Below are 109,522 nucleotides of genomic sequence, written 5' to 3'. Positions count from 1 at the left end.
ACGCTCGCTTCGGCCGGTGCGGTCGAAACGCGCTTACCATCACGGTAGCGCTCGGCATAGTTGACCACCGATCTCTTGTTTCGTCGTATGTAGACTTGCAGCGGGTCTTGTCAGAAGAACTTGGGTTGAGCGGGGCAGGGCCGTTGCGTAGCATTTAGGAATGACCAAACCTTCCTCCTTCAAGTACTTCAAAACCAGTCCGGAGATTATCCGCCTTGCAGTGATGCTGTATATCCGCTTCCCGCTTTCGCTTCGAAATGTCGAAGATCTGCTGCATGAGCGAGGCATCGACGTAAGCCACGAAACCGTCCGATATTGGTGGAACAGGTTTGGTCCAATGTTTGCAGCTGAGATCCGAAGAAAGCGTGTTCAGCAACTCCGAGCCTTTTCAAAATCGAAATGGCACGTTGACGAGGTTTTCGTAAAGGTGAATGGCAAGCGGTATTATCTTTGGCGGGCCGTTGATCATGAAGGCGAGGTGCTGGAAGCCATTGTCACTAAGCGCCGAAATAGGCAGGCTGCACTGAAATTCCTCAGGAAATTGATGAAGCGACACGGTAAAGCTGGAGTAGTAGTCACCGATCGCTTCGCGTCGTATCAGGCCGCTCTCAGAGAGCTGGGCGCGCTCGAAAAACAACTGACGGGTAGGTGGCTCAACAACCGCGTCGAGAATTCGCACCTGCCATTCCGACGACGAGAACGCGCAATGCAGCGTTTCAGGCGTATGCGAAGTTTGCAGAAATTCGCCTCCGTCCACTCCTCCGTCTACAACCACTTCAACCAGGAAAGATCGCTCGTCAGCCGATACATCTTCAAGCTGACCCGCACCGCCGCGCTTGCCGAGTGGCGTGAACTTGGCGCGGCATAAAGGACAGTCTCACTGGCCTAGCTGAGACTGGTTCGAATTCGTCTGACAGCACCAGGTCGAGCTTACCCAAGCCGGGGAACTGATGATCGGATATGCGAGGAAAATACTCTCGCTTGCGGATGAGGCGGCGACGTCGCTAAGCGCGCCGGATGCGGCTTTGCCGCTGCGCATCGGTTTTGCTGAATATTTGGCCCCGGATCATCTGCATGAGTTGCTAAGCAGGTTCAAAAGATCGCATCCGAAACTTCAGATCGAGTTGAAACTGGGAACCGGGTTTGACTTGCGGGATGAACTGGATCAGGGGAATCTGGACGTCATCATCACCGGGCATGACGGCGGCAGTACCAAAACCCCGGACAGCATCGTTTTGCGTGAAGAGCCCATGGTTTGGATCACCAGTGACTATTTCGACCCTGACGAGGCGGATAGTGTTCCACTTGTCGTGATGCATTCGCGGTGCAGTTATCGGAAAATGGCCACCGAGACGCTGGATCGGTCAAGAAAACAATAGCGGATCGTCACGGAAGCCAACTCGATCCAAGGTGTTCAGGCCGCGGTCAAGGCAGGGCTTGGCGTCTCGGTTGTCGCTCAATCCGCAGTTGGAAATTTGACTGTTGTTAAGGAAGGTTTTCCGCAACTTCCCAATACCGCGATGGTCGCATATCTTCCCAAATCAAAACACGCCTTGGCCGAGCGGTTTGTTTCATTTGTCGCGGGCGGGCTTTGATTTCCCACAAGAAAAGAGCGGATCACCCGCTGAACTGTCACGTTGTTCCCGACTGCGCTGACTGTCACAGCCGGGATCAACTTTGTGTTCCTGCCGCTATTCCTGTGACCTAAGAGACGTCCACACCCCCGTTTTTTTGGCACCCGACCCGGCCGCTAAAACACGGCCGGGCTACATCGTAAACCCAGCTAATTGCTATGCTTGAGGAGGAGGCGTGCCTTCACAGTTGGAGACAACGGCGTCAATTTGCACCAATGCGCCCATGGGAATATCAGAAACAACAATAATTGTTCTGGCAGGCAGGTCCCCGGTGAAAAAGGTAGGATAAACACTGTTCACCGCCTCAATATCCGCGCTGTTTTTAAGCTGGATATTGAGTTTGACTGTATCGTCCATGACATGTTCGACGCTTTCGACAATTGCCTTGATATTCTTCAGGCATTGTTCGGTTTGTTCTGCGACACCACCATTGACGATTTCTCCGGTCACCGGGTTCAGCGGAAGTTGACCGGAAATATGATTATAGTGCGAGAACGCGACCGTGTGTGAGTATGGGGCTTGAGGTGCGTTATCCGTATTGCTTGCTTCTTTGATAATGAAACGGCTGTCTTCGGCAAGTTGCGGCGGAGTACCGTCACCATGCGAAACAACGGTATCGATTTGCACCTTGGCACCCTTTGGCAACGCAGACGCGATCACCACAGTTCGTGCAGGAACATAGTCTGGGAAAAATTCCTCGAATGCTTCGTCAACGACATCTGCGTCTGAGATATTTGTTAGGTAAACTGTTGTTTTTACAACGTCCTCCATGACGTGGTCGATGCTTTCCAGAATTGCCTCAATATTGAGTAAGCACTGTATTACCTGTTCTTTCGCATGCTCTGACACGATTTCCCCGGTTCTCGGGTGTACGGGAAGTTGGGCCGTCAGGTTGTTATAATGGGAAAACGCGACAGAATGCGAACTCAGGTCCTTAGGGGCATTGTCTGTGTTTCGTGAAACTTTGATCAGGTCCACCGGGTCTTGCGGGGTTGTGCCCTCGCCGTTTGATATAAGGGCATCGATTTGCAGCAACGCACCGTCCAAAGGCAGGTCCGCAACTTCGACCGTAACCCGTGTCGGAAGATCATGTTGGAAGAAGGTTGTATATACTTCGTCGACAGCGCTCAGATCTGATATATCCCTGAGAAAAATGTTGAGTTTCACAACGTCATCCATGACGTGGCCGATGCTTTCAACAATTGCTTTGATGTTGTTAAGACATTGTTTGGTTTGCTCTTTTATGCCACCGGATACGATTGTTCCGGATTTTGGGTCAAGCGGAAGCTGGGCCGTCAAGTTGTTGTAGTGAGAGAAAGCAACCGTTTGTGAACTCAGGTCTTTCGGTGCGTTGTCCGTATTTCGTGAGTTCTTTTTGATATCTTCGGTCATCTTGTTGTTCCTCCATTTATGGCCGCGCTGGCAGATTACCTGGTGATGGACAACTCAAACCTTGGCGAAGTCATCTGCTTTGCCGTGTTTGCACTGCCACCTACCCCGGTCGCCATCAGGCAAGGGGGGTGTAAGGTATTGCTGCGAATATTTCGTATCATTAATTTATTTAACTATAGGAAGCTATCTTGATGCTTGCAATCCCATATCTAAGGCTCTGCCCCGGATGCGCGAAACAGGACAGCTACAGATCTGAAATCAATTCGATTGTCCAAACGGTCATGCCGCAAAGTGCTGGAGCGATGAGAGGCGGAAAGGTCTTGGGTGAGTATTCTGTGCGATCTCGGCGGATGCGCAAGACGCCGAGTTTGTTGCATAGGGGTTCTACTGCCTCTGAACCAGATAATCGGGTTTAAGGCCAATTCGATACAGGCCTTGCCTAAGCCGAGTGCGACACAGGGCGGTATCAGCGAAGTGTGATCGGGAAACCCAATAGATAGAGACGAGTTTGAAAAGACAAGCCAAGCAGCCAAGGCCGTCGGCTTGTCTCGGGTCAATTGATCAGGAGGCGGCCTTGATCTGTTCGACAGCCTCTTGGGTGGTCCAGACTGCGTTGGCCATATAGCGGAAGTTGGTCAGAGCCGCGAGGTATCCGTCACCCTCGGGCAGCATGGCCGCAGCAGTGGCATCTTTGACAACAGCAACCTCAAACCCGTCCTCCAGAAGCTCTCGGAGGTGGCTTTCTGTGCAGAGGTTTGCCGACATTCCGGCCAGGATGACCTGATCGACACCGGCTTTGCGCAGCTGCAACGACAGGTCGTTCGTGTCGTTGCCATAGACCTTGTGCGGCGATGTCACGATGGTCTTGCCGTCTTCAATATATTGCTTGTATTGCGGCATCCAGTCCGCGCCCGAGTTTTCAAACCCGTCAATCACAAGCGGCCCTTTGCGGTCGAACATGCCGATCTTGTGCATCAGCTTTTCCAGAGCACCTTCGAATTTCCAACCGTGATCGGTGGGGTAGTAGTAATGCGGCGAGACCGCGACAGTGATCTCGGCATCCTTGGCGTTTTTGAACAGGGTTTCGATGTTCTCGACAGTGTTGTGTTCTTCCACACTTGCGCCGATGACACCCCAGGTCACGCCTTCAGGGTGCAAAAAGTCGATCTGCGGATCGGTCACAACCAAGGCGGCGCGGCTCAGGTCCAGTTTCATATCTGATGGTGGCAGTGCGGGTTCGGCCGGGTCAGCATACGGATTGGCGTTTTGTGCCTGAGCAGAACCGGCGGTGACAGCTGCTGCTGCAGTGGCTGCTGTTGCGGCCAGTCCACCTCTCAGGGCAGCCCGGCGCGAGATGTGATTTTTCTTGGGATCATGATCGTTGCAATCACACATTGTATGTCTCCTTTATCGCGTTTCAGTGGTTTCAACTTAGGAAGACGAATGTATCATTGCGTCCTGTTTTGGGGCGTTTGTTATGCAAAGCGTATCATTGCGTCCGAAATTCGGGTAGATTGACAATATGAAATATGAACATGTTTTCGATAAGCTGGATATCTCGGCCGATCCATTTGCGGTGTGCGAAATCAAGGGTAATTGTGAAGTCTCGCTTGCGCAGGATGTAAGCGCGACACTGCACTACATTCTCAGCGGTGAAGGGACAGTGTCGTTTCGGTCCGGGCCGCAGGTTCCGATTGCTGCGGGGACGTTGATATTGGTGCCTGCGTTGCAAAGCCACACCTTGCGCAGCTCTGCTATACCCGATGCGCCGCTGCCGCAATGCAACCCGACCGAATTGAAGTTGCGGCATATCCTTGCGGTCTCGGACAATTCGGCTTTGGATGGGCAGGTGACCGCCATCTGCGCGCGGGTCAAAGTCGGTTTACGTGGGGCGATCGATGTGATTGATCTGATCCGATCGCCGATTGTAGAACAGATTGGTCAGGATGGGGCATTGCGCTCGGCCATTGATGTTCTGCTGGGCGAACTCAGCCATCCGGGAATGGGCAGCAAGGCAATGATCCGGGCGGTTCTGATCCAATGCATGATCGAAATGTTGCGCAGACGGTTGAAATCCGAAGAGGGTGATCTGCGCTGGATGGCGGCGCTACGCGACCCAGCGGTTTGGGAAGCGCTGCGCGTCATGCTCGATTCCCCCGGTGATCCGCACACCGTTGAAACCCTGGCCGAGCGTGTGGGTATGAGCCGATCCGCTTTTGCCCAGCGGTTCACTACCGCTTATGGAAGCGGGCCGATCGAGTTGTTACGGGACCTGAGGTTGCGGCACGCAGCGAATTTGCTGACATCGACCGATATGCCTGTCAAGCGGATCGCGCATCAGGTGGGGTTCGGCAGCCGAACGGCCTTTAGCCGGGTATTTGAACAACGTACTGGCGAAAGCCCGAACCAGTTCCGCAAAACCCATAGTATGGATTAGGTAAGTTAGGTCTGCGCAGTATGCGACCTGTCGAGGGCAGCTCGGAGGTCTTCGATCAAATCGTCAGCGTGTTCCAATCCGACGTGCAGCCTGACTTGCGGGTGGTCTCGGCTGGACAGGCCGCTTTTGGGCTGAAGGGCCAGCGCAAGGCTTTCGAACCCACCCCACGATGCGCCAACAGCGAAGAGTTTCAGGCTGTCGACAAATCCCTCGGGGTGTAATCCGTCTGCAAGGCTCAGGCTCAGCAATCCGTTCACGCCGCTTGCATCACGCGTCCAAATGTCGTGGCCGGGATGGTCGGCAAGGTCGGGGTGCCAAACGCGTTGCACCTCGGGACGTTCGGCCAGCCAAGCTGCGATCTTGCGACTGGTCTCAGCGTGGCGGTCCAGCCGCAGGGAAAGTGTCCGCAGACCTCGCAGGCACGCATAGGCGTCATCAGGCGCAAGCAACTGTCCTGTTCGAAGCGTATGTGCCCGCAAGGGCGCGCTGGCTTCCCCTTTTGAAACTGCTGCTCCCATCATCGTGTCTGCGTGACCGCTCAGGTATTTGGTGCCCGAAATAATAGACACATCGCAGCCGAGACACAGGGGCTGGTACAACCATCCAGATCCATACGTGTTATCCGCCACGACCGTCAAGTTCAGGCCTTTAGCGCTGTCGCAAAGCGCGCGAAGGTTCATTACCTTGAATGTCAATGACGTCGGGGACTCAACCAACACAAGCTTTGTATTGGGTTTGATAAAGGGCGACAAATCAGTCGTGTCCCAAGGGATTGAAGAAAAGCCGACATCCATCTGTGACAGGTATTCGTGGCAGAAACTCTGACTGGCGTGGAAAACCTCGTCAACCATGATCATGTGATCCCCGGGACGCAGGAAAGCCGCCAGGGTTGTGGTGATCGCCGCAACGCCGGACGGGTACAGAAAACACGCGTCCCCCTGTTCCAGATCACAAAGAGCTGCAGACAACGCGTGTGCCGTCGACGTCCCGCGTCGCCCATATGAAACAATGTGGTCGTCCGTTTTCCGACGCTCCTTGGCCTCGCGGAACGTGGACATCGTATCGTGCAAAATGGTCGAGGCGCGTTCTACCGGCGGATTTGCCGGGCCGGGCAGGGAGCAGCGACCGTAGTGGATCAGCTTGGTGTCACGGCGCATTGTCTGATCCTGACGCATCTTCGCAATTGGCGGGTTTCCAATGTGAGCGTGCCGCAAGGCAGAGGCCGGTCAGCAGGGCAAAGCCCGAGGAATGTCCGATCCGGCCCAGAGCATCGACTGCTTGCGTCAGCTCAGACCTGAGGCGTTGGCTAGGTGAGGGGCGGATTTCAAGCGCAAGTTTGAAAGCGAGATGGATGAGATTGTGAACGGGTTGGATGCATTGGCCTCGCGCCGCCCATTTGAGGAAGGCGCGGCTCAGGTCATTTGTCTGGGCGTTCAATGCAATCAAAAGCAGATCCTTGACTGGCTTGCCGCTCCAGGCGTGATACAAGAGCAGGCCCGCCAGAATATCATCGCCACTGGGGGTCAAGCCATCACCACGACCTTGCAGAACAAGCCGCGCGGCATTTAGATCATCGGCGTTAAGTGCAGATGGTAACGTGGCAAGCGCGGGCCGAATGTCTTGGGGAATGTAGCGAGACTCGAATAACCCAGCGAGCACTGGGGTTGCCAGAACCAAGTCGCACGGCTGCGGGCTGAATGGTCGAAAGCGCGTTGCGGATTTTAGAGAAACTGAGACTGGACCGATAGTCACAGTGTTTGGTCGGATCCAGACCGTTGTTCCGAGACTGGGCTTTGGCGGAGTATGCCTCAAAACTAAGTGCAGAGGACCCGCAGAGATTTGAGGGCCACCAATGGCAAAAATCCGGTCTTTTTCATCTCTGATATAGAGCCCGGATGAGAATGTTGCGATTACCTGTGCATTGATCGCACCACCGGCCGGGGCGACGGGAATACCGTCGCCCACAGTGTTCGCCAGGTAGATTGGTGAAACGTCAGGATATGCGGCTGTCAAGGTCAAGCAGGGCATCCACAAAACATTTCACCGGCGCCCACGCGACACCTGCACCGACCTGCCCGGTGCCGTCCGAGATGTGAATAATTCCGGTGTTGACAGCCGGGGTAATTGACAACTCGGCGACTTTGCGCACGTCTACGCCAACCGGTGTGCCCACATTGTCCAGAATTGGCAGTCTGAACCGGGTGCTTTCGCCGGAACAGATACGTTGCATACTTTGCGTAGCCGCAATCGCATCTGACATGCGGCCGCCCAGGAACCCGGCGACCGCAGGTGAATTCGCAGCTGCTGGACCACCAAGCCCAATCAACTCCAAAACGGCGCTGTCGCCGATATCGGGTGCGCTGGTCTCGGGCCCTTGGCCGGGGTAGTAAAGCGCGTCCTGAATCGGGGGTGAATCTGTAATGAACCAGTTTCCTTCTTTGCCCGGGAGGCGAACACCGTAGGTCGCACCATTGCGGCTCATAGTGGTGACGATACTTGAGTTTTCGACATCCGACGCGGAATCGACGAGTGACTTGGCTGCCGCCATGGCCACGTTGAGGAACATCAGGTGATTGCCGCTGAGAAAAGTGGCCACTTCGGCAGCGCGATCGTGATCGCTGGCGACAAGGTGCGGCAGCAGATCGCGTAGGAACAGGTTCGTGGTTGCCTGAACCCTCATATGGACATCGTCCCCCATCGGAACGCCCTGTGCGGCCAGAGACAATACATCTATCGGGCCTTTGGCATGAAGCGCTTTGGCTAGCACGGGTCCAACCGCATCACGCAGGAACCTTAGCCGTTCGATAGCGTTGTCGTTGTCAACACCAAACCAAGCCACTTCACCGGACCCTTGGTTGACGCTCGAGTAGGCGGTAGTGCCGCCAAACTCGTTTTCCATAACGTAGACCGGGGCAGATGGGCCAATCGACGTGGCCATCGGCACTACGGTCGCGCTTTCATTTGCTGGTTTCAATTCGACTTCGTTTGATTGCACCAGTTTTTCAGCTGCTTCGACGTCATTCGCCCAGCCCTCTGCGACTATGGCGGCCTTGATCGATCGTTGTAGCGGGTTGGGCATATCGCTCCAGGCAATTGAGGGCCCACAGTGAAGGATTGTGCGCTCGCCCATATTGGGAATAACAGCCCCGGCGCGATCAATACCCTTGAGCATCGGAACACCTTCATTGATGCGGTGGATCACTTCCGCATTCGCTTTGTTCACGATTTCGGCCTTGGGGCCGAGCAGGCGACCTAACGCGGCAACCACGTCAGCATCACCTCCACCTGGAATACGCCAGTCTACGCCGACTACTGAAGCTCCTTGATCGCGGGCCGAGGTTTCAAACAGAGGCAAGCCAATATTCACGATATTGACGCTTTCGGGCAATTTCACGATTGGCGCGGCAGTCATGAAGGGTATTCCTTTCGATGAGGGTCGTAACTTATAGGAAATAGTAAATTACCTATAGTGATTGTGTCAAACTATATTCGTCAACGTCTGACTCTGATGGACGCTGCGGTCGTACCAGAGCTTCGGGCCCGAGCGGGTGGATTGCCCGGACCCAAAGCGGATGCCATGTTCAGTCCTGCGGGATCTGGCGGGTATGAACAGACATCATCCGGCAAGCCCTTACGCTTCGTTGGTCATAGCCGATCCCCATGTCCCTGAAATCATGCCGCAAATTGCCCCGGCGATGATCGACAGCGGCATCAGGATGATCTGGTTTTCCAGACTGGCCGAGGTCAGCACTGCGGTGCTCATGACATCGGGTGTCTGCAGCAGGTAAGCGTAGGAGCTGGCGATCCCGAACACGGTGCAGGGAATGGCCGAAAACAGGTCGGTCTTAGCGGCCAGCACAGCAACAGCGACCCCCAGATTGACCACAATAGCGGCCCAAAGCGGTAATCCAAGCGCGTCTGCAAGCGGAACATTCAATATGATCAGTGTCGACACCCATGCGATGGCGCAACCGAAAATACCGCAGACAACGATGTTCTTGAAGGCAGCCCCATCCGCGCCGAACGCGAAGAAGCCTCCCCAAACGGCAAACGCGGCCCAGATCAGGAAAAACCCGCTGAGCGGACCCAGCGCGAGATAGGTTGCTACGGCCCCGGTAACAGGGATGCTAATGGCTAGCGCATTCAAACTTTTCACAATCAGTCTCCTATACTGTTGGTACAGTGGCATCAGGCCACTGAATGGCGTGCAGATTGGTTCTGCTTTTTGTGATTGTTTGCAGGCCCGCCCATACGAGGGCGGATCATGGCGCTGACTGTGGCCGGATCACGCTGCGCCAGGCGCGATGGGTGTTGACTTGATGTGAATGTCCGGGGCGGATTTGAGCGTATTGGTAACATAGCAAACCCGCTCGGCAGCCCGGATGATGCCGTCGATTTGCGATGGATCACAGCCCAGTTGGCTGGATATTGTGATGGATGCGTATTTGGGTCCGTCGTAGACACCTGTGACCGAAACCCTGAGTTCTGTCAGTTCGACAGATCGTTTGCGGGCACAAAAGGCGATTGCGACTGTGAAACAGGACGCCACAGAAGCAAGCAAAACCGATGTCGGCTCGGGGCCAAGGTCTGTGCCGCCAACCGAGGCTGGTTCATCGACCGTAACCGAGAACCCACCCATATCAACGTCACAGCAAAGGCCCGCGCGCCATATGCTTTCAACTGTTTTCTGGCCGCTCAATGCGTATGCTCATGATCATGGTCATGACCATGTGGACGTTTGCAGAAATCTTCGGTCAAAGCGTCGATATCCTGTTTCGACAACAAACCGTTATTGACGACCAGAGATTCCAGTGCCGCGAACCAACGTTCATAGTAGCGATACGGTGTTTCGATGCTGTCGCGGTCCTTTTCGTATTCTGCAATTGCTGCGATCAGCCCGTGCTGAAAATCGGTCCAGTTGAAAACACCCTGATCAGCCAATGCCGCAGCCATGCCAAAGGCGCGGCTTTCCCAGGGTTCTTCAAAGACCAATTCGCCGTTCGAACGGGGCAGGGGCGTTTGGGAATCGGGGCCCAGATTATCTATCATGCTCATGGCTTAGCCCGCCCCAACCTGTGCTACACCCACCATGGCATCACGTGAAACCAGCTTGGCCAGTTCATCCTCGGACAGGTCTTCGGTTCCTTCCGGGCGCATGGGCAGAATGAAATAGCGGTTCTCGGCACTTGAATCCCAGACCGTGATGTCTACGCTTTCTGGTAGGTCCAGCCCCATCTCTTTGAGCAACTTGCGCGGTTCACGGACCGAGCGTGAACGATAAGCTGGATCCTTGTACCAGTTCGGGGGCAACCCAAGCAGCGGCCACGGATAGCAAGAGCACAAAGTGCAAACGACCATGTTGTGCATTTGGGGGGTATTCTCAACCACGACGATATGTTCACCTTGTGGCCCGCCAAAGCCAAGTTCCTTGCAGGCTTCGGTGCCGTCGGCCAGCAAACGTTTCCTATAGTCATCGTCGACCCAGGCTTTTGCCACCACTTTGGCGCCGTTCATCGGGCCGACATCGTTGACGTAGCGGTTGATGAATCCGTCCAATACGTTTGGATCAACAAGGCCCCGTTCAACGAGCAAAGCCTCGAGTGCTTCGACGCGGATTTGTGGCGACGGGTAGTCTTCGGAATGAGGGAGCTCGGTCATGCGGCCTCCATGTAGCTTTCAAACAGGTCAATGCGGATTTTGGACTTTTCGGCGTCTTCGCCCCAGAGTTCGGCGGAGTCGAATTCGACCGTATAGACATGTTGCGGGTCTTCGCCGGTGAAATGCGCAGTGCTGTCCGGCAACACCGCGGCAGGGCGGCGCGCAATCACGGTGCCAGTGCGGCCTCGGATATAGGCCGGCAGCCGGGTATGGCCCGATTTGCGCTGTGATGAGGCGCGAATCGTCTGTCCAGCCTCGAATTTCGGGGCATCTTCAATTTGGCGCAAAGATCCCGCACCACCCCTTTCATATTGGGGTTTTCTTGTTTCGACATCTGCGGGCTCGTCAATTTTTTCGCCTTGCATGACCCGAGCCCGTGCGGCAACCGCTCCTGGTGCAAGAATGCCACTATCGACGCACAGCAACTCGGCTGTGCTGATCCAGCGACCATAGTATCCTTCGGACAGGTAATCGACAGGATGCAGACGTTCCAGCCCATGACGAAACGCGTCAAGATTGGTTCCCGACACGCCCATCGAGGCCAGGCTCAAGGCAAATGCGCGCGCTTCCCAGTCTTCTTCGAACACCGGTTCATCTGGGTCGATTTCGACACTTCCCCAGCCCTGGGTTCCCCCCATGTCATGTATTCCATCCATGAATCGTCTCCCTTGTTTGTCCGAAACGGTACGGGAAGTAGGTGTAATGTGTCAACTATACGATATGCTCATTACTTTCGAGAAATATTTGAAATACCTATCGGCCCAGATAGGCTGCTAACAAAAAGATTGACCAAATTAATTATAAGAAATAATATAACTCGTATCCGTAACGCCAACACCGTATGGTAAATTCAGCATAGTAAATGAGGATTTCAGGCATGCTTGCAGACCCCAGCCCGCGTTTTCTCGATGTGGCGCCCCGCAGCCCCAAGCCGAGATTGGCTGGTCTGACGCATGTTCTGGACAAAGGTTGCACGGTCTCACACACGCGGGATGTCATTCAGCAGTCGGCGGGATTGATTGATATCTGGAAGTTTGGCTGGGGTATCTCGTATATTGATCCGAATGTGCGCACCAAGGTGGCAGAGCTGCGTGAAGCGGGGATCAAAACCTGTACGGGTGGTACACTGATGGAGATCTCGCGCCTTCAAGATCAGGTTGGCCCGATGCTGAGATTTGCGGCGGAGGTTGGGTTTGATTGCGTCGAAATCTCGGATGGTGCGTCTGAAATACCTGCGGACGAAAAACAGGCGTTGATAGGCCGTGCTCGTGACACTGGTTTTGAGGTCTTGGCCGAAGTTGGCAGTAAAGACCCGAGCAAAACTGCCAAAGCCGAAGATTGGATTTCTGAAATCGAGGGTGATCTGGCCGCAGGTGCCACTTGGATCGTTGCCGAAGGCCGTGAGAGTGGTACGGTGGGTCTTTATCAATCTGACGGCAGCGCCCGCTGCACCCTGATCGAAGCTCTGATGCGCAGTGAATATGCTGAGAAGATGATCTTTGAGGCTCCGCGCAGGGATCAGCAAGTGTTGTTGATCAAGCATTTTGGCTCCGAGGTGAACCTTGGCAATATTCAACTGGATGAAGTCCTTGGGCTAGAGACGCTGCGATTGGGTCTGCGCGCGGACACCATGCGGACTCAGGAGGCTAAAAAGGCTGACGCGGATGTTCGACTTTGATGCTTCGGCCCGCAATATTGTTCCGAACCGCTATAGGCAGGTTGCGCTTTCGACGGATTTGAACAGTCTTGATCCGGACTGGCTGATCACCCATTTTACAGGTCGTGAAGCCTATATGCGCACACGTTTCATCGTTGCCAGAAAGGGGCAAAAGACCACTTTGCTCGAGGTGGATCGTGAGAATGACACAGATTTGTTCTCCCCAATCACTGCCGTACGTGTGTTGGCTGCACCCCAAGACTGTTTGTATGTCCTCGATGAGTGGGCAGATGCGGGCATTCCGTCTCACCTGGCCACTGTAGCTGACCGGCACCCTGAACATAAATGTGTCGTGATCGAGGGTCGCTATTCTCATGTTAGTTTCATCCTGAATCCCGACCCGATCCGGTTGCATGTTCTGGATATCGTGCCGCCATTTCCATCCAAACTTGTGGACCAGGTGACGCGGGTGCTGGACGGGGCTGAGACGTTGCCTCCGATCGTAGTGGTTCCGGTTCTGACCGACAGCCGGGACGTTCTGTCCGATGAAAGAAGCCCAGTACCGCAGGAGCTTCTTGTGCCGTGCCGGGGATCAGGTGTCGACGTGGCCAATGCGTCCGTATCCTACTTGGATGAACGTCCCGACGAGAAGGATTGGGTGTTGTTGGGGTGTGAGAGATCAGATCAGATACACAATTGGTTTTATCACAAACCGCCTGATCTGGTGGATACCTGCCCAAGAAAGTTCCTGCCGCAATTGTCGCATGCTGGGGGACCAGTTCTGACGCGATGCTGCTTGTTGCAGGAAGGGATCGAGGATCGTTCGGACGCCGTATTTGTGCCTTGGGGTGCATCGCTGGATGAAGTCCGTGACGCGATTGAATTGATCATTGAACAGACGGGGGTAGTATGGTCGCACATATGATTGATTCCGAAATTTTCGGACACCAGTGGGCAACGGCTGAGGGGCGGGAAATTTTTAACGAACCAGCCCGTGTTCGTCGATGGGTGCGGGTAATTATTGCATTGGCGCGCGCGCAAGCCGAATGCGGAATTATCCCCTCCCAAACTTTGCCGGCGATCGAGAGTCTGGCCCAGACCGACTTGCCAATTTCCGATATCGCTCAACAGACACGGGCAACCTCGCATTCAACATTGGGAATGATCCACGTCCTACGCGATCATTTGCCCGAGGATGTGCGTGAATACGTGTACTTTGGCACCACGGTTCAGGACATAACCGATACCTCGCAGGTTCTTGAGATGCAGGCTGTTGCTCGCTTGATTTGGCGCGATTTGTGGATCACCGAAGGTCTCTTGTTAACGCTTGCCGAACTGCATCGCGCGACACCAATGGTTGGACGTACACATGGGCAACCCGGATCTCCTATATCCTTCGGGTTGAAGGCGGCTGTCTGGGCGGATGAAGTCGGTCGCCACTTGCAGCGGTTGCAGCAAGCCGGTAGCCGTCTGTTCGTCGGCCAGCTGGGTGGTGCAGTCGGTTCACTGGGGTTCTTCCGGGACAGGGCGATGCCGTTGAGGGCGCAATTTTGCGATGAACTGAATCTCGGCGAGCCGGATATCAGCTGGATAAACGCCCGGGACCGATTTTGCGAGTTTGCGCAGCTTCTGGCCATGATAACGGCGACTTTGGCGAGAATTGCTAATGAAGCATTCACTCTGCAGCGCAAAGAAATCGGTGAGCTGGCCGAAAGAACTAACCCGAATACAGTTGGCAGTATTACGATGCCGCACAAGCGCAACCCGGAATCCAGCGAACAGATCGTGGCGCTGTCAAAACTCGTGCGAGCTAATGTTGGTATAATGACAGAAACCATGCTGCAGGAAAACGAGCGCGATGCCCGTTCTTGGAAAGTTGAGTGGGCAGTTTTCCCCGAACTCTGTCACTACAGCCTTGCAGCAGCGGCGATGGCGCGGGATTTGGTTGAAGGACTGGAAGTGAACGTCGACGCGATGCGCCGCAATTTGCCGGTCGAATCCGCTTCGGAAGGTGTTTTGACATCCCTGTCTGAAAAGCTGGGTAAACACAATGCGCAGGCCGTGCTGCAAAACGCCTATCGCAAGGTGCGCGAAGAGGGTGTGACCATACCCGAAGCGCTGTCTGAACTGGTTGAAGGATTTGAGCCTGATACCGGCTCGCAGGTAGATATCGGAGCTTCGGCCCAGATGGTGGACCGCGTTATTGCGCGGGCGAACAGTCGACGGAAGACCGAGAGCGAAGTCGCGTTCTGACAAGGGTACGACGCATATCAAAAAAATATAGGAGCCCCTATGACCATCGCAGATGTAAGATCGGGATCGCAACGTCTGGCGGGCCCGTCCGCCTCCGGCCCGGCACAAGAGTTGATCGACGCAGGGTTTGCATGGGAAATCGCTGATGCTCCCATTTTGCACCACGGGCTGAATATTGCGGATCTGGGGCATGTGATGGATCTGATGCATCGTCAGATTATTCCGGACGATGCTGCCCGGAAACTTCTACGGGTCTTGCTTGAGGCGCACGAAACCCCCGTCGAAGATTTCCCTTACAACGCTGCTTACGGGGAACCGTATAACTCGCGCGAGCGGCATTTTGTATCAAGGATTGGCGATGCTGCGGGCTGGCTTCATGCAGGCCGCCCCAGACGCGAGGCCGCACGTGTTGCTCTGCGGGTCGAGATGCGGCGCCTGACCGCGGAACTGATCCGCGCGGTCAGTTCATTTGCCGAAACAACAGCCAGTTTTGCGCGGGATCACCGCGATGTTCTGATGGCGGATCAAACTTATCTGCAGCAAGCGCAACCTTCGACCTTTGGTCACTATTTGCTGGCCTTCGTCCCTCCGGCATTGCGGGATGCTGAGCGGATGCTGACCTGCCTGTTTCAGATCAACCAAAGCCCTGGCGGCGCGGGTTGTGTGAACGGCACGCAACTGCTGGATGATCGAACCTATATTGCAGATCTGATGGGCTTTGATGGGGTGATCGATCACACGCGGGATGCCATGTGGCAGACGGATACGTTTATTGATGTCCTGTCTTCAGCCGTTAGTGCCCTGTCCAACCAATCCAAGCTGGCTGAAGATCTCGAGATTTGGTCCAGTCAGGAATTCGACTATGTGGATCTGGCGGGGCCCTACACCCGATCTTCAGTTCTGATGCCGCAAAAGCGTAACCCCTATTCTCTTTCCATCGTACGGGGTGGAGGAGGCGTTCTAATTGGGCGTCTCAGCGGGTTTCTTGCGGTCGTAAAAAGCCCTTCGGCACGCAGCGACAACTTGATATTTGCCTATGGCGAAGTGCCTCGTGCGCTAGACTTCTCGGCCCGGATCAGTGAACTGATGACGGGCGTTGTCGGGACCTTGACCGTCAACAAGGATCGCATGTGGGCGTTGCTTGAGAACAGTTTCTGTCAGGCGACGGATCTGGCGGAGCACATCATGCTGACGCATAAACTGGATTATAGAATGGCCTATAATATTGTTGGTGAAGCCGTTCGAACGGCTAGTCGAGCCGGGCTACGAGGTGTGGATGTCACGCCCGAAATCATAGAGGATGCCGCGCAGAAGGTTGCTGGGATTTCGTTAAAACCTGATGCCGACACGCTGAAACAGGCATTAGATCCGCGCAATATTGTCGCCACGCGAACGGCTCCGGGCGGTGCCGCGCCCGAGGTTGTCCTGCAGATGGCAGAAGAAAACCGGGACGCGGCGAAAAAGCTGAACCGTAGCGCAGAGGAAGCGTTGAAACGATTCTCGGATGCAGAAGAGGCACTGTTGAAGAAGGCAATTGAGATTGTTAACGATGGTAAATAATATACCTGTTCGAAAGTCATGATCGAAACGTGATAATGATGGCGAAACAAGGTTGCCTCGCACGTCCTCAGTGCTGGGCTCCCACTTGGATTTATGATGTCTTTCGGAGCCAAATCAATCTAAGAATTTGTTTTTAAATATAAAATACTGCACTTTTTTCGATGCAATCTCCCACATGATCACTTTTTTAACCCTACTAGGCCGGTAGCGTTGGAGTGGCGCGTTGCGAAGTTCGCCTCAGCCTTGCCAGAAAGGAAAGTAAACAGAAAGCTTGACGGATAGTTTATGCATTTCTACGATACGAAATATAAATGCCTGATGGTAAATCGTTCGATGAGGGAGATGTCCGTGAAAATTGTGATGATCGGAGGAGGGCCGGGTGGCCTAGGTGCAGCCGGAGCAGCGATGGGCACAGACCCGAAGGCAGAAATCACCGTCTACACCCAGTTCGAGGATGTGGCCTATAGCCCTTGTGGAATTCCGTTCGTTCACGGCAAAGAAATCGACTCATTTGATCGCCTGTTTCTGGCAACCAAGGAACAGTACAAAGAGCAGGGGATAGACGTTCACTACGAGACTACGGTGAATTCTATTGACCGAGTCAACAAGCGCATCAACGTGGCTGGCGAAGGCGATATCCGATATGACAAGCTGGTTCTATGTTCGGGCTGGCGGTATAAAGAGCTAGATATTCCAGGACAGGATCTGGATGGGATTTACCGCGTCAAGAATATCCGCAGCGCGATGAACTGGGACAAGTTCCTAGATAATGTAAAAACCGCAGTGGTTGTGGAATGCGGCGCCATCGCGGTTGAAATGGTCTCGGCCATGGTGCATCGGGGCATCAAGACAACGCTGGTGGACCCAAGCCCCTGGCCCATGGCTGACGTGGTGGACCCCGATATCATCGAACCGGTTCGCAAGGATTGGGAAGAGGCTGGCGTCGATATGCGCTGGGGTGAACGTGTCACTGCAATCCGGGGCGACAAAACCGTATCTCACGTCGAAACGACTTTTGGAGATGTGCAGGCAGATATCGTTATTCTCGGAACGCCGAAGATCCCGAACAACGATCTGGCTACTGCGGCGGGCCTACAGATCGGTAGCACGGGAGGGATAGTTATCGATTCAAGGGGTCAGACCTCGGATCCCAATATCTATGCCGCCGGTGACTGCGCCGAGATTGTTCATGGTGTCACCAACCTGCCGCTGCAGGGCCTGACCGGCAGCCATGCCTATGCGCAAGGCAAAGTCGCTGGTGTGAATGCCGCAGGAGGCGAACGGATTTATCAACCGGTGCATGTTCCTTGGGGCATGTTGGCCGGTGAATGGATGATTGGCGGGTTTTCATTTGGCGAAACCACGGCCACTGCGGTTGGTATGGAGTATGTCTGCGGCAAAACCACCGGCATCACCCGTGCGCGATACTATCCCGGAGTGCGCCCGATCACTGTAAAGCTCTTGGTTGATCCAAAGACGCGCGGCCTTCTGGGGGCGCAAATGGTTGGTGGTGAAGGGGTCAAGGAACGCGCGGATTTCCTCGGGGTGGCGTCTCGAGCCGGTCTGACGATCGATGCGCTTGCTACTATGGAGAATGTCTATTCTCCGGCTATTGGGGCGCTGAACGAACCAATCCAGATGGCCGCTGCAGATGCAGTTATGAAGCTTGATGGGAAGGTCTGAAGCGATGACGTTTTCTCAATGGCTCAGAGAGAACTCTGAACATTATCTCCTGCGTGAAGCGCAGGACAAAATGGCCCACCGTACAGGAACAAATCCGCCCAACAAGCCGCGCGGGATGAAAGACAGGTTCTGGCGGCAGCTAGTCATACCGATCTATCACGCAATGCCATGGGGCATGAAAAAATGGTTCATGGACGTGATCCCCGGTAGCCACAAAAAGCATTGGCCGCGCAAAAATTTTCGATCCAGACAATAGGGTCCATCAGGTTCGACAGGGGGTACAGCCTCTTGGAACACTCAAAGTAAACACTACTGCAACAAGGGAGTTGAAATGCCTCAAACTGTTAAAATCGACCCGCCCAAGGAAGGTGATATTCTTTTCGATGTCGAGGAAAAGATTTTTCCTGACCACAAAGCCAACGAGGGCGACAAAGCCTATGTATTCATGCACACCGTCCCGTTTGAAGGATCGGTCGGTCTGGTGAATATGTTGACGGCCACACGGCTGCAGCGTAAGGGATTTGACCTGACTTTCATCCTGTATGGGCCTGGGGTTCTGATGGCATCTGCCGCGCGGGGTTATCCCGCTGTCGGTAACGAAGGTTTCCCCGGCAACCTGGGTTATAATCGCCAGCTCAAGACCCTGATCGACGAAGGGGCTACAGTTTATGCCTGCCGTTTTGCGATGGGCGCGCTTTATGGGATGCGCGAAGATGATCTGATCCCCGGCGTCAAGGCGTTCAACCCGCTGGACGTTCTGGATGCCAACATCCAGGCCTACCGCGAGCGCGCGCTTGTGTTCTCGACCTGGACACTTTGATCCTGGTCGAACTTGTTTAACAGTTGAGGCAACGGCTATGGCCGGGTGCCTCAACCTTGCCGACCCGTATGGTTTGTCGGCCAATTATCAAACATCGGAGGTTTGACTATGCACATTGAACCCGGAGTCGTGGTTGGTGCGAAACTGGCGCTTTCATATGCGACAGCTGCCGGTGCGGCGGTTTATTCGTTGAAGCTTTGCGCAGATGCCATGCGCGATACAGGTGTGATCAGTCTTGTTACACGATCGGCGCTAGCCGTAGTGGCTGTCTTTGTTTTCTTTGAAGTATTTCCAAAATATCCTGTCGGCGTATCCGAAGTGCATTTCATTCTGGGATCAACCTTGTTCCTAATTCTTGGTCCGGGGCCAGCTGCGGTTGGGCTGGCGTTGGGATTACTGGTTCAAGGTATGATGTTCGCGCCGGCCGATTTGCCGCAGTACTTCGTGAATGTCACAAGTCTGCTTGTGCCGTTATTCGCTGTATCCGCCCTGGCCAAACGTATCATTGCACCTGACACGGCCTATGTCGATCTGACTTATAAGCAGGCGCTTGCGCTGTCGACGGCTTATCAGGGAGGTGTCGTAACCTGGGTCGCTTTTTGGGCTTTGTTCGGGCAGGGCTTTGGGACTGCTAACCTTGCTGCCGTTGGCGCATTTGGAGCCAGCTATTTGCTTGTTATTCTGATTGAGCCGCTAATCGACCTTGCGGTCTTGGGTGCCGCCAAAGCGATGCGGGGCCTAGAAGGCTCGGGGCTAGTGGCGGAACGGCTGTATCAAAAGTCAATCTGACGTTCTTTTCTCTTCCGACCTGTATCAGAACGTTAGAAGGCCTGCCGAGTGATCGGCAGGCCTCTTTCTATGTATGGGGGCATGCTACTCAGTTGGTATAGACTGAGATATGCTGACGGGCAGTATTCGACCAGCTATAGCGCGCGGCAAGTTCAGGGCCATTGGTTGTCAGACGATTCACAGTGTCAGGCTCATCCAGCAAACGGGCCATACCCGACGCCAGTGAGACGGCGTCCTCGGCCCGTGTCAGAATAGCGTTCTGATCATGGTCGAGAAACTCGTGGAAAACGTCAATGTCAGAGGCAACAACTGGTAACGAGGCGCTGGCGGCTTCGAGGATGACCAGGCCCCAGCCTTCGTTCACTGACGGAAATACAAACCCGTCTGCGGCTGAAAACCATTGAGGGAATTCTTCGTCATCAATCGTACCAAGCAAAACAACGTCTTTTCCAAGCTCGAGGCCCAGATCGGGCAGTGAACCCAGAACATCTTCGCGGTACTCGCGATAATCCTGAAAGGAATGCCCGCCGATCACGGCCAATGCTGGCGCGTCGTCGCGTTCCGATTTCAATTTGGCTAGAGCATCAATCAGATGACGGCTTCCTTTGCGTGGTTCGATCCCACCGACCGTCAGATACATAAACCGATCAGATGAGCCATTGACCAGCCCGGCCCGGGATCTCAGATCCGAGCGGCGATCGGCAGTGATTTGCTGTGCAAATCGCTCGGCACGGACGCCGTTGGTCACGATTTTGGCGTCGACACTGTAGTCTTTGCGCAGAATATCCTGCCAGAGCCTACTGACCACAAGAACCTCATCCGGTTCCAGGATAGCTTGTTTTTGACAGTTGATTAGTGCTTCTGTTGTGAAGTCGTCAACGTGATGTACGGTACGGATCAGTTTGAATGCCGCTCCTGCATCACGCACCCGAGCCGCCGCGCGCGCCGAGATACAATCCTGACTATGGACGATATCAAAGCGATCACCCATTGCTTTAAGGCCGGCTTCCATAGCGTCGATCCAACTGAATACCCTATCTTCAAGCGAGTCGCGCCAGTCAGGTGTCGGTACGATCTCGTAGGGAACGGCTAGATCGCGAAAGAACCCCGCGTCGGGTTCTCCCATTGCGATGACTGTAACGTTTACCCCCGCGTCTTGAAGAGCTTCTGCTAGCTCCAAAGTATGAACGACGCCGCCGCGGGGCTTGATCGAATAGGTCGTAAGAGCGACGCGAGGAAGGATCTCAGTCATATTTCACCGTATATGTTCAGATTACCCCGAGGCACCCAGGTTGGCAAAGGCCGGGTGATCGGTTTTGGTGGTTTGAAGAGGGGTGGCCAAGTCTTCTGAAACGATGGACGAATCTCGTTTTACTAAAGCACAGGCCGCCAGCGCCGCTCGGGCAGCAGTTTCAGTGACAATACAACCCGCTTTCTCGAAGGTTTCCCGCTGTCGGTCAAATTGTTGCGGATCGCTGTCGGTTCCCAGCACATAAACGACCACCGGAACGCCAGAGGCGACGATTTCGCCGGCAACAGGAGCCAGAACACTGGCGGGATCTTCATGCGCCCCGTCACCGATAACAACATCCAGTAGAACTGCTGCCAAAGTTGGATCGCCGATCTGTTTGCGCATGAATTCGATCCGGGCTTCGGTGTCGATCATGGGGTGTGGTCGGCCATCTGTGTATTCTTCTTCACCGAGGTCAAGAAAGACATGTGCATCAGGTCCGGCGGCGTCGAGTGTCCAGCTTTTGTCCAACGGGATGTTGGAATGGATCGGACCAATTCGCTGAGTTGCGATTGTCATCGCCTCGTAACACAGTGTTCCACCGCTATAGAGACCAGAAAGCCGGGTGCGCTCTGCATCCATATCGTCGATGACTTTGTCCAGACGTGCGGGCAGATCGCCCACGATGTCGGGGGGCGTCAGGCCATGGAAGGGCAGAGTGTCGCGCACACTTTGTTCCAACGTGTTGCAGACCTTGATATGGAACGCTGCTGGGATTTTTTCCTGCAAGCCAATATAGGCAGCGACCATAGGTTTTTTTGGCAGGTTCACCAGCATCTCGGCCACATCTTTTGAGGGCGGTTTAGAGACCAACAATATGGTTTTTGTGTCAGGATCAGCATCCAGTGCCTTAATGGCCGATTGGGCCATCAGCCCTCCGACTTCGGGCGACAAATCTCGACCGCCAAGGCCAATCACGTGAGACACACCAATGCCCCAGCGATCCAGCAGGCTCATGACTTCCTGTGCGCCAGTGCCCGCTGCGGACAAGACACCTACAGACCCTTTGTTGACCCGGTTAGCAAAGGCCAGACCGGTGCCGCCAAGCATTGCGGTTCCAGCGCCGGGCCCCATGACCAGCAAGCCAAGCTCTTGCGCGCGGGTTTTTAGTGCAATCTCGTCTTCCAAAGGGACATTGTCGCTGAACAATAGAACATTCAAACCAGCACTCAGCGCCTTGTGTGCCTCAAGCGTAGCAAAGGCGCCGGGCACTGAGACGATAGCCAGATTGGAATCGGCCTGCTCTTTCACGGCCGACGCCAGATCCGGTGCAATCTTTTCTTCATCTCCATCGGACGCGGTGGCGGCTTCGAACAGGATAGCCGAAGCTATTTCGAGTGCAGCCTTGGCTGCGTCATCATCATCGGCCCTTGCGGCGAGAACCAAATCATTGGCTCCGGCGCTTTCCAGGCCGTCGACGACACCTTCCTGCGCAGCCGTTTCGACATTTGCCGGGGTTGCCATAAAGGCCCAACCCCACTGCACCCCTTCGGCGCCTAACAACGCTCGAGTTGCTTCAAGAAGCTTTACGCTGTCTTTGTACGAGTTTTGATGAACAGATGCGAGACTGGGCATTAAGCAACTTCCTTGTTCGAGCGATCAGTAGTGATTGCATCCGCCGTGATACAGGTTCCGACCCCACCTTCGACCACACCGCCTGATGTCTCAGCCAGCGTACCGTAGACAAGTTCCGGCGTTGTAATAGCGGCCAGACGATTTGGGTTCGAACCGTCGCCATTTACAAACTTCATTGCCGCTTCCATTTTGGGACCCATGCTTCCGGGAGGGAACTGACCGTCTTCCAGATGCTGTTGCGCCTCGGAAACAGTCATGTTTTCTACAGCCCGCTGGGTGGGTTTTCCAAAATCCAGCATGACCGTGGGCACGCCTGTCACCATAACCAGGGCATCTGCGTTTGCGGCATCAGCAATTCGCTCCGCGGCGAAATCCTTATCGACTACCGCATCGACACCCTTGTAGACGCCGCCATCCTGCATGACGGGAATGCCGCCGCCACCTGCGGCAACAACGATATTCCCCGCCTCGGTCAGTTGCGCGATTGCACTTGCTTCCAACGTCGCCTTGGGTTCCGGTGAAGGAACAACCCGTCTGTAGCCGCGCCCGGAGTCCTGAACCATTGACCATCCACGGGAGGCCGAAAATTCTTTTGATTCTGCTTCAGTAAAGAAGGGACCGATAGGCTTGGTTGGATTTTCAAAAGCGGGGTCTTCGGGGTCCACGACCACATGCGTCACTACCGACACGATGCCCGAGCATTCTCCGCCGCAGATTTCATGCATGGCCAGAGAGATGAGGCTGCCCAACGCGCCCTGAGTCATCGCGCCAAGGGCAAATAGCGGTTGCGCCGGAACAAGTTTGGCCCCTTCTTCATGCTGAATTGCCAGATTGCCAACCTGGGGACCATTCCCGTGCACGATGATGATTTTCCAGCCCTGCCGTAGCAGTGAGCGCACGGATTTGGCCATTGCTATTGCGTTGGCATATTGCTCTTCCTGGGTTCCGTCCTGACCTTCCTGGGTCAGGGCGTTGCCCCCCAGCGCTACGACCGCTGTTTTATTCACGACGTCCTCCCACGTTTCGTTCATTCGAAAACTCTCTGGGGTGCGTGCAGAAAGCTGGCGCTCACCTCCGGAGTGTATTAAAGTGAATTAGACTGTCGGATAATTAACATCATATCGTATCCGATACAAGGCAAATGTGATTTGACCGAGTTCACACTGGTGTTCTTCTGGTCATCGTTAGAAGGAAAATACGATGCAAGTTCTCGGCACAAACCATCCCCGTCAATTCTGGGCGGAATGCGAAAGTCAGTTGTTTTCTATCTCGGCCATGGATCCCGAGCAGTACAAGAAAATCGTCACTGCCATTCGCGCAATGTCGGATATTCTGGCTGAGCTCGATACGCCCGAAGCTTTGGTCGACGCCTGGCCTGAGGCTCAATCGCTATATGTACGCGCGACGCAAGCATCCGGGATTGCTGCGGATTCATTGCCTCATAGCAAGATTTCCGGCGCAGCGTTTGCCATGCGGGAAAGACGTATTTCCGAGGAAAAACAAGCCTCTAAGTTCTCGTCTGCGATATCACAGGCGCGAGAAGCCGCAGAAGAATGGGTAATCCTGAACGAAACCGGGGATTTGGCGCATGGCCTTCTTGACCCATATGGATGCACTGACATGCATCTGGCTTCGGGTCTTGCCGTCGTTACGATTACACAACCCGAACCTTCCGGTGCCGGCATCTTGTTTTCGTTGTCGGTCATTCGTTTGGATGCGAAGACAGGCCAGTTGATTGATGCCGAACCAGGTTTTGCGGATTGGGAAGAATACACGACCGCGCCCGAGTTGATGGTCGCGCGTGATGCTTTGCGCCACAGGATCAGTACAGAATGGGCCTAGGTGTCGATACCCGCCAGTCACCTGTGGAATGTTAACTATTGTAGACGGAACTTGGCAATCGTGGTATGATTCACACGCGGCTCAGTGTGGTTTTGCTGTTGTCATCGCCGGACCACTACGCGTGATCAGATGGGAGTGACCGCGATGAAAACAAAACGTATTCCGGTCTGGGCGGCCGAACGCGGCGATGATCTGGCTGCGCACTATGCGATCCGACATCGTGTTTTTGTTCTCGAGCAAGGCGTCCTGACCCTTACGGATGTGGACGAGCATGATTGCAATCCCAACGTGGTTCACGCGCTAGCCGCCAGAAAAGGAGAATGTGCTGGCGCAGTGCGTCTTTACCCTGTGGATTCATCAGGTCGATGGAAGGGGGATCGCTTGGCAGTTTTGCAGCGGCATCGCACGATCGTCGGTGCGCATCTTGTCCGATTCGCCACTGCAACGGCCGCCGCATGTGGTGGGTCCGAGATGGAAGCCAACGTTCAGCTTGCCAACGTGAATTTCTTTCAACGGTTGGGCTGGGTCTGCGACGGCGACCAAACCATCTCATTCGGTATTCCACATCAGCCGATGCTGTTTGACTTGACGGAGGCTCCGCCGCTGGAGTGGCCTGGTCGGCCGGACGGACTGTCGGTTGAATGGTTGGCGCGCCATCAGCAGACCCCTCTTTGTTCAGCGGCTGCCCCCTAATCCCATAATCCAGTAATACTTTCACAGCTGAGATCCATCAAAGTCCGGCTTTTGTGCGAATGATTCAGGATAATTTCGGGGCTGGCTGTCGTGTCGCCGACATGGGCGCAGGCCAAATCGTGCGCTTCGAACAACGCGATACATTCGTCAATGTGATCATGTTCGGTCGCCAGCCAGAATGCGTATGTGGGGAAAGAAATCAACCAGCGAGCAGGATCAACGCCTTCCGGCATCGGATGTTTGGTCATATCCAGTTGCGCTCCGCAGCGCGAATATTCCAGCAACATCGCCAACGATCCCAGTGACCCGGCCATTGAAACATCCTTGGCCGCCAGTGCTGCTCCTGACGCAGCAACCTTGGCAAGCAACCTGACATCGCGCGCTAACGTCGGGCCTTGCGTGTCCAGCGAGGTAAAAAACGGAAAATCTTCTCTCATCTCTCCGTTCAAACAGCCAACGAAAAGTAAGGCCATCCCAGGCTGAACATGCGCCATGGACAGGATCTTTTCCGCATGACCAAGAGCAAAGGCGGACAATGCATATGTGTCCGCGTTTTGGGTCAGATGTCCCCCGATAATAGGTACGTCATACATTTTTGCTGCATCCTGAAGCCCTTTCAAGGCGATATCCGTTGTTTCTTTTGGGCCAACGACTGTATTGACGATCCCTTTTGGAACACCTCCCATAGCCGCCACATCATTCACATTCGCCAAGACTGCAGCGATACCGGCCCCATAGGGATCAAGTTTGTAAAAAGCGGGCAATATCGCCTCGCCGCAGCCGATTACGTGTTTGCCGTCGACGTCGACAACGGCCCCATCATCTCCCGGACCGTGTATCGGATCATTCGGTTTTATAAAGCGACTGGCTCCATTGATGGCCTTTTTCCCGGTTACACCTGCATAGGCGCGGACGGTCTCGACAATGCTATCCAGCTGGTCGTTTAGACTTTTGATTTCCTGTGTCATGATGTATCTCGGAAGCTAAGGGATGTGTTACGTATAGTTATCGGGTGTCAAGCGGCGCCCAAAGTATGCGGATCACATGCGGAACGGCCATACTGACGCGTTGCTAAGGGCGGCGCGGCATTCGAAGTGTTCTGCCCCGTGTATTGATTTGGTAGTCTGGCTCGGAGATATCGTTGCAAAAACAAACCAAAAAACAGGCCACAGGCCAACCTGCTCACCCCGCTGCCAAAACAGACGACGTAGAGAAGATTGTTAGTCGGGTGGGGCAAAAGTTGCTGGCTTTGCGTAGCGACCAGGGCATGTCCTTGCAGCAGCTCTCGGCCAAAAGCGACGTGTCCGGTCCGGCCATTCACAAAATCGAACGCAGTGACATGGTGCCGACTATCACTACTTTGCTCAAGCTCAGCAATGCCCTCGGTGTTTCGGTAAATTACTTTATCGAGGACGGCGATGACCTGCCCGAGCCGGTTTTGCATACCAAGAGCGATGACCGTACGATCGTTTTCACTCCGCATAAGGGGTTGAATCTTGAGGGTATTACCGGTCCGTATCAACAGTTCCGCGCCGCAGCTGCAATTGCAGTGATGAAACCAGACGCCAATAGTGGTCGAAAGCTCTTGCGCCACTCTGGTGAAGAGCTGGTGCATGTTCTGTCGGGAGAGGTCGAATTCCAGGTAGGCAAAACGGAATATCACCTGAAAGAGGGCGACTCCCTGCATTTTAGCGGTGAGATTCCGCATAAATGGAAAAACGTTAGCGAGGAAGCTGCCGAGCTGCTCTGGGTGGCGTTGCGCGGAGAATAGGACAGGGGCGCAGCAGCTTGTCATAAGAATGCCGAGGTAAGTGCTGGGGATTCTGTCAATGCATGTGCCGCAAATCCTAGTGCCGCCTCAATCTGTCCTCTCGTGGCAGGGCCGCCCAAACACATCCTCACAGCCTCTGGCGCGGCGCGATTGACGACAAAGGCGTCACTTGCAACTACGCCTATGTTTTTAGCCCGCATGTGTTCGACAAAGGTCGTCCGGGTCCATGGTTGAGGCAGGTTCAGCCAGATGCTGAAACATAATGGATCACTGCGAAATGTGCCCTCGGGCAGAATGCGGCGAGCCAGCTTGTTGCGTTCGATTGTTTCGGTCCGCACAGCGCGCAAAATGCTGGTTGCGGTGCCATCTTCGATCCACTTTGTCACAATCGCAACCGTGAAAGGGGATGGCATGACAATAGACGCCCTCATCGCTGACAACAGGGGCCATGCGCTACGGGCCTCCGGCGCAATCACATAGGCAACTCTCAAGCCCGCGCCGATGCATTTTGATAGCCCGGCTATATGCCATGTTAGCTCCGGCAAGATCGAGACAAATGGCGCCGGCTGCTGACCTCGTGCTGGGATCAATCCATAGGCGTCATCTTCGAGAATAGGTACATTGTACTGGCGCGCGATGGCTGCCAGGTCGCGGCGACGTTCAATTGGAATGGTCAACGTGGTGGGATTCTGCAGCGTTGGGTTCAGATACAGCGCTTTGGGTTTGTGCATCTCGCAGGCATCTTGAAACGCCTGCGGGTCTATCCCTTGTTCGTCCATTTCAAGACCAAGCAGATTCAGGCGGTGCTGAGCCGCCAGTGACCGGATACCAGGGTAGGTGATATTCTCGCATAGAATTGTTTCTCCGGGCTTGGTTATCACGCGAAGAATTCCGTCCAGCGCTGCCTGTGCGCCAGGCACTATTAGCAAGCGATCCTGCTTGGGAGATATCGATCTGCGATTAAGCCAGCTCAGCGCTGCCTGTTTGTCTGTATCACTGCCTGCGGCCCCCTGATATCGCAGAAGCGCCACTATATCCTCAGCGATATATTGCGCGCTGGTGCGCATCTTGCGCCTCAGTTCTGCATCATGTGGTTCGGGTGGCAGATTCATGGAGGCATCTGCGGGACGATCGGGAAAGATATGTGCGTCGCTTCTGGTTTGCTTGCTCACAAAGGTGCCGCGCCCAACTTTAGACTCGATCAGGCCGCGTGCATTGGCTTCGACATACCCCCGAGCGACGGTTGTGAAATGAATTGATAGCCTTTCAGCCAATTCACGCTGCGGCGGCAGCCGGTCCCCGATGGCCAGACGGCCAATTTTGATATCCTCGGCAATGGCGTTTGCAAGCGCCATATAGCGAGGATTTCCATCATCGGCGAGCATCGGGACCCAGTTTTCCATTCGCGATTCTATTCCGATTGTTTCGTGTAATGACTGTAGATTGTATATCTACATGTGGTCAAGATTTCCATCAGAAATCCGAAAAAAATGAACTTTTGGGCAGTAATGGTGAAAAAAGGGGCTATTTCATAACTAAACTATCAGAAAGAAAATTACTTTTACTATTACATTGACAGGATGCATTGAATTCCTTTAATTCTGTCGCCACGGCATCAATTGGCAGCAAGCAATGTCAATATCCGGCGAAAAAGTTTGGTATGGTGCTAGGGTGGATGATGCTGACGCATCTTGTGCAGCAGGTTCTTTGGTTCGTCGCCATTGGATCCAATTCACCCTGATCAAGATCAGGAGGAAGCCAATAATGAGCGTTGCACAATCCTACGACGAACCAAAATCTGGCCCGATCGCCAAGCCGATGAGCGCTGAAGAGCTTATCAATGAACTACAGTCGAATGGTGTGCGCCTTGTGGATCCGAAAAACAGCGGTGAAAGCCGGAGAGGGGGTGCGGGCCCGTCGGATCATACCGCTCTGACGATCAATGACAAAACAGTCATGATCCCGGTTCATACCGCGCCGGCCTTCAGCAGTCCCTACGTGGTTGATGCACCGGACGCCGAAGGCAATAGTCGAGTCCGCCGCAATGGCGTAGATGTTGGACACGTGAAATTTCCTTTTCGCGCGAAATTTTACGATCTCACCACAGCGGATGGAATTCCATATTCCCATATCGCCGCGTTGCATAGCAAAGATGTGCTGGCCACAACGATCTTACAGACGTGCATTCGATACCAGAGCCGAACCAAAACCTGCAAGTTCTGCTCGATCGGGCAGTCTCTAGCGGCAGGGCGGACCATCGAACGTAAAACGCCGGAACAGTTGGGCGAGGTTGCCAAGGCTGCGGTTGAGTTGGATGGTGTGACCCAAATGATCATGACTACGGGCACTCCTCCAACCAAGGACCGTGGCGCAAGTATTCTTGTTGAAAGCGCAGAAGGTGTGAAAGCACGTGTGGATCTTCCGATTCAAGGTCAGTGCGAGCCGCCCGATACAGATGATTGGTTCCAACGCATGAAGGATGCGGGCATTGACTCGTTGGGAATGCACCTTGAGGCGGTGAGCGATGAGGTGCGCGCCGAGGTGATGCCTGGCAAGGCACAAGTATCTGTCGATCGATATTTTGAAGCCTTCGAAGCCGCCGTTGAGGTTTTTGGGCGAGGCGAGGTGTCCACTTATATTCTTGCTGGTCTTGGCGATACCAAAGAGCAGATCATCAACATGAGCGAGCGGCTGATTAACATAGGGGTGTATCCCTTCGTGGTGCCCTTCGTCCCAATCTCGGGCACACCGATGGAAAGCCACCCAACCCCTTCAGCGGGCTTTATGCACGAAATACTCATGCCCATAGGAAAAATGCTGCGGGAAAGCGGGATTAGATCCGATGACATGGCCGCAGGTTGCGCCAAATGCGGCGCATGTTCTGCCTTGTCGCTGTACGAAAAACTCAAAGTGCCAGCTGGATAACGCCGATCTTAGGAGGCAACACCATGTTAGCCACCCATGACAACTTTCACGCCGGGATGCCGCATCTCGATATTTTTGGCCTGTCGGAACACTTTTGTCTGACACATGCGGGCAGTCTGCACTGGAAATGGATCGCGACACTCACTGCGAAACGCCCATCAGACTGGATATCTCATGATGGGCACCGAATCTACGCGAGCTTTATCTATACATCTCTGCGCTACAACAGAGAGGTAGAGGTCTCGGAGGACGACGACATTTCAGTCGTGTGTCATCCCTGCGCGTTGAAGCCTCCGTTTTTCATAACGGAAACCACATATTCCAAAGCTGGTTCAGGGCTGGCGGCGACGGCGCGGATGATGTCGACCCTGTCAACGGCAAAGGCTCGCAGCAATACCCGGTTTGGGAAAACCTCGATGGAGTTTCAGTCGAAGCCGTTTGGTGACGCCACATTGGAAGAGACCCGCTCTCGGTTCCGGCATCTGCGCGGGTATGACGACCAGAATCTGGTACAAACCAATCAGCATCTGGTTAATCCAGCCGTGGACTTCAACGCAGCCAAGTTCATGTACTTTGCCAACTTCTCGCAAGTGTTCAAAAGGTACGAGTACCCCGAGTTTGTGGCGAAAACACCTTTAGCCTCGCGTGAGATTGCCTATTTCGGCAACGTCGACCCTTTCGAACTGACATGTATTTCATCTCGAAGAGACGAGAATGACGTTGTTTCTGCAATGTCTCGATCAAGTGATCAGAAATGCATCGCACGAAGTTTCAGCAAGATGGTGGATCAGAAACGTGCAGGGCAGGAGCAGTTTGATGTCTTGGCCGAAAACCAGCTCGAGCCAGTCCGAGCCAGTGTCTGATTTAACTACATACTATCTTGCTATCTGCGACAAAGCCGGTGTGGCATCGTCTTTAAGCACCTCAAACAATGCGTTTGGCAAAGTATCCAGAATTAAGTCGTCGCGAACCCAGGTTGCCCCCGTGAAATCATCGGATTGCGTGAAATCTGATGGTGTCACTAAGACTCGCAAACCCGCATCCAAACCCGCCCGCAAACCGTTCTGACTGTCTTCAATCGCCAGGGTTTCGTCGGGGTGCACGGCAAGTCGGTTCAGTGCCAGCTGATACACTTCAGGCGATGGTTTTTTGACTTGAACCTCCTCGCCAGTTGCAATGACATTGAAAATACGATCGGCGGACTTGCCCCAACAGGCTTGGCAAAGCGATTCGACATTCATCCTGTGTGACGCGGTGGCAATAGCAAGTTTCAAACCCTTGTGGCGCGCACGCGCGATCAGGTCGCGAACGCCCTTTCGGAGCCGCAGTCTGTTGCCCTCTCTGAGTAAGTCGCGATAAGCGCGCATCTTGCAGCTGTGAAGGTCAATGATGTCGCTTTCTGACAATGGGACGCCGACCTGTCTGGCATAGGCCCGCATCTGCTCTTTTGCCCCTGCGTGGCGCAGAATTTTGATGAAGGCTTCCTCGCTCCAGTACCAGTCTAGGCCAGCCTCGGTAAAGGCGACGTTATAAGCAATGCGGTGAACCACTTCGGTTTCCGCCAATGTACCATCTACATCAAAGATAAGCGCCCGTAGTGTCATGATCCACACTGCGCGCCTTTGAGCGCAGCAATGCCTGGTAGGTTGTTCCCACTCAGACTTTCCAAAAACGCGCCGCGTGCGGTTGAAATAAAGGAAAAATCCTCGGAAACGCCAGCCTGGTGCAAAGCGCGTACAGCTTCACGCCCCCCGGCAACAGTAATAGAGTTGCCCAAACGTGTGATCCGGGCTGCCTCATGGGCCAGGCCAGCGGCGGGGGCTTCATCTGTCATGCGGCCGAAAGGTCCATTCCAGAGGATTGCGCGCGCGGTTCCCAATGCGGCCTTGAACCGTTTAACGCTTTTGGGACCTACGTCCAGAATGGTCGCATCATGCGGGCAGGCGGCCCGATCGACAACTTCGGTACTGTGCCCGTTATCCCGAGAAACGATCAGATCTATAGGCAGCAGAATCTTGCATCCCGAAGCCTCGGCGCGGGCGCGAATTTCAGCGACCGCATCCAGTTGCTCCGGTTCAAACTGGGATTGACCTATTGGTGTCCCGCTTGCGTGAAGAAATGTGTTCGCAATCTGTCCACCAATAATCAATTTGTCCAGTTTTCCGGCCAGGTTCAGCAGGATAGGGGCCTTGCTGGATAGCCTGTTTGCGCCAATGACAGCCACAGCAGGTTGGTCCGGTGCGTCGAGTGTCTGAGACAGGGCATCAACTTCATCCAGCATCAATGGGCCGGCAAAAGAGGGCAGGAACCGGGTAACACCTTCGGTCGATGCGTGGGCGCGATGCGCGCTCGAGAATGCATCATTCACGTAAATCTCGCCCAAACGGGACAGACCGGCGGCCACTTCCAGATCATTTGCGGTTTCACCTTTCAGAAACCGTACATTCTCGCATAGCAAGACCTGCCCTTCACCAAGACGGCTGGCAAAGCTCTCGCTAGAGGGGCCGGTCGAGTAGGCTGAAAACCACACAGGAGCTTGCAGGGCATCGGACAGTGCTTTCCTGATTTTCTCGTTGGACAGGGATTGGTCAAAAGGGCGGTCCGGACGTCCACGGTGAGTCAGGACAACCATCTTGGCCCCTTTTTTCAGCAGCGGACGCATACCTTCTGCAAACCGGTTAATCCGGGTCATATCCGTGATCTGACCATCTTTCATGGGCACATTCAGATCAGCGCGCACCAGAAGACGACGGCCTGAGACGTCCACGTCATTGATAGAAGTGAGCTGTGACATTCGCGATTCTCCTCTTGTAGGCGTTGAAAGTTAAAGAAGAGTATTTATGTTTCCTTCTGTTAATGGTATTTAAATATAGGAAACATGAGTTAACCTATGTTTAAGATGATCCGGAGATATCAGAACTTGCGATCACTCTTGGCGCTGAGCGCAGTCAGCCGTCATGGGTCGTTTTCGGCTGCGTCGCAGGAGTTGAACCTGACCTCGCCAGCGGTGCACACGCAATTGAAAAATCTCGAAGAGATTGTCGATACACCGCTCATCGTTCGCAATGGTTCCGGGCCGATGAAAGCCACCGAGGCGGGTCAAATTCTGGTGGCAGCTGCTGCGCGCATCAACTCAGAGCTTGAAAAGAGTATGCGCGATATTGAAGCTTTGCGGCAGGGAAAGAAGGGCCATATTCGGTTGGGTGTCGTGAGTACCGGAAAGTACTTTGCTCCATCCCTTGTCGCCGATCTGAACACCAGACATCCGGATGTTGAAATCGATCTGGCGATCGGAAACAGGGAACAGATCATCGCCATGTTGGACGCCAAAGCTTTGCATCTGGCGATCATGGGTCGTCCGCCGAAATCGCCCAAGCTGAAATCAGCCACGATCGGATCGCACCCGTATATTCTGGTTGCGAATCCTCAACATCACCTGGCCAAGCTGAGCGCCGTGTCGTCCGAAGCACTATTGCAGGAAACATTTATCGCCCGTGAAGAAGGCTCGGGTACCCGTATGCTGATGGCACGCTATCTCGACGACATCGGAGCGGGCCAAAGTTACCGCGAGTCAGTGATGGGTGGTAACGAGACCATAAAGCAGGCTGTGATTGCGGGGCTGGGCATTGCCATGTTGTCCAAACACACGGTTATGGAAGAGCTGAAAACCGGCCGTCTGGTCAGCCTGAACCTGAACGGTTTGCCGTTGCACCGGCATTGGTATCTCATAAAACCTCTCAACATACCGGAGTCGGCGGCGGCGCAAACCATCTGGGATGCGATTTGTGAAAAGGATGGTGACTTCCTGCCCCGATAGGTCCGGGGCAGTGGTCTGTTTCCCTGTCAAGCCGAGGCAAGCGTGTCGGCTCTGGCCATGGCACGGTCGGCCCCATGACTATCGCCCAGGCCTTTCAGCGCGCGCGCGACGGCTCGCCAGTTTTGAACCGATGTGGGCTTTAAGCCCGCACGCTCATTGGCCAATCCCAGCGCCAGATCATAGCGTTTGGCGCGTAATGCGGCTTCGAGCAATGTCCAGCCGATGATATCCCGTTGCGCAAAGCTGCCACCCAAACGGTGCGTCATATAACGGACGGGCAGGAGGCGTTCTACACAAGAGGCGTATTCCTCGCGTTTGAAATCCTGTATTGCCATGCAAAACGGCATCCCGATCTCACGACTCATGGCGGCGTTCGCATCTGACGCGCTTTCGAGATAACGTTTGTTAGCGTGGATCAACAGGTCTTGCGCATCTACACGGTTATCTGACGCGAATGTCATCATCGCATGCACGTCGTTGAACGCATAGAGCGTGTCCTGCGCTGCCGGCTCCCATTTATTGGCCAGATGCACCCAACGGTCGCCCGACTCTTGACCAGCCAGATTCATGCGCCACAGAAGGGCAGCTGCGTCCAACTCTTCATATTTGTTGCCATCCTTGCGACGTGAGTCCAAGTGATGATCAAAAATATCGTAGACCTGATCATACTGCTCCAGATCGAGATGGTATAGTGAGGTATGCCACCATAGGTGGTTCGCGAAATTTGACGTGCCCCAGACGTCCGCGCGATCTTTCATGAATTTGATGCCACAGGACTGCCGCCCTCGCATCTCCATTACGTGGCTTACTGCGTGAACGGCATAGGGGTTGTCAGGCCGGATATCCAATGCTTGCCGCGCCAGATCTTCGGCGTGGGTAAAGTCACGGTTTTCTTCCAGCCCAAACGCGTAGAAACCCAGAACGAACTCATAGCCTGGAATATCGGCATCCCAAAGGTTAAAAACGCGCGCGACCACGTCGCGCTGTCCCGGGACATCCCCCAGCAAAACCATAGTATAGTGAATAAGACCCAGCGCAAAAAGATCTTTGGGGTATTGCGTCAGAACTGCTTCCCATTTCTGGACTGCCCCAAAAAAGTCACCGGCAGCCCAGGCTTTGACCGCTGCCAGATGGCCCTGTTCACGTGAGTTGGTCTGCCCTGACAGATGCTCGGCCTGCGCGATCGCTTCGACGAACTGCGAGTAGATGCGCGTTTCCATCGACTGGGTCAGCCATCCCGCTTTGAACAGCCATCCCATTGCAAATCCGGGATGCTCGGACAATACGGCATCAATGGTTGCAATCGCATCTCCACGGAAGGACAGAGATTGCTCAATGGCTTGCTCCAACCCGTCGATGGCGTTTGCATCACCATAAGAAACCGGAACGCCCCGGATATCTTTTGAAATCCGCTGAGTGCTTTGCAAGCGGTCTAGAGCCATGTTGTTTGTCCTTACCAGCCGTCTACATCCTTGTATCTCGTTCGGACCGCCCGCGCTCTACACATGGGAATTTGATGCATCGCTTCAGGCTTAATCCTACTCGCACTTATGCCACAGACCATGCCTAACGGAGTATGAGCTTCGCTGATTTGTGAATGGACGTGTGAGATCTGTGCTGAAACTACATTAATGAACGTTTATTGTTGCATCATAAAGGAAATATCGGCTGAAATCGGCCGGATTTTGAAACATGTGCCCAGGAAACTGAAATATACTGTTGAAAAACAGAACCAGCACCTCGCCAATGCAACCGCTGGCGAGGTGCGGATTTCAGTAAAATCAGAGTATCTCAGGCAATTCGGCCTGTTCTGGATTCGGCCAATAGCGCAGCTACAAGGTTCGGGAGGTCGACGTGGTGAGCAAAGGACTGAGTGTGCGGAATCAACCCAACAGGCTTCTTTCGATACCCTTCGGTAAACAAGAGAAACGGTACCTTCGCATGCAGTGCTGTTTCAGCGTCGACCTCGCTGTCACCAACGTAAATCTCATCACCTGGTGGTAAGTCTGCAAAGGCCGAGTACAGCGGAGCAGGGTCGGGTTTGTGGACCGGCAAGCTGTCGCCTGCCCGCACCACTTGAAAATAGTGGTCAAGCTTTAGATGCCTCAAGACTGCCATACAGGGTACCATTGGCTTATTGGTACAAATTCCCAGATGGTGACCCGATTGTAGAAGATCATCCAAAGCCTGTTTTACGCCTGGATATATCAGAGTCAGATGCACTGCATTCTGATAGCGATCTTTGAACTTTCCAAGAATTCGCTCATGATCGTCATCCGGTATTTGGCGCGCTGTTCTGATCTTTGTCACAAAGTTATCGACCCCATGTCCGATGAAGGAGCGCGCCTGATCAACAGATATTGGCGCGTATCCTTCCTCTGACATCACCTCGCGTGCGATGTTGTGCAGATCCAGCGCGCTGTCGATCAGCGTGCCGTCAAGATCAAAGACAATCCGGGCCATGTTATGCTACCTTCCATTTTATCGAACATCCTATCGAGGGCACCTGATCCGTTGGTCCCTCTCCGGTCTCAGCCACCTGTTTCATGGCTAGAAACAATTCTCGTCTCAGATTGCTTGGGCCTTCCGCCTTGCCTGACGCGTCAAGTCGACCGCGGTACTGCAATCCGCCTTCCGCGGCATAGCCAAAGAAATCAGGGGTGCAGACAGCCCCATAGGCGCGGGCAGCATTTTGGTCTGAGTCGAACAGATAAGGGAATGGAAAACCGTGGGTCTCGGCCATCCTCCGCATATTGTCGAAACTGTCTTCCGGGTAGGCATCCACGTCGTTTGCCGAAATGGCAGCGACACCAATACCAATTTTCTGAAGTTCGCGCGCATCGCGTATGATCCGATCCAACACAGCCAGCACGTAGGGGCAGTGATTGCAGATGAACATGATCAACGTGCCATTTTTCCCAGCCACATCCGCAAGACCGACAGTACTGCCATCCGTTGCAGGTAAGGAAAAATCCGGGGCAGGTTGCCCGAAATCGCAAACCGGAGTTGTTTCAGCCATTTCGATATCACTCAGTTGCCAGCTGCCGACCGGATAGCCGAGATGTTGCGGCCATAGGCGTCTGGTGCCTCAACAGATCCGCCCCGGAAGACGGCCGAGCCTGCAACCAGAACATCCGCCCCGGCCTGCCGAACCAGAGGCGCGGTGTTCGGGTCAACCCCACCGTCGATCTCGATGTGAACCTCTCGGTCGCCGATCATCTGCCGCAGGGTGCTGATCTTGGACGTCATATCGATGAACGTCTGCCCGCCAAAGCCGGGGTTCACGGTCATCACGCAGACAAGATCGCACAGGTCCAGAACATGAGACACCGCCTCGGCCGGGGTTGCAGGGTTCAATGCCACCCCCGCTTTCATTCCGTTTGCACGAATGGCTTGCAGAGTGCGGTGGATATGTGGGCTGGCTTCAACATGCGCTGTCAGGATGTCGGCTCCGGCCTCTGCATAGGCTTCGATGGACGGGTCTACGGGCGCAATCATCAGATGCACATCCATCACCGTTTTCACATGTTTGCGGAAGGCTTTGACCGCCGGAGGGCCAAAGGTCAGGTTCGGCACGAAATGGTTGTCCATCACATCCACATGCACCCAATCCGCGCCCTGAGTCTCGATCGCCTGAATCTCGCGTCCGAAATCGGCAAAATCTGCGGACAGGATCGAGGGCGCAATTTTGACGGATCTGTCGAAACTCATTGGCTTTCCCCTTTGCTGGCATTCAGGGCCTGCATGATCGGCACAAAATCGGCAGCCTTTAAAGAGGCGCCTCCTACCAGGCCGCCATCCACATCCGGGTAGGAAAAGATGACTGTTGCATTGTCAGGCTTTACCGAACCGCCATAGAGGATCGACATCTCGCCCCCCTGCGGGTGCCGGGCCGCCAGATTGGAGCGGATGGCCGCATGGGTTTTCTGGATGACTTCGGCGTCTGGTGTCAGACCGCTGCCGATAGCCCAAACAGGTTCATATGCAATGACCGTATTTTCAGGGGTCGCACCGTCGGGAACCGAACCCGCGATTTGTGCCGCAAGCACCTGTTCGGTGTGACCCGCACGGTATTGGTCCTGTGTTTCGCCAATGCAGATGATCGCGGTCAGGCCGCAGGCCCATGCGGCCTCTGCTTTGGCTGCAACATCCTCGTCGGACTCGGCATGGTCACAGCGACGCTCTGAATGCCCTACAAGGACAAAACCGGCTCCGGCGTCGCTCAGCATCTTCGCAGAGATGTCCCCGGTATGCGCTCCGGACGGCTGAGGGTGGCAGTCCTCGCCGCCCAACTCTACTCCGCGGCCGCGGGCGCGGTCGAGCAACGTGGCAGGTAGACACAGCAGTGTAATTATGCCCGAAAGCGGTTTCGAAGCGCTGGCGATTTCAGCCACCTCGACAAGATCCGCGCCATAGCCGTGCATCTTCCAGTTGCCCGCAGCAATTTTTCGGCGACCAGTCATGCGGCTGCAAAGCTTCTGGTGACAGGGTCCAACGTGCCCGATGCATAGCGGGTGGCCATATCATCCAGCGCGATTGTTTTGATCCTGGAGGCATGACCCGCCGTTCCAAAGCGTTCGAACCGGTCGCGGCACAAGTCTTCCATCTCTTTGATCGCGGGAACAAGGAATTTGCGCGGATCAAATTGTGCGGGATTCTCGGACGCTATTTTTCGGAACTGGCCGGTCATGGCCATTCTGCAATCCGTGTCGATGTTCACTTTACGGACACCGGATTTGATGCCTTTTTCGATCTCTTCAACCGGGACACCATAGGTTTGCGGCATGTCTCCGCCATGGGCGTTGATCAAATCCTGAAGTTCTTGCGGTACTGACGACGACCCGTGCATCACAAGATGTACGTCAGGAATACGCGCATGAATTTCGGCAATGCGGTTCATCGCCAGGATCTCCCCGTCCGGCTTGCGCGAGAACTTGTAAGCCCCGTGTGATGTCCCGCAGGCAATCGCCAGCGCATCCACCTTGGTCTTTGCCACAAAATCCGCCGCCTGATCGGGGTCTGTCAAAAGGTCATCCATCGACAGCTTGCCCTCGGCGCCTGAGCCGTCTTCTTTTGCGGCCTCGCCTGTTTCCAACGAGCCCAGAACGCCCAGTTCTCCCTCGACCGAAGCGCCGACCCAATGGGCCATTTCTGAGACGGCTTTGGTGATATTGACGTTATAGTCATAGGACGCCGGAGTTTTCATATCAGCCTCAAGCGAGCCGTCCATCATCACCGAGGTAAACCCGTGCCGAATGGCCGACAGGCAGGTCTGTTCGTTGTTGCCGTGATCCTGATGCAGGCAGATGGGGTTGTCGGGATACATCTCGGCCAGGGCCAGCACCATATGGCGCAGCATGATGTCGCCCGCATAGGACCGCGCGCCCCGACTTGCCTGAAGGATCACCGGGCTGTCCACGGCACGGGCGGCATTCATGATTGCCAGCCCCTGTTCCATGTTGTTGATGTTGAACGCTGGCACGCCATAGCTGTGCTCGGCGGCGTGATCCAAAAGCTGGCGCAGGGTAATAAGTGCCATGTCGGTTCCTCCTCAGGCGGCTTGTCCGGCCGGCGTCAGGGCCGCGATACCGGGGAGGGTTTTGCCCTCCAGCCATTCCAGAAACGCTCCTCCGGCAGAGGAGACATAGGTGAATTGATCTGTGACCCCGGCCGCGTTCAGCGCCGCGACCGTATCCCCGCCGCCAGCTACCGAAATTGCGGTGCCATTGCGGGTGGCCTCTGCGGCGACCTTGGCAAGCGCAACGGTGGCCGCATCGAACGGTGGGATTTCAAAGGCGCCCAGCGGCCCGTTCCACAGGATCGTTTTAGCGGATGCAAGGATACGAGAGAATTCCTTCACCGACGCAGGCCCCGCATCCAGGATCATCATGTCATCAGGGCAATCCTGTGCCGCACAGATATGACGTTCGGCACCTTTGGCGAATTGTCTGGCGCACGCATTATCGACCGGCAGCACCAACTGGCATCCCGATTGCGCGGCCAGTGCCTGAATGTCCTTTACGGTGCCGATCTGGTCGGCCTCGTGCAGCGATTTTCCCATGGGACAGCCCTGCGCGAACAAGAATGTGTTGGCCATGCCGCCCCCGATGATCACCGCGTCCAGCTTGCCCACCAGATTTTTCAACACGGGTATTTTGGTTGAAACCTTGGCCCCTCCTACGATCGCAACCGCAGGAGAACCCGGAGATTCCAGTGCCGCACCAAGTGCGTCGATCTCTTCAACCAGCAACGGCCCCGCCGCCGAGGACATGATCCGCGCTATAGCATCCGTCGAGGCATGGGCGCGGTGCGAACAGGAAAACGCGTCGTTGACATAAATATCTCCCAATTCGGCCAGCTCGGCGGCGAATTTCGGATCGTTAACGGTTTCTCCGGCATTATAACGCAAATTCTCGCATAGCATCACCTCGCCATTCTGCAACTGTTCGCTGTGAATCCGGGCAGATGCACCGACACAGACATCCGAGAACTTGACCGGAACCCCAAGGGCCTTGGCAAGGTTTGGTCGCAGTTTGTCGACAGAAAAGGCCGGATCCAGCTCGTTTGGTTTGGGTCGTCCGAAATGAGTGAGGATGACCAGCCGCGCACCTTTTTCCAGAAGCGGTTTCATGCCAGCTGCAAAGCGATCAATACGGGTGGTATCTGTCACCCGCCTGTCTTCGACGGGCACGTTCAGGTCAGCACGTACCAACAGACGTTTGCCCGCCACATCCATGTCAGTGATCCGGGGCAGCCGCATCAGATCAGCCTGCCCATGGCCACCGCAGTGTCTGCCATCCGGTTCGAGAACCCCCACTCATTGTCATACCAGCTGAGGATGCGGACCATATTCCCATCCATCACCTTGGTTTGATCCATATGGAAGATTGAGGAATGTGGATCGTGGTTGAAATCCATCGAGACATTAGGGTCGTCCGTGTAGCCCAGAACACCCGCCAGTGGGCCGTCCGCAGCCGCGCGGATTGCGGCATTGACTTCGTCTACTGTTGTGTCGCGCTCGGCTTCGAAGACCAGATCAACAACTGAGACATTGGGTGTCGGCACCCGAATAGCGACCCCGTCGAGTTTGCCATTCAGTTCTGGCAATACCAAGCCCACAGCTTTGGCCGCGCCAGTCGAGGTCGGCACCATGCTTAGTGAGGCCGCTCTGGCGCGGTAATAGTCTTTGCGCATCACGTCCAGCGACGGTTGATCACCCGTGTATGAATGTACTGTGGTCATGAACCCGCGCTGGATACCGATCGCGTCGTTGAGCACCTGCGCTACGGGACTGAGGCAATTGGTCGTGCAGGATGCGTTCGATACCACGGTGTCCGTCGATCGCAATGTCTTGTGGTTGACACCGTACACAATCGTTTTGTCCGCACCACTGGCAGGGGCCGACACGAGTACGCGCTTTGAACCGTTCTCTAGATGCTTGGCGGCTGCGTCGCGGCCAGTGAAAATACCGGTACACTCCAGGGCAACGTCCACCCCTTGCCACGGGAGGTCCTTCGGGTCGTGTATGGCCGTTACTTCGATTGGGCCAGAGCCCACGTCGATTGATGTATCGGTGACGTTGATGTTACCGGGGAACCGACCATGCACGCTGTCATAGCGCAGAAGATGAGCGTTCATATCGACCGGCCCCAGGTCATTGATCGCAACGACTTCGATATCGTTGCGCGCCGTTTCCTGAATGCCCCGCAAGACATTACGACCAATTCGACCAAATCCGTTTATTGCAACTTTTACAGACATTTGAACTCCTTCAGTCCTGTTCCAGAAGGCCTGCTGCGGCTTTGGCGACAGCTTCGGCTGTTATATTGAAGTGTTGATACAGCGCGGGTGCTGGCGCCGAGGCACCGAACCCTGTCATTCCGACAAAAGCGCTGTTGTGGCCGAGCCATCTGTGCCAGCCCTGTGAAACGGCAGCCTCGATCCCGACACGCGGTCCGGTGCCCAAAACTCCGACTTGATACTCCGTTGACTGTTTTTCAAACAGCTCAAAACTTGGTGCCGAAACCACAGCAGCATGTATACAGTGTTCTGCCAGCAGGTCGGCCGCTTGCAGGGCAATTTCCACTTCTGATCCAGTGGCGATAAGCGTGATGTCGCGCTCCACGTCTGGTTCCTGCAAAATATATGCCCCCCGCGCAGTAAGGTTAGTTGGATTGTGTACGTTACGTACTGTCGGCAATCCCTGCCGTGACAAACAAAGCACAGTAGGTGTATTCTTGGCGGCAGCCGCAACTTCCCAAGCTTCTGCAGTTTCAACCCCATCCGCCGGGCGGATCACTGTCAAATTTGGCACCGCCCGCAGAGAGGCGATGGTTTCGACCGGTTGATGGGTCGGGCCGTCTTCGCCCAATCCGATCGAGTCATGCGTCATTACATAGACGACCGGCACCTGCATCAGCGCGGACAGGCGGATTGCAGGGCGGCAATAGTCAGCAAAGGCAAGAAAAGTACCGCCATAGGCGAAGAACCCACCATGTAAAGCGATGCCGTTCATGGCCGCCGCCATACCGTGTTCACGAATGCCAAAATGAATGTAGCTTCCTGCATAGTCGTGTCGGGTTACGGGACGCATCTCGGACGTTTTGGTATTGTTTGACCCGGTGAGGTCCGCCGACCCGCCGACCGAGTTGGGTAGAACCGCGTTGACGACCTCCAGCGCCATTTCAGACGCTTTTCGCGTTGCCAGTTTGGGGCGTTCGCTTGACAAGCTCGACTTGTGGGCGGCGATGGCGCGCGCCAGAGGATAAATCTCGGCGGGTGCAAGCGACTGGTCGAATTCCTTGGATTTGGGATTCATCGCTTTTCGATGCAGCCAATTGGTGCGCGCTGCAGCTCCGCGTTGGCTGATCGCCTGCCATGCATCCGCAATGTCAGATGGGATTTCGAATGGCGGAGCGGTCCAGCCAAGCGCTGCGCGGGTGGCCGCGATTTCGTCGGCACCTAGGGGAGCACCATGGACCTTGTGGCTACCGGCCTTGTTCGGAGCGCCTTTACCGATCGTCGTTTTACAGGCAATCAACGAGGGCCGCCCAGTTTCCGCTCGTGCGGTGTCAATGGCGGCAGCTATAGCCTCGTTGTCATGCCCATCAACCGACAGCACATGCCAGCCGGCCGCTTCGAACCGCTTGATTTGATCTGTCGAGGTGGACAAATCCGTGCCGCCGTCAATCGTGATGCCGTTGTCGTCCCAGCACAGGATCAGACGTCCCAACCCAAGGTGACCTGCAAGGTCGATGGCTTCATGGCTGATCCCTTCCATCAGACAGCCATCCCCGGCCAGGACATAGGTGAAATGATCGACGAGCTCATCCCCAAAGCGTGCGTTTTGCATCCGCTCAGCCAACGCCATGCCGACCGCAGTCGCCAGACCCTGACCCAGAGGGCCTGTCGTGGTCTCAATGCCTTTTGCGTGGCCATATTCGGGATGACCCGCTGTGCGATAGCCCAACTGGCGGAAATTGCGCAGCTGGTCGGCGTCCATGTCATCATAGCCCAAAAGATGGTTGACGGCGTAGACCAGCATCGAGCCATGACCGGCGCTTAGGACGAACCGATCCCGGTCCGGCCACTCGTGGTTCTCAGGATCGATGTTGATGAAGCGGTTAAACAGGACGGTGGCCACATCAGCCAGACCCATCGGGGCACCGGGATGCCCGGAATTGGCCTGTTCAATTGCGTCCATTGTCAGAACACGCAGGGCATTCGCCATCTGCGTTTCATGCGAAATCAGTTTGGAATGGGCTGTCATGGCTGTTCCCTCAGGCGCGTTGAGCTTCGTGGATCAGACGGTGAATCATTGGCGTGAAGATCAGCTGCATCGCCAGATCCATCTTGCCGCCCGGAATGACCAACGAGTTGGCCCGCGTCATCCAGCTGTCGTGGATCATCGACATCAGATAGGGAAAATCTATTCCGCGCGGATTGGCGAAACGGATCACGACAAGGCTTTCATCGGCGGTGGGAATCCAGCGCGCAATGAACGGGTTCGACGTGTCCACCACAGGAACCCGCTGAAAATTGATATCTGTCTGGGTGAATTGCGGACAGATGCAGTGCACATAGTCGTGCATCCGTCGCAGAATGACATCCGTAACCGCCTCGGTCGAGTAGCCCCGGCTGGTCTTGTCCCGATGAATTTTCTGGGTCCATTCCAGATTGACGACCGGAACCACGCCGATTTTCAGGTCGGCCAATGCGGCCAGATCAACCTGATCGTTGACGACCGCGCCATGCAGACCTTCGTAGAACAGCAGATCGGATTTGTCTTCGAACGGTGCCCAGGCGGTGAACTCTCCGGGGGCAACGCCGTATTTCTCGGCCTCTTCGTCATCATGGACATAATGCCGGGTGCGACCCGTACCGGTTTCACCATATTCGCGAAAGACGCGTTCCAGTTCTTCCAACTCGTTCGCATCAAAACTGAAATGGCTAAATGTGGAATCCCCTAGTTCCAGCCGTTTGGCCAGTTCGGCCTTCATCGCCGCCCGGTCAAACCGGTGAAACGCATCGCCTTCGATTGAAACCGCCTTCAGGTTTTCGCGGCGGAAAATCTGGTCGAAAGTCCGTTTGACCGTCGTAGTCCCAGCGCCCGAAGAGCCGGTAACAGAAATGATCGGGTGTTTTCTGGACATGTGCTGCCTCCGTTGCTCAGGTGCGGAACAGGCCGCGTTCGCCGAACAGGGCCGCGTTTTCTTCCTGAGGAAGATCGTGATAGCTTGCGACCCGCATGACCTTGTCTGCGCCACCGAAAACAAGCGGTGAACGCGCGTGCAGGCTGTCAGGAACCTGATCGAGAATGGGGTCACTACAATTCGACGCCTGGCCCCCGGCGTTTTCGATGAGAAAGGCGATTGGCGCGCACTCGTAGACCAGCCGCAACCGACCGAATTGGTAGCCTTCGCGGTTGTCACCGGGATACAGAAAAATCCCGCCGCGGATCAGAATACGATGCGTTTCCGCCACCAAAGACGCGATCCAGCGCAGGTTGAAATTGCGTGCCCGAGGCCCATCCGCACCGGCGACCAGATCGTCGATATAGGCGCGTACCGGGTCGGACCAATGGCGGTAATTCGATGCATTGATTGCGTATTCAGGTGAATCAATCGAAATTCCTGTCGGCGCGTCCACCTGCCGGAACTGACCATCATCCGGGTCCAGAATATATTTCTGAACCCCGTTCCCAAAGGAAATGACAAGGCTGCATTGCGGTCCGTAAATCGCGTAACCCGCCGCAATCAGATCGCGGCCCGGGCGCAGAAAGCTTGCCTTGGGATCAGAGACGCTGTGATAAATTCCAAAGATCGTCCCGACCGATACATTGGTGTCGATGTTGGAGGAACCATCCAAAGGATCAATAGCCAAGGCCAATGAACCGCCCGGATTCAGTTCAACGACATCGTCCTGTTCTTCTGATGCATAATATCGGATTGCACTGCCGGACAGCCTGTCCATGAACGCGTTGTCCGCGATGACATCCAGCGCTTTCTGGGCGTCCCCGTCTGTATTGGTCCCTGCTGCGCTTGCCAGGTCTTCGTCCAGCTCTCCGCGTGCGATGCGATGGGCGATCTGCGCAAAGACATTAGTCAGGCAGCCCATAACATCGGCAAGCGCCGGATCAGTTTCTGCGGCATGTGCAATCAGATCTTGCCTGCTCTGCGCAATCACATTTCCATCCTCCCAAAGTGGTAAGAGGTGGTCTGCCACATTGCGAGTTTTCAGAAAATTTAATAAAATGAAATGACGTGTAATATTTTTGGAATGAATATGCTCAACGGAATTACCTTGAAACAGCTGCGTAGTCTAAAAGCGGTAGCCGATACCGGCTCGATCACAGATGCGGCGGCGCTGCAATCTCTCAGCCCGCCAGCAGTTCACAGCCAAATCAAGAAGTTAGAAGAATTTATGGGAGAGGTCATGCTGGTCAGAGGCGGGCGCGAAGAAGGATTGATAGCGACCGATCATGGTGCGGTTTTGGTCCGTGCGATGGAGCGGATCGAAGGCGTTCTTGCTTCTGCCTGCGACAATTTGGAGGCCTTGGGCGCAGGCCATGCGGGGCATGTCACCTTGGGCTTTGAGACGACCGGCCGGTACTTCGCGCCGAAACTGATCGCTTTGTTGCAAAACGAGGTGCCGGGAATCAGGTTGTCTTTCCGTGTGGCCAACAGAGCGCATGTAGTGAACGATCTGTTTGCAGATCGAATCGACCTAGCCGTCATGGGGCGTCCACCTCGAGGACCTGCAGCGCAAGCGACTCCTATTGGCCCACATCCCTATGATCTTTACGTTGCAAGTGATCACGTCCTGGCACAACGCCCGGATTACGACCCAGCCGAATTGGTGCGTCAAAACGTACTGGTTCGCGAGTCGGGGTCGGGAACACGTATTATTCTGGAACGCTACCTGAGCCAGATTGACACTTACGGCACGCCGGATCTGATCGAATTCGATTCGAACGAAACGATCAAAGAAGCGGTAATCGCCGGGTTGGGGGTTGCGATGTTGTCGTCCCATGTCGTGAAACGCGAGATGGAAGGAGGGCTTTTGCACCGCATTGGCTGGCCGGGATTGCCGGTCATGCGATACTGGTATCTTGTGCAACGGCTGGACATTCATTCCGAGGAAAGCTCTATCCGGGTCTCGCAAGCTATTAGCGATCTGGGCGGTGCGTTCTTGCCGAACTAGCTTATTTGCGCGCCCGCGCCTTTTTGCGGGGCAAGATCGAAATATCCTGATAGAAAGCTTTGACCCTATAGCCACGCGACATGAGCTTATCCATGTCGATCAGCACCTTCTGCAGCCGCTCCTCGGACATGATGACATAGAGGATGACGCTGGAATCGCTGATCAGCATGCCCGACTGCAGCCCGGATGTCCCTGCACCCGATGCAGATACTACGGTGTACCCGCCTATGCCGCGTTTCTTAAGCTGTTCGACGACCATGCGCTGAAGCTCGCCGGGGGTGATAATAGTCAGCAGTTTCTTTTCTTCAATTTCCCGCATCTGGTCCAGTCCTTTCCAAAAGGGTTATGCTTATGTCCAGATGGACTGAGCAACTGCGAAATAGAGCGGAATGCCCACGAGGATATTGAAGGGAAAAGTCATGCCCAGGGCCATGGTGAAATAGACACCCGGTCGCGCTTCGGGGATGGCGTACCGCGCCACCGCGGGAACGACAATATAGGACGCCGATGAAGACAGAACGGCCAGCAACACCGCATCACCAACCTGCAGGCCAATAAGATAGGCCACTGCCAGGGCAATCGCGGCATTCAGCGGCGGGGAGACAAACGCGAACAAGAACAGTTCTTTGTCAATCTTGGCCCTGCCTTCGCTGATCTGTCGGCCCACCAGCAGGCCCATTTCCAAGAGGAAAAATGCCAGCATTCCCTTAAAAATATCGGCCGTGAAGGGGCTCATCTCCACCTTGCCGTCCTGTCCTGCCAAGTAACCGATGAGCAAGCTGCCGATGAGCAAAAGCTGTGCGCCATCGGTTAAAGCTTCTTGCAGTACTTCGCGGACTGACAGTGGCTGAAACACATCGTCAGCGGAATCGTCCACTGCCACATCCAGTGCTGCCTGACGCGCGCGTACGGCTGTTGCCAAAACCACGGCCATCAAGATCGCGGGCGTTTCCATCAACACCATTGCTACGGTCATATAGCCACCAAACTCGACCCCCTTGATGCTAAGGAATTGTTGCGTGGTTATGAAAGTGACTGCGCTGATCGAGCCATAGGTGGCGGCTACCGCTGCGCTGTCGAAGGGGTCGATCCGCCGGGAAAGAAAGTAGAAAGCATAAGCCGGGACAAATCCTGCCATCGCTATGGCCGCGATGATGGCCAGAATCCCTTCAGCCGGCAACCCTCCCGAGGCGAGGGCCGCGCCGCCTTTCAACCCCAGCGCCATCAACAGGTATAAGGTCAGAAATTTTGCAATCGCTGGCGGGATTTCGAGATTGGATCGCAACAATCCAATAGCTGCCCCCAAAACGAAGAACAAAACTGCAGGGTCGATGAGGTTTGCCGCCGCTGATCCTAGCATTTCGAGGCAACCCAGTATTTCGCAAGGCTTTGCCCATCATCAAGAATTAGCCCGCTTGCCCCCGCCGCCAATGCCGCCTTCTGCTGGTCACTATCATTGGTAACCACCGCATAGACGGGTGCGGCGGTGGTCTGTATCACTGCCTTGACCCTCTCTGCGCCTTGCGCCGCATCAGCACTGAAGGGAATGATGAGAATATCTGCCTGCGGGCACCGGTCATCAGACAAACCTGTCCGAGCGCAGGTAAGAACGCCGTAAATTGCGGACGAGGTGGGAGTGTTTGGCAACACAGAAGGGTCTGACACGATGCGAATTCCGACCTCACCTCCGGACATCCCGGATTGCCAGATCGAAAGCCCGTGCCGCAGCGCGTGTTGATTCAACCGGCGCGCCAGAGTGTTGTTTTGGGCCATCGTCAATGGGCTGCTCAGCATTAACGCTCCAGCACCAGTCTTTTGGGCGATATCGACGGACCTCCTGGCCCAGTCAGAGGTATCCCTGGTCGGAGGGGCAATGCAAAGCACCCGGTCAGGCAGCGTTAACAGGTTCAGGATTTTCCGGTTTGACGGCAAAAGCGGCGCAACCTGTGGCCGGGTGAGGTCAGCCCAGACCAGCCTTTGTCTCTCGCGGCTTTGCGGGGTGCCGGACCAACGATCCGCGACGAAGGTGTTCAGCACAACCCGCCCCGTCGTAAATTGATGAGAAAAGGAACTAAGCTTCTTCAGCTGCGTTCCGGTCAGGCCGGTTTCTTCGAACAACTCACGCGCGGCGGCGGCCCTGGCTGTCTCACCGGGTTCGATTTTTCCGCCGGGTATTTCCCAATATCCCCCTGACATTTGGTCGGCGCGCCGCTGAGCCAACAAAACGCGCCCATCGCCGTCGCGTACAATACAGGCCGCAACATGCACTGTGCCACAAGGCCGGTTTTCGCGCGATATCCGAGGCGGCCAACGCATCAATCCGGCCAAACGTCCAGATCGGGAACACCCAGATGGGGATGCAGTTTGGATGGTTTGAGCGAACTTGCCGGTTTTTTGGCCACGGGTTTTTTGACCACGGGCTTTACCGGAGCAGGTTTTGCCGACGGTTTTCGGGGCTGACGGGTCATAGGGCGCTCTGGTCGAACAAATGGTTGGAGCGCTGCGCGAAATCGTTTTGCGATACGGCTTCGTCGCTACCGTTCGGCGGGATTGTGACGCTGACATGGGTCTTTGAGAAACTCAGGTCAGGGTACAGGCGGACTTCTTTCGACAATTCCGCAAGCCGTTCGAGAAAGGCGCTGACGCCCGCATAGTTTTCGAACTCAAACCGGCGATGAAGGGCCCCCGCCGAGGCAAGCGTCATCCAGCTGTCAGGCGGGATCATTTCGGGCGGTACGGTGGTGTTGCTTTGAAAAGTATCCATCGTAAACAGTTTCCTTTCGAGCCTGGGTGCCGGGCCGAAACGACCCGGCAACTAAGTCAGAAACGAAGCCAGAAGCCTGCGTTGCTGCTGCTTACACAGACGCAGCGGTCGGCAGAACGCCTTCCACTTCGGCATGGGGACGTGCGATGATATGCGCAGCGGCCAGACCGTCACCGACCCGCTCGCAGGCATCGGCGCCCGCACGAACGGCCGCATTGACTGCCCCGGTCTCGCCGCGAACCATCACGGTCACGTATCCTCCGCCGACAAACTGCCGCGAGATCAGGCGAACCTCGGAGGCCTTGGTCATTGCGTCTGCAGCCTCAATCGCCGGCACAAGCCCGCGTGTTTCAATCATTCCAAGGGCAATGCCCGTTTTTTCACTCGCCATCCTGTTCTCCTTTTCTGGCTAAGTTTCTTCAACTCACCCGGCGCGCAGAGGTACCGCGCCCCAGTGTTCATCGGTCCAGTCGTCAATGATTCCGCCAATCGTCAGATCGGTGGTAACTTTGGGATTTCCCGTAGCAATCCGCGCAGCCGAATAGGCAATGGTGATCACGAAATCACCTTCGCGGCAGCCGATCGGATCGACGGCGACCTCGACATTGCCGTTTTCGTCCTGCAGCACCTGAAGTTTTTTGGCGTGCAGGCCAAAAACGCGTTTCGTCGTAACCAAATCCTGGACAACGCGCATGATATTCATGTCGCACCGCCTTTCGCGTCCGGCTCCCAATAATCTATGATTCCGACAATCGTCAGGTCCGACGGGTAATCCTTGTGGCCCGCGGCGTCTTTTGCCGCCGAACTGCCCACCGCAATCACCCAGTCACCTTCCTTGCAGCCCACGGGATCCACAGCCACGGACCGGCTGCCGCTTTTTTCGCGCACCACAAGTAACCGGCGGTTTTCCAGTTTGCTGATCCGCGCCGTGGCAACAAGCGTTCCTTCGACCTGAAATATCTTCATCGCTGCGCCTCCGCCTGGCTGGCGTCGCCTGGCTTGAATTTGACAAATTGCAAGGACCCGCCGGCCTTCGGTCGGATGGCGGCCTCGACCGCCATTGGCGGGATTGGCGCAAATGCAAGAGCGGCACGCGCCATCCTTCTGGCACAACGTATCGCGGCCTCATCGTCGCCTGGGATCAGTGGATCAAAGCTACGCAAAATTAGAACGGGCACGGAAACTTGTCGGGCCGAGCAGAGCTGACCAAGGATCGACAGACCAACCGAAAGATCTGTGACACCTTCTTCGATCGAATTCATTTGCGCCTGAAACGAGATATTGCGTTGCTGAACGTCGTCCAGTGGATCGCCAATCACGACCAGTTTCTCAGCGTGATCCTTCACAGGATACGGCCCGCCATGTCGCTGAAGCACAGCGTCAACCTGAGCCATATTGTTCTTTAGAAGATAGCCACAGAACCAGCGCATACCCTGTGTTTCAACGTCATCCGCTGCCACCCCTGCGCAATCGGCTATTCGCGCGCGCACGGTCTTCTTGGCAGCATCGCGCGCAAGCCCCGCCGTTTCCGAGTAAAGATCGGTAGCACTAACAAAACGGGCAGCATCGATTGCGCCTGTCCGGTCGGGAACATGGATGCGGATCGCGTCCGTATCTGTATCGACACCGACCAAAAGCAGCGAGGTGGCCTGGCCCGCGTCATATCGCGCATGGATCGCATCCCGAAACTGATTCAACCGGTCCAGCAAGGCTCCGATTGCCTTGGTCTCATCACTATCGTGTGCTGCACAGCCTGAATGGTCAGGATCACTGCTCGAGAAATGATAGACCCCGATTTTCAGGAATCGCGATCTAGTCTGATCCTGATTTTCTTGGCGTGACAACAGGCGCTGAAGTTCAGCTTTTTCCCAGTTTCGTACCGCATCCGCGACTTCAAACATCGCCCCGGCATAAGACCGGCGTGAAGTCACGATTGATGGCGGAACACGCAGCACCGCCCCCAACAGTCCCGCAAGGCGGCCATCCGCGCAGGGGGTGATATCGATTGCGTGAAACCCCCAGCGCGCGATCAGATCTTCAACCAAGGCTCCATCGAGCCGGTCGAACAGGTTTTGCTCGGAATTGGCTTCAGCCATCCGGGCGAACAGCCGGATCACACAGCGCGCATGGATGTCCCCCATGTGCAGGGGCGTGTTCCAATCCGCAACAAACCAGCTTGGATCAGCTTCTATCTCAATTGCGGCCAAGGCCGAGACAGCGGTTTCGACGAACCCGGGCTCGAACTGATGCGGGGCCAGATCGGTCAGAACCTCGTGCAGTTGTTCAAACCGCGCATTAAAGGCTGTTTCGCGTTGGTCCAGCAGGCTCGAGATCGCTGGCTCGGAAAAGGGGTGGATTCCGGAGGACACTGGGCGCGTCGGTTGCCTGCTGGATGTCCGAGTGGCGTACCCTTTGGCCATCCATCCCGCTTTCCAGGCCAGGTTCGGACCGGATTTTATGCGTCGGGCGGCCATCATCCTGCTGCTCCACCAGAGAGGGTCACAACTGCCCCGGACTTGGGTGTCCAGCCAACAGCACCCGTGACAGGGCTGGTCTGATCATGCTGCACCGCCTTGGCACCGAACCGTGCCGCACCTGCAAACCCGTGGGCGGATCCGCCGCGCTCGGTCGGATTGCGCAAGGTGGCCCAGCTGTCTTCGGTGCCGGTAACACGGTTGTCGTCGCGCCAGGCCGAGCCGGTGATTGCCGGGCCACCTACGGATCCTTCGCCGGTTACGCTTTTATGCGCCCTTGCAACGCCACCTGCAGCAGACCGAGCGGGGGCACTGAACTCGACATTGCCCGTGATCTTGCCCTGACCCTGGGCAAAAGTGCCCGTGATACTGGCGGAGTCGCGATCTGCCGATGCGCGCGTTTCCAGATGGGCTGCACGCTGCGGAGAGCGGACGGAAAACCCGCCAATGGAACCTGCGACCCGATCTTCGGTCTCTGAAGGGGCTTCGGCAGTGTTGGCGACGAAATACCGAGACCCGGTGATGTCTCTTTCCGCCCCTCGTCCTGTGCCCGAGACCATCGGGTCATTCAGCGGTACATTCCCGGTTACGGCGCGGGGCGCGGTATGAGATCGTACATCCGCCTGAGCCTGTGCAGTATCGCACCATTCCTGCGCGCTGTCTGCGCCGAAATAGGGTGTGCCGGTCATGGTGGCACAGGTGCCATGTTCGGCTCCGGTGACACGGGGATCATGGTTCAATTGCGGTCCGGTTACGGTTTGACCGGTCCAGGTTTGGGACAGGCTGACTTTTCCGCCGGAGGCAGGATCGACTCGGCCCTCTTCAATTGCCGGAGCGATTGCCGGGGTGGCATATTGTGAGCCGGTCAAAGTGCGATCCGCACCGAATTCATCGCCGGTGACACGCGCAGATCGACCAACCACTGTTCCGGAAACAGCGTGCCCGCCCAGAGTTTGCTCTGTGACATGGTCACCAGCTGTTTCTGCGGCTCCGACCCGATGGGTTGCGCCACCCAGATTGGTGCCGTGCACGGTGCGACCATGCGGCTGCGATTGTCGCGGGAATTGCGCGCCAACAGGCAACGAGCTATCCGGGCGATGCTCCATCATGTCTCCAAGGGTCTGATCGGCATTGCCAGTCACGACATTGGCTCCGCGTTCTTCGTCGCCAGTGATCTGCACGGCCGAGCGCAGCATTGTCCCCGAGACGGTCTGCCCATTGGCAGTCCGGGCGTGTCCCACTTTGCTGGGTGTACCGCGGTAGCCGCCTTCAATTCCGGCTACATACTGAGTTCCGGTCAGCGGCTTGTCGTGTCCGGCTTCTGCGCCGGTCATCGCCTGCCCTGTCGCGTAGCTGAGACCCGTGATTTGTGTGTGTGATCCCCCGGTATTGACACTTGGAACCTTCGGAGGGTGAGTGACCGACCCTTTCCGCTCAGCCTGTGGCAAAACGGGTGTACTGCCCTGACCAAATGCTGCGCGCATCTTGCGACGCTGAATGGCCGCCTCACGCCCGCTCTGGGCAGGTACTTCTGGTGCCGGCGCGGCCACAGGTGTGGTGGCTGGCGTGCCCATTTCCTCGAGCATCTCCTGAGGCATCGAGGCTTGCCGGAAACCCGACCGCACACGTTCGGTTGCAGCGGGCAAGGCTTTTTTGCCCTGCGACAGCGCCTTGCGGCGTGCCATGGAAGCTTCGCGCCCCGTAGCAGGACCAGCGTCAACACGGGTAACTGGCTCTGCTACGGGGGCAGGGGGCTGAGGTGCCAATGGGACGACACTATCTTTGCCCCCGGAACTGATGTCATGTGGCATCGCACCTTGACGAAAGCCCGAGCGCACACGTTCGGTCGCTGCCGGCAACGCGGTTTTGCCATGTGACAAGGCTTTGCGCCGCGCCATCGAGGCTTCGCGCCCAGACAATCCGGTTTGTGTCGCATCGGTGGTCATATCTGTCCTCAGTGCGGTTCAGGGTTGGGGTTGGGTACGCTTCACGCGCGGTAGACGACAAACGCCATGCCTTGCGACTGGGCGTAATTGTCATAAGCGATCAGGCGCACATGCATTCCGGGATTGGCGCGGCGGCAAGCCTCGAGCTCAGTCAGAACATGCTCGACGGATTGCGTGCCGAAAAGCGGCAGTTTCCACAGGTACCAGAAGTTCGAAAAAGACTTTTCCGGCTCGGTATATTCAATCGCCGGGTTCCAGCCGCGTGCGATCATATAGGCCACCTGCTGGGCAATCCGCTCGGGCGTCATGGGCGGCAGGTACGAGAACGTCTCGGTTCGTGGTTGTGTCGTCGGGTATGCGGATGCGTCGGTCATCGCTGTCTCCGTAGGTCAGAATTGGGGCGTTGCGCGGGATCAGACATCCAGCTTGTCGACAACGTCAAAGTCGAACTTGATCTCTTTCCAGGTTTCCATGGCGATCGCGAGTTCGGGGCTATGGCGTGCGGCCTCGGTCAGAATCTCGCGCCCTTCGCGCTCGACCTGACGGCCCTGATTGCGGGCCTCGGTACAGGCTTCCAGCGCCACGCGGTTCGCATGTGCACCTGCTGCGTTGCCCCAAGGATGGCCCAACGTGCCGCCGCCGAATTGCAGACAAGCGTCATCGCCGAAAATCTGCACCAGCGAAGGCATGTGCCACACGTGGATTCCGCCTGAGGCCACCGGCATCACACCCGGCATCGCGCCCCAGTCCTGATCAAAGAACAGGCCGCGCTTGCGGTTTTCGGGGATGAACGGCTCGCGCATCTGGTCGACCCAGCCCAGCGTTGCCTCTCGGTCGCCTTCCAGCTTGCCGACAACGGTGCCCGAATGCATATGATCGCCGCCCGACAGACGCAGGCACTTGGTCAGGACGCGGAAGTGAATGCCGTGCATCGGGTTGCGGTCGACCACCGCGTGCATGGCCCGGTGAATATGCAATAGCATCCCGTTTTCGCGACACCAATTGGCCAGACCGGTATTGGCGGTGAACCCGGCGGTGAAGAAGTCATGCATGATGATCGGGGCGCCCAGTTCTTTGGCGAACTCGGCACGCTTGTACATCTCTTCGGGTGTTGCGGCGGTCACGTTCAGATAGTGGCCTTTACGCTCACCCGTTTCGGCCTCGGCCTTCTGCACAGCTTCCATCACGAATTCGAACCGGTGCTGCCAGCGCATGAAAGGCTGCGAGTTGATGTTCTCGTCATCCTTGGTGAAGTCCAGCCCGCCGCGCAGGCATTCATAGACCGCACGGCCATAGTTTTTTGCTGACAAGCCCAATTTGGGCTTGATGGTGCACCCCAGCAGAGCACGGCCATATTTGTTCAATCGGTCACGCTCAACCTGAATGCCGTTAGGCGGGCCGCCACAGGTTTTGACATAGGCCAGCGGGAACCGGATATCTTCCAAACGCAGGCTGCGGACGGCCTTGAAACCAAAGACGTTCCCGACCAGCGAGGTCAGCACATTCACTACCGATCCTTCTTCGAACAGGTCGATCGGGTAGGCAATAAACGCATAAAAGGCGGTTGGGTCGCCCGGGACAGCCTCGATCCGATACGCGCGGCCTTTGTAGTAATCAAGGTCGGTCAACAAATCGGTCCAGACGGTTGTCCAGGTCCCAGTCGAGCTTTCTGCGGCAACGGCGGCGGCAGCCTCTTCGGCAGGAACACCTTCTTGAGCTACAACTTTGAACACCGCCAGCAGGTCCGAGTCCAACGGAACATAGTCTGGTGTCCAATAGGTTTTGGCGTAATCTTTCACACCGGCTTGGTACATTTTCTCAGCCACACTGCGCCTCCTGAATCAAGTCTTTGCAACGACAGTTGCCTTGGTCACTGGCAGGATATGAGAGGAAAATACATTTCTACAAATTAGTTATTGTCAGAAAAACATAACTAACGCTAATGTATGAAATGCGAATAGACCTGCGCCAACTTGAAATGTTCGAAGCGATTGAGTGTTACGGCTCATTGACGCTTGCCGCTGAAGCACTGAACGTCACGCAGCCCGCGATATCGCTGCAAATGCAAAAACTGGAAGCGCAGGTCGATCTGGCATTACTGGAGCGGGCCGGGCGCGGCGTCAAAATCACCGAAGCCGGTCAGGAGGTTCTGCATCAGGCAAGGCGGATCAACCGCGTGCTGGACGATCTGCGGGAAAATCTGCGTCATTTCAAAGGGGTGCAAAAGGGTGTACTGCGAATTGCCGTTGTTTCGACGGCGAATTATTTTATCCCCGACTATCTGGCCCGCTTCAGAAAAAACCATCCCGGCGTCGAAATTGATTTTCGGGTGGCTAATCGGGACAATATTCTCGGGATGCTGGCCTCAAACGAATCTGATCTGGCCATTACCGGGCAACCCCCTGACGATTCCGAACTGATCGCACGCCCTTTCAAGGACAATCCTCTGGTCGTAATAGCGCCGCCCGATCATCCGCTGGCCGAGCGAACAGATTTGGAACCTGCTGAGCTGGCGCAGTTTCCCTTTGTTGTGCGCGAACCTGGGTCAGGCACCCGAGCAGCTATGGAGCGCGCATTTCGGGAACATGGGTTGGAATGTCAAACCTCTTGTGTCTTGTCGTCAAATGAAGCTGTCAAACAAGCGGTTCAAGCGCAGTTGGGACTGGCCGTTATTTCACGCCAGACAACCGAGTTAGAGACCGAAACTCAACGACTGTCCCTGTTGGATTGCCGCAAACTGTCGTTGAAACGCACCTGGTATGTTGTCTATCGCAGTTTTCGCCGCTTGCCGCCGGCGGCACAGGAATTCCGTACGCAGCTGCTTTCGGATTAGCACGCCCTAGAGTATCAGAAAGAACGCAAACCTCAGATCTTGGACGCAGAATGATAAATCATCCGGAACTGTTCGTGCTGCGCCACGGTGAGACTATCTGGAACCGCGAAGGAAGGTTGCAGGGGCGCAAGGATTCTCAGCTGACCCCGAAAGGGATCGAGCAGGCTCGGATTCAAAAAAAGCTACTGGATTGTATCGACAAAAAGCCCCGCGACATTTTTGTCAGTCCTCTGGGTCGCGCGGTACACACGGCGCAGATTGTTCTGGGGCCCAACCGACGCTTCGTTTTTGACAATCGGCTGCAAGAAATCAGTTTCGGACTTTGGGAAGGACAAACTAGAGAAGAAATTCGACAACGTGCTAACCAACCTGTCAGCGATGATGAGCTGAGCTTTGGCAGCCCGGATGGAGAAAGCTTTGAAATGATCTCAGCGCGTGTATTGGATTTCTTGTCGCATCTAACCCGGCCGGCGATTGTCATCACGCATGGTGCGACAGCGAGCGTGATGCGTGGCCTGTGCACTGGGTTGGATCGAGCCGGAATGGTCGGTCTTTCTCGGGAGCAGGGGTGTGTATTTCACCTGGAAGACGGCAAAGAGCGTATTCTGCGTGATCCTGATTTTAGTGATTCATTGTCGGACAACTAAATTATGCCCGACCCGCTGCTGATACGCTGCGGGCCGGGCGCTGTTCTATGTGTCATTGCCAAAGAACACAGCGTCATGCGTGATCCATTCATTCGCTTCAATATCCTGCACCATGAACTGGAACTCGGTCCGGGCGGTGGAAGCCGCCGCACCCTGCGGGGTGGCCGTGACATAGACGCGCCTAAGGCTGGTTGTATCCGCAGGCACAATGATGCTTGATCCCTGTGTTGCGCCTTCAACCTCGATTGCAAGCAATTGATCCGAGTCCAGATCGATCTTGAACAACTTGTCCTCTCCACTCTTGTTGCGCAGGCGAACCTCATAGATGTTGCGGATGGCACCGTCGGATTGTGTTACATATAGTGGGTTACGATTCGGGCTGACCGTCATTTCAATATCGCTGCGCACAAACACGGCGGCCAGCATCGCAATACCAATCGAGGACCACAGACCTGTATACAGGAAATTCCTGGGTTTTAGGACGTGCGACCATGTTGACTGCGGAGCTGCCCCCGCTTTTTCCAGAGGCTCATCGGATAGGGCCAGGTAATCGATCAACCCGCGCGGCTTGCCAATTCGCGTCATCACATCGTCACAGGCGTCGATGCACAGGGCGCAGGTGATACATTCCAGTTGCGAGCCGTTCCTGATATCGATCCCCATCGGGCAGACATTCACGCAGGCTTTGCAGTCAATGCAATCTCCTTCACCCGAAGTACGAGCTTTGCCGCGCGGCTCTCCTCGCCAGTCACGATAGCCAACGGTCAGGGTGTGTTCGTCCATCATTGCGGCCTGAATGCGCGGCCAGGGGCAGAAATAAACGCAAATCTGTTCCCGCATGAAGCCGCCGAAAATGAAAGTCGTCAGGGTCATAAATCCGATCGTGCTATAGGCTACCGGATGCGCCGAAAACCCTACCAGATCGGACAGCAATGTTGGCGCGTCGGCAAAATAGAAAACCCATGCGCCACCGGTGGCAACACTGATGAGCAACCAGACCGTCCATTTGCTTAGGCTCAGGCGCCATTTTTGCAGGGTCCATGTGCTGCGATGCAGCCTGAGGCGCGCATTGCGATCACCCTCGATCCAACGCTCGACCAGTATGAACAGGTCGGTCCATAAGGTCTGAGGGCAAGCATACCCACACCATACGCGCCCAGAGCCGATGTGAACAGGAAAAGACCCAGACCGGCCATGATCAAGAGGCCGGCCACGAAATAGAACTCGTGCGGCCAGATTTCGATCCAGAAAAAGAAAATCCGTCGATTGGCAATATCGATCAGAACCGCCTGATCGGACAGGTTCGGACCACGATCCCATCTAAGCCACGGCGTGATATAATATGTCCCCAGCGCGAGTGTCAGGATCACCCATTTCATACGGCGATAATAGCCGGACACCCGACGAGGAAATATGGGTTCACGCGGAGCGTATAAAGAAGGTGAGGACATCAGATGTTTCCCGATCTTTCTTGGGTTATACCTGAGCTGAGTGCCGCTGGATTTGGTCTTGAAAGGGGGCTGTAACAAGATCACGAGTACGGCGCCAACGCGATTGATGCATTGCAATAAGCATACAAAGTACATATAAATACAGGCAAGGAGTGAAGCAATGAATGACAATGCGCCAAATGTCGCATGGGTGCCGACCGTAAATGACAGTGAAGGTCCCATGTATCTTGCGATTGCCGAAGCCATCGCGCGCGATATTCGCGCAGGCGTTTTGCGACCCGGCCAGCGGTTGCCAGCCCAGCGCGCCCTGGCTGGCGTACTGGGCATTGATTTCACTACCGTAAGCCGCGCTTATTCGGCGGCGAGTAAGGATGGTCTGGTCGAAGGCCGAGTCGGGCAGGGCACCTATGTCAAAGACTCTGGCCCTGTCAGCCCAGCCGCCCGGGACAATGCGAAAGATCAGGCAGCTGACATGAGCATGAACGTGCCGCCCCGGCTGGATGATGCCGGACTTGTGCGCCAGATGTGGCAGGGTTTTGATGCGCTCCGCTCGGAATATGGGGTCGAATTCCTGATGCGCTATCAGATGCCCGGCGGCAGCCACGAGGACCAACAAGCCGCACAATCCTGGCTTCAGCGTCAGCTTAAGCTTCCCCACCTCGATGACATCATCGTTTGCAACGGCGTACAAGGCGCGACCTGGACAGTTTTGTCGCTCATACTTGAGCCGGGCGACACGATATGCTGCGAAGAGCTAACCTATCCCGGCCTTCTGACGCTAGCGCGCCACTTGAATCTGAATGTTGTGCCAGTTCCCATGGATGTTGAAGGGCTGGATCCCGACGCGTTGGACAGGATCTGTCAAACCGCAAAGCCCCGTGCCATTTACACCACGCCGACCCTGCACAATCCGACAACAATCACCATGCCCGGTCCGCGACGTGCACGTATTGCCGATGTTGCGCGCAAACACGATCTTCAGATCATTGAAGATGACGCGTACGGAGTGCTCGCAAGGACCGCACCGGACCCGCTTTACACCATCGCTTCAGAGCGGACGTGGTATGTGTCATCCCTGTCAAAATGCCTGGCACCGTCGCTTCGGGTATGCTTCATGGTTCCACCGCCGACTGCATCGAATGGCGCTGTCAGGCGAGCGATGCGGGCAAATGGTAACATTGTGTCACCGATCTCGGCGCGGTTGGCGACCAACTGGATTAATTCAGGTCTGGCCGACAAGATTACGGCCGCAATCCGCCTCGAGACCAAAAAACGACAGGACGTATTGCGCCAATGGCTGCCGGATATCTTTATGCCAAAGGACGCATTTCACGCTTGGTTGCCGCTGCCTGATGGGTGTTCCGCCACAGAGTTTGCCTTGAAGCTGCGCGGCTTTGGGCTGGGGATTGTGCCGGGCGCGGCATTTACATTTGGTCGGGCGCCGAATGCTGTTCGTCTTGCTCTGGGCTCTGTGGATACTGTGTCAAATTTGGGTGTCGCCTTGCGCAAACTAGCCGAAACCCTGGAGCAGTCTGATCAGCACGACTGGATGGTTGTTTGAGAATCCAAGCACTTACCAATTTTTCCGGCGGGAATACCAAAGATGGACATACTTTCCGCTTCGCTTGAGGCGACAAGCAAAACCGTGACAGAGCTGGCCGCTTCTGCACATCTTTTCCCCCCAAGGACCCCGGTCAATGTGGCCTGGCTGAATCAAGAGGAAGATCAAGACAGACTGCGGACCGTGCGCCGATTGGATGCGGCAGGTTTGCACCCCGTCCCGATTATCGCAGCGCGTCGGGTGCAGTCAAAAAAGCACCTGTTCGGTCTGACCGAAAAGCTGCACTACGCTGGTGCGCAAAGGCATTTCATGGTGGTCGGAGGTGACCCCTCAACTGCCGCTGGCCCTTTCGCCCAGGCGTTTGATCTGCTTTCGACCGAATGGATTGAAACCTACCGGATAAATCATATTACGCTACCCGGCTTTCCCGAAGGCAATTGTGCAACCGGCTATCGTCCAGATTTACCGTGCCTTCTCGAAAAGGTTAAATTGCTTGAGGCACGCGGATGCGAGGCCAGCATCACGACACAAGTGGCTTTTAATCCGGACATCATTGTCAGGTGGGTCAGCGCCTTGCGTGCCGCAGGGATTGATCAGCTCGTTAGACTTGGAATAGCAGGGCCAACCAAACAGGACCGTTTGCTGAGATTCTCCCGGGCTTTCGGAGTTTCGATTCGGCGACTGGAAGGCATATCCACGAAAACGAATAGTGTTGTTGATTGCAGGGGCCTTCTTGAGGCGGTCGAGACAGGCTTGCTGCAGCGTGACATTGAAAATGTTTCACTCCACCTGTACCCCTTTGGCGGCGCACAAGCGGCAGGTGAATGGCTTGCAAATTATAGACCTGCTCTCCAACACGCGTGACACCAGTCGTAAGTTTTTGAGAAAGCAGGTAATGCTGGTTTGAATGCGACACTGGGCGGGACCATTGCCGCGCCCAATGATGCATGGCGCGCGACTTTCAAAACCCATGCATACGTTTTGCCCATTGCAGCCCGATCATAGCCCCCTTGAACCGTGGCAGCAGAAAGAGAGATAACGCGACTGCGCCGGCAGAAGTTACCAACGCCAAAACGATAGGTGCAGGCTCCCAAACCGACCAAATGATATGCAATGCGAAACCGGCAAGGTGACCAACAAACAAGATCGTAATATAGGCTGGACCATCATCGGCCCGCGCGTGCGTTAGGTCCAGTCCGCATACCGAGCATATATCGTTCACTTTCAGATACTTGTGAAGCACCTGTCCCTTGCCGCAATTTGGGCACCTGAGCTTGAACCCTCTACGCAGAGCGGATCGCGTATCTCTTTCTTCTTCCATTTTGCATCCATACGGTCGTACAATTGTCGCAAGTTTGTATGCCATACATAATGGCATCATTAAAGAGCTTAATCAGCTTGAAACTGGATCGAACCGACGGCCGTGTGGAGATAGTTAGATTGTCTCAAAACAAGTGATGTGTAAGGCGGGCTGCAAGTTAAAAACCCAAGACTTTTCCTGGATTGAAAATCTCCATTTCCCACCCCATCATCGGTCAAGTAGTCTAGGCCTAGCTACGAGGTCTGCGCTGAATACGGTATCGGGCACATGACGATAGAACAGTTCGTCGCAACCCTCCCTGAGATGGGCCATCGTCAAAGGAGCGCGCGCCGTTGATCAGTGATCTGTGGCACCGACATTTCAGCGTCTCGCCACTTGAAATTCTTACGATATTATTTCAAACCCAGATAAGGGTAACGGCTTCCAATACAACGTACTCAATGCAACAATGTGTTTTTAGAAAAAAATACGGACTTTCTTTGTGAATACATTCGGCCTCAGGAATTACAATCTTTAGGGTCAACTATGTTAAACTTTTTGGTATCGAAGCACTCGAACTAACCTCGGGATCATGTTCTCATAAACGAAGGCGTGCCGTGGGAGAAAGCTCTACCACCTTCAACCCACTGTTAGATGCGACGCTTACCTGTCCGTTGTTCCACGCATAGACAAGCACCACTGTTTTGCCTGTATGGGCATCCTGCACCTCAATGATCGGTTCGGCTCTTTTAGCGCGCTCGTTTGAATGCTGTGTCTGCATTTTCGTTCCTTGGTATCCAGCAGGTCCATTCTTCAAAACCCAGCGTCAAGCGAAGGGTAGGGGACTTTCGACTGTCCGATTATTGCGACCCGCCCCAGAGAACGAAGCGAGATTCTGCTCAACTTATAGCTGAGTATCGCGGCTCGTTGACAATCGCACGAAACGAAACGACACAGGACGAAATGGAACGAAACGAAAGCGTGGAAGCCATTGACCAAGCGCGGTAAATATTTTGTTCCTCCGCCGAACAACGGCAGCGACATCAAAGAACTCTTTAAGTACTTGATGTCAGTCGGTGCTGGTCTACCGACTGACCAGACCGGATTACCAGTCGGCTCCTGGACCCCAGAGCTTCTTGCCAGCACCATCACGCAATTCGAATCTAATAAAACCGGCGTAGACCTTCGGACCGTTCAGCATTGGTTTCAGGACAATGACAAAGGGATTAGCGCCGACAACATTCATTGGTTGGCGCGCGTCTTTGGCTGTGACAATCCTGACGCCATCACCGCGTGGAGAGCGGAGCTCAATGCTGCCAACCGGCGTTTGGCAACAAAGCGGCGAGAAAGGCGAAGCATTCAAAAGCGCAACGTGAAGCAGTCTGCAGGCACTACCGAAGACGGAGGCCAAAATCCTCCAGAGAGCACAACGAAACGCGACAAGAGGGCGGTGCCAAGGAAAATCCAAGGGCTGGCCGGACGAACGGAGGCAATATTCAGCACCCATTCGCCATTAGGCTTGCCGGCCGTTGTATTCGCTGCAGCTACTGCACTGGGGCTTATGTCCTTTTCATTGAACATTCACAGCGTTGTTTTTTCATCCCCAACCGCCCCCACTAAGCAAGTTGGTTTTTTGTGGGCTCCAAATTGGACAGTCGTTTTCCTTGTACTTCTGCCAATGTACTTTGCAGTGCTGATCAAATTGTTGCGGCTTTGGAAAGAAGAACGGCGCTCTGACTTGGTTAGAAAGTTGAGTTCCACAACATCACCAACAAGTTGGGCGAGCAGGGTTGCAGCGATGTCCTACGTGTTTTGGGCGGTATTTGTTGTGACCGTTTTGATTGCCTCGGCTTTTAACTGGGTGGAAACACATCTGATCCCGTTGCTGACTGGGGAGCCAGGGAATTGGCCGGTGGACTGGGGAAGAGTTGCGATCTTCCAACCTGATTTGGTTTCAGTTCCGAACGCCATTGTGTTCTCCGGGCTCGTCTTTCTGTTGAATGCTTTTGGGTCCTATCTGTTCTTTGCTGGCTTGATCGTACTTTATGCGCTCACCGATGATTTCGTCGATTTTTACGCAGGCCTCGACCTCGACGGGACTAAAGATCAGCGCCGACATCTTGCAAAGATCGGAGACGAGTTGATGGTTGGGGTTTTCCGGTGCTGTTCATTGGGTCTGATGATCACCATCTTGATGAAGCTTCAGGCCAGCTTCCTGCTCTCGGACAGCAGGGACATCGTTGGTTGGCTGGCAGCCGATCTACTGGCTCCTTTTCGGCTTAGCGGCTCGCATTTGAACGGGTACAGCTTTCACCAGAATGTACCGGGTTTCTACTACAGCTTCTTCTGTCTTCTTGTGATTTTCGCAGTGTGTGTGATCTGCATCACCAGAATACGTACAGCAGTTACCAGCCTGGGCCTGTTGAAAAGCGAGAACGCGGAAAGACTGTCTTTGATGGCGATGTACGGGGTCCTTCTTCTGTTGACTGTGACTTACATGCTCATTGGTGTGTTTCCCGGCTTCACAATCCTGATGATTGCGGTCCTGGTCTTGGCTGCATTTACCCTTACACGCCCCTCCTTAGGTCGGGTGAACACAACAAAAACGAGAGAACTAGATGCTTAAGACGATCGCTCTGGATATAGCCCCCATTCATCCCGATGTTGCAGAAGGCCCACCCGACGTGCGCGCCTATTGGGTGCATGCAGATGACAGTATTCGTCTCAGGGTGGCTCATTGGCCAACCGAAAAATCCTCCAAGGGCACTGTCTTCCTGTTTCAGGGGAGAACGGAAAACACCGAAAAATATGGACGTACTGTCGAATATCTCAACCGCGCTGGCTACACTGCCTTCGCCGTTGATTGGCGGGGTCAGGGACTATCCGACAGGCTCACTGAAGATCCGATGATGGGCCATGTCGTCAGGTTCTCTGACTACCAGAAGGACGTCGCGGCGTCAGTAGAGGCGGCTAAGTCTCTCAATCTTCCGCAGCCGTGGTTCCTCATTGGGCACTCTCTGGGCGCGTGTGTCGGTCTGCGTGCGATAATCGAAGGTCTTCCAGTTTCAGCATGCGCGTTCACGGCCCCCCTGTGGGACATTAACTTGCCGACATTGCAACGGCTCGGAGCATGGCCTCTATCAGGCGCGTTTCAAGCTCTTGGAAAAGGCGCCACCTATGCTCCCGGTACCCGTGGCGAGAGCTATGTACTGACAACGGATTTCGACGACAACCGACTGACACATGACCCTGATATGTACCAGTACTATCGGAACGTTTCGGAAACCCTGCCTGACCAGCAGATCGGCGGGCCCAGTATGTCCTGGTTGTTTCAGGCCCTCAAAGAAACTCGAGCACTTTCTAAGCTGAAGTCTCCCGACATCCCGTGTCTCACGTTTTGCGGCGCTGAGGACGAAATCGTCGCAATCCCCGCAATCAAGGACAGAATGGCACGTTGGCCCAATGGGAAATGGGAGCTGATACGAAACGCGAGACACGACGTCTTGTATGAGGTGCCAAGTGTGCGCGTAAGAGTACTGGCTCAAATATGCGAGCTTTTCGGCTCAACAACAAAGTCATGCCGAAGCGCTGATTTAGTAGGCCAGCCATGTTCTGGCGGCGCTTAGGTAGCTACTGTGTGTGTTCGCTAGTATGGCACGAGCACATAGTCGTAGCGGCCAGAAATGTCCGACCATTCTACACCAACACCGCGGTAGTAGCTCGGACATTGTCGCCGCAGAGGTAGCCACGCAGGACGCGGGCCAGGCGCGCGATCAGACCAACTGAAACTCGCGTTTTCGTCATATGTGCCTACCACCATGTTTAGAGATGTATGACATTGCTCGCCCCGCGACCAACGCCGATAGCTGTAGTGACGGACGTGCCACACCCGTATGGATCGGACTACATCGAAATCGGGAGCTGATAGATTCACGTTTGCCAGAATAGGCTCAGGAAAGGTAGGGGTCCCAGCGCCGATAACTGCCAACGGTGTTTCCCAGGTTGCAAGCGGCGCCCTTTTCAAGGCATCGGAGACATCGAGCATTGGCCAAGAGTCCCGAGTGTAAGTGACATCTACAACTTGCGGGGTCTTGCCATACTCGCCGGGAATTTCAGGAAGCGGATTTGCACTTAGTGATTTGATGGCATCGAGACGCTGCATAGGTGGCATGTCGACAGAACCAAAGGTTGAGCCCATTGGGCATCGCCAGAGTTGAAGTGGCGGTTCAACCGGCAGGGGGGTGATACGCCGGATGAACTCGGACCGAGCGGCATTGCAATCTGGTGAACTCGGCCACCCTCCAGCAAGGCATAAGAAGATCGCACAGTCGATTGGGTAGGCGTAAGCCGGAGCGGTGAATCCAAGAGCGATAGCTGATGTGCATCCCAGTAGCTTCAGTCGAAACATAGTGTAGTCCTTTCGAGCAACGTATTTCGCGGATCGTTTGCGCTGATTTCTGCAAAAAAGTTAGATCATTATATTTTCTGTTTTGCAAATTTAAAATTTTGCAGTATTGAAATTACCAAATCAGAACTTTCGGAGAATTCGAAAGAATGCAAGAAGTCGTCCTATAGGGGGACGACCATGCCGCACAGAAAGAACTTTCCATTGATCACCCAAGGTGAAGCACGTGACCTTGATGCATCTGGTAAGGACTATGAGTTTCGGTATGACCTTGTCGAGCTGGGGCAAAATGGACGTCCGCAATACATTTGCATCTACCGCTACGACGGTAAGGACAACGTCCTCATCTCGGAGAGGGCGACGTCCCAAGGGGTTGTTCCTCGAAGGCTGTCACTGTTTCCGGGCCTCTTCAATTTTCACAGCCGCTTCAGACAGGGCAGCGACATTACTCTCCACAACGATCTTACCATCACGACAGACGGCGTGCGGGGGCAGATCAACCTGGATTTCGACAAGGAAGAAGACGAGGACTAAGGTCGCGCCGCTTTCGGGACGGTCCGAAAGGCGTAGTAAGCAGTTTTCACTTATCGGTGTTTTGGACCGAGTCTTTCACGGGATTGGCTTTGCTAATCCAGTAGGAGGGCAAGCCAGGTGAAAAAGCTTCTTTCTCTCACGGCTATACTACTCTGTGCGGCGTTGCTCGCAGATCTGATCGGGCATCGGAAATCGACGTTGAGGGTGCCCGCCGCTGACGCGACCGTCATTGACGGCGATACGATTGACCATGGCGGTGACAGCTACCGGCTTGTTGGTTTCGATACCCCCGAAACTTACCGACCCCAATGTGACGCCGAAAAAGCGTTGGGTTTGAAAGCCACGAAACGGCTCACGGAACTCATCCAAACGGCCGGGTACGTCGAACTTGAAATCGAAGACGACGTCGACAGGCATGGCCGCTTCTTAGCGGTTGGCCGTGTGGACGGGCGCGATGTTGGGGTCACTCTGATTTCTGAGGGTCTCGCACGCGAATATTGGGGCGGCAAACGCCTGTCCTGGTGCCCGTAAAATAAAAGACTGGAAACAAGAATACTGCAGGAGGAAGAAAACTAGATCGAGCAGTTAACGGCCCTGTCGGTTGCGCCAACAACTGACAGGGCCAGAGAAGCCCCAAAGCCATCCGGGGCAATTCTCGAGCATCAAGAGAAAACCGTAATGATGAAGAAAACAGCAAACCTCGATGCTGTTCCTAAAAAGGACAGCACAGCGGCGGAGTCAATCAAAATGACTTCGACCGAGAGACCTCGGCTCTGGCCGGTTTTAGACACCAGCAAGCGCCGCGGCCGCGCACCGTGTAATCCGTTTTATGGTAAATGTACTGACTTGTTCCCAGGCAACGGTATCTCGACGTCGCACAGCAACCTCCGAGATGACCTCTCTTCGATGCATGTGGTGCTGCACCGAAGAGAGAATGTGGCCAAGTCCGGTATCAGCCGCACCAACCACATTTCCGCAATCTTCAATCCATCAGATGCTACGCACTACAAGCTACTCAACCCAACCTATTCAAACCTAACTAAAACCTGTCCCGATCACGGATTTGTCAACACGCCTCAGAGCAGCCTGGGGGCCGCAGAATGACCCTGTTTCTGAACGGCACTCCATTGGTAGTCGACAGCGATGCAGGTCAACACGCTCTGACGGTCGCGCACAGTGCCGGCACACGCGTTCAATGCGGGTGCCGTTCGCCTTCCCCAGAGATGTATATCGCGGCGACCGCTGGCAAGCTCATCGTCAAACGGATGCCGGGCACCGGGTCGGATCATGCGATTGATTGCCCGTCCTTCCTGCCATCTGAAGAATTGTCCGGGCTGGCGCAAATCCAGGCGTCGGCCATCACCGAAGATCCTGACGACGGCACGACCACGCTCAAGCTGGGCTTTCCACTGCGCAAGAACAGCAAAAGCCGGACCGCACCAGAACAGACAGACGCAAAACCAACCGAGGCCAAGGTTGCACCGCGCAAGCTGACCATCACGTCTGTCCTGCATTTCCTCTGGCATGAGACAGATCTGGGCAAGTGGTATCCCAGGATGGAAGGAAAACGGTTCTGGGGCGTGATCTATAACGCACTGCGCCGGGCCGCGACGGCTAAGATCGTCAAGGGTCAGGATCTGGCCCGCATCCTCTATGTCCCCGAGTTTTTCAAACTCGAAGACAAGTCCCAGATCGCTGCCCGTCGGAACCGGGTCTTTACAAATCTGCGTCCAGCCGGGCGCGACGCAACCCCGTTTGGTCTTGTGATTGCGGAATACAAGGGCATGGAGTCCACTGCCCATGGCGCCCGCTTCACCTTCAAACATGCGCCCGACTGCGCGTTCTTCGCGGATGCGGATTTGGCCGAGAAGTTCAACAAGGTGTTTGGCGACCAGTTGCGCCTCATCGAAGCAATGGGCTCCGGCCATGCCATCGTAATCGCCAGCTTTTCCATCGCAAAAGCGGGTTATCCGGTTCTGCATGAGATTGGCATGATGCTGGTGACGGATAACTGGATACCGTTCGAAAGCCTGCGCGAACTGGAAGTGCTGGATGCGCTGACCGAACAGTCCCGTGCCTTTCAGAAACAGATGCGGTTCAACCTGCCGTTCGACGTGCCAATCGCCTCCGCCGTGCTGCTGGACACGCCCGATCCTGTCGCCGTGTTCGTTGCCGACAATCCCGACGATGCCAAGGCGCTGGCGCTCCTCACCAACGCCTCTGAAGAAGGCCGGTATGCGAGCTGGTGCTGGTTCGATGACGGGGCGATGCGCCCGTTCCCGGATCGTGGCGCGTCCCCCTCCAGCCATCATTCACCCACATCTGAGGGAGGCGCTACCGGTCAGGGTGTGAGGCCATCACCGGTAAACGAGCGCCGCGCATCGGGCGATGAACGCGACACGATGTGGGATAGCCCCATTCCTCCCAAAGGAGCAAGCGACCATGGCTAAAGCCGCACTCGTACCTCTTGTTCTTCTGACAACAGTTGCAGCCCCCGCATTCGCCCAGAATGACGAGGCCGCAAATTGTGCGGCCGGGGATAGATTCCCTCCCCGCCAACAGGACGATATCGCGACGGAGAGGGATGCCGATCAAACTGAATTTGGGATGGGGTTCGACCAGCAAACTCCCCCTACTTCAACCTCGCCAATGTCACAAAAGAACAGTCGGTCAACATGAATAACGTGTTCAAACCGTTGCTAATTAGCCTCCCTTTGGTTGCGGCAGTCCCATCATTTTCCCACGCGCAAAATGATGAGGCCGCAATCTGCACGGGTCGCGATGGCCCGATTTTGAGTGGAGGGCGCTTGCTGTGTGTGACCGCCCCCGCCCGCGCCTGCCTGGAACCGTCATTCCGGGCAGGTGCAATGGTATGCCTCAGATATGTGAATGGCAGCAATTCTGAACAGGTTGTCTCAAGGAACGCAACGCCGCGCGCTAAGGGCGAATGGGCAGCGGAGGCGGAACGCGCCGCCAAACGCCACGGTGTTCCGGTGCCGCTGTTTCATGCTCTCGTGAACCAGGAAAGCCGATGGAATACCAACGCGGTCAGCCCAAAAGGTGCGCTCGGCTTAGCCCAACTGATGCCGCCAACAGCCGCCGCCCTGGGTGTCGATCCGCATGACCCGGTGCAGAACCTCGATGGCGGCGCGCGGTATCTCAAGGCCATGTTTCTGAAGTTCGGCACATGGCGGCTGGCCCTGGCTGCATACAACGCCGGACCCAGTGCCGTCGAACGCTATGAGGGCGTCCCGCCTTACTCGGAAACCACTCACTACGTCGCAACCGTTCTTGAAGGGGCCGGGCTTCCGCCCGACGCCTGAACACCCCAGTCCAAGGAGACTACTATAAATGAACCGGAACCCTCAAAACGTCGCCGTGCTGACATTGCTGGCGTTCATGGCACTCAGCAGCCCGGCCATGGCGCAATCGCTGTTTGACGCCCCGGTGTCTATCCTGACCCAGATCCGCACCTTTGTGACGGGCGCCAATGGTATTCTGCTCGGCGGTGCCGCCATTGCGCTGGCTGGGATCTCGGCCGCCAGCCCCCGCGTGCCGGTCACATGGGGCCATTTCTTTGTGATCCTCGTCGTGCTGGGCATCTTCTACGGTGCGTTTGGCATTGCCGAAGCCATTCAGGGATTTGCGACCTGATGGGCGACGATAACCGTATATTCCAGGCGATTACCCGGCCTTCTGAGAGGGCCGGGATGCCGATGACGTTTCACATCGTGGCGCTCAGCATTCCCCTGATGACGTTCATCATGACACAGGGCTTTTTGGGCTTCTGGGGATTGCTGGCCGTTGCCCCGTCTTATGCCGCTGCCCGCTGGGTCGTGAGCGTCGATCCGTACCTACCGGATCATGTCGCCACCATGGCTGACTGCAAACTGTTCACCCCGAACAAGCCCTACTGGGGCGGCAATTCTTACGCCGGAGACTGATATGAATATGCACCCGGAGATTCAAAAGGCCATGCCGTCAGCGCGCCGCGCCGCGCGAGAGGTCCCCGCCACCACGCATATACCGTTCGTGCGTTTCCTGCCGGACGGGACGTTCACGACACGCAACGGGGATCTGTTGGCGGTATTGGAGCTCACCGGGTTCATCCACGAAACCGCTGATCGGGCAGCGATCAAGGCTGCCAATAATACGCTCGCCCGGCTAGCCTCCAGCTTTGAAGACAATCGGACGGCTTTCTATAGCCATATCATTCGCACCAAAGTGAAGCTGTCCGACACGCTGCCCCCCGTAAACGGCCCCGGCTTTTCCGAAGACCTGGACCGCCACTATCGCGCCCAGCTGGATCAGGACGAAACCTATGAGCTGCGCCACTTCCTGACGATCGTTCGACGCCCTTACACCAGTGGCAAGCGGTTGCTAGATGCCGGGTTGCGGTCTCTGCGCTCTGCGACAACAGATCCGGCCACAAGTGCTGCCCGCGAAAAGAACCGCAAAGCCCTGCATGTGGCCGCCGAACAGGCCATGCGTGACCTGTCGGTTTTCGGCGCGCGCAGGCTGACCGGTTCTGAAGCGGATCGCAGCCGCACCTTGTCTTTCCTCTCAATGCTACAAAGCGGGATTTGGCAAAAGGCCCCGTCCGTTTGGACCCATCTGGCCGATGCTGTGCCAAACGGGCGCATCACTTTCCGCAAAGACCATGTTCACAGCCTTTCACCGGGCGGAGACAAGGATCGGTTTGCGGCCGTCTTTGCGGTCAACGCCTATCCGGAACGGTCAAAACACTACATGTTCGATGAGCTTCTGGGGGAACGCTGCGAATTCATTGCGACCCAATGCTATGCGCCGATGGACCGTGTGTCAGGCGGCACCAAGATCCGCGATGCCGAACGGGGCATGAAAGATGCGGGCGATGAAGCGGAAACCCTGCAGAAAGACTTGAAAGAGGCCCGCGACGCGGTGGCCTCGCGCGCCATGTCCATTGGGCGTCACCACGTCACGGTTGCTGTGTTGGGGAACACCCGCGAGGAGTTGGAAGACGCGGCCACGCGGGTGAATTCCTGTCTGACTGGCGCGGACCTGCGCACCCGGCGCGAAGACATAGGCTTAGAGGCGGCCTGGTGGGCGCAGCTGCCCGCCAACTTCGCCTATCAGACCCGAAGCAAAAAGCGCTTTGTGTCTGACAAGAACTTTGCCGATTTCGCCAACCTGCATTCCTGGCCAACGGGATCGCGAAAAAAACTGCGTTGGGGCGGGCCTGTGGCTGCATTCCGGACGCTGGGCGGTACGCCCTATTGGTTCTCCTTTCACCGGGAAGGCTCTGACAAGTCCAAAGGACCAGGAACCACGGCCATCTTTGGGGCGACCGGTGAAGGCAAAACCCTGCTGGCGAACTTCCTTATGTCCAGCTGCTACCGCCTGCCCCAACACCCTCACCTGATTGCCTTTGACAAAGACCGTGGGTCTGAGACGTTCATCCGCGCCATTGGCGGCACATATCTTCAGCTTAATTCCGGTATGAACCTCGGCTTCAATCCGTTTGCTGTTGCGACCGATGAGGTCGGGATCGAATGGCTAGAGGGTTTCATTCAACGCCTGACAGGCGCAAAAAAACTCACCCCGGAACAGGAACGTCGGATTGCCACTGGCCTGCACCGCCTTGCATCGGGTGATCCCGCGCTGCGCACATTCTCGGATTTTGCCGAAACGTTGCGGTCTGTCGATGATGCGGACGCGCCGGTGCAGCTGCTCGATGCGTTGAGCAAATGGTATGGGTCCGGCAGTCGCGCCTGGCTGTTTGATAACGCAGAGGACAGTTTCAGCCTCGATCAGGCCGTGACCGCATTTGACATGACGGCACTGCTCAAGGCGTCTGATATCCGACTGCCCCTGCTGGATTACCTGTTTTACCGGATCGAGCGCAAACTGGCCGAAGGCAAGCCACTGATCATCATGGTGGATGAAGCCTGGGCGTTGTTTGACGATCCACGCTTTGGTCCCCGTATCCAAGACTGGATAAAAACCATCCGTAAGCTGGATGGCATTCTGGTGTTTATGACGCAGGAAACGTCGGACGCGGCCAAATCCTCAATCTCGGACACGCTGATCCAATCGACTGAAACCCGCATCTTCTTTGCCAACCCCAAGGCGGATCGCAAAACCTATGTTGATGCATTCCGGCTCACTGAGGCCGAGTTCAGCGCTGTTTCATCCATGCCACCCAAATCCCGTCTGGTGCTGATCAATGACGGAGACGGGTCAGCCGTTGTTTCAACGCGGCTTGAGCTGCCCGAGCAATTCTACCGGGTGTTGTCAGCGACAGGCGACAGCGTTGCCGAGATGGACCAACTGCGCGCCGAGCATGGCGAGGATGGCTGGCTCGCCGCCTTTATGACCCCCAAAGCCCCACAGGAGACCTCCGTATGATCCGCAAACTCGTTTTCGTTGCCTTTGGCCTGCCGCTTCTCGGAGCCTGCACCATTACCGGTGATGCTCTCGATCCGCCCCGCGAGCTGAAGGCCAATTGCAACATCGCCGACGCAGAGCCGGTTCCTCAGACCGGCCTTGCCACCACCCCGCCGCTCAGCATCGGCAAAATCTGACCCCTCCCCTGAAAGGACGAGACAATGAAGACCATTCTGAAAAGCACCGCCGCGGTTGTCGCCCTTGCACTGGCCGGATTTATCGGGACGGCCGACACTGCCAGAGCGCAGGGCGTGCCTACCTATAGTGTGACGGAACATGCCGAACTGATCGCGCTGCTGAACTCCAGCGGCGAAATGGTTGGTCTGAACACGCAGATCCTCGACAATGCTCTGCTACAGTTGCAGGAGCTTCAGGAACAGTTGCGCCAAGCGCGGGCGACACACAATGCCATCACCGGCGCGCGTGAAACGATCGGCAACTTGTTCAGTGGCGACATAACCCCGCGCAAGTTGTCCTCGTCCTTGTCTACGCTCTCCATGACCGGCAATTCGGTGAACCGCCGCCTGAGCAATCACATGGAAGAGTTGCGGGTGGATTTCCAACCGTTAAGCGGGCTGCAGGCGCTCGGGCGTTCTGCAGAAGATCCGGCCACAAGGTCGCATGATCTGGTCTCCGGTTCGAGCATGGCCGGGCTTGCGATTGCCGAGGAAGGCTTTGCGGGAGCCGGGGAAGCGATGGAGCGGTATGACGGGTATCGTGAGCAGATTTCCGCAACCGATGATCTGAAAGCTAGCATTGATCTGAACACCCGCATAGCGATTGAGAACGGCATGATGCTCGCCACTTTGTTGCAAACTCTCTCTGCACAAGGTCAGCTGGACGCCGCAATCGTAAACCAGCGCCTGCGCGGTCAGGATATCGTCGCGCGTCAGGCGTACAGACCTGAAGGATCAAACTGATGCGCAATTCCACTCACGCCCTACTCATCGCTGTTTTCGTCGCCACATCGCTGGCGGCGGGTCAACCGGCCTTTGCTCTAACGCAGGAACAAATCGAAGAGTTGCGCCTGTTAGATGCAAAGCGGGCTTCACGTACACGCAAAGAGGCTGCCGTAAGGTTTGCCTATGCCGAGAAATGCGAAACTGCGTTTTCGGCTGGTGAACCAATGCCGGAAAGGGATCTACGTCTCACTGAAACCGTCGAAATCGACGAGGATCTGATGGGAATGTCCGTCGAAGAAATATCAGCAGAGTACGGGATCGCATCGGATGGCTTCTACGAAGCCGACCGGGCCGTGAATGCCTGCATCCGCAAATTCAGAAAAAGGAACGATGGATCATGAGCATCAGGGACTTCCTTGTTGGCACTGATGAAAGCTTTGACAACATCATCAATGGCGGCTCGCAAGAAGTATTTCAGGCGCTTGCGACCCCAAGTGCTCAATTCCTGACCATGCTCGCCGGGGCTGCTCTAGCAGTCTGGGCGGTGACCGCAGCATATCGGGGCAGCTTTTCCCTCGATGGCTTCATAATGTTCGTGTTTCGGTTCACGCTTTTCTATCTGGCGGTATCGGGCGGAGCGCTCTGGACCCAGTATATTTATCCGTTCATCACGCAATTCCCCATCGATGTCGGTAACACAATCATCAACCGGTTTGGGGGCGGTGGAAACGCTGGTGGAGTCGCCACTGCATTTGCGGATGTGGCTGACACGTCTTTCAGAAACATCGTGACGGCCATCGGGTCATATGGGGTAACGGATTACATCGCGGGCGATGCTTTGGGCGTGCTCCTATTTGCGTTGCTTGCTGCGTTCTTCATCCTTGTGATGATCATTATCGCCCTTGCCCTTCTTGTAGCCTCAAAAGTTCTACTAGCGATACTATTGGCAATTTTCCCAGTCCTTGCCGTCTGGGCCTACCTCCGAAGTTCTGCAGAAATCTTCAACGGCTGGGTGCGCGGAATAACGATGCTGGTTCTGTTTCAGATTCTGCTCTTTGGAGTCATGGGCATTGCGCTGGCAGCAACGAGAGGTGTCTCTGAATCAGTCTCAGACGGTCTCGCTTCCGGGGTAGATATACCTTTGGAAATGTTCAAGCTCGCAGGCATTAGCGGGATCACCGCTGGGTTGCTTCTGATCTGCCCGATGATCGCACAGCGAATTGGCGGCGCGGCTTTGAATCTCGGCGAGTCACAAATCAAAGGCGCAGGTGCGACAGGTATGAAAGTTCTGGGCGGCCAGCTGACGGGCGCAAGTTCTGGCGGCAACAACCTGGGCGACGTCTCCAATCAGCGCGCGAATGCTGCGAATGAGGCCGACAGGCCATCCGCGACAGAAGCCAATAACCAGCGCATTCGGGATTCTGTAAGGCGCGGGGCTGAACGCATGGCGGAAGACGCGCGACGGCGCAGAAGCTGATCAAAACTCATTGAAAACACTGGCGGGTTGGCCCCGCAACAGACGAGGAGTCACCAGATGCAACATGCAACGGCAGATTTGAGGCCCCACCCGCTCAATCCTGACGGGCAGTATCAGGGTTCTCCCCTGCCCGATACCATTAACATTCACGACGGTCACGACCGCTGGGAAGATGAGATGTATCTGTCGATGCGGCGCAGAGCGCGGATCGCCTATATTGTGGCCGGTGTTGGCGCTCTGATCGGCGTCATGGGCGTAGCGGCCGTCATGGGCCTGGCTCCGCTGAAACAGGTCGAACCCATCGCCATTACCGTCGACAAGCATACCGGCCTGGTCAACGTGGAATCCCGTCTGGGTGATCTGACACTGGACGATGATGAGTATGTCACCCAGGCGCTGTTGTTCCAATATACCCGCGACCGGGAAACCTATGACGCACACGATCAGCGCGACCGGCTGACCGATGTGTACCGGCGAACCTGTGGCGGGGCCGCAGAGGATCTGGCTGCGCTCTATGACGAAGACAATCCCAACAGCCCCATGAACATCTATGGCAGCTATGGCCGCGTCGATGTTCGCATTCGGTCTGTCACGCTGAGCAACGGAAACTCGGCCACGCTGCGCATCACCAAAAGCGCTCGTCAACAACAGGGCGCCCCGGTCACGACGCGGAACTTTGTGGTGACGATGGGATACGAGTTCGACCGCACCGGAAACATGACACTGGAAGAGCGTTGGAACAATCCAACCGGCTTTTGTGTCGCCAATTACCGCTTGGATGAGGAGGCGCGATAATGCTGCGTTTAATTTGCACTGTGGCTGTGACGCTGGCGCTTGCCGCGGCCTCTGTCTCAGCTGAACAAAAAGGACGGGGAACCCGCACAGACGCGCGCGTGCGCACCCTCGTGTATCACCCTGACGAGGTTTACAAGATCGATGTGTCGCGGGGCTATGCGCTCAGCATTCACCTTCAAGACGGTGAACAGATGGTCGATGAGGTCCGGGGCGATCCCAAGACCTGGGACTTTATCCCGCTGACCGCTGGCAACGGCTTTGTCCTGAAGGCCAAACATGCCACCACGCAGGCGAGCAACCTCATTCTGCAAACCAATCTGCGCAGCTATGTGTTTCTCCTTCAGGCGCATGAAGCCGGGCCACCAGATAATGTCGGGTTTCTCTATCGGTTCAGCTACCCGGATCAGAAAAAGGGCTTCAAGCCGCGACAGGCTGGTAACATCCAGGCGGCATTCAACACCACCGGGCGGCCTGCCAATCTGCAATACAGCGCAAGTGGTGACAGGTTGTTGCGGCCGGAAGTGGCTTTTGATGATGGGCGCAAAACCTATCTGCGCCTGAAACAGCAAAGTGTACGGCCCGCTGTCTTTGCCATGGACGCAAAAGGGCGCGAACGTCTGGTCAACTCAACGGATCTGGCAGATGGCACCATTGTCGTCACCGGTGTTTATCCGCGCCTGGTCCTGCGCGACGGGCCATATGTGGTCTGCGTGTTCAACATCCCTCTCTATGAAATCGACCAGAACCGGGACCCCAATAAGCCCCGCAGGGTTTCGTCATCCACGTCGCAGCGCAACGCAGGTCAAGGTGGGGAGAGCCGCTGATGTCTAAGCAAAACAAATTGCTTGAGAACCGCATCGAAGGCTCTGAGGAAGAAAATCGCGGCCCGAACCTGCCCATGATACTCGGCATCGGTGCATTTATTGCCTTTGTTGGCCTGTTCCTCTGGATCAACAGCGGCGGGGGTGAGACTGGCCAACGCGGCAGCATCATTCCCGAAGTCACCGAGACGCCGGATCAGCGCAATCAGGGGGGCGCCCTATTTGGAGCCGTGCCAACGGAACCTTTGCCCCAGGTTGAACAAGAACCTGACCCGCGCGTCGCCATTCTTGAGGCTGAGTTGGCAGAGTTGCGTGAACTGATCGCGGCTGCACAGAGCGAGGCACCCGTTGAGAAAACGGCCGCCGAAACCCCTGCTCCAGATCTTGATGCAGCCGCTCTCGCCGCGCTGGAACGGCGCACCGAACGGCAAGAGAAGGCCCTTGAGGCGTTCCTGAAGAAGCTGGACGAGGATCGACTTGCCGATGAGCGGCGTCAACGGGAACTGCTCGCACGGATTCAAGCCAACCGGCCGATCACGGAACCGGGTCAAACGGCAGAAACGGAACAGCAAGGCGATGCGGTACAGGATGCCGTTGCGGCTGAAGAAGCTCGCTTGACCCAGCCTTTGACCAATAGCCTTGGGCGCAGTGCTGCTGGGGCCGGTGCTGGCGGGACGTCGAATAACAGCACGGGCAACGACTTCCTCGATGCTGCCGCATCCCGTACCGTCCAGACGTCGCGGGCCACGCAGCTGCAGGATGTCCATCGTCTGATCACGCAAGGCACGATGATTCCGGGCGTTCTGGATACAGCGATATCGTCCGATCTTCCCGGTGAACTGAAAGCCACCATTAGCCGGGACGTGTGGTCGGCGGATGGAACAACAATGCTGATCCCCAAAGGCTCAACGCTGATCGGTGAATATTCGTCGGATATCTCTCTTGGTCAGCGCCGGGTTTTGGTGGCCTGGAACCGGGTGATAACAACGGACAAGCGTTCCATCATGATCGGCTCGCGTGGCGTCGACGGTCTGGGCCGCGCCGGTCTGACAGGCAATGTGCAGCACCACTTTGGCCTCAAGTTTGAAGTGGCGTTCTTTATTTCGATCTTCTCGGGGATTTCCAGCTTTGGCAATCGCACTCTGAGCGACAACGATCTGTCCACTGGCACAGATGGCTTTGCGAATTCTGGTCAGGATGCCTTTGAGGAGTACCTGTCGATCCCGCCGACAATCTGGGTGAATCAGGGCGAGCGCATCAACGTGTTCGTGTCGCGGGATTTGTACCTATGACACCTGATCAATGACCCAAGGGCGGGGCTCAACAGCGTTGTGCCCCGCTTTGTTTTGAAACCTGCACCCCGACATTCTTGCCCTGAAGGAAACAGCCATGAGCACCATACAGGCAAAGACCCACCTTCCCTATACGATTGCAGCTGGCGTCCTCAGCATCCCGCTCTGGGCGGCGCTGTTGATTGCCTGGAAGGTGAATGGCGATATTGAAACATGGCGGCCGTGGCTCCTGCTGAGCCAGCGCAACAGTCTACACCAGAAGGATTGGGATCTGGTGCTTTGGGGTGGCATCACACTTGGGCTGATGACCGGCGCGGGCCTCGCCTATCTCTTTGGTGGCATGGTGTTTGGCGTGACCGCGACTGATGCCCACGGCGATGCGCGATGGGCATCGGCCAAAGAGATCCGCGCAGCGCGGTTGATCAGCGATTGGGGGCTGGTGCTGGGAAAGCTGGGTAAACCGGAGAAAAAAGCCCCGCACCTGCGTGCCCATACCGATGATCAAGGCACGGTGCTGGTGTCGGGACCGCCGCGCTCCGGTAAGGGTGTTGGTATCGTCGTGCCCACCCTGCTCGACTACCCCGGCTCTCTCATCGTCTATGATGTAAAAGGCGAGCTTTTTGAAACCACCTCTCGCCGCCGTCTGGCAAAGGGCGATAAAGTGCGGGTTCTCTCGCCCTTCGATGTCCAGTTTCCGAACAATCCGGACGGCTCGCTTGTCGGCCGGTCGCACAGCTTCAACCCGCTGATCGAGATTGCCGCGATGCCCGACCTGGAAGACCGGCTTGTGCGGATCTCTGAAATCAGTGCCGCACTGTTGGCGCCCAAAAGTTCAACGGGCGCTGAGGCGTCATTGATGGAGGATGCGCAGGAAATCTTTGAGGCCGCAGCCGCTATCGTCTGCAATGAGCCGGAACCCTCACTCGGCCGAGTTCTTCAGGTGCTGACGCCGGAAGTGGCGGGCGATGATGAGATACCGGATTACAAGGGCATGTTTGCAGCCCTCGCCCCGCGTGCGCCTGATCCGGTCTCAAAAGGCGCGATGCTGCGTATGGCGGGCCAGGACAACAAGCAGCTGGGTATCTACCTGTCTGTCCTGATGGGCGGGGGCTTGAATGCCTGGCGCAACCCTGCGATCGTGCGCGCGACAAAGGTCAATGACTTCGATTTTGAATCGATGCGGTGGGAACCGCAGACCTGCTACATCTCGATTCCAGAAGCGCATAAGCAGGTGTCGCGCCCGCTCGTCCGCCTGTTCATCCAGTGCGCCATCAACGCGCTGCGTCGACGGCTTATGGCCTCGGGAGAGGATTTCCTGCCGGTGCTGTTTCTGATCGATGAGTTTCATTCGCTGGGGAAAATGCAAGGCGTCCTCGATGCGGTAACCACCCTGCCCGGCTATGGCGGCCGCATGTGCCTCATTGTACAGTCGCCGGCATCGCTGCGTGAACATTATGGGCCAGCTGGTGAGGAAATCCTGACCGAGAGTTCGCATCTGCACGTCTGGCTCACGCCCAATTCAGAAGAAACCAAGCAAAAGCTGTCCAAGGCGCTTGGCAACAAGACGGTGACGCAGAAATCAGTCTCGGGGCGTAACTGGTCGAAAGAACCGGGCCGGTCGGAAAGCTGGTCCGAGAAAAGCCGGGCTCTGCTGACCCCCGAAGAAATCGGCCGTTTGGGTAAAGAAGAGGTCATCATCACCGGCAAGGGCATGTTCCCAATCCGCACTAATCGGGTGTCATATTTTAATGATCACCGGTTCAAAGCGCTGAGTGACAGCCAGAAGGGAAAACAATGGCCGGATTTGCCAGTCGTCAAGGATGGCGTTGTGACCCGGTATGATGAGTTCCTGAAAAGTGCTGGGTCGGCCAATTCGGTTGAGGCCGAAGAACCGGAGCTTGAGCCTTTTTCCAAACCGCCCTTGTCGCAGCGTGCGGCTGTCACTGGACCACGCTCATATGATCCACCTGAGTATGACGGATACCTTGATCAGGGCGTGTCCGGCTACGGATACTTCGAAGATCCGCGCGAGACTGCCGATGATGAAGAAACAGCCGAAGACCGTCAGCTGACGCAGGCAATCGAAATGGTGAAAGCACCAAGCTTTGCGGACAACCTCGGCAACCTTTTGAATCTGGCCCCGGTCAGCCCGGACAGTGAACCCGAACTTGCAGACCTGGCGCATCGGCTCTCTCCCGATGAGCTGGTCAACAGGTTGATGCCGCTGTTCAGCGGCGAAAACATGAAAAGCAACGGCCATTCGCTGCGTGGGGCGTGAATTGGCAAGTAGCGGACAAACCGGACTTGTGCGATTGCGGCAATTGCTGACGCAGCATTGATTTGCTGTAGCAGCACATTCTTCGCTGCGTTGCAGCTGTTGTCGCCAGACCGGTCATTCAAAGCTATGATGATGCGATACTATCAAACTGTAGTTTCGCGGCAGATAGGATCAGCAACTTAGACGCCGAACAAAGCCAACGTTTGCGTTGTCGCAGGCAGCGCAGCAGGTCAGGCCATGCGGGCCTTCAGCCAGTAAGCAAATTCTCGTTGTGGCTCATGCAGGTCGGCGGGAAGAGGGAGTAAGTCGCGGTCGTGGAATTTTTCATTAAGTCGAGATATTGCAGAGATTGGACTTTCGGTTCTTGCTTCGTGTTTGAATTGATCGGGAACGAGGCACCAATAGTACTTCTATTTGTTGTTATGCTTTTTTGACGAGTGTAATCTTGTTTTTCTGACACAGAAATTAACGTTGCTGCCGAACGCGATAGCCGGAAGCAATGATCTGGTTTATCAGAACAGCGGCGGCCTGGTGCATATCCTTTTCTTCGTTGTTGCCAACCGCTGCTTCGTGGGCAGCGGCTGCGTCATGCAGAACTCCCACAATTTCATGTTCGGGCAGAAGCTCACGATCTTTAATTGCAAGCAAAAGCGCTTCACAAATTGAGAGTGCGGCCATTCCTGAATGGTCTTGCCGGTCAGCCATGGTAGACGTCCTTTTCTAACAGGCGTCCAAGCAAGGAAGCGCCACAATGAATTGCATCATACTGGCATAGATTGCTGTATACTTAACTGATCGAAAGCAGTCTTGGCGTCGCATAGTTTCGCGGGCTGCTCATCGATGAAGGAAGAACACTTGCGTACTATCAAAAATAGTCCACTCACCCGAAAGCTTTCAAACTTCGTCGCTCTGACTGAGGTTGAACTTGCGGTATTGGCACGCCTGCACAAGCGTCGCAGAACCTTTGAAGCCGGACGTGACCTTGTGCATCAAGGGCAATCAGAGCAGGCGGCCTACATTTTGGCCTCGGGCTGGGTTTGTTCCTACAAAACCCAGACTGACGGGTCGCGTCAGATCGTCGATTTCCAAATACCGGGTGACTTTCTGGGCTTGCGAAGCGTTCTGCTGCACACCTCGGATCACAGCATAGAACCAATCATGGAAATCCAAGCCATTGAAGTAGTAGTGGATGATCTCCTGGAAGCATTTGCGCAGACGCCCCGGCTGGCGACAGCAATTCTTTGGGCGGTCTCTCGAGATGAAGCGATGGTGGTTGAGCACCTAGTCAACATCGGGCGGCGAGATGCGGGTGAGCGCATGGCGCATTTTCTATTGGAACTTGGTGTGAGGCTGACTCAGGTCGGGATGGCAAGCAAGACGGGATACGCCTGCCCACTGACACAATACCACCTTGCCGATGCACTGGGACTGAGTGCCGTACATGTTAATCGTGTCCTACGGCAACTGCGGGAGAAGGGGCTGGTTACTTTTCAATCCGGGCAAGTGGTATTTGATGATTATGAAGGACTGGTGACGTTGGCCGGTTTTGACCCCACTTATCTGGATCAGGCCGGGCCACTGTTGAAGCAATAAGTTCACCCCTACAGCGATGCCGGGATTTTGATGATCGTTGCCTGTTAGAGACGGAATTCGCTTCGGCAGATTTGGGATTTCACTGAAAAAGAAGCGCAAGATAAATACAGTCCGATTGCGGTACTGGATTTCCTGCGCTTCTCAATTACTCGTTAAGAACACGCCAGCAAATATCCCGCCAACACACATCACGTTGCCGGAATCCAAACATCGTTGCACTGACGCAGGTTAGTCAATTTTTGGCAGTGTGCCTGATCCTCGGGCACCAAATGCATTTGAGATTCCAATAAAATCTCAGGTCATTGGCCGCCGACTAACATCGATCAGCGCGCGTCTGCCATTTGCACATTATTCTAAATTACAACGCCAGTACTACCGCGGCGCTTACGAGCGTGTACCGCGGCAGACTGCGCGGGGAAGATCCAACAAACTAAATGGAGGACAAAGGTGAGCACAAGATCGTCCAGTTCTTTGGTGACGTTTTCAAATCCGTTCTCTTTGTCCGGCTACCCGGATGTACTTCCTGCAGGCGAGTATGAAGTAGTTGTCGAAGAAGAGCTACTGCAGGGCCTGAGTTTCGAAGCATATCGCAGAACCGGAACCTACCTGACAGTTCGGGGCAAAGGCAGCAAGCCAGGCCGCACGGAAATGCGCCCAATTGACCCAGAAGATTTTGAACTGGCGCTTAAGCACGACCAGACCTTGGCCACATCTAACAATGACAGCGATGCGGCGCTTTCCCCGCAGGAGGAATAGATTATGAACACGCCCGAATGGCTTAAACCCGGAATCTACGGTGCTCTGATCGGCGGGGTTTTCGTAGGCGTCGTTGGATTTTCATGGGGTGGATGGATGACCGGCGGTGGTGCGGACAAGATGGCCAACGCCATGTCCCGCGACAATGTAATCGCTGCGTTGGTTCCGGTCTGCGTCGACATGGCGAGAACTGACGCCCAACGCGCCGAAAAAATAATCACGATCAAAGAAGCTTCTTCTTTCAAGCGAAAGGATGCCGTTATGGCAGCCGGCTGGGCAACGGTACCGGGATCCCAAACCCCCAACAAAGATCTGGCGCAGGCCTGCATTGAGGGGCTGAACCTGGATGGATCGTAACTCAATCACTCAACATTCGGACAACGCCGTTTGCATCAGGGCAAATCGAAAAAATCAGTACCGGTTTTGCGCTCACTTAATGGCTGCGTTGTTTGTTGGCGTCTTCAGCAGTTTGGCGGGCTCCTTTATCTCATCAAGTCCCGCATCGGCCGAAACAAATTCGATCCCGGATAACGCGCATCCCAAAAAATATGGCGACGGTTGGGAATGCGATTTGTCCTATCGGTTGAAAGGCGAAGAATGCGTTGCCATTGTCGTGCCGGGAAATGCCTACCCCACAAACAGAACCTACGGCTCAGGGTGGGCATGTATGCACGGCTTTGTTGAAGTTGGCGGCACCTCATGCACTGAAGTGATTGTGCCTGAAGGTGGATATCTCGATCCATCAGGTGAGAGGTGGCGGTGCCTGCGTGGATACACAAGAGTAGACGATAGCTGCCAGAAAATCGTGGTGCCGGATAATGCTTACCTGACGAATAGCACTTATGGATCTGCATGGCGTTGCAACCGTGGCTACGAAAAAAACGGAGAAGCATGCGTGGCAGTAGCGGTGCCGGAAAACGCTTTTCTGAACGCATCAACCAGCGGGCGTCCCTGGACGTGCGAGCGTGGGTATTTTGAGCGCGACGGACGGTGCGATGCCGTGTTTGTGCCTGAAAATGCTTTCTACGATGACGCGATCCATGGAGTTGGATGGAAATGCGAACGTGGCTACGAGGCGTCCGGTGATCGCTGCAATGCAATCGAGCTACCGGCAAATGCCCATATCGACCGATCCGGCAATGGGTGGCAATGCCACAAAAACTATCATCGATCAGAAGGGCTGTGTGTACTGAACCAGTGAGAATTCAGACAGAAAGCCCACTTTCCCAAACTTCACAATTTTTGCCCGTCCTTACCAAGGACGCGCGTTTCACACTCTAAAAAGGAACAAATATGAAACCCGTACCCATTGCGTCGGATGCCAAGCAGTTCATTGCCAGCGATGCGCAAAAGCTGGCGCCTGAACAAGCAGTTTTTCCAGAGCTTCACCGCAAGACACTCGTGACAGATACACCGACTGCAATTGTGTATTGCGAAGGAAACTTCGCAAAGATCGATGGCAAGACGGCTAATGGTCTCGTTCGACATTCACAGGCCTATCGCGTTCTTTCGGTGATCGACAGCACGTATGGCGGTTGTGACAGTGGCAAAGTGCTTGATAATATCGCAAATCAGGTTCCCATCTTCGATGATCTTGATGCCGCCGTCGCTAATGAAGCTACGATCCCCGACACGTTTATTTACGGAATGGCGCCGGCCAGCGGCAGAATGTCCCTTGAGGATCGCGAAGTTGTTTTGGATGCGATAACGCTCGGAATGAACATCGTCAGTGGGCTGCATGAATTTCTTAGCGATGACAAGGAGCTCGCCGGATTTGCCAAAATTCACGATGTCACGATACGCGACATTCGCAAGCCGCGGCCAAATCCCGACCTGCGCCTGTTAGATGGCAGTATTGGAGACGTCCAGGCGATCCGCATCGCGGTGTTCGGCACCGATTGTGCAATTGGAAAGCGTACAACCGCGACAATCCTGACAGGCGCACTTAACGCGCATGGGATCAAAACAGTTTTGGTCGGCACCGGCCAAACTGGCTTGATGCAGGGCGCCAAGTATGGTGTCGCGATGGATTCGGTGCCGCCGCAATTTTGTTGTGGCGAACTTGAGCGCGCTGTCGTTGCGGCATCCGAGGGTGAGCACCCGGATGTAATAGTGATCGAGGGCCAGGGCGCGCTAAGCCATCCGGCTTTTTGCACATCAGCCTTCATTCTGCGAGGCAGTCAGCCACATGCAGTTATTCTTCAACACGCGCCTAAACGAAAACGTCGATGTGATTTCCCCAACATGACTATGCCCGCCCCTTGCGATGAAATCACCCTGATCGAGGCATTTGCGAACACAGAGGTAATTGGCATGACGATCAACCATGAAGGAATGAATGATGTTGAGATTTCAAAGGCCATCACAGACTACAACTGCAAATTGTATCTCCCGGTCACTGACGCATTGAACCGTCCTCCAAAAAACTTGGTGAATATGGTTCTATCTGCCTTTCCGCGCTTGCAACCCGTACGTGTTACGACGATTGAATGAGCAAGCTGCGTATCGACGTTGATCTGGACAAAATTCGGTACAACACACGGTTCCTGGTCGACCACCTTAGACCCCGCGGAATATCGGTGACAGGTGTGACAAAAGCCGTTTGCGGTCATCCTGAGATTGCGAATGCTATGCTTGAAGGTGGCGTGACAGGGCTGGCGGACGCGCGGATCAGCAATATCATGCGTATGCGCGATGCTGGAATCTCGTGCTCCATATCCTTGATCCGAACGCCCATGCTGAGCCAGGTCGCGCAAGTCCTTGATAACTGCGATGTCAGCTTCAACACTGAGATGGACATTATCGCCAGCCTGGCCATCGAGGCGCTGGGGAAGAACATTACTCACAATATTATCCTGATGGTGGAAATGGGGGATATGCGGGATGGCATCTTGCCTGAACACCTTGAAAGCACTGTGTCTCAAATTCTTAGAATGGAAGGGATTTCTCTGAAGGGGATTGGCGCAAATTTTGCCTGTCTGGGTCATGTGGCACCCTCTGCAGAAGCAATGGCATTGCTTTCGTCGCTTGCCATCGACACCGAGCGCGCGTTTGGACCCGCTCTTGAAACAGTGTCAGGCGGCGGCTCTGCCAGTTTGCCATGGGCGCTTGGCAAGGGGGCGAACGGAAAGATCAACAACCTGCGTCTGGGTGAGGCCATCCTGCTGGGTACCGATCCCGTTTCGGGGTACGCGATCGACGGGCTTTACACAGATGTTTTTACGCTTTGGGCGGAAGTGATCGAAACGAAGACCAAATCAAATCCAAATCCCTTGCAAATGATTTATCCAATACCTTCAATGCAGTGTGTGACTTTAGACAGTCCTTCAAACACTCGGTCGATCCTTGCCATTGGACTCCAGGACACTGTTGCGGCGGGTCTAATATTCCCTGCTGGCGTCACGTTCGTCGGAGCCACCAGTGATCATATCGTTGTTGAAAACACCAATTGTCTGCTTCGCCCTGGTGGCGAGGTGAAGCTGAAATTGAACTATAGTGCGCTCTCGCGCGGCATGGCTGCACCCGATGTAGCAAAAGTCTTCCATGGTGATGGCGCATTGGTTGACTGCACCGCAGCGAACACTGATCGCCCATATTCGAAGTGAAGGTAGCGCACCAAGATCGTCGCCGATTAAACCCAAACCTCAGTCAACCGTCTTATTCTACAGCTTTACGTAGTAAATTAGGCCATCAATGCCTATATTGGTGGTATCCGCATTCACTTTTCACACCCTATCTGGGCTCGTGGGTGTTGCGGACAATCAAAGGATCAAAATGATGTCTTTCAAAGACCTGACGACCAGAGCGGCTGCCGCACTGAAGGAAAACGATGCGGACGCGTCAAAAAAAGAAGTGACGTCGAAAGGGCAGGACGCCGTCCCCGAAAAATCAAAGCCTAAACCTCAAAACTGATAATACCCTGCCGGGAGCGGGTGGCTTGTTCTTGTTTACATCTCCGAGCGAGCGGTATCAGCAAAGGAGAACTACCCAAATGAACCAACTAATCAGCAAGACAATCGCAGTCTTTTCCAGGCCGTTTACTTTCCCTGGCTTTGACGAATTACTCCCGGCGGGCGAATACGACATAGAAACTGAGCTTTCCGCACCACCAGATTATTTGGATCCAGAAGCCTGGAAAGCATCAGTGCTAATCTTTCTGCTTCCACGGAAATCTCACCCCGGTCTGGCGCGAACCTTGACCGTTTCTCTTACTGATTTGGAGAGAGCCCGCGCAAAGGATAAATTGTCTTCAAAGCAGTTGTCGCAGTTCTTGCTCGACCAACTTTTGGCCGATCCCATGGTGCAATTGATTATGGAAGCGGATGGTGTGTCTGAGACTCAACTTCGGCACCTTTACTCGGAGTCGCTCATTTCTGAGGCAGACGACGGATCATCGGATCAACGAGCCATACCACGAGGATGCGCAAGCGGTTCTCGGTATGCTTTCGCTGTCCAAGCTGCTGAGAACGAAGGAATGCCAGTTCGTCCTATTAAAACCCCTCGGATTACAGGCCGTCCCATCGGACAGTCTGAACCAGGCAGCTCCTTCAATCTCAAGGCTTAGGGCTCGGAACTTTCTTTTCCAGTCGCTGTATAAACCAAAACAGAAATCGAGGCTAAGAACTGATGGAAGACTTCGACAACGACACAGATACGATCATGGCTCGCGCCCACAATGACGTGCCGCAAGAACGCCCGTGTCTTCGTTGCAGAACGCCATTCTGGAGCGAAGGGTTCGGAGAGCGGATTTGTCGACGCTGCAAGGGGTTGAGCGCGTGGCGAAATGGCGTATCAGTAAGCCCTGGGTTAGCTCGGCGTCGCTGATAACCTGACGCCGGTCTTACCAGCTTTTCTGATCATATCTCATTTTATCTTATTGGTGCTGACCCAGCCCGCTGACCCGGGCCTTTTAACGTGGAACCCGATCGGTAATCGGTGCTGAAGACGAAGCGTACGCGCGGTTTGGACTCGAACCGTTCTTATGTGTAGTGATATGGGCTCAAGCCGCCTAATGCACACACTAAACCATGCCAGTATTCATAATCGGACAGCAGGCATTCACGCCGCTTGTACTATTCGGTGGTCAGCGCGGTGCTGTTGCTTGGGTGCGGAGGGTGGATCGGAGTGCAAAATATGCCAAGAGTCCAACTACCTGCAGTCACCCCAAAACCCAGAGCTTGGAACAAGGGGCGGATCATCGGTCAGAAACGACCGCTACTCCCAAAACAGGTCTGGGCGATCCGTGCCCGGCTCGAACTTTCTGGAAATCTGCGTGATCTCACAATGTTCAACGTCGCGATTGATAGCAAGCTACGCGGCTGCGATCTGGTCAAACTCGCTGTGACCGATCTTGTCAAAGACGATCGCGTCCGTGAGCGTGTTTCGGTGATCCAGAGCAAAACCAAGCGATCTGTTCAATTCGAACTGACGGAAAACACGCGAGAAACTATATTGGTATGGGTAAAATCACCGGAAATGTTTGCTAGCCGGTTCATGTTTCCAAGCCGATTCCATGATCGACCACACATCTCGACGCGCCAGTATGGCAGGCTGGTTCGAGACTGGGTGACCGCAATCGGATTGGAACCGAGCGGATATGGCACGCATTCGCTTCGCCGAACCAAAGTAGCTGAGATCTACCGCAAGACAGGAAATCTCCGCGCGGTCCAACTTCTGCTCGGGCACACAAAAGTCGATAGCACCGTGCGATACTTAGGCGTTGAATTGGAAGACGCGCTAAGCATTGCAGAGCGCATAGACATCTGAGACAGTTTGGCGATCGGCGCTGTCGGTCGCCAATCCATAGCGGTTCTAGTTCTTTTACGAAGGGGGGGACGTAGCGTGCCCTGAGCGGAAGTGTCAAAATCTTGTTGCGTGCGCTCGCAGCACAGTTTTCTCGGCTCAGGCGCAATTTACAGGGTGCGGGACCGAGCGGCCATTTGATCACGCCGCGAGTACTTGTGCAGAAGCGGCGCGAAAATCGCTGCGTTGCAGCCAATGTCATCAGGCCAGTCATTCCTAGTTACGGGGAAGCCTTGATCACATACTCCTCTTTCGCCGCACTCAGGCCAGACAATTTCTTTCGGTAGTTCACCAAGGATCTTGGTCACCGGCAGTTTCAAAAACTACCTGCCCTGGCGATACTTGCATTGCGACAAGGGAAACTTCCTTGACTCTATTCTGGCTAAGGACCACAAAAGTGCATTGGTGAAAGTTACTCGTCGCCGCGATGCTGCCGGCTTCGATGATCCAATGGCCTTCAGAATAACTGTAGCATATGCCCCAGCATAGGAACGGGTTTCGCTGGGGTCTTCGCTATGAGCTCGTTCCTCGCAAGCATTTGCAACTGTCACCTGACGTGCTCCAGTCATCGCGTGACCCATGAAAGAAGGCGCCGTATGAACAGCACATGGCTCTTAAATTGCGTGCTTGATGCCCGATAGATCAGGTCTCAGGCTCAGTTTCAATCAGTCGTTCATCGTGTTTACGCGCTGCATTCTTTGTTTGATCCCGACACTTTTGGTGATTCTCTCAGGAACGCATCTTACTGCTCAGGTCGCGGACAATGCCCATGGGTCTGTTTGTGACGAAGGTTTCGAAAACAAGAACGGATCCTGCCAAAGAACAGACTTACCAGAAAACGCATTTTTGACGGGTAGCGCCTATGGTAGCGGCTGGGAATGCAATCACGGTTTTCAGAATGTAGGAGAACTCTGTGAGGAAATAAGAGTTCCTCAAAATGCCTATCTAGCATCAACCGGAGATCAGTGGGAGTGCAATCGGCTGTTCCAACGTGTCGGAGAAGAATGTGAAGAAGTGATAGCACCTCAAAATGGATACGTGGAAACCCGGTTTGGCGCACAGGAAATACACTGCAACTGGGGTTTTCGTAAGGAGAACAATGATTGTGTTGCGATAGATGTCCCGAGCAACGGTCGCCTGACTGACAAAAACAGCTTGGGTGGTTGGGTGTGCCTAAGAGGTTACAGAGCTACGGATAGCGGCTGCGAGCCTGTATTTGTTCCATCGGATGCATACCTTGCGCCCGAAACTTTCTCTGGATGGAAATGCGAACGTGGTTTTCGTGCTAACCGGGACAGGTGCGTCGCGATCCTTGTGCCTTCAAACGCGCATTTGAATCGAAGAGGTGACGGTTGGGAATGCAATCGGCCGTTCACACGACAGAACGATACGTGCACCGAATATGTGCCGCGACAATAGGTTGGTGCCAATCAATACCGCCTAATACATCACGAAGGACCAAACCGTGAACCACAACTCGATTGACGAAAACCCGGAAAAAATGCTCAAGACCGAAAGAGCTCATCTCTGGTCCTACAAAGTAAAGATGTTTTTAGCGGCGACGATGTTTGTTGCGGCTACGGTGTCTGTCGCGGCGGTAATTGTAGTGGTGTTTCTCTGATGCGTAAAAATACCCCTCAGGTGACCATTCCAGACTCAAAGACTTCAGCTCGCGACCTAGAACAAAGAGCATTTCAAGACCGCAGCGTTCGCAAGACGCGGAACGCTGACGTATCCGGAGTGATTGAGGAAGAATTTGGAAAATACTTGATTAAGGCAGGCCTACTGAGCGGTAACAGCGTTGCGCGCGCATTCCCCAAGCCGCCAGCCAAAACGCAGGCAATGATTGCCGATGCAGTCGGTGAAACACCGGCATTGGCCATTGAAGCCTTAAAAGAAATTCTCGAAGAACGAGACAGGAAGCGTAGCGGTCAACGCCGTTTGGAGGGAAACTCCGGCACCCTCGTTCCCAGTGAAAGAGAATATGCCGAAGCATTGCGACAGATCAGGCTCACCCCTGCGCAGGTCACAATGCTCAAAGCACTTACTATCGCTGGCAAGGACGGTCTGACCATTGGTCACTTGTCTCAGGCGGCCGGTTACAAATCGCGCGAGGCGTCCATCAAGGTCTTCAAGAAAATTGGGCTATTGATCGCAGAATATCTGGAACTCGAACTTCCCGAAGGCGGATCGGTACAGAATGATGGTGCCGCTCAGGTCCTGGCATTTTCTCACATCGAAAGTGACGACGAGCCAGCAACTTGGATTATGCATCAGGAATTGCGCGACGCTGTTCGTTCGGTTCTATGACGTACGTTCCAGCCCCAGCTCTTGTAGCGAACTTCGAACCGGAACAAATGCACGAAAGGTTGCTCACGTAGCTTATGCTGGAGAAGAAACCATACCCGCTCGACCTGATCTATGTACCTGTGAAGCGTGCAAAAACACTTGATCAGCAAAAAGTCCTGACGCTGGCCGAAGATATACTGAAGAACGGCCAGAAGACCCCGATTCAGATACGCGCGGACAACAAGAGGTTCGTGCTGATTGAAGGCCTTCACCGACTAGAGGCCATTCGCGCCCTCGGCGGTGATACTGTCGAAGCCTTTTTGGTGCGCGCCAGATTACACTAAACTCTTGTTGGGATTGGCGTTCGACAAAGCCTGAGAAAACGTCAGCAGGCGCTGACTTTCTTCATCCCAAAGATGCAATCGTGCGCAATGAAGGCTCTCATATAGAGTAATACGCTGGCAATTTTCCAACTCGGAATGGTCACGCAAAACCTCGTTTAGCCGATAAAACGGTATGCGGCTGGCAAGGTGGTGAACATGGTGCACACCGATATTGGCAGAGAACCACCGCAGGATGCCTGGCAGGGCATAGTGAGAACTTCCATAGAATGCGGCGTTCTGAAGATTCCACACTTCTTCCCGCTCCCAAGTCGTGTGTTCAAACTGGTGTTGAATATAGAATAGCCAAATACCAATCGACGCGGCGACGATCATGGTTGGAAGGAATACAAAAACCAGTACATCCAGGCCTCCGGTCCAAAAAATCAGAGCCAGGACCACCGCAATCGCGGCGTTTGTTCCCATTGCACTTGCCCAATACAGCCAGCCCGACCGCATGAAACCAAAGGGCAAGCGATTTTGAAAAAAGAACGTGTAGACCGGTACGATACAGAACAGGAAGAAGGGATTCCGGATTAACCTGTAAGCGGCACGCCCCAACCAATTCCGTTTCAGGTATTCCTCAATGGTCAATGTAGGAATGTCACCCATACCACGCCGATCAAGGTTACCGGTTGAGGCATGGTGAATCGCATGGCTTTGCCGCCAGACGTCATAGGGTGTCAGGGCGAGAACACCCAGAACCCGGCCAGTCCAATTGCAAACGGTGCGGTTTCCAAAGAAAGATCCGTGACCACAATCATGCATGATGATGAAGATACGCACCAGAAATGCGGCGTTCAGGATGGCCAGTAGAACAGTGACCCAGATACTAAGGGATAGCGCAAACCACGCTGCGCCCCATAGCGCGAAAAAGGGGATGACAGTGATTGTCAGTTCAAAAACGCTACGCTTCGTATCGGGCACACGGTATTGCGCGAGCGCCCGGGTCAATTCCTGCTGTTGCAACTGACTTTTTCTCCAAGGGCTTTTAACAGCCCGTTGTGCAAACGAGCACCCCATAAGGGTGCCCGTAAAAGGTCAGGCCAGTGCCAGATTGGCGGCGCTGTCGCGTCCGTCACGGCCAGCTTCGACGTCAAAAGTGACCTTCTGGCCGTCTTTCAATTCGCTGATGCCGGAACGTTCAAGTGCTGAGATATGCACGAACACATCGCGCTTACCATCTTCAGGTTCGATAAAGCCAAAACCTTTGGTCGAGTTGAACCATTTTACTGTGCCATTTGCCATGGTGGAAGTCTCCAAATACTTGCCGCCCGCATCATTGCGGCGACTCGGCGTGGTCGGTCTGAATCGAAAGACTGAACGCCGAATTGGGGAGACAGCAGGTCGAAAAAGAAAAACGTAAGCCTTGAATATATGGACTTCGGATACGCACGATACAAGCCTTGATACAATGGAGGACCACAGAATATCTGAATCCGCCTAGCCCAAGTTAGGACAAGGATAAGCAGAACCATTGCTCTGTAGTTCGGAAATCAGAGGTCGGCTTCTGATAAACCTGCCGAGTGCGTATGTAGCAAATTGATTTCTCAGACACGGCAGGTTGGGCTGACTGTCCGAATTCACTGCGCGCTACAAGGCCACCGCGGCGACGCACGAATGTTCGTTGACTGATGGAAACAGTGCTAAATCAACGAGTTGACCTCTCTTACGAACGGCAAATTTTACGCGGCCCGAATCTTGGGTCATGCTGCGTTGCATAGGGCGACTGCGAGCCTCAAAGTACCATTAGTAGGTCCATATCTGCGCAAGCATCGGGCAAGAAACGTTCCCGATGTTACAGTTGGCCGTAAGTTCATTCAGGGCGGTCTCCAATCGCTTAAGTTCGTTTATCTTCAAACGCACATTGGAGATATGAAGCTCGGCCATTTCCTTAACGGATTGGCAATCCTCGCTATCACCTTCGGACAGGTTGAGAAGCACCTTTGCATCGGCAAGCGAAAAACCCAAGCCTCGGCACTTCCTTAGAAAACGAAGCCGTCCCACATCGTACGCAGAGTACATGCGTCGATTATTCGATGCCCTTTCTGGTTTCGGCACGATTCCTTCGCGTTCGTAGTAGCGGATAGTATCAATTCCGACACCGCTTTGCCGGGATGCCTCCCCAATCGCAAACATGTGAGATTTCCTGTCTTGATCCTGTAGTGGCTACAGAAGTTAAACGAGAGGTTGTTGTCTCTACAACTCCGCGCGACGTAGTCCATCAGGGAAACAGAATGCAGAAGTACAATAGCCTCAGCTATTTGGGATCGCTATCAGCGCTTGGCGTCGCGACTTGCTGCGTTTTGCCCATGACGATGATGTTACTGGGGCTGGGTGGCAGTTGGTTGGCAATCTTTGGGAAGGTTGCCGCAGCGAGTTACTATGTGCTGACGATGTCAACGGCGCTCGTCGCGATATCGTGGCTGGTATCTTATCGGCGCGGTTCCTTACCGACGTTAAAATGGCGGCTTGCAGGAACGACTCTAATCACCGGCGTGGCTTGGGTCGTTGTGTTTAACTAGGCACGGATTAACGACTACCTGATCATGCAGATGTGAGACTATGACAAAACAAACTGTAGTCCTAGAAAGCACCCTGATTTGCCCGAAGTGCGGCCACAGCGAAACCGAGCAAATGCCAACGGATGCTTGCCAGTGGTTCTATGAATGCACGTCGTGCAAAACAGTTTTGAAGCCGTTGGAAGGCGACTGTTGTGTTTACTGTTCATATGCCACGGTCCCGTGTCCACCAATTCAGCTAGGCGATAGCTGTTGCGGATGAAGTGAAGGACGGTTTTGTTGAGCGAACTGTGAGCTGCCGCCGCGAGCATCGCTGCTATTTGCATGAATGACAGTTTTTTCCGCTGCTTGGCCGCACAAGGTATTCGGCAGTTGCAGTGTCGTTACTGCTGCAAGCGCATGCAGCAATAAAATCCAGGGTACAGGTTGGGCTCCTTGCGGCCATTCTCCGCAGGTTGCTTGAACGTCGGCTTGGCCTAACTGGCAATCTGCGCGACCGTAAAAACCTACTTCCACCACTTCCAGATCAGGTGTTCAAAAACCTATGCCGCTTTCTGTCTGAGCACCCTGACGGCAACCGGCCGCCGATGATCCCCGGTTTTCCGAAACTGCACAATCACGTCGATCATCGAGCGGCAATATTCAAGGATTTCGGAATAGGTCAGCCCGGTATCTGCCAACATGACCATCAACGCCAAACGAGAAAGCGCAGATTCCGGCGAGGCCGCATGCAAGGTCGAGATCCCGCCCGGATGGCCCGAGTTGATAGCGGACAGGAAATCATAGGCTTCGGCCCCGCGCAGCTCCCCCATGATGATCCGTTCCGGTCGAAATCGCAGACAGGCTTTCAATAGATCGCTGCTCGATGCGTTTTTGTTGACCACCAGGGACACCGCATTGGGCTGGCAAGGCCGAATTTCCAGCACGTCCTCAATGGTCATGATCCGATCTGAGTGGTCGACTTCGCCAAGACAGGCGCGCAACCAGGTCGTTTTGCCGGAGGATGTCCCACCCGACAAAAGTATGTTCCATTTGGCCTTGACCGCCGCGCGCAGGAAATCACCGAAGCCTTTGCTCTCGTAGGCATCGAAAACAGCCTCATCGGCGGGATCAACGCCAGATTTCAGATCGGCCATGTTGGCGTCCAGATTCGGCAGACCTTGCATCAGATCGTCGAGCGACAGTTGCTTTGCCACGGCCCGGCGCAGGGCAAACGCAACACCGTCTTCCACGGCTGGTTTGACCGCAACCTGCGCCCGCCACAATGAACCGTCGATTTCGAACTGCGAACCAGCTAGCGGGGTTTTGCTGGAAATGGGATTACCACCAGCCAGGTCATGCGCAAGCGCCTCCGCATCATCTTCACTCATGCGCTCTTCCAGCTGGCGCATGGCTAGCTCTCCACTGCGCTCGATCCAAACCCGACCGTCCGGGTTCAGGACGATTTCAGACAGGAGAGGATCGGAGAGCAATTGCCCTCCGAACACCCGATTCAACGTACTTTCCAGGTGGCGGCTCATCGGCTGATACCCCGGTCGCCCTTGGCGCGTTCTTCCCGTTCCCGACGCCGCTGCTCTTGCACCACCGGATCACGGTCAATCTGTCGATCAAGGTTTTTCACATCCCAGGCCGTGCGGGTGACATTGACGCGCTCCGGCTCGTCGGTCTCGGGGTTCCGGCGTGAGCGGGTGACTTCCTCTTTGCCCGCTTTGACGAACGTCGCCTTGTCACCGATTGAGATGTTGTTCCGAGCCAATTGGTCCTGCAGAGCGGTGCCCCAGATGCGTTCCGGCTCATCTTTGCCTTCGACCTTCATATCGACATAGAACGACTTGCTGTTTGGATCATCAGGGCGCACCAGAGCCTCTTTGGCATCGACGATGACACCTGTGACACCGGTTTCAACGGAGACCTCCTGCCGTACCGCGCGATCCTGCTGTGCCTTCTCGCCTACCTTTGCATTCGTAGCATCGGGCAACATGGGCTGTTCCTGCGACCGATCGTTGTCGCGCGGTGCGCGCTCGATGTCGGTTGCTTTCCAGGCGCGGCGGTTTGCCTCGATGGTCCTCTCTTCGCCGGTCTCTGGATCGATCTTGGTGACGGTCACCTTTTTGTACCCGTCATGGGCAAGTGTGGCCGTGTCACCTACGTTGAGATTTTCGCGCTGCATCATATCGGGCAGATCAACGCCCCAGACGCGGAACGGTTTGTCCCGGCCGTCCACCTTCAGATCAACATAGGGCGACATGCTGTCTTTCTCGTCTTCTTTAAAGAGGGCGTCACCGGTCCCGATAATTTGCCCACGTACGCCCGCGTCCAGGTCGGGACGTAGCGAGGCTGAGCTGACGGCTTTTGCATTTGGTGCCTGCCCTTGCTGTTCACGGCCCGGGCGCGCTTCGTCCTCAACACGATCCGGTGCGCGGTCCTCAATCTCAAGCAAACGCCCACCGATCGCAGCCCGATCAAAACCCTGCCCCTTCATGGTCTGGATTTCATCCTGAACGCCGGTCTTGATCTTCTCTTGCAGGAAGTCGTCTCCCCTGCCCTCTGCAAAGGCGCGGTTGATGTCACGGATCTCGCCACGGGCATCGCAGTAGAACTCAGAAGCATCCTTATACGCGGCCTTCATGTCGATCCGCGCCTGGTTCTCGCTGAGCGAATGCGCGTTGGCCAAGGTCCGCACATCCCGTTCAAACCAGTTCTCGCGCGTCTGCTTGTCCACGTCAGCACTATTGCGGATACGCGACAAGACCAGATCGCCATTGATGCCCATCGCTTCGAACCGCTCGGCCACTTGCCTGTCGGCATCTTTCAGCACTGCCTTGGTCGCTGCACTACGCGGATCGTTTGCATCGGCGTGCTGCCGACCATCTGAGCCTGACCGCTCCCCTCCGACGGGCTGTGTGCGCGTGGGATATGCTGCATCCTGTTCTACAGCCCGGCGCTGGCGTGTCGGATCGATGTCATCACGGCTTACCTCAACTTCATCGTCACGTTCCAGCCGCTTGCCAAAGAATGTCTTGGTCGCTTCATCCATAAGCGGCTCATAGTCCCGCAGGACGCGTGAAATCGCGGCCTCTGTTTGACTGCGCTTGTCCTCATCCTCCATGGCCTCGGCCTTGGCGTCCATGCCCGTGATAAACTCACGGACATCGGTTCCAATGGCCTTCATCTCATCATCAATGGCCGAGGCCTGTACCGGGTCCATCTTGTTGGCGACTTGTTGATTCATGTCGATTTCCTCTTTCTCAAGAACCCCGTCCGTCACCAGGATTGATGCTGCGCCGAGTACAGCTTGGCTTACGGCCCTCAGGGTCTCGGCACGTCCTGGGTATTGGGTTGTGAAAATGCCCTGGTCAAAACCGGCGTGATGCGACCGAAGTGTTTCACCAAGGGCGGTATAGTCTGCATTGCGCTGATCGCTCATGACCTGCAGCTGGTCCGACGCAGCGGCTTGCTGTCGACCGATGCCAAAAAACGGAAAACCACTGCGCAGCGCTGGGGCCGGCCGCTCACGCAGAGTGCGGCCATCGCGCCGCGCATGAACCCGGGCGCTGCTTTCGCGCTCCGGGCGCAGGTTGCGGCTGAACCGGCTGGTCGCAGTCAGAACAATGCCGACGTCTCGCGAGGTCTCAACCTGCAGCTCTCGCAGATCCTGCGTTGTGATCCCGTAGCGACTGAGCTGAAGGGTCTTGCCAGACACCCCTGCCCGGCTGATCACCAGATGGGTATGTGGGTGGCCGGTATCGTCGTGATGGGCCATGACATATTTATAGCGGTCGCCGTATTCGCCATTCGTCAAACGCGCGCCGAAACAGCGCGCGGCCTGCTTCGCGGCCTCCCGGTCTGTGTCCTTTGGGTAAGACAGGATGACGTGATAACTGTAGTTCGTGACCCGCGCGTCCATCCGGACCCAATCCTTCGCCCATTCGTCCTGCACATCGCGCAGCCCCTCCATCCCATGCGTGAGCTCGCCTGTATCGCCGCGTTCCATCTCGATCGTGCCTTTGCGCGTGATATAGGACAGCTGGCCGCCCAGACGGCCCGATGCGGTAACACCGCCACCGGGAACAACCTTGACCATTGCCTGATTGGTCAGAAGTGCATTGGCAATCATGCCGGATGCACCACCGGACGGGTTCTGCCGTTGCGGTGACCGACCCCGCGACTGCGCGGGGTTTTGACCAGGGCGCGGCTTCAGGTTCGGGATAAGCTGAAACTCTCCAAAGAGCGCCTCCCAGGCCGGGTCATATGCCATGGTCAGGCTGGTCATGATTTAACCTTCGCCTTTGGTGATACACGCGCCGCGCGCTGTTTCTCCGCAAGCCGCTCAATCTCCAGGGCGCGGGTAAAAGATCGCTCATGGGCGGCGTCGGAATAGTCTTCGATCAGACGGCGCAACTCCCGAACTTCGTCCTTCATCGCGGCCAACTGATCTTCGGTGCGCTTGTTGAGGCGAAACTTTCCGGCATTGGCCGCACGGGTCATCTGGTTGAGGTTGTTCGCCATACCAACCAGCTGAACCAGGTGTTCTTTGAATTGCTGTGTTCGGAACTCTTCTTTCGACGGAATACCAAAGGCTATGCGGATACAGACACGCACCAGTCCGGTCACACTGCGCAGCTGCATGGCCTTGCTGCGTTGTTTGAGGAACGCCAATTCGTCCTCATCAAAGCGCATGGTTGTCGTGATTGATTTGGGTACGCCATGTGGCATCGGGGCTTTCTCCACGATCAGAAATCGTGCGTGGCCCCGTCAGACCGCGCGTATGGTGTTTCCAGTTTAAGTTGAATTGGTGGCCGACTGCAAGTCTAACAGATTGTCGATAGCACAATCTGTATTATCCCGCAAAGTAAGCGTAGGATGTAGACGGTCCGTAGTGCGAGGCACGGCCGTTTGCGGCCCACCAGCGCCGTTGGTCAGCCACCTGATCCCGAGCCGCAAACCGCAAGCGGCAAACAATGGCTACCCGATGTTGCAGGTTGCAGATTGCCACCCATGGGCCACCGCTTGCCTGCCGGCATACGCGGCGCAGAGCCTGCAATCTGCAACCTCCGCAAGGGCTATTTCCTGACGGCACACAGGCCGCAAGCATTGCAAATTGCTTAGAAAAGCAATAGCTTTGATTTCAGCGCGGGTGACGGGTCGCGCGATAACTTGCAATCGCGAGCCCGGTTGTGACACGCCGCTCTGCGGCGTGGCTGTCGGGCGCAGACCCGGAGACCAAATTGAAAGTCTATGCAGCCGTAAACTCCAAGGGCGGGGCTGGGAAATCTTCCATGCTCGTCGCCTTCGCTTCTGCTTTGCACCATCAGGGCAAACGTGTCCGTATCCTCGATCTGGATTCCCAAGGAACACTCTCGGAATGGTTGAATCCGAACAACGGGTTGGACCCGATCCCAGCCGATGAACTTCTGATCGAGGCCGGGCAGTTTGCCAAGAAAGACGCAGAAAATGCCAAACTGGCTTATACCCATATTCTTGAAGCAGAAAAGGCGGGGGGCTTTGACTACCTGCTGATCGACACCAAAGGTGAGCCCAGCATGACCGCCGCAATGGCGATGGCAGTGGCCGACATGGTGTTGTGCCCGTCTGACGGATCATCGGCGGAATACAAGCCAATCCTGGTCACATACAGATCTTGTGAGGCGGCATTGCAGCAGATCGGCAGCAAAGTGTACCCGAAAGAGAAATTTCGGATCATGTTCACCCGTCAGTCCGTTGCGCAATCAGCCGGTATCCAGAAGGGCAAACAGGCTTTGGAAAAGCAGTTCACCTGCATTGGTGGCATTGCTGAATCCGCCGCGATGGACGACGCGCTTAGGGCGGGGACAACGATTGGCCGGTTGATGGGTTTTGCGCATGAAGCCATGGAACAGGCGGATACGCAGTCAGCCAGGTCGAACGCCCGCCGCATGGCGGATAGATGTAAAAAGGCTCTGAGCAACGCCGACTATGTGCTGAACACACTCAAGGAAAGCGAGGTGCAGCATGTCCCGGCCTAAGAGCATAGACAGCCTGCTTGCCGGATCGACATCAGACATCGCACCGACCGTGACGGAGCTTAAAGAGCAAAAGCAGGATGAGCCTGCAGCTGAATCAAAGCCCAATCCCGTCGAAGTGGGCAAGGCACCTGAACGGAAAAAACGAAAGCCAAACACCCGCCAGCCGGATGAGCCGCGTCGAGCAGCGATCAGGTTCCAGGTTTCAGCTCCCGAAGGCGGCGAAGTAGAATGTGCCTTAGAGGATATACTGGCTGCAGTTCCGAAAACCCTTCGATCAGGCATCAGCATTGGCACTTTGTTCAGACAAGTCTTGATCGAAAATGACGCGGAGATTGCTGCAATGATCCGAAAAAGTGTTGAGGGATAAGACCCATGAGCAAGAAATTGTCCAACATCGCAGTGGTATTCAGGGCACCGCTGGCTCAGGGTTACCCACAGGCTGACGCTGAGATAATTGGGGTCTCTGCTTGCAGCCTGCTCCGGTCGGGTCAATTTCGCCCAAGGTTGAAATTGACGGGACTGGATAACCCTCGGCCCCGCCAACGGAGGGGACATACCAAGAGAAATAGCCCAGCCTCAAAAGAGGCTGAGTTGGTTGCCTTGAATCGCCGGACCGTCACCCAGCGTTTTGATGCGCTCCTTGCGGGCCGCTTCGTCTTGTGCGGCTCTTTCTGCATCAGCTTTGGCCTGCGCTTCCAGGTCTGCGCGTTGCTTCGCAAACGGATCACCATTCGCGGCAAAGAACACAGGTGCAGCGGCGGTGTAAGCGCCCGTGTAGGTTTCCAAGGTGATGCTGTTGCCGTGAATAACCTCCCCCGCCAGCCCGCGCGCGGTGAGTTGCAGGTAGGCCATGTGATAGGTGGCGCGTGACAACTCGGTTGCCCGAAACCAGACGCTTGTTTCAAGTTCAAACCCGATACCCTCGATGGTATCGGCCACGGCCAGCAACATGCCGCCCGCCCCGGCGGCGGGCTCGTCAACCGTTATGAACCCTTCCGCCTCGATGATCGCCTTGGCGTCGGTCAAAGTCATTTCCGCCATCATGCGCGATACTTCGTAGGGCGTGAAGAATTGCCCCAGCTTGGCATCCAGAACGCCAAGTTCGCCCGCGACCATTCCGAGAAAATCACACCCTCCGTTGCCGATTGTGCCCGCCATGATTGCCAGCAATTCGGGCATCCGACGGATGTCGTCTTTGTTGCGGTAGCGCCGGACCACCTCCATATACTGCGCCTCAAGGGCGTCTCTTTGGGCCTCATCGGGGCAAGCGCGCTTTGCCAGGGCGCAATAGGACAGCTCGCAAAAATCGCGGAAAACCTCGTCCCTGTGCTTGGATCGGTCAAGCTCATTGATGATCCCGACAAAATCAGTGACCGCCGAAATCATGCTGATGCCTTGATTTCAGACGGATCACAAATCGTTTTCTCATAAACGGAAACCGAATGGCCGCAATCGTCGCAGTCCCATGCATCATAGACGGCGCAAAGCTCCCATTGCTGTAGCTTTGTGTTCCATTCTGCGTGGGCGTCCCGGCTCACGTTCTGCCCGCCGCAGTTAGAGCAATGGACGGTAAAGGGGGCGCTCATGCGCCGCCCCCTTTCAATTCGGCCATTTTCTCGGTCAGCGTCCAAAGCGCGCGATTGAGCGCTTTGTTCTGGTCGATCCCGGCAACGGCGCGGGTCCGCTGACGGCGGGTCCGACCATCGGCGGTCCGGACGCGCCCGTAAATCCCGCCTCGGATAACGTTTTCCTGAACCACGTTGAACGCGGTCCACAGATCGGCGGTGCGGTCAGCGTTACGGCGCGTGCTGAGCAACCGTGTCGCATCAATTGGTGCGGGCTTTCCGTCGTCTTTGGCCGCATCGGGAAAACGCAACTGGTGCGCGGCTTCGGCCAAAATCTTGCGTTCCGCGTCGTTCACGGTGATGGCCTTGAAATCTTGCACCTGCTCCGTGATTTCTTCGGCATCGTCCAGAACGGTAAACGCGCCTTCAATGACTTCGGACACCGCATTTCCCGAGTGCCGTACCTTCACCTCGTTAAAGGTATCGCCCACCATCAAGCCATTTGCACAGACAAACCGGAAATAGCCGGGGATCATCTGATAGCTGCTGGTCCCATCATTGGCGTTGACCAGAACGATTTCGAAAGACTCGCCGTCGCTGTTGGTGATCGAGCGGTGACGAAGCCGCAGCATGTGCTTGGTAAACGCGGCCTTGCCCGGAACACGGGTGTTCGCCTGCTGGGCAAAAAACGGGTCAAACCCTTCTTTCCGCAGCCCGTCCAGAACGTTTACGGTCGGGACCGGCACAAAGCGGTCGGAGCGGCTCTCGTGACCTTCGGTTGCAAAAATAGACGGGACAGCTTGGCGCAGCAGATCGTTGGTCAGCGCCGCCCCTGTCACCAGTCCGCCGCATGACATGCCCCGCATGTAACGATTGTAAGTCATCAGGAATATTCCTCTGTGGTGATGCGGCGGCCGATCTGCGCCCGACCTGTCCGCTTGCTGTTTGTTGTGAACACAGCAGGCCAAGGAAACGGCCTGCTGGACTGACATCAGCCACCCTCGCCCCTCCGCGTTTTTCCCGGCGAAGGAGGGGGCCGATGGAAAAGATCCGGATCTGATCGGAGGCCGGGGGGTCAGGCTGAAAAACGGAAGGTTTGCGCGCTTTGCGCGTGAAAGCCGTTTTTCTGCTTGAGGCGCATGGTAAAGATGTATGTGAGCCGCGCCCGTTGCGCGGGTCTCTCCTTACGCCCTCCCCCTGGACCGGATCAGATACGAGAGCTTTTCGGCCCCCTGACGTTCGGGAAAACAGGCGCAGCAGACCGCTTGTCGGTCTGCGCTTTGCTCGATGTCTATCGAGCGTGGTCTTTGCAAAAGGCGAAGCGAACGGGCGTCACCCGAAGGGCCGAAACGGAGGTGACCAGGCGACTTGCGGCCGCGGTGAAAGCAGGCTCGGATGAGACAGGTTTCACAGCGCTCGGGCCGCAGGGAGAATGGGCATGTCTGGTTCGAGGTGGAAGCTGGCAAGGCCGGCCGGAGCCTAGCACGCGGTCACGCGCCGAAGGCGCGGGATTTGCCCCGATCACTTGGCTGACTCCCGGCCACTCAGCTACTTGGGAAAAACCTGCTCAAGATTACTCGACGCTATCAGGCTATCCGGCGTTACTATTGATGCGTCGCTAATCATGTCCCAGCACTGCTCTGCAGTGGTAGCATCAAGATCATCTCTAGATGATCTTGATACCGGCCAGAAGCCGGAGCATAGGAAAGGGCGACTTGCGCCGCCCTGCCCTTCGGTTATTCGGTTACGCCGTCCTCGTCATTCCGTTTCGGGAAGGCCACCATTTCAACGCTGGGGAACATGCTGTGTTTGACGGTGATCGACTTGATTTCGCCGGTGACGTCGTCGGTGTTTACGAAGAGAACCCCGCAGCGGTCCCAGTAGTTCGTGCCATCTTTTTCACCGGCTTTGACGTTCAGCTTCAGAGTTTGAGTTGCCATTGTTAGATCCTCGCTTTTGAGTGTTTCGATGAACATGGCTTTTGCGAGCACGAAGGGGATGTCAGCGGCTATTTTGTTTCGCGATGCAAAGCCGGGCTTGCCCGGCTGCGGAAAATAGCCGTTGAAGCTGTTGATCTGTTCCCAGATCGGCAGCGCCAAACCCGACTGCTCGCATATGTTCATCTTGAAGAAACACGGGGAGCGAGGATCTTCATCGGCAACGGAGTGAAGACTGACAAACCAGTGAAACGGCACGAATTACTAGGAGCCATGCGAGCGAAAGCCTCGAACACTGATCCACGTCTGATGGCGGCGAAACCAAGTCGATCCATCACACGCGCATTGCTCAAATCTGCGAGCTGGTGGTCTTCTTGAAACGGGATGACCTGCAGGAGATTGGCGCAACTTGTGGCGGTACAAGTCGCCATTTTCTGTCGGCGGAGGCGGAGGGCCGCGGATGTCCTGGTGCCACGGTTCGGGGATGCACCGGCCGCAATGGCGGCCGTCACAGCGAAGCGACCAGTCGGGCCGGCACATGGGGCAACGGCCCCAGGTGCCAAGCGACACCAGAGGAACATCGACGCTAACACAATGGCAAAAGAATGGCCCGACGATGCGGGCCACAAGTTCTACCGAAGGAAAGTCTTGAGGTATTGACGTCAGGCTAACGCTTACGCGCCCGATCCACAACGCCGTCATGTGTGATGGCCGCAATGCGATCATCGGTACGGCGGGACATTTCGATCCCGTCGCCGGTCATCGTGGCCTCTGCGTGCGGTGTCCATTTGAAAATGCTGCCATCCGCTTCAACATGGGTTTCATCCTCGGCAGACCGGCGTTTTATCGACCCGTCATGCCGGATTTCAATGATCGTGTTGTCGGCCATGCGGACGGTCACCGAATGATCATCCATCGCAACACCCTGCCACCATTTGTCGGCATCACGGCGCACAACGATCCGGCTGGGATGCAGTTTGATTTGCACATCCTGAGTGTTTTCAGGATCAGCGGTTTTGACGACGACAATAGCCTCCTGCTCGGCGACATCATCATGCAGAGACGCGCTGCCGTTCTTGGGCGGCCACAGTTTTGGTTCCTCGCGTTTGCGCTTTTTCTGGTCCTTGTGGAACGCGATATACATCTGCGCAGATTTCCACACGCGGCGGATTGCGCTCTCTGCTGCGGTTGGCGCGGTGACTTTGGTCATGTTTGCCAGTCCTCATAGATCAGATTTTCAACTCGGCGAAACTCTTTGACGTTGTTGGTGATGAGCGTCAGGGACCGCGAAACCGCCTGCCCTGCGATCAACAAATCATAGGCCCCTATCGGCGTGCCTTTCTTGTTCAGATCAGCGCGGATCAGACCAGCGGCTTTTGCATCGGCGGCTGACAGGTCAAGCACTTCAAACCTGAGCGCATCCACACGCGCCACATTCTCAGCAACCTTCGCGCTTTTGTATGCGCCCCAATAGAGTTCATACATGACGACAGGGGGAACACCGAAGTCGCTTGGAACATGCTCGGACAAGCTGGAAATCAGGCTGCTATTGGCCGCGATGATCCCAATGACGGCGTTGGTGTCCAGCAGGTATTTCACTTGAACACATCCAGTTCCGGGCGGTTCTGCGGTGCCGCATCTTCTTCGGCAGCCCGCGCGGCGTCCTCATCGAGCGGACCAAGCTTGTGCAGCGCGTCCAACCACTCCCAATCGTTTTCAATAGGCTCAAGAATGACCTTCGAACCTTCGGCTCTGATCCGCACCTCATCGGTCTTGAACCGAAACTCTTTCGGCAACCGAACCGCCTGAGACCGACCGGTCATGAACACTTTTGCAACCGCTGTATCTGGCATTGTCACCTCCATTTGGTATCTATCATTAATATATATTATCTCGCCATTCCATTCAAGCCAATGATGGCTGAAACCCGCCTCCATCGGCTGTTTTCCGCGTCTACTTTCAAACAGTTATCGCCTGCAGAAACGCCATCGGATTGGCAGGGCGCTTGCGCGCCCCGCCTGCGGGTCTCAGACCATGCCCTCGGGCACCCATGTAGCGATCCGCTTCTCAACCGCTTTGCTCAGCTTCATCGCTTCGCGGGTCTCAGGATCATTGAACAGCGCATCCAGCTTCTTGCGCTTTTCGCCAACCTTGAGGCTTTCGAAGGTGTTCACCTGATAGTTACCCTCTTTGAGGCCCAGCACGCTGCGCCAGATGTCGTTGAGGTAAGGCCCTGCGATGCGACTGAAGAAGTTCTCGAAAGTTGGCGTCCAGACTGCGCGAATGTCGGTCTTGACCTCTTTGTCGATCAGGGTTTTCAGCGTCTTGTCGCCACCGCTGAGCAGTGCCGCCAGATGCCGGATCAACTCAGCCTGAACGTGGTCGTCACCCTTCTTGCGGAACGTGCGGAAAGCCTTTGCTAGATCGCGGTCAAAGGCATCACCGTCCCAGTCAGTTGGAGTCGTCAGACGCTCATCCAACGCGTAGCCGCTGGCCTCGGTGGTCGGCCAGTTCGGTACATCACTTGCGTTCAGACCAATGGGATTGCCGTATTTCGTACCGCCTGAAACCTGAAAGGCCAGCAGGGCAAGGATCAGATCAGGATCGTTGACGGCGGCATGTTGGCGCGCACCTGTCACCACGCGTGCCAGATCATCAACCAGCGCCTGAGACATGCGCGGCTTACTGGACGTCTCAGCAGCGTCGGGTTTCTTGTGCTTCGATGCGGCCAGCACACCCGCAGCAACCGCCGCCTCTTTGTCCTCGGGCTTTACCAGCCCTTCGACAACGCTTAACGCGCCAGTATTGCTGACATGCAGGATGATCCCGGCGCAGTCCTTTTGAACGTCTGAATAGGCACCTTCCAAAATGGTTTGCAACGTCTCCAACTCAGCCTCACCTGCCTCGTCCAACACTTCGGCCTCTGCAAGCTCGGCCAGTTCGTCATAGCGTTCGGCCTGTTCTTCGGTCAGGTCTCCTTGCTCGGCATAGATGCGGGCGCATTTCATCTGGTCGATGTCGTAGCCGCCAAAGTATGTTGCATCGACAACCTCAGCCCACTTCCAACCCTGTTCCTGCCGGATCGTGCGCGCGGTCACCGCCAGCTTATCGGCGAAGCACTGGTCAAGGATTGCCTCATCATCCAGCAGGGTCTTTTCGGCAAAGAGGTCGCCAGACACACGGCCACCGGCCTTCTTATAGGTATCCAGACCAACATATTTGGCCCGTCGATCCGACGCGCTGACCGCATCCGGTTTCAGCATGTTCTTTATCTGGTATTCTGACAGGTGGCCTTTCCGGGCCTGATCCAGCACTTGCAAAATCAGGTCGGCATCGTCGCAGATCGTAAACGCAGCAGCTTCGCCGAGGTTGATTTCCGTGGCAGCAAGTGCGTCGATCACCTGTTCTGGCAGGCCTGCGAGTTTCAAACGCTTGTAAACATGCCCCTCTGTCACCGCAAAGGCGCGGGCGATGCCAGCAGCGGGCGCACCGGCCTTATCCATCTTGCCATAAGCGCGGATTTCTTCGGCAGGCGACAGGTTCTTGCGGGTGATGTTCTCCGCAGTCGCCCATGTCTGGGCGGTTTCGACATCCCGAGCGATCATCACCAGCGGGTTCGCCAGTTCGGGGCGGATGCTGGCAAGGTTGTCGTGTTTCTCCGCCAGATATTGCAGCGCGCGCAGGCGACGGCCACCGGCCACGATTTCAGCGCCGCCCTTGTCGTCGGCCAGACCCGCGATGCTCTGGATTAGGCCAACGGTCCAGATGGATTCCGCCAGTTCAACAATCTCGGCTTCTGTTACGGTCTGACGCGGGTTGATCGGGGATAGTGTCAGCGATGCCAGCGGAAAGCGGGCCTCGGTTGCAGTGAACTTGGTTTGCTTTGTCATAGGGGTAACCCTTTTCTCATTGTGAAGTTTCGTGGTAAGGGTGCCCTACCCCTTCCGGGGTAGAGCGAGGCCGCTTAGGCGGCGGCGTGTTTCTTCAAGAAGGCGCGGGCAATCTTGCCGGAGAGGCCGCCCTTCTTGAGATTGCTCCAAGCCAACTTGCGTTGACGTTCAAGGGTGTATGGGTTCATGTGCTCACCTCCTTTCCTGCGCGGGTTGCGCATCCAGCCCCGACCGCATGGTCGGAACCGATCTCAATAATCGCTGGGGAAAAGGATGGTCAGGACGCGGCGCGTCTTGCTCAAATCGGTGGGCGCGGATGTCCCGTACTGATAGGTCTCGTCGTACAGATCGATTTTGAACCAGACCTTGCGGCCCATGATGTCCATGAAACCCATCTCATGGGTGCCATGAGGGTCGTTGTCCTCAGTGAAGTCGTCATAGGTGACGATTTGGTTCAGGCACGCTGCAACAAAGCTGGGACCCATGTTGTCGATAGCGGTTGTCTGAACGATGATCCCCTCCCCGCCCTCGGGCAGACGCTTGCGGAAAGCGTCATTCTGCTGAGCGATGAGGGCATAATCGACCTGACCTGTTTCCTCGGTCTGTTTTGCGATTGCAGCCATAGTGGACCTCTCTTTCGTGGTGATGCGGTGGCCGATGTGCGCCCAACCTGTCCGCAAGTGGTTCGGTTTGTTCCAATGGGCCAAGGGTGAGGGTTTCACCCGAACGCCCATTGGCTGTGACATCGACACCCGCACCCACCCGCGTTTTTCCCGGCGAAGGAGGGGGGCCGATGGAAAAGGTCCGGATCTGATCGGAGGACTGGGGGTCAGGCTGAAATCGGGGAAATTTGGGAGGGGCCCGCGCGCTGGCGCGTGGGAGGAACCGGGATTTTCACGATTTCTGCCTGAGGCGTACAAAAAAAGAGGAATGCGAGCCGCGCCCTGGCGCGGGTCTCTCTTTGCGCCTTCCCCCTGGACCGGATCAGATACGAGAGATTTTCGGCCCCGCGACGCTCGGGAAAACAAGCGCAGCAGAACGCCCCGCGGCCTGCTCAGCCAATCATGAGAATGTCAGGGCTGGGGTGAGCGCGGGCGCAAGCCGGTGTCGATCCCCTGCCCTGCCTATTGGGTCAAGTGAGCCGCGCGCTCCTCGCGGATCTCCACCGATTCAACAATGGCCAGTTGCGGTCGGCACAGGTCACCGCACCCGCGAAAGGGATCGTAATCCGAATGGACAGATCACCGGGGTATTGTTGACCATAACCCAGAGCCTTTGGAGTGGCTCGGATGAGACGCGCCAGATGCTATTGGTGCAGGAAGATCAGGCTGTGGTGTTCTGGTCGGGCGCCTGCACCGCCGGGGTTTGACTAAAGCCAGGTCACGATGCCAAGGGCAGACGGGTTCGGCTGATCAAACCATGAAATGGGAGAAATCGCGCCTCGAATTCAGGACGCTATTTCGAGTTTGTTTGGAGTAGCGCCATTTTCGGACGCCTGTTTGAATCACTTTGGCAGTCGCCAATTGGCGAAGTTCTGGGGCACTGGTGTCACCGCATCCATTGATGGGCCGTTCCTCCTGGTAGCGCGTCATACTTTCTCGCTACGTACTAATCCTCCGGCACCTATCTGCGCAGGTTGCCTTCACAAGTTAAACTCCACAATTGACCCTGGAAACCCGAACGTGCCTACTGCACGCATCTAGGAGAACTGAAGCATGCAAGAACCAATAATTCGCGAACTGCTGGGCCGGATGCTTGCCCATCGTTTGCTCATTGAACGTTTGACTTACCGCCTTCGGGAAGTCGATGATTTCCAATCTATGGGGCTGGAATCTGACTTGAGAAAAATCGAAGCGAATATTGAAGCATTCAATTTGCCAGAGGGTATTTCTGAAGCTTGTCAGAACGAGCTGGAAAACCTCGGTGATCATGTTCACTCTGGCCGGGTAGCCAAAGAATAGATCCCCCAACCATGCTATGAGATGCAGAGTTTACAGTTGCTGATCATAGGTTTTAGCCAACAACCGGAACATACATTTGACGATGCTTTTACGTCTCGCGAGTTTTTGGAACGCATCGGGTGCTTGAGCTTCTTCGTTGTATGTTTGCAGCATGGCTTGGTCATTTGTACCGATACGTCCCCAGACACGAAGGATTGAAACTTCCCCAAACAGCGCTGGCGGCAACTCTATTCCATAGAACCGCGCCACGTTTACGTCAGGGTCCCATTGGATCAGATGGACAGGTTTGATCGCTGACAGCTACATACCTCCATTGAGCAGCCTCATCTGACTGGTCCAAATTGATTGTTAGTGCATCGTCGGCCTGTAGTCCATTGGGATGATGGTTTCAGGCGCTGGCGGGCGATAGCCCAGTGC

Annotated in this window: 111 protein-coding genes and 3 pseudogenes; 55 read left to right on the top strand and 59 right to left on the bottom strand. The window is 55.4% G+C overall.

All coding sequences use genetic code 11. The features are described 5' to 3' along the window. The first annotated feature begins 160 nt into the window (after window positions 1-160). On the top strand, window positions 161-868 hold the full coding sequence (locus tag ACR0DG_RS19660) for an IS6 family transposase (protein WP_480699956.1): 708 nt from the start codon (window positions 161-163) through the stop codon (window positions 866-868). Window positions 869-950: 82 nt separating this feature from the next. Then, window positions 951-1,595, top strand: a pseudogene (locus tag ACR0DG_RS19655) (LysR substrate-binding domain-containing protein). 195 nt (window positions 1,596-1,790) lie between these two features. Here the strand turns inward: ACR0DG_RS19655 and ACR0DG_RS19650 are convergent. Then, window positions 1,791-3,026: a Rid family hydrolase gene (locus ACR0DG_RS19650; protein WP_480699957.1), complete on the bottom strand. Its 1,236-nt coding sequence runs from the start codon at window positions 3,024-3,026 to the stop codon at window positions 1,791-1,793. Window positions 3,027-3,587: 561 nt separating this feature from the next. Continuing rightward, window positions 3,588-4,421, bottom strand: coding sequence for a cysteine hydrolase family protein (locus ACR0DG_RS19645; protein WP_480699958.1), 834 nt, complete (start codon window positions 4,419-4,421; stop codon window positions 3,588-3,590). A gap of 127 nt (window positions 4,422-4,548) precedes the next feature. Between ACR0DG_RS19645 and ACR0DG_RS19640 the strand changes: the two genes are divergently transcribed. Beyond that, window positions 4,549-5,463: a helix-turn-helix domain-containing protein gene (locus ACR0DG_RS19640; RefSeq protein WP_480699959.1), complete on the top strand. Its 915-nt coding sequence runs from the start codon at window positions 4,549-4,551 to the stop codon at window positions 5,461-5,463. 5 nt (window positions 5,464-5,468) lie between these two features. Here the strand turns inward: ACR0DG_RS19640 and ACR0DG_RS19635 are convergent, their stop codons facing one another. From ACR0DG_RS19635 to nthB, 8 genes are all read right to left on the bottom strand, one after another. Further along, window positions 5,469-6,620 (bottom strand): trans-sulfuration enzyme family protein, encoded by a 1,152-nt coding sequence (locus ACR0DG_RS19635; protein WP_480699960.1) that lies wholly within the window; start codon window positions 6,618-6,620, stop codon window positions 5,469-5,471. Further along, a complete protein-coding gene (locus tag ACR0DG_RS19630) occupies window positions 6,610-7,122 on the bottom strand; it encodes an oxamate carbamoyltransferase subunit AllH family protein (RefSeq protein ID WP_480699961.1) in 513 nt (170 codons plus the stop codon). The genes ACR0DG_RS19635 and ACR0DG_RS19630 overlap by 11 nt, the downstream gene beginning before the upstream one ends. 334 nt (window positions 7,123-7,456) lie before the next feature. Further along, the gene (locus tag ACR0DG_RS19625; protein WP_480699962.1) at window positions 7,457-8,875 is read right to left on the bottom strand and encodes a YlbE family protein; all 1,419 of its coding nucleotides are present in this window, start codon (window positions 8,873-8,875) and stop codon (window positions 7,457-7,459) included. A 219-nt stretch (window positions 8,876-9,094) separates the two neighbouring features. Next, window positions 9,095-9,619 (bottom strand): DUF1097 domain-containing protein, encoded by a 525-nt coding sequence (locus tag ACR0DG_RS19620; protein WP_480699963.1) that lies wholly within the window; start codon window positions 9,617-9,619, stop codon window positions 9,095-9,097. A 129-nt stretch (window positions 9,620-9,748) separates the two neighbouring features. Next, a complete protein-coding gene (locus tag ACR0DG_RS19615) occupies window positions 9,749-10,162 on the bottom strand; it encodes an OsmC family protein (RefSeq protein ID WP_480699964.1) in 414 nt (137 codons plus the stop codon). Continuing rightward, a complete protein-coding gene (locus ACR0DG_RS19610; RefSeq protein WP_480699965.1) occupies window positions 10,159-10,518 on the bottom strand; it encodes a nitrile hydratase accessory protein in 360 nt (119 codons plus the stop codon). Before ACR0DG_RS19610 ends, ACR0DG_RS19615 begins: the two co-directional genes overlap by 4 nt. Window positions 10,519-10,521: 3 nt before the next feature. Continuing rightward, window positions 10,522-11,121, bottom strand: a complete 600-nt coding sequence (gene nthA / locus ACR0DG_RS19605) for a nitrile hydratase subunit alpha (protein WP_480699966.1) — start codon at window positions 11,119-11,121, stop codon at window positions 10,522-10,524. Continuing rightward, window positions 11,118-11,777, bottom strand: coding sequence for a nitrile hydratase subunit beta (gene nthB / locus ACR0DG_RS19600; protein ID WP_480699967.1), 660 nt, complete (start codon window positions 11,775-11,777; stop codon window positions 11,118-11,120). The genes nthA and nthB overlap by 4 nt, the downstream gene beginning before the upstream one ends. Before the next feature lie 221 nt (window positions 11,778-11,998). On the opposite strand from nthB, the gene ACR0DG_RS19595 reads away from it, so the two are divergent. The 7 genes from ACR0DG_RS19595 to ACR0DG_RS19565 all read left to right on the top strand — a co-directional run bounded on the left by ACR0DG_RS19595 (window position 11,999) and on the right by ACR0DG_RS19565 (window position 19,883). Then, window positions 11,999-12,799: a phosphosulfolactate synthase gene (locus ACR0DG_RS19595; protein ID WP_480699968.1), complete on the top strand. Its 801-nt coding sequence runs from the start codon at window positions 11,999-12,001 to the stop codon at window positions 12,797-12,799. After that, a complete protein-coding gene (locus ACR0DG_RS19590; protein WP_480699969.1) occupies window positions 12,786-13,703 on the top strand; it encodes an XcbA family protein in 918 nt (305 codons plus the stop codon). The genes ACR0DG_RS19595 and ACR0DG_RS19590 overlap by 14 nt, the downstream gene beginning before the upstream one ends. After that, window positions 13,688-15,031: a class-II fumarase/aspartase family protein gene (locus ACR0DG_RS19585; RefSeq protein WP_480707288.1), complete on the top strand. Its 1,344-nt coding sequence runs from the start codon at window positions 13,688-13,690 to the stop codon at window positions 15,029-15,031. Before ACR0DG_RS19590 ends, ACR0DG_RS19585 begins: the two co-directional genes overlap by 16 nt. 39 nt (window positions 15,032-15,070) lie before the next feature. Beyond that, on the top strand, window positions 15,071-16,591 hold the full coding sequence (locus tag ACR0DG_RS19580) for a lyase family protein (protein WP_480699971.1): 1,521 nt from the start codon (window positions 15,071-15,073) through the stop codon (window positions 16,589-16,591). A 348-nt stretch (window positions 16,592-16,939) separates the two neighbouring features. Then, window positions 16,940-18,274 carry an FAD-dependent oxidoreductase gene (locus ACR0DG_RS19575; protein ID WP_480699972.1) on the top strand — a complete coding sequence of 445 codons (1,335 nt, stop codon included), beginning with the start codon at window positions 16,940-16,942 and terminating at the stop codon, window positions 18,272-18,274. A 331-nt stretch (window positions 18,275-18,605) separates the two neighbouring features. Next, complete coding sequence (locus tag ACR0DG_RS19570; RefSeq protein WP_180888135.1) at window positions 18,606-19,094, top strand: MSMEG_0572/Sll0783 family nitrogen starvation response protein; 489 nt, start codon at window positions 18,606-18,608, stop codon at window positions 19,092-19,094. A 108-nt stretch (window positions 19,095-19,202) separates the two neighbouring features. Next, window positions 19,203-19,883, top strand: coding sequence for an energy-coupling factor ABC transporter permease (locus ACR0DG_RS19565; RefSeq protein WP_480699973.1), 681 nt, complete (start codon window positions 19,203-19,205; stop codon window positions 19,881-19,883). Window positions 19,884-19,971: 88 nt separating this feature from the next. Here the strand turns inward: ACR0DG_RS19565 and ACR0DG_RS19560 are convergent, their stop codons facing one another. The 3 genes from ACR0DG_RS19560 to ACR0DG_RS19550 are packed head-to-tail and all read right to left on the bottom strand — an operon-like array spanning window position 19,972 to window position 23,756. Next, window positions 19,972-21,135 (bottom strand): MSMEG_0565 family glycosyltransferase, encoded by a 1,164-nt coding sequence (locus ACR0DG_RS19560; RefSeq protein WP_480699974.1) that lies wholly within the window; start codon window positions 21,133-21,135, stop codon window positions 19,972-19,974. 21 nt (window positions 21,136-21,156) lie between these two features. Then, window positions 21,157-22,749: an acyl-CoA synthetase FdrA gene (locus ACR0DG_RS19555; protein ID WP_480699975.1), complete on the bottom strand. Its 1,593-nt coding sequence runs from the start codon at window positions 22,747-22,749 to the stop codon at window positions 21,157-21,159. Beyond that, window positions 22,749-23,756 (bottom strand): carbamate kinase, encoded by a 1,008-nt coding sequence (locus tag ACR0DG_RS19550; protein WP_480699976.1) that lies wholly within the window; start codon window positions 23,754-23,756, stop codon window positions 22,749-22,751. The genes ACR0DG_RS19555 and ACR0DG_RS19550 overlap by 1 nt, the downstream gene beginning before the upstream one ends. A gap of 193 nt (window positions 23,757-23,949) precedes the next feature. Between ACR0DG_RS19550 and ACR0DG_RS19545 the strand changes: the two genes are divergently transcribed. Together ACR0DG_RS19545 and ACR0DG_RS19540 are read left to right on the top strand one after the other, a co-directional pair. After that, on the top strand, window positions 23,950-24,591 hold the full coding sequence (locus tag ACR0DG_RS19545; RefSeq protein WP_480699977.1) for a hypothetical protein: 642 nt from the start codon (window positions 23,950-23,952) through the stop codon (window positions 24,589-24,591). 144 nt (window positions 24,592-24,735) lie between these two features. After that, window positions 24,736-25,284, top strand: a complete 549-nt coding sequence (locus ACR0DG_RS19540; RefSeq protein WP_480699978.1) for an MSMEG_0567/Sll0786 family nitrogen starvation N-acetyltransferase — start codon at window positions 24,736-24,738, stop codon at window positions 25,282-25,284. On the opposite strand, the gene ACR0DG_RS19535 is transcribed toward ACR0DG_RS19540, so the two are convergent. Next, complete coding sequence (locus tag ACR0DG_RS19535) at window positions 25,281-26,252, bottom strand: AIR synthase related protein (protein ID WP_480699979.1); 972 nt, start codon at window positions 26,250-26,252, stop codon at window positions 25,281-25,283. The two genes, ACR0DG_RS19540 and ACR0DG_RS19535, sit on opposite strands and share 4 nt — an antisense overlap. A 173-nt stretch (window positions 26,253-26,425) precedes the next feature. On the opposite strand from ACR0DG_RS19535, the gene ACR0DG_RS19530 reads away from it, so the two are divergent. Next, window positions 26,426-27,055, top strand: coding sequence for a helix-turn-helix domain-containing protein (locus ACR0DG_RS19530; RefSeq protein WP_480699980.1), 630 nt, complete (start codon window positions 26,426-26,428; stop codon window positions 27,053-27,055). A gap of 20 nt (window positions 27,056-27,075) precedes the next feature. Here ACR0DG_RS19530 and ACR0DG_RS19525 read toward each other — a convergent pair whose 3' ends face one another. Then, entirely contained in the window at window positions 27,076-28,458 is a 1,383-nt protein-coding gene (locus ACR0DG_RS19525) for an aminotransferase-like domain-containing protein (RefSeq protein ID WP_480699981.1), read from the bottom strand. 229 nt (window positions 28,459-28,687) lie between these two features. Here ACR0DG_RS19525 and ACR0DG_RS19520 point away from each other — a divergent pair, with 229 nt between their 5' ends. Together ACR0DG_RS19520 and ACR0DG_RS19515 are read left to right on the top strand one after the other, a co-directional pair. Then, window positions 28,688-29,980, top strand: coding sequence for an MSMEG_0568 family radical SAM protein (locus tag ACR0DG_RS19520; RefSeq protein ID WP_480707286.1), 1,293 nt, complete (start codon window positions 28,688-28,690; stop codon window positions 29,978-29,980). Between the two features lie 23 nt (window positions 29,981-30,003). Continuing rightward, a complete protein-coding gene (locus tag ACR0DG_RS19515; protein ID WP_480699983.1) occupies window positions 30,004-30,843 on the top strand; it encodes an LnmK family bifunctional acyltransferase/decarboxylase in 840 nt (279 codons plus the stop codon). Window positions 30,844-30,855: 12 nt separating this feature from the next. Here the strand turns inward: ACR0DG_RS19515 and ACR0DG_RS19510 are convergent, their stop codons facing one another. After that, on the bottom strand, window positions 30,856-31,584 hold the full coding sequence (locus ACR0DG_RS19510) for an HAD-IA family hydrolase (protein WP_480699984.1): 729 nt from the start codon (window positions 31,582-31,584) through the stop codon (window positions 30,856-30,858). Beyond that, window positions 31,581-32,774, bottom strand: a complete 1,194-nt coding sequence (locus tag ACR0DG_RS19505; protein ID WP_480699985.1) for a phosphoglycerate kinase — start codon at window positions 32,772-32,774, stop codon at window positions 31,581-31,583. Before ACR0DG_RS19505 ends, ACR0DG_RS19510 begins: the two co-directional genes overlap by 4 nt. 105 nt (window positions 32,775-32,879) lie before the next feature. On the opposite strand from ACR0DG_RS19505, the gene ACR0DG_RS19500 reads away from it, so the two are divergent. Then, window positions 32,880-33,797, top strand: coding sequence for a LysR family transcriptional regulator (locus tag ACR0DG_RS19500; protein ID WP_480707284.1), 918 nt, complete (start codon window positions 32,880-32,882; stop codon window positions 33,795-33,797). Window positions 33,798-33,823: 26 nt separating this feature from the next. Here ACR0DG_RS19500 and ACR0DG_RS19495 read toward each other — a convergent pair whose 3' ends face one another. The 11 genes from ACR0DG_RS19495 to ACR0DG_RS19445 all read right to left on the bottom strand — a co-directional run bounded on the left by ACR0DG_RS19495 (window position 33,824) and on the right by ACR0DG_RS19445 (window position 45,479). Next, window positions 33,824-35,239: a tetratricopeptide repeat protein gene (locus tag ACR0DG_RS19495; protein ID WP_480699987.1), complete on the bottom strand. Its 1,416-nt coding sequence runs from the start codon at window positions 35,237-35,239 to the stop codon at window positions 33,824-33,826. A 349-nt stretch (window positions 35,240-35,588) separates the two neighbouring features. After that, complete coding sequence (locus ACR0DG_RS19490) at window positions 35,589-36,260, bottom strand: HAD-IA family hydrolase (RefSeq protein ID WP_480699988.1); 672 nt, start codon at window positions 36,258-36,260, stop codon at window positions 35,589-35,591. A 1-nt stretch (window position 36,261) separates the two neighbouring features. Then, window positions 36,262-36,816 carry a thioredoxin family protein gene (locus ACR0DG_RS19485; protein ID WP_480699989.1) on the bottom strand — a complete coding sequence of 185 codons (555 nt, stop codon included), beginning with the start codon at window positions 36,814-36,816 and terminating at the stop codon, window positions 36,262-36,264. 11 nt (window positions 36,817-36,827) lie between these two features. Next, complete coding sequence (gene rpe, locus ACR0DG_RS19480; RefSeq protein WP_480699990.1) at window positions 36,828-37,508, bottom strand: ribulose-phosphate 3-epimerase; 681 nt, start codon at window positions 37,506-37,508, stop codon at window positions 36,828-36,830. Further along, window positions 37,505-38,260, bottom strand: coding sequence for a triose-phosphate isomerase (tpiA, locus tag ACR0DG_RS19475; protein WP_480699991.1), 756 nt, complete (start codon window positions 38,258-38,260; stop codon window positions 37,505-37,507). Before tpiA ends, rpe begins: the two co-directional genes overlap by 4 nt. Then, complete coding sequence (fba, locus tag ACR0DG_RS19470) at window positions 38,257-39,336, bottom strand: class II fructose-bisphosphate aldolase (protein WP_480699992.1); 1,080 nt, start codon at window positions 39,334-39,336, stop codon at window positions 38,257-38,259. Before fba ends, tpiA begins: the two co-directional genes overlap by 4 nt. Window positions 39,337-39,348: 12 nt before the next feature. Further along, the gene (locus ACR0DG_RS19465) at window positions 39,349-40,557 is read right to left on the bottom strand and encodes a phosphoglycerate kinase (protein ID WP_480699993.1); all 1,209 of its coding nucleotides are present in this window, start codon (window positions 40,555-40,557) and stop codon (window positions 39,349-39,351) included. Beyond that, window positions 40,557-41,558: a type I glyceraldehyde-3-phosphate dehydrogenase gene (gene gap / locus ACR0DG_RS19460; protein ID WP_480699994.1), complete on the bottom strand. Its 1,002-nt coding sequence runs from the start codon at window positions 41,556-41,558 to the stop codon at window positions 40,557-40,559. The genes ACR0DG_RS19465 and gap overlap by 1 nt, the downstream gene beginning before the upstream one ends. 10 nt (window positions 41,559-41,568) lie before the next feature. Next, window positions 41,569-43,566 (bottom strand): transketolase, encoded by a 1,998-nt coding sequence (gene tkt / locus ACR0DG_RS19455; protein ID WP_480699995.1) that lies wholly within the window; start codon window positions 43,564-43,566, stop codon window positions 41,569-41,571. A 10-nt stretch (window positions 43,567-43,576) separates the two neighbouring features. Beyond that, on the bottom strand, window positions 43,577-44,449 hold the full coding sequence (locus ACR0DG_RS19450; protein WP_480699996.1) for a phosphoribulokinase: 873 nt from the start codon (window positions 44,447-44,449) through the stop codon (window positions 43,577-43,579). 16 nt (window positions 44,450-44,465) lie between these two features. Next, window positions 44,466-45,479, bottom strand: coding sequence for a class 1 fructose-bisphosphatase (locus ACR0DG_RS19445; protein WP_480700053.1), 1,014 nt, complete (start codon window positions 45,477-45,479; stop codon window positions 44,466-44,468). A gap of 96 nt (window positions 45,480-45,575) precedes the next feature. Here ACR0DG_RS19445 and ACR0DG_RS19440 point away from each other — a divergent pair, with 96 nt between their 5' ends. After that, entirely contained in the window at window positions 45,576-46,499 is a 924-nt protein-coding gene (locus ACR0DG_RS19440) for a LysR family transcriptional regulator (protein ID WP_480707282.1), read from the top strand. Window position 46,500: 1 nt separating this feature from the next. Here the strand turns inward: ACR0DG_RS19440 and ACR0DG_RS19435 are convergent, their stop codons facing one another. The 12 genes from ACR0DG_RS19435 to ACR0DG_RS19380 form a co-directional block, all read right to left on the bottom strand. Continuing rightward, complete coding sequence (locus ACR0DG_RS19435; RefSeq protein WP_480699998.1) at window positions 46,501-46,818, bottom strand: P-II family nitrogen regulator; 318 nt, start codon at window positions 46,816-46,818, stop codon at window positions 46,501-46,503. Between the two features lie 30 nt (window positions 46,819-46,848). After that, complete coding sequence (locus ACR0DG_RS19430) at window positions 46,849-47,859, bottom strand: sodium-dependent bicarbonate transport family permease (protein WP_480699999.1); 1,011 nt, start codon at window positions 47,857-47,859, stop codon at window positions 46,849-46,851. Next, complete coding sequence (locus tag ACR0DG_RS19425) at window positions 47,853-48,815, bottom strand: NUDIX domain-containing protein (protein WP_480700000.1); 963 nt, start codon at window positions 48,813-48,815, stop codon at window positions 47,853-47,855. The genes ACR0DG_RS19430 and ACR0DG_RS19425 overlap by 7 nt, the downstream gene beginning before the upstream one ends. After that, a complete protein-coding gene (locus ACR0DG_RS19420) occupies window positions 48,815-48,967 on the bottom strand; it encodes a hypothetical protein (protein WP_480700001.1) in 153 nt (50 codons plus the stop codon). Before ACR0DG_RS19420 ends, ACR0DG_RS19425 begins: the two co-directional genes overlap by 1 nt. Continuing rightward, complete coding sequence (locus ACR0DG_RS19415) at window positions 48,964-49,263, bottom strand: 4a-hydroxytetrahydrobiopterin dehydratase (protein WP_480700002.1); 300 nt, start codon at window positions 49,261-49,263, stop codon at window positions 48,964-48,966. The genes ACR0DG_RS19420 and ACR0DG_RS19415 overlap by 4 nt, the downstream gene beginning before the upstream one ends. Before the next feature lie 91 nt (window positions 49,264-49,354). Further along, window positions 49,355-49,654: an alpha-carboxysome major shell protein CsoS1 gene (csoS1, locus tag ACR0DG_RS19410; RefSeq protein WP_180888108.1), complete on the bottom strand. Its 300-nt coding sequence runs from the start codon at window positions 49,652-49,654 to the stop codon at window positions 49,355-49,357. A gap of 33 nt (window positions 49,655-49,687) precedes the next feature. Continuing rightward, window positions 49,688-49,966 (bottom strand): carboxysome peptide B, encoded by a 279-nt coding sequence (locus ACR0DG_RS19405; RefSeq protein WP_480700003.1) that lies wholly within the window; start codon window positions 49,964-49,966, stop codon window positions 49,688-49,690. Further along, on the bottom strand, window positions 49,963-50,229 hold the full coding sequence (csoS4, locus tag ACR0DG_RS19400) for an alpha-carboxysome shell vertex protein CsoS4 (RefSeq protein ID WP_480700004.1): 267 nt from the start codon (window positions 50,227-50,229) through the stop codon (window positions 49,963-49,965). Before csoS4 ends, ACR0DG_RS19405 begins: the two co-directional genes overlap by 4 nt. Then, a complete protein-coding gene (locus tag ACR0DG_RS19395; RefSeq protein WP_480700005.1) occupies window positions 50,226-51,740 on the bottom strand; it encodes a carboxysome shell carbonic anhydrase in 1,515 nt (504 codons plus the stop codon). Before ACR0DG_RS19395 ends, csoS4 begins: the two co-directional genes overlap by 4 nt. Then, the gene (locus ACR0DG_RS19390; protein WP_480700006.1) at window positions 51,737-53,683 is read right to left on the bottom strand and encodes an alpha-carboxysome scaffolding protein CsoS2; all 1,947 of its coding nucleotides are present in this window, start codon (window positions 53,681-53,683) and stop codon (window positions 51,737-51,739) included. Before ACR0DG_RS19390 ends, ACR0DG_RS19395 begins: the two co-directional genes overlap by 4 nt. Window positions 53,684-53,724: 41 nt before the next feature. Beyond that, on the bottom strand, window positions 53,725-54,057 hold the full coding sequence (locus tag ACR0DG_RS19385) for a RuBisCO small subunit-like domain-containing protein (protein ID WP_480700007.1): 333 nt from the start codon (window positions 54,055-54,057) through the stop codon (window positions 53,725-53,727). Window positions 54,058-54,096: 39 nt separating this feature from the next. Beyond that, on the bottom strand, window positions 54,097-55,509 hold the full coding sequence (locus ACR0DG_RS19380; RefSeq protein ID WP_480700008.1) for a form I ribulose bisphosphate carboxylase large subunit: 1,413 nt from the start codon (window positions 55,507-55,509) through the stop codon (window positions 54,097-54,099). Between the two features lie 116 nt (window positions 55,510-55,625). On the opposite strand from ACR0DG_RS19380, the gene ACR0DG_RS19375 reads away from it, so the two are divergent. Continuing rightward, a complete protein-coding gene (locus ACR0DG_RS19375; RefSeq protein WP_480700009.1) occupies window positions 55,626-56,516 on the top strand; it encodes a LysR family transcriptional regulator in 891 nt (296 codons plus the stop codon). 50 nt (window positions 56,517-56,566) lie between these two features. Beyond that, window positions 56,567-57,163: a histidine phosphatase family protein gene (locus ACR0DG_RS19370; RefSeq protein WP_480700010.1), complete on the top strand. Its 597-nt coding sequence runs from the start codon at window positions 56,567-56,569 to the stop codon at window positions 57,161-57,163. A 45-nt stretch (window positions 57,164-57,208) separates the two neighbouring features. Here ACR0DG_RS19370 and ccoG read toward each other — a convergent pair. Then, window positions 57,209-58,614, bottom strand: a pseudogene (ccoG, locus tag ACR0DG_RS19365) (cytochrome c oxidase accessory protein CcoG). Window positions 58,615-58,774: 160 nt separating this feature from the next. Between ccoG and ACR0DG_RS19360 the strand changes: the two are divergent. Further along, window positions 58,775-60,175 (top strand): aminotransferase-like domain-containing protein, encoded by a 1,401-nt coding sequence (locus ACR0DG_RS19360; protein ID WP_480700011.1) that lies wholly within the window; start codon window positions 58,775-58,777, stop codon window positions 60,173-60,175. Window positions 60,176-60,217: 42 nt separating this feature from the next. After that, window positions 60,218-61,039 carry a methylenetetrahydrofolate reductase gene (locus ACR0DG_RS19355; protein ID WP_480700012.1) on the top strand — a complete coding sequence of 274 codons (822 nt, stop codon included), beginning with the start codon at window positions 60,218-60,220 and terminating at the stop codon, window positions 61,037-61,039. 97 nt (window positions 61,040-61,136) lie between these two features. Here ACR0DG_RS19355 and ACR0DG_RS19350 read toward each other — a convergent pair. After that, window positions 61,137-61,352: pseudogene (locus ACR0DG_RS19350) on the bottom strand (DUF983 domain-containing protein); the annotation flags it as partial. A gap of 1,114 nt (window positions 61,353-62,466) precedes the next feature. Between ACR0DG_RS19350 and ACR0DG_RS19345 the strand changes: the two are divergent. The 18 genes from ACR0DG_RS19345 to ACR0DG_RS19260 all read left to right on the top strand — a co-directional run bounded on the left by ACR0DG_RS19345 (window position 62,467) and on the right by ACR0DG_RS19260 (window position 80,405). After that, window positions 62,467-64,101: an RcgA family putative transporter gene (locus tag ACR0DG_RS19345; protein WP_480700013.1), complete on the top strand. Its 1,635-nt coding sequence runs from the start codon at window positions 62,467-62,469 to the stop codon at window positions 64,099-64,101. After that, a complete protein-coding gene (locus ACR0DG_RS19340) occupies window positions 64,094-65,101 on the top strand; it encodes an alpha/beta hydrolase (RefSeq protein WP_480700014.1) in 1,008 nt (335 codons plus the stop codon). Before ACR0DG_RS19345 ends, ACR0DG_RS19340 begins: the two co-directional genes overlap by 8 nt. Before the next feature lie 959 nt (window positions 65,102-66,060). Next, complete coding sequence (locus ACR0DG_RS19335) at window positions 66,061-66,414, top strand: hypothetical protein (RefSeq protein WP_170717111.1); 354 nt, start codon at window positions 66,061-66,063, stop codon at window positions 66,412-66,414. Window positions 66,415-66,531: 117 nt separating this feature from the next. Then, window positions 66,532-66,945 (top strand): thermonuclease family protein, encoded by a 414-nt coding sequence (locus ACR0DG_RS19330; protein ID WP_480700015.1) that lies wholly within the window; start codon window positions 66,532-66,534, stop codon window positions 66,943-66,945. A 147-nt stretch (window positions 66,946-67,092) separates the two neighbouring features. Beyond that, window positions 67,093-67,518, top strand: a complete 426-nt coding sequence (locus ACR0DG_RS19325; RefSeq protein WP_480700016.1) for a hypothetical protein — start codon at window positions 67,093-67,095, stop codon at window positions 67,516-67,518. Further along, a complete protein-coding gene (locus tag ACR0DG_RS19320; protein ID WP_480700017.1) occupies window positions 67,515-68,864 on the top strand; it encodes a DUF1173 family protein in 1,350 nt (449 codons plus the stop codon). The genes ACR0DG_RS19325 and ACR0DG_RS19320 overlap by 4 nt, the downstream gene beginning before the upstream one ends. Window positions 68,865-69,089: 225 nt before the next feature. Further along, complete coding sequence (locus tag ACR0DG_RS19315) at window positions 69,090-69,737, top strand: lytic transglycosylase domain-containing protein (RefSeq protein ID WP_480707279.1); 648 nt, start codon at window positions 69,090-69,092, stop codon at window positions 69,735-69,737. A 28-nt stretch (window positions 69,738-69,765) separates the two neighbouring features. Further along, complete coding sequence (locus ACR0DG_RS19310; protein WP_170456536.1) at window positions 69,766-70,068, top strand: TrbC/VirB2 family protein; 303 nt, start codon at window positions 69,766-69,768, stop codon at window positions 70,066-70,068. Beyond that, window positions 70,068-70,358 carry a VirB3 family type IV secretion system protein gene (locus tag ACR0DG_RS19305; RefSeq protein ID WP_170456534.1) on the top strand — a complete coding sequence of 97 codons (291 nt, stop codon included), beginning with the start codon at window positions 70,068-70,070 and terminating at the stop codon, window positions 70,356-70,358. Before ACR0DG_RS19310 ends, ACR0DG_RS19305 begins: the two co-directional genes overlap by 1 nt. 1 nt (window position 70,359) lies before the next feature. Continuing rightward, the gene (locus tag ACR0DG_RS19300; protein ID WP_480700019.1) at window positions 70,360-72,801 is read left to right on the top strand and encodes a VirB4 family type IV secretion/conjugal transfer ATPase; all 2,442 of its coding nucleotides are present in this window, start codon (window positions 70,360-70,362) and stop codon (window positions 72,799-72,801) included. Next, window positions 72,798-72,977: a hypothetical protein gene (locus ACR0DG_RS19295; protein ID WP_480700020.1), complete on the top strand. Its 180-nt coding sequence runs from the start codon at window positions 72,798-72,800 to the stop codon at window positions 72,975-72,977. Before ACR0DG_RS19300 ends, ACR0DG_RS19295 begins: the two co-directional genes overlap by 4 nt. 24 nt (window positions 72,978-73,001) lie before the next feature. Then, on the top strand, window positions 73,002-73,760 hold the full coding sequence (locus ACR0DG_RS19290) for a type IV secretion system protein (protein WP_480700021.1): 759 nt from the start codon (window positions 73,002-73,004) through the stop codon (window positions 73,758-73,760). Then, the gene (locus tag ACR0DG_RS19285) at window positions 73,760-74,143 is read left to right on the top strand and encodes a hypothetical protein (protein WP_480700022.1); all 384 of its coding nucleotides are present in this window, start codon (window positions 73,760-73,762) and stop codon (window positions 74,141-74,143) included. The genes ACR0DG_RS19290 and ACR0DG_RS19285 overlap by 1 nt, the downstream gene beginning before the upstream one ends. Then, window positions 74,140-75,219, top strand: a complete 1,080-nt coding sequence (locus tag ACR0DG_RS19280; protein ID WP_480700023.1) for a type IV secretion system protein — start codon at window positions 74,140-74,142, stop codon at window positions 75,217-75,219. Before ACR0DG_RS19285 ends, ACR0DG_RS19280 begins: the two co-directional genes overlap by 4 nt. A 57-nt stretch (window positions 75,220-75,276) precedes the next feature. Continuing rightward, window positions 75,277-76,014: a VirB8 family type IV secretion system protein gene (locus ACR0DG_RS19275; protein WP_480700024.1), complete on the top strand. Its 738-nt coding sequence runs from the start codon at window positions 75,277-75,279 to the stop codon at window positions 76,012-76,014. After that, window positions 76,014-76,838 carry a TrbG/VirB9 family P-type conjugative transfer protein gene (locus tag ACR0DG_RS19270; protein ID WP_480700025.1) on the top strand — a complete coding sequence of 275 codons (825 nt, stop codon included), beginning with the start codon at window positions 76,014-76,016 and terminating at the stop codon, window positions 76,836-76,838. Before ACR0DG_RS19275 ends, ACR0DG_RS19270 begins: the two co-directional genes overlap by 1 nt. Beyond that, entirely contained in the window at window positions 76,838-78,127 is a 1,290-nt protein-coding gene (locus ACR0DG_RS19265) for a TraB/TrbI/VirB10 family type IV secretion system protein (RefSeq protein ID WP_480700026.1), read from the top strand. The genes ACR0DG_RS19270 and ACR0DG_RS19265 overlap by 1 nt, the downstream gene beginning before the upstream one ends. A 97-nt stretch (window positions 78,128-78,224) precedes the next feature. Next, window positions 78,225-80,405: a type IV secretory system conjugative DNA transfer family protein gene (locus ACR0DG_RS19260; protein WP_480700027.1), complete on the top strand. Its 2,181-nt coding sequence runs from the start codon at window positions 78,225-78,227 to the stop codon at window positions 80,403-80,405. A 465-nt stretch (window positions 80,406-80,870) separates the two neighbouring features. Here the strand turns inward: ACR0DG_RS19260 and ACR0DG_RS19255 are convergent, their stop codons facing one another. Beyond that, window positions 80,871-81,110, bottom strand: coding sequence for a hypothetical protein (locus ACR0DG_RS19255; RefSeq protein ID WP_480700028.1), 240 nt, complete (start codon window positions 81,108-81,110; stop codon window positions 80,871-80,873). A gap of 135 nt (window positions 81,111-81,245) precedes the next feature. On the opposite strand from ACR0DG_RS19255, the gene ACR0DG_RS19250 reads away from it, so the two are divergent. The 11 genes from ACR0DG_RS19250 to ACR0DG_RS19200 all read left to right on the top strand — a co-directional run bounded on the left by ACR0DG_RS19250 (window position 81,246) and on the right by ACR0DG_RS19200 (window position 91,189). Beyond that, window positions 81,246-81,998 (top strand): Crp/Fnr family transcriptional regulator, encoded by a 753-nt coding sequence (locus tag ACR0DG_RS19250; RefSeq protein WP_170407657.1) that lies wholly within the window; start codon window positions 81,246-81,248, stop codon window positions 81,996-81,998. 447 nt (window positions 81,999-82,445) lie between these two features. Then, window positions 82,446-82,754 (top strand): hypothetical protein, encoded by a 309-nt coding sequence (locus ACR0DG_RS19245; RefSeq protein ID WP_170329073.1) that lies wholly within the window; start codon window positions 82,446-82,448, stop codon window positions 82,752-82,754. Between the two features lie 3 nt (window positions 82,755-82,757). Continuing rightward, window positions 82,758-83,111, top strand: coding sequence for a hypothetical protein (locus tag ACR0DG_RS19240; RefSeq protein ID WP_480700029.1), 354 nt, complete (start codon window positions 82,758-82,760; stop codon window positions 83,109-83,111). A 79-nt stretch (window positions 83,112-83,190) separates the two neighbouring features. Then, on the top strand, window positions 83,191-83,955 hold the full coding sequence (locus ACR0DG_RS19235) for a hypothetical protein (RefSeq protein ID WP_480707277.1): 765 nt from the start codon (window positions 83,191-83,193) through the stop codon (window positions 83,953-83,955). 92 nt (window positions 83,956-84,047) lie between these two features. Further along, complete coding sequence (locus ACR0DG_RS19230; protein ID WP_170647618.1) at window positions 84,048-85,247, top strand: N-acetyltransferase DgcN family protein; 1,200 nt, start codon at window positions 84,048-84,050, stop codon at window positions 85,245-85,247. Further along, window positions 85,244-86,359, top strand: coding sequence for an alanine/ornithine racemase family PLP-dependent enzyme (locus ACR0DG_RS19225; protein ID WP_480700031.1), 1,116 nt, complete (start codon window positions 85,244-85,246; stop codon window positions 86,357-86,359). Before ACR0DG_RS19230 ends, ACR0DG_RS19225 begins: the two co-directional genes overlap by 4 nt. Window positions 86,360-86,745: 386 nt before the next feature. Beyond that, complete coding sequence (locus tag ACR0DG_RS19220) at window positions 86,746-87,318, top strand: hypothetical protein (protein WP_170743321.1); 573 nt, start codon at window positions 86,746-86,748, stop codon at window positions 87,316-87,318. Between the two features lie 569 nt (window positions 87,319-87,887). Continuing rightward, window positions 87,888-88,520 (top strand): tyrosine-type recombinase/integrase, encoded by a 633-nt coding sequence (locus tag ACR0DG_RS19215; RefSeq protein ID WP_480700054.1) that lies wholly within the window; start codon window positions 87,888-87,890, stop codon window positions 88,518-88,520. A gap of 1,501 nt (window positions 88,521-90,021) precedes the next feature. Further along, window positions 90,022-90,177, top strand: a complete 156-nt coding sequence (locus ACR0DG_RS19210) for a hypothetical protein (protein WP_480700032.1) — start codon at window positions 90,022-90,024, stop codon at window positions 90,175-90,177. After that, window positions 90,177-90,866, top strand: coding sequence for a hypothetical protein (locus tag ACR0DG_RS19205; protein ID WP_480700033.1), 690 nt, complete (start codon window positions 90,177-90,179; stop codon window positions 90,864-90,866). The genes ACR0DG_RS19210 and ACR0DG_RS19205 overlap by 1 nt, the downstream gene beginning before the upstream one ends. A gap of 74 nt (window positions 90,867-90,940) precedes the next feature. After that, window positions 90,941-91,189 (top strand): ParB N-terminal domain-containing protein, encoded by a 249-nt coding sequence (locus tag ACR0DG_RS19200; protein WP_170452343.1) that lies wholly within the window; start codon window positions 90,941-90,943, stop codon window positions 91,187-91,189. Here the strand turns inward: ACR0DG_RS19200 and ACR0DG_RS19195 are convergent. The 3 genes from ACR0DG_RS19195 to ACR0DG_RS19185 all read right to left on the bottom strand — a co-directional run bounded on the left by ACR0DG_RS19195 (window position 91,181) and on the right by ACR0DG_RS19185 (window position 93,364). Then, window positions 91,181-92,179: a fatty acid desaturase gene (locus ACR0DG_RS19195; protein ID WP_480707275.1), complete on the bottom strand. Its 999-nt coding sequence runs from the start codon at window positions 92,177-92,179 to the stop codon at window positions 91,181-91,183. The genes ACR0DG_RS19200 and ACR0DG_RS19195 overlap by 9 nt on opposite strands. 87 nt (window positions 92,180-92,266) lie before the next feature. Continuing rightward, the gene (locus ACR0DG_RS19190) at window positions 92,267-92,473 is read right to left on the bottom strand and encodes a cold-shock protein (protein ID WP_170430361.1); all 207 of its coding nucleotides are present in this window, start codon (window positions 92,471-92,473) and stop codon (window positions 92,267-92,269) included. Between the two features lie 501 nt (window positions 92,474-92,974). After that, a complete protein-coding gene (locus ACR0DG_RS19185) occupies window positions 92,975-93,364 on the bottom strand; it encodes a MerR family transcriptional regulator (protein WP_480700035.1) in 390 nt (129 codons plus the stop codon). 98 nt (window positions 93,365-93,462) lie between these two features. On the opposite strand from ACR0DG_RS19185, the gene ACR0DG_RS19180 reads away from it, so the two are divergent. Both ACR0DG_RS19180 and ACR0DG_RS19175 read left to right on the top strand, forming a co-directional pair. Beyond that, on the top strand, window positions 93,463-93,750 hold the full coding sequence (locus tag ACR0DG_RS19180) for a hypothetical protein (protein ID WP_480700036.1): 288 nt from the start codon (window positions 93,463-93,465) through the stop codon (window positions 93,748-93,750). A 40-nt stretch (window positions 93,751-93,790) separates the two neighbouring features. Beyond that, window positions 93,791-94,009, top strand: coding sequence for a GDCCVxC domain-containing (seleno)protein (locus tag ACR0DG_RS19175; protein ID WP_480700037.1), 219 nt, complete (start codon window positions 93,791-93,793; stop codon window positions 94,007-94,009). A 280-nt stretch (window positions 94,010-94,289) separates the two neighbouring features. Here the strand turns inward: ACR0DG_RS19175 and ACR0DG_RS19170 are convergent, their stop codons facing one another. From ACR0DG_RS19170 to ACR0DG_RS19160, 3 genes are read right to left on the bottom strand one after another with little or no spacing between them, the layout of a single operon-like run. Then, window positions 94,290-95,267, bottom strand: a complete 978-nt coding sequence (locus tag ACR0DG_RS19170; RefSeq protein WP_480700038.1) for an ATPase, T2SS/T4P/T4SS family — start codon at window positions 95,265-95,267, stop codon at window positions 94,290-94,292. Further along, complete coding sequence (locus tag ACR0DG_RS19165; protein ID WP_480700039.1) at window positions 95,264-98,020, bottom strand: relaxase/mobilization nuclease domain-containing protein; 2,757 nt, start codon at window positions 98,018-98,020, stop codon at window positions 95,264-95,266. Before ACR0DG_RS19165 ends, ACR0DG_RS19170 begins: the two co-directional genes overlap by 4 nt. Beyond that, entirely contained in the window at window positions 98,017-98,463 is a 447-nt protein-coding gene (locus ACR0DG_RS19160; protein WP_480700040.1) for a MobC family plasmid mobilization relaxosome protein, read from the bottom strand. The genes ACR0DG_RS19165 and ACR0DG_RS19160 overlap by 4 nt, the downstream gene beginning before the upstream one ends. Window positions 98,464-98,924: 461 nt before the next feature. Here ACR0DG_RS19160 and ACR0DG_RS19155 point away from each other — a divergent pair, with 461 nt between their 5' ends. Together ACR0DG_RS19155 and ACR0DG_RS19150 are read left to right on the top strand one after the other, a co-directional pair. After that, complete coding sequence (locus ACR0DG_RS19155) at window positions 98,925-99,752, top strand: AAA family ATPase (protein ID WP_480700041.1); 828 nt, start codon at window positions 98,925-98,927, stop codon at window positions 99,750-99,752. Then, window positions 99,739-100,119, top strand: coding sequence for a hypothetical protein (locus ACR0DG_RS19150; protein ID WP_480700042.1), 381 nt, complete (start codon window positions 99,739-99,741; stop codon window positions 100,117-100,119). The genes ACR0DG_RS19155 and ACR0DG_RS19150 overlap by 14 nt, the downstream gene beginning before the upstream one ends. A 209-nt stretch (window positions 100,120-100,328) precedes the next feature. Here the strand turns inward: ACR0DG_RS19150 and ACR0DG_RS19145 are convergent, their stop codons facing one another. The 9 genes from ACR0DG_RS19145 to ACR0DG_RS19105 all read right to left on the bottom strand — a co-directional run bounded on the left by ACR0DG_RS19145 (window position 100,329) and on the right by ACR0DG_RS19105 (window position 107,890). Then, window positions 100,329-101,138 carry an N-6 DNA methylase gene (locus ACR0DG_RS19145; protein ID WP_480700043.1) on the bottom strand — a complete coding sequence of 270 codons (810 nt, stop codon included), beginning with the start codon at window positions 101,136-101,138 and terminating at the stop codon, window positions 100,329-100,331. Continuing rightward, complete coding sequence (locus tag ACR0DG_RS19140; RefSeq protein WP_480700044.1) at window positions 101,135-101,338, bottom strand: hypothetical protein; 204 nt, start codon at window positions 101,336-101,338, stop codon at window positions 101,135-101,137. The genes ACR0DG_RS19145 and ACR0DG_RS19140 overlap by 4 nt, the downstream gene beginning before the upstream one ends. Continuing rightward, the gene (locus ACR0DG_RS19135) at window positions 101,335-102,201 is read right to left on the bottom strand and encodes a DUF932 domain-containing protein (protein ID WP_480700045.1); all 867 of its coding nucleotides are present in this window, start codon (window positions 102,199-102,201) and stop codon (window positions 101,335-101,337) included. Before ACR0DG_RS19135 ends, ACR0DG_RS19140 begins: the two co-directional genes overlap by 4 nt. 852 nt (window positions 102,202-103,053) lie before the next feature. Next, the gene (locus tag ACR0DG_RS19130; RefSeq protein WP_480707273.1) at window positions 103,054-103,440 is read right to left on the bottom strand and encodes a hypothetical protein; all 387 of its coding nucleotides are present in this window, start codon (window positions 103,438-103,440) and stop codon (window positions 103,054-103,056) included. A gap of 481 nt (window positions 103,441-103,921) precedes the next feature. After that, window positions 103,922-104,464: a hypothetical protein gene (locus tag ACR0DG_RS19125; protein ID WP_480700047.1), complete on the bottom strand. Its 543-nt coding sequence runs from the start codon at window positions 104,462-104,464 to the stop codon at window positions 103,922-103,924. Further along, window positions 104,461-104,853, bottom strand: coding sequence for a PIN domain-containing protein (locus ACR0DG_RS19120; RefSeq protein ID WP_480700048.1), 393 nt, complete (start codon window positions 104,851-104,853; stop codon window positions 104,461-104,463). Before ACR0DG_RS19120 ends, ACR0DG_RS19125 begins: the two co-directional genes overlap by 4 nt. Further along, the gene (locus ACR0DG_RS19115; protein WP_480700049.1) at window positions 104,850-105,107 is read right to left on the bottom strand and encodes an antitoxin; all 258 of its coding nucleotides are present in this window, start codon (window positions 105,105-105,107) and stop codon (window positions 104,850-104,852) included. Before ACR0DG_RS19115 ends, ACR0DG_RS19120 begins: the two co-directional genes overlap by 4 nt. 174 nt (window positions 105,108-105,281) lie before the next feature. Next, on the bottom strand, window positions 105,282-107,144 hold the full coding sequence (locus tag ACR0DG_RS19110) for a ParB/RepB/Spo0J family partition protein (RefSeq protein WP_480700050.1): 1,863 nt from the start codon (window positions 107,142-107,144) through the stop codon (window positions 105,282-105,284). A 251-nt stretch (window positions 107,145-107,395) separates the two neighbouring features. Then, window positions 107,396-107,890, bottom strand: coding sequence for a DUF3768 domain-containing protein (locus ACR0DG_RS19105; RefSeq protein ID WP_480700051.1), 495 nt, complete (start codon window positions 107,888-107,890; stop codon window positions 107,396-107,398). A gap of 969 nt (window positions 107,891-108,859) precedes the next feature. On the opposite strand from ACR0DG_RS19105, the gene ACR0DG_RS19100 reads away from it, so the two are divergent. Next, a complete protein-coding gene (locus tag ACR0DG_RS19100; RefSeq protein WP_480700052.1) occupies window positions 108,860-109,105 on the top strand; it encodes a hypothetical protein in 246 nt (81 codons plus the stop codon). Window positions 109,106-109,135: 30 nt separating this feature from the next. Here ACR0DG_RS19100 and ACR0DG_RS19095 read toward each other — a convergent pair whose 3' ends face one another. Then, window positions 109,136-109,378, bottom strand: coding sequence for a WGR domain-containing protein (locus ACR0DG_RS19095; protein ID WP_480707290.1), 243 nt, complete (start codon window positions 109,376-109,378; stop codon window positions 109,136-109,138). Window positions 109,379-109,522: the final 144 nt, after the last annotated feature.

This window comes from Ruegeria sp. BG8 (genome assembly GCF_056538325.1).
The sequence above is the reverse complement of the archived record's forward strand: the minus strand, read 5'-3'. Positions and strand labels throughout refer to the sequence as shown.

Excerpts from the sequence above, each read along its gene's own strand:
- ACR0DG_RS19385 (WP_480700007.1), bottom strand. The coding sequence starts at position 54,057 with ATGACCGACGCATCCGCATACCCGACGACACAACCACGAACCGAGACG.
- ACR0DG_RS19150 (WP_480700042.1), top strand. The coding sequence starts at position 99,739 with ATGTCCCGGCCTAAGAGCATAGACAGCCTGCTTGCCGGATCGACATCA.
- ACR0DG_RS19610 (WP_480699965.1), bottom strand. The coding sequence starts at position 10,518 with ATGAGCATGATAGATAATCTGGGCCCCGATTCCCAAACGCCCCTGCCC.
- ACR0DG_RS19580 (WP_480699971.1), top strand. The coding sequence starts at position 15,071 with ATGACCATCGCAGATGTAAGATCGGGATCGCAACGTCTGGCGGGCCCG.
- ACR0DG_RS19585 (WP_480707288.1), top strand. The coding sequence starts at position 13,688 with ATGGTCGCACATATGATTGATTCCGAAATTTTCGGACACCAGTGGGCA.
- ACR0DG_RS19500 (WP_480707284.1), top strand. The coding sequence starts at position 32,880 with ATGATCCGGAGATATCAGAACTTGCGATCACTCTTGGCGCTGAGCGCA.
- rpe (WP_480699990.1), bottom strand. The coding sequence starts at position 37,508 with ATGAGTTTCGACAGATCCGTCAAAATTGCGCCCTCGATCCTGTCCGCA.
- ACR0DG_RS19535 (WP_480699979.1), bottom strand. The coding sequence starts at position 26,252 with ATGACACAGGAAATCAAAAGTCTAAACGACCAGCTGGATAGCATTGTC.
- ACR0DG_RS19560 (WP_480699974.1), bottom strand. The coding sequence starts at position 21,135 with ATGACTGAGATCCTTCCTCGCGTCGCTCTTACGACCTATTCGATCAAG.
- fba (WP_480699992.1), bottom strand. The coding sequence starts at position 39,336 with ATGGCACTTATTACCCTGCGCCAGCTTTTGGATCACGCCGCCGAGCAC.
- ACR0DG_RS19205 (WP_480700033.1), top strand. The coding sequence starts at position 90,177 with ATGCGTAAAAATACCCCTCAGGTGACCATTCCAGACTCAAAGACTTCA.
- ACR0DG_RS19370 (WP_480700010.1), top strand. The coding sequence starts at position 56,567 with ATGATAAATCATCCGGAACTGTTCGTGCTGCGCCACGGTGAGACTATC.
- ACR0DG_RS19295 (WP_480700020.1), top strand. The coding sequence starts at position 72,798 with ATGATCCGCAAACTCGTTTTCGTTGCCTTTGGCCTGCCGCTTCTCGGA.
- ACR0DG_RS19225 (WP_480700031.1), top strand. The coding sequence starts at position 85,244 with ATGAGCAAGCTGCGTATCGACGTTGATCTGGACAAAATTCGGTACAAC.
- ACR0DG_RS19140 (WP_480700044.1), bottom strand. The coding sequence starts at position 101,338 with ATGAGCGCCCCCTTTACCGTCCATTGCTCTAACTGCGGCGGGCAGAAC.
- nthB (WP_480699967.1), bottom strand. The coding sequence starts at position 11,777 with ATGGATGGAATACATGACATGGGGGGAACCCAGGGCTGGGGAAGTGTC.
- ACR0DG_RS19490 (WP_480699988.1), bottom strand. The coding sequence starts at position 36,260 with ATGGCCCGGATTGTCTTTGATCTTGACGGCACGCTGATCGACAGCGCG.
- nthA (WP_480699966.1), bottom strand. The coding sequence starts at position 11,121 with ATGACCGAGCTCCCTCATTCCGAAGACTACCCGTCGCCACAAATCCGC.
- ACR0DG_RS19540 (WP_480699978.1), top strand. The coding sequence starts at position 24,736 with ATGAAAACAAAACGTATTCCGGTCTGGGCGGCCGAACGCGGCGATGAT.
- ACR0DG_RS19325 (WP_480700016.1), top strand. The coding sequence starts at position 67,093 with ATGATGAAGAAAACAGCAAACCTCGATGCTGTTCCTAAAAAGGACAGC.
- ACR0DG_RS19635 (WP_480699960.1), bottom strand. The coding sequence starts at position 6,620 with ATGCGCCGTGACACCAAGCTGATCCACTACGGTCGCTGCTCCCTGCCC.
- ACR0DG_RS19160 (WP_480700040.1), bottom strand. The coding sequence starts at position 98,463 with ATGCCACATGGCGTACCCAAATCAATCACGACAACCATGCGCTTTGAT.
- ACR0DG_RS19335 (WP_170717111.1), top strand. The coding sequence starts at position 66,061 with ATGCCGCACAGAAAGAACTTTCCATTGATCACCCAAGGTGAAGCACGT.
- ACR0DG_RS19520 (WP_480707286.1), top strand. The coding sequence starts at position 28,688 with ATGTCAATATCCGGCGAAAAAGTTTGGTATGGTGCTAGGGTGGATGAT.
- ACR0DG_RS19515 (WP_480699983.1), top strand. The coding sequence starts at position 30,004 with ATGTTAGCCACCCATGACAACTTTCACGCCGGGATGCCGCATCTCGAT.
- ACR0DG_RS19430 (WP_480699999.1), bottom strand. The coding sequence starts at position 47,859 with ATGCTAGGATCAGCGGCGGCAAACCTCATCGACCCTGCAGTTTTGTTC.
- ACR0DG_RS19395 (WP_480700005.1), bottom strand. The coding sequence starts at position 51,740 with ATGATGGCCGCCCGACGCATAAAATCCGGTCCGAACCTGGCCTGGAAA.
- ACR0DG_RS19495 (WP_480699987.1), bottom strand. The coding sequence starts at position 35,239 with ATGGCTCTAGACCGCTTGCAAAGCACTCAGCGGATTTCAAAAGATATC.
- ACR0DG_RS19130 (WP_480707273.1), bottom strand. The coding sequence starts at position 103,440 with ATGAACATATGCGAGCAGTCGGGTTTGGCGCTGCCGATCTGGGAACAG.
- ACR0DG_RS19425 (WP_480700000.1), bottom strand. The coding sequence starts at position 48,815 with ATGCGTTGGCCGCCTCGGATATCGCGCGAAAACCGGCCTTGTGGCACA.
- ACR0DG_RS19110 (WP_480700050.1), bottom strand. The coding sequence starts at position 107,144 with ATGACAAAGCAAACCAAGTTCACTGCAACCGAGGCCCGCTTTCCGCTG.
- ACR0DG_RS19640 (WP_480699959.1), top strand. The coding sequence starts at position 4,549 with ATGAAATATGAACATGTTTTCGATAAGCTGGATATCTCGGCCGATCCA.
- ACR0DG_RS19125 (WP_480700047.1), bottom strand. The coding sequence starts at position 104,464 with ATGACCAAAGTCACCGCGCCAACCGCAGCAGAGAGCGCAATCCGCCGC.
- ACR0DG_RS19165 (WP_480700039.1), bottom strand. The coding sequence starts at position 98,020 with ATGACCAGCCTGACCATGGCATATGACCCGGCCTGGGAGGCGCTCTTT.
- ACR0DG_RS19230 (WP_170647618.1), top strand. The coding sequence starts at position 84,048 with ATGAAACCCGTACCCATTGCGTCGGATGCCAAGCAGTTCATTGCCAGC.
- ACR0DG_RS19105 (WP_480700051.1), bottom strand. The coding sequence starts at position 107,890 with ATGTCACAGCCAATGGGCGTTCGGGTGAAACCCTCACCCTTGGCCCAT.
- ACR0DG_RS19465 (WP_480699993.1), bottom strand. The coding sequence starts at position 40,557 with ATGCGGCTGCCCCGGATCACTGACATGGATGTGGCGGGCAAACGTCTG.
- ACR0DG_RS19265 (WP_480700026.1), top strand. The coding sequence starts at position 76,838 with ATGTCTAAGCAAAACAAATTGCTTGAGAACCGCATCGAAGGCTCTGAG.
- ACR0DG_RS19185 (WP_480700035.1), bottom strand. The coding sequence starts at position 93,364 with ATGTTTGCGATTGGGGAGGCATCCCGGCAAAGCGGTGTCGGAATTGAT.
- ACR0DG_RS19190 (WP_170430361.1), bottom strand. The coding sequence starts at position 92,473 with ATGGCAAATGGCACAGTAAAATGGTTCAACTCGACCAAAGGTTTTGGC.
- ACR0DG_RS19115 (WP_480700049.1), bottom strand. The coding sequence starts at position 105,107 with ATGCCAGATACAGCGGTTGCAAAAGTGTTCATGACCGGTCGGTCTCAG.
- ACR0DG_RS19545 (WP_480699977.1), top strand. The coding sequence starts at position 23,950 with ATGCAAGTTCTCGGCACAAACCATCCCCGTCAATTCTGGGCGGAATGC.
- ACR0DG_RS19215 (WP_480700054.1), top strand. The coding sequence starts at position 87,888 with ATGCCAAGAGTCCAACTACCTGCAGTCACCCCAAAACCCAGAGCTTGG.
- ACR0DG_RS19595 (WP_480699968.1), top strand. The coding sequence starts at position 11,999 with ATGCTTGCAGACCCCAGCCCGCGTTTTCTCGATGTGGCGCCCCGCAGC.
- ACR0DG_RS19625 (WP_480699962.1), bottom strand. The coding sequence starts at position 8,875 with ATGACTGCCGCGCCAATCGTGAAATTGCCCGAAAGCGTCAATATCGTG.
- csoS1 (WP_180888108.1), bottom strand. The coding sequence starts at position 49,654 with ATGGCGAGTGAAAAAACGGGCATTGCCCTTGGAATGATTGAAACACGC.
- ACR0DG_RS19650 (WP_480699957.1), bottom strand. The coding sequence starts at position 3,026 with ATGACCGAAGATATCAAAAAGAACTCACGAAATACGGACAACGCACCG.
- ACR0DG_RS19660 (WP_480699956.1), top strand. The coding sequence starts at position 161 with ATGACCAAACCTTCCTCCTTCAAGTACTTCAAAACCAGTCCGGAGATT.
- ACR0DG_RS19255 (WP_480700028.1), bottom strand. The coding sequence starts at position 81,110 with ATGGCTGACCGGCAAGACCATTCAGGAATGGCCGCACTCTCAATTTGT.
- tpiA (WP_480699991.1), bottom strand. The coding sequence starts at position 38,260 with ATGACTGGTCGCCGAAAAATTGCTGCGGGCAACTGGAAGATGCACGGC.
- ACR0DG_RS19405 (WP_480700003.1), bottom strand. The coding sequence starts at position 49,966 with ATGAATATCATGCGCGTTGTCCAGGATTTGGTTACGACGAAACGCGTT.
- ACR0DG_RS19285 (WP_480700022.1), top strand. The coding sequence starts at position 73,760 with ATGCGCAATTCCACTCACGCCCTACTCATCGCTGTTTTCGTCGCCACA.
- ACR0DG_RS19100 (WP_480700052.1), top strand. The coding sequence starts at position 108,860 with ATGCAAGAACCAATAATTCGCGAACTGCTGGGCCGGATGCTTGCCCAT.
- ACR0DG_RS19320 (WP_480700017.1), top strand. The coding sequence starts at position 67,515 with ATGACCCTGTTTCTGAACGGCACTCCATTGGTAGTCGACAGCGATGCA.
- ACR0DG_RS19275 (WP_480700024.1), top strand. The coding sequence starts at position 75,277 with ATGCAACATGCAACGGCAGATTTGAGGCCCCACCCGCTCAATCCTGAC.
- ACR0DG_RS19505 (WP_480699985.1), bottom strand. The coding sequence starts at position 32,774 with ATGTCACAGCTCACTTCTATCAATGACGTGGACGTCTCAGGCCGTCGT.
- ACR0DG_RS19250 (WP_170407657.1), top strand. The coding sequence starts at position 81,246 with ATGAAGGAAGAACACTTGCGTACTATCAAAAATAGTCCACTCACCCGA.
- ACR0DG_RS19260 (WP_480700027.1), top strand. The coding sequence starts at position 78,225 with ATGAGCACCATACAGGCAAAGACCCACCTTCCCTATACGATTGCAGCT.
- ACR0DG_RS19435 (WP_480699998.1), bottom strand. The coding sequence starts at position 46,818 with ATGCGGGAAATTGAAGAAAAGAAACTGCTGACTATTATCACCCCCGGC.
- ACR0DG_RS19180 (WP_480700036.1), top strand. The coding sequence starts at position 93,463 with ATGCAGAAGTACAATAGCCTCAGCTATTTGGGATCGCTATCAGCGCTT.
- ACR0DG_RS19390 (WP_480700006.1), bottom strand. The coding sequence starts at position 53,683 with ATGACCACCGATGCGACACAAACCGGATTGTCTGGGCGCGAAGCCTCG.
- ACR0DG_RS19300 (WP_480700019.1), top strand. The coding sequence starts at position 70,360 with ATGAATATGCACCCGGAGATTCAAAAGGCCATGCCGTCAGCGCGCCGC.
- ACR0DG_RS19240 (WP_480700029.1), top strand. The coding sequence starts at position 82,758 with ATGAACACGCCCGAATGGCTTAAACCCGGAATCTACGGTGCTCTGATC.
- ACR0DG_RS19355 (WP_480700012.1), top strand. The coding sequence starts at position 60,218 with ATGGACATACTTTCCGCTTCGCTTGAGGCGACAAGCAAAACCGTGACA.
- ACR0DG_RS19135 (WP_480700045.1), bottom strand. The coding sequence starts at position 102,201 with ATGACTTACAATCGTTACATGCGGGGCATGTCATGCGGCGGACTGGTG.
- ACR0DG_RS19555 (WP_480699975.1), bottom strand. The coding sequence starts at position 22,749 with ATGCCCAGTCTCGCATCTGTTCATCAAAACTCGTACAAAGACAGCGTA.
- ACR0DG_RS19570 (WP_180888135.1), top strand. The coding sequence starts at position 18,606 with ATGCCTCAAACTGTTAAAATCGACCCGCCCAAGGAAGGTGATATTCTT.
- ACR0DG_RS19360 (WP_480700011.1), top strand. The coding sequence starts at position 58,775 with ATGAATGACAATGCGCCAAATGTCGCATGGGTGCCGACCGTAAATGAC.
- ACR0DG_RS19525 (WP_480699981.1), bottom strand. The coding sequence starts at position 28,458 with ATGGAAAACTGGGTCCCGATGCTCGCCGATGATGGAAATCCTCGCTAT.
- ACR0DG_RS19235 (WP_480707277.1), top strand. The coding sequence starts at position 83,191 with ATGGCTGCGTTGTTTGTTGGCGTCTTCAGCAGTTTGGCGGGCTCCTTT.
- ACR0DG_RS19485 (WP_480699989.1), bottom strand. The coding sequence starts at position 36,816 with ATGGCTGAAACAACTCCGGTTTGCGATTTCGGGCAACCTGCCCCGGAT.
- ACR0DG_RS19305 (WP_170456534.1), top strand. The coding sequence starts at position 70,068 with ATGGGCGACGATAACCGTATATTCCAGGCGATTACCCGGCCTTCTGAG.
- ACR0DG_RS19270 (WP_480700025.1), top strand. The coding sequence starts at position 76,014 with ATGCTGCGTTTAATTTGCACTGTGGCTGTGACGCTGGCGCTTGCCGCG.
- gap (WP_480699994.1), bottom strand. The coding sequence starts at position 41,558 with ATGTCTGTAAAAGTTGCAATAAACGGATTTGGTCGAATTGGTCGTAAT.
- ACR0DG_RS19175 (WP_480700037.1), top strand. The coding sequence starts at position 93,791 with ATGACAAAACAAACTGTAGTCCTAGAAAGCACCCTGATTTGCCCGAAG.
- ACR0DG_RS19340 (WP_480700014.1), top strand. The coding sequence starts at position 64,094 with ATGCTTAAGACGATCGCTCTGGATATAGCCCCCATTCATCCCGATGTT.
- ACR0DG_RS19310 (WP_170456536.1), top strand. The coding sequence starts at position 69,766 with ATGAACCGGAACCCTCAAAACGTCGCCGTGCTGACATTGCTGGCGTTC.
- ACR0DG_RS19145 (WP_480700043.1), bottom strand. The coding sequence starts at position 101,138 with ATGATTTCGGCGGTCACTGATTTTGTCGGGATCATCAATGAGCTTGAC.
- ACR0DG_RS19415 (WP_480700002.1), bottom strand. The coding sequence starts at position 49,263 with ATGGATACTTTTCAAAGCAACACCACCGTACCGCCCGAAATGATCCCG.
- ACR0DG_RS19220 (WP_170743321.1), top strand. The coding sequence starts at position 86,746 with ATGAACCAACTAATCAGCAAGACAATCGCAGTCTTTTCCAGGCCGTTT.
- csoS4 (WP_480700004.1), bottom strand. The coding sequence starts at position 50,229 with ATGAAGATATTTCAGGTCGAAGGAACGCTTGTTGCCACGGCGCGGATC.
- tkt (WP_480699995.1), bottom strand. The coding sequence starts at position 43,566 with ATGACAGCCCATTCCAAACTGATTTCGCATGAAACGCAGATGGCGAAT.
- ACR0DG_RS19510 (WP_480699984.1), bottom strand. The coding sequence starts at position 31,584 with ATGACACTACGGGCGCTTATCTTTGATGTAGATGGTACATTGGCGGAA.
- ACR0DG_RS19315 (WP_480707279.1), top strand. The coding sequence starts at position 69,090 with ATGAATAACGTGTTCAAACCGTTGCTAATTAGCCTCCCTTTGGTTGCG.
- ACR0DG_RS19450 (WP_480699996.1), bottom strand. The coding sequence starts at position 44,449 with ATGTCCAGAAAACACCCGATCATTTCTGTTACCGGCTCTTCGGGCGCT.
- ACR0DG_RS19440 (WP_480707282.1), top strand. The coding sequence starts at position 45,576 with ATGAATATGCTCAACGGAATTACCTTGAAACAGCTGCGTAGTCTAAAA.
- ACR0DG_RS19200 (WP_170452343.1), top strand. The coding sequence starts at position 90,941 with ATGCTGGAGAAGAAACCATACCCGCTCGACCTGATCTATGTACCTGTG.
- ACR0DG_RS19170 (WP_480700038.1), bottom strand. The coding sequence starts at position 95,267 with ATGAGCCGCCACCTGGAAAGTACGTTGAATCGGGTGTTCGGAGGGCAA.
- ACR0DG_RS19420 (WP_480700001.1), bottom strand. The coding sequence starts at position 48,967 with ATGACCCGTCAGCCCCGAAAACCGTCGGCAAAACCTGCTCCGGTAAAG.
- ACR0DG_RS19280 (WP_480700023.1), top strand. The coding sequence starts at position 74,140 with ATGAGCATCAGGGACTTCCTTGTTGGCACTGATGAAAGCTTTGACAAC.
- ACR0DG_RS19375 (WP_480700009.1), top strand. The coding sequence starts at position 55,626 with ATGTATGAAATGCGAATAGACCTGCGCCAACTTGAAATGTTCGAAGCG.
- ACR0DG_RS19645 (WP_480699958.1), bottom strand. The coding sequence starts at position 4,421 with ATGTGTGATTGCAACGATCATGATCCCAAGAAAAATCACATCTCGCGC.
- ACR0DG_RS19565 (WP_480699973.1), top strand. The coding sequence starts at position 19,203 with ATGCACATTGAACCCGGAGTCGTGGTTGGTGCGAAACTGGCGCTTTCA.
- ACR0DG_RS19290 (WP_480700021.1), top strand. The coding sequence starts at position 73,002 with ATGAAGACCATTCTGAAAAGCACCGCCGCGGTTGTCGCCCTTGCACTG.
- ACR0DG_RS19590 (WP_480699969.1), top strand. The coding sequence starts at position 12,786 with ATGTTCGACTTTGATGCTTCGGCCCGCAATATTGTTCCGAACCGCTAT.